This window comes from Serratia sp. BIGb0163 (genome assembly GCF_024809935.1).
In the GTDB taxonomy this organism is placed as follows: Bacteria; Pseudomonadota; Gammaproteobacteria; order Enterobacterales; family Enterobacteriaceae; genus Serratia; species Serratia quinivorans.
In genome coordinates, this window is record NZ_JANUDZ010000003.1 from 1 (window position 1) to 115343 (window position 115343).

A 115343-nucleotide genomic window follows, 5' to 3' on the forward strand; every position below is an offset into this window, starting at 1 on the left:
ACCTGATCCCATGCCGAACTCAGAAGTGAAACGCCGTAGCGCCGATGGTAGTGTGGGGTCTCCCCATGCGAGAGTAGGACACTGCCAGGCATCAAATTAGTGTGCTGATATGGCTCAGTTGGTAGAGCGCACCCTTGGTAAGGGTGAGGTCCCCAGTTCGACTCTGGGTATCAGCACCACTTTATTAAAGTGGGTTTAGAAGTTCGGCGAAAAGAATTAAAAGAATTTGCTTGGCGGCAATAGCGCGGTGGTCCCACCTGACCCCATGCCGAACTCAGAAGTGAAACGCCGTAGCGCCGATGGTAGTGTGGGGTCTCCCCATGCGAGAGTAGGACACTGCCAAGCATCAATTAAGCCAAGAGGCCATCCGAAAGGATGGCCTTTTTGCTTTGTGCCTTCCTAAAACGTATGGATCCTGCCTCTGCCAAGGCAATGAAACATTTTCACCTTCCGGTTGAACGCTCGACATCCTGCTAAAAAAACGCTATCTTCGGGCATCTAGAAGTCTAAACGTTTAAACGGATGTGTGAGGGTTAAGCAATGCCGATTCGTGTTCCTGATGAGTTACCTGCAGTCAGTTTTTTGCGCAATGAGAATGTCTTTGTCATGGCATCCTCTCGGGCAAAAACACAGGAAATCAGGCCATTGAAAGTACTGATCCTCAACCTGATGCCAAAAAAGATCGAGACGGAAAACCAGTTTTTACGTCTACTTTCCAACTCTCCGCTGCAAATCGACATTCAGCTGCTGCGTATCGACAGCCGTGAGTCAAAGAACACGCCGGCGGAGCATTTGAATAACTTTTACTGTGATTTTGAAGATATTCAGGATGAGAATTTCGACGGATTGATTGTCACCGGGGCGCCGCTGGGGCTGGTCGATTTCTGTGACGTTGCCTACTGGCCACAGATCGAACGGGTGATTGACTGGGCCAAGAATCACGTCACCTCCACGCTGTTTGTATGCTGGGCGGTGCAGGCGGCATTGAACATTCTGTATGGCATTCCGAAGATGACGCGCGAAGTGAAACTGTCTGGGGTTTATCAGCACCAGACGCTGCAGCAGCATGCCTTGCTGACTCGCGGTTTTGATGAGACCTTCCTCGCACCTCACTCACGCTATGCAGACTTTCCTACGGAGATTATCCGCCAGTATACGGATCTGGATATCCTGGCCGAATCAGAACAAACCGGGGCCTATTTGTTCGCCAGTAAGGACAAGCGGCTGGCGTTTGTGACCGGCCACCCGGAGTATGATGCGCTAACGTTAGCTGGCGAGTATTGTCGCGATAACGATGCCGGTCTTAATCCTGTGGTACCGCTGAATTACTTCCCCGATGATAATCCCGAACTCACCCCCAAAGCCTCCTGGCGCAGCCATGGCCATCTGCTGTTTGCCAACTGGCTCAACTACTACGTTTACCAGATCACGCCGTACGATCTGCGTCATATGAACCCCACCCTCGAGTAATCCTTTTTCCCTAATCGGCGGCTGAATCGAGGCCGCCGACGCAATCTCTTCCCCATCCGTCTTCCTCATATCACTCTCTTTTCTAGTAAAAACCATTGTCTTACAACTAGTTAAATTAATTTCGCCTCTACCTTGGAACCGGTTTCCTTAACGGTGTCTGTTGTTATATTTATTAACCAATTGATAATAAAAGGTTAATAAAATATTTTATAATAAAATGGAAATGGTTTTTGATTTTTATTTTTAGTTGAGTATTCTTAGAGCCAGAGAGAAGAGATCTGACCAGTTAAGGATCGTTTTATACGCCCTGATCCACACTGATTTCTGATGAAGATGCGCCGGCTGAATGGCAACGGTGGTGCGCAACGATAGGAAGGAGCAAGACAATGACGCAACAGATAGTAGGCACGGAATTAACGTTTACGCAGGGTTTTAGCGCTGCTGAACGGCAGGTGTTGACGGATGACGCGGTCGAATTCCTGGCGGAACTGGTGAGTAAATTTACTCCACAGCGCAACAAACTGTTGGCTGTGCGTGCCTGCTGGCAGCAGAAGATCGATCAAGGTGAACTTCCAGACTTCATTTCGGAAACTGATTCCATTCGTAATGATAAGTGGTCGATCCGCGGCATACCAGAGGATCTTCGCGACCGCCGGGTGGAAATCACCGGTCCGGTTGAACGCAAGATGGTCATCAACGCCCTGAACGCCAATGTGAAGGTGTTTATGGCGGACTTCGAAGACTCACTGGCACCGAGCTGGGACAAAGTCATCGACGGCCAAATCAACCTGCATGACGCGGTGAACGGCACCATCTCTTACACCAATGAAGCCGGCAAGATTTATCAGTTAAAGCCGAACCCGGCGGTATTGATTGCTCGCGTACGCGGCCTGCATTTGCCGGAAAAACACGTGCAATGGCAGGGGGAAGCGATCCCCGGTGGCCTGTTCGATTTTGCACTGTATTTCTTCCATAACTATCGTCAACTGCTGGCTAAAGGCAGTGGCCCTTATTTCTACCTGCCAAAAACCCAGTCCTGGCAGGAAGCGGCCTGGTGGAGCGAAGTCTTCAGCTTTGCCGAGGATCGTTTCTCCCTGCCACGTGGCACGATCAAAGCCACGGTGCTGATCGAAACGCTGCCGGCAGTATTCCAGATGGACGAGATCCTCTACCACCTGCGCGATCATATCGTCGGCTTGAACTGCGGCCGTTGGGATTACATCTTCAGCTATATCAAGACGCTGAAAAATCATGCTGACCGGGTATTGCCGGATCGTCAGTCGGTCACCATGGACAAGTCATTCCTTAGCGCCTATTCCCGGTTGCTGATCAAGACCTGCCACAAGCGCGGAGCCTTTGCCATGGGCGGCATGGCGGCGTTTATCCCGAGCAAAGACGCCGAGAAAAATGCCTGGGTGCTGAACAAGGTGCGGGCGGATAAAGAGCTGGAGGCCAATAACGGCCACGACGGTACCTGGGTGGCCCATCCAGGGCTGGCGGATACCGTAATGGAGGTCTTCAGCCGGGTGCTCGGTGAGCGCCGTAACCAACTGGAAGTGCTGCGTGAAAACGACGCGCCAATCAGTGCTGCGCAGTTGCTTGAACCTTGTGACGGGGAGCGTACCGAAGCCGGCATGCGCGCCAATATCCGCGTGGCGGTGCAGTACATTGAAGCCTGGATCTCCGGCAATGGCTGCGTCCCGATTTATGGCCTGATGGAAGACGCGGCGACGGCGGAAATTTCCCGCACCTCTATCTGGCAGTGGATCCACCATGAAAAGAGCCTGAGTGATGGTCAACTGGTCACCAAGGCGCTGTTCCGTCAGATGCTGAAAGAAGAAATGTTGGTAGTACGTGAAGAGTTGGGTGAGGCACGCTTTAGCGCCGGCCGTTTCGACGAAGCGGCACGCCTGATGGAGCGTATCACTACGCAAGACGAATTAATCGATTTCCTGACTTTACCTGGCTATGAGCTGCTGGCCTGAATCCGTTCCTGACCATTAACCCTACATTATTGAAAAGGATAAAAATTATGTCTACCTCTCGTGCTCAACAGATTCAACAACTGGAACAGGAATGGAAATCGGCTCGCTGGGAAGGCATCACCCGCCCGTACAGCGCGGAAGACGTCATTAACCTGCGCGGTTCGGTTAACCCGGTTTGCACCCTGGCACAGAACGGTGCCGCCAAGCTGTGGGAACTGCTGCACGGTAAATCACGCAAAGGCTACGTCAACAGTCTGGGGGCGCTCACTGGCGGCCAGGCACTGCAGCAGGCCAAGGCCGGCATCGAGGCGATTTACCTGTCCGGTTGGCAGGTGGCGGCGGATGCCAACACGGCGTCTGCGATGTACCCGGACCAGTCGCTGTACCCGGTTGACTCTGTGCCGGGTGTGGTTGAGCGCATCAACAACACCTTCCGCCGCGCCGACCAGATCCAGTGGGCCAACAAAATTGAGCCGGGCAGCAAAGGTTACACCGACTACTTCCTGCCGATCGTCGCCGATGCCGAAGCCGGCTTTGGTGGCGTGCTGAACGCTTTCGAACTGATGAAGGCGATGATTGAGGCCGGTGCTGCCGGGGTGCACTTCGAAGACCAACTGGCGGCGGTGAAAAAGTGCGGTCATATGGGCGGCAAAGTGCTGGTGCCAACCCAGGAAGCGATCCAGAAATTGGTTGCTGCGCGTCTGGCAGCCGATGTGCTCGGCGTGCCGACGCTGGTTATTGCGCGTACTGATGCCGATGCCGCCGATTTACTGACCTCTGACTGCGACCCGTACGACCGCGAGTTTGTGTCCGGTGAGCGCACTGCCGAAGGTTTCTTCCGCACCCATGCCGGTGTCGAGCAAGCGATCAGCCGTGGCCTGGCATATTGCCCTTACGCTGACCTGGTGTGGTGCGAAACTTCCACGCCGGATCTGCAGGCGGCCAAGCGCTTTGCCGATGCGATCCATGCCAAATTCCCGGGCAAACTGCTGGCGTACAACTGCTCGCCGTCATTCAACTGGAAAAAGAACCTGGACGACCAGACTATTGCTCGCTTCCAGGAAGAGCTGTCAGCGATGGGTTACAAGTACCAGTTCATTACGCTGGCGGGCATCCACAGCATGTGGTTCAACATGTTTGACCTGGCGCATGCCTATGCACAGGGCGAAGGCATGAAACACTACGTCGAGAAAGTGCAGCAGCCAGAGTTCGACGCGGTGGCTCGCGGTTATACCTTTGCCTCACACCAACAGGAAGTGGGCACCGGTTACTTCGACAAGGTGACCACCATTATTCAGGGCGGAGCTTCCTCAGTGACGGCATTGACCGGTTCTACGGAAGAACAGCAGTTCTGATGCAGTCACGCTGACGATAGTTAACTCTGAGCCTGCTTATGCAGGCTCTCTTTTCTGGCGGGAGGTAAGGATGGCGGCAAAACTGGAGCTGTTGATCGCGCAGACGATCCTGCAGGGCTTTGATGCACAGTACGGCCGCTTCCTGGAGGTGACCGCCGGTGCGCAGCAGCGTTTTGAGCGGGCGGACTGGCCGGCAGTACAGCAGGCGATGAAAAAACGAATCCACCTGTACGATCATCACGTCGGCCTGGTGGTAGAGCAGTTGAAGTGCATCACCGGGCAACAGTATTTTGATGCAGACTTCCCCAGTCGGGTGAAGGCGGTGTATACCGATCTGCTGCCGGAGTACCCACGTTTTGAGATTGCCGAAAGCTTCTTCAATTCGGTCTACTGTCGGCTGTTCAGACATCGCGACCTGACGCCGGAAAAACTGTTTGTTTTCAGCTCTCAGCCGGAAGGGCGCTTTCGCGACATCCCGCGTCCATTATCACGCGATTTCATCGCCAACGGTGACGTTTCGGCAATGTTGTACAACCTGCTGACCGATTTGCCTCTGCGGCTGCCGTGGGAAAACCTATCGCGCGATATTGATTACATTACGCTGGCCTTGCAGCAGAGCTTCAGCGCGCAGCAATTGGCAGGTGCGACGTTCCAGATCGCCAATGAGCTGTTTTACCGCAACAAGGCGGCCTGGCTGGTAGGGAAATTGCGTGTGGCAGACCGGGTCTATCCTTTCCTGCTGCCGATCCATCACAGTGATTCCGGCGCCTTGTTTATTGATACCTGCCTGACCAGCAAGGCCGAGGCCAGCATCGTATTCGGCTTCGCCCGCTCCTACTTTATGGTTTACGCACCTCTGCCGGCGGCAATGGTCGAGTGGCTGCGTGAAATACTGCCGGGCAAAACCACCGCCGAACTGTATATGGCGATTGGTTGCCAGAAGCATGGAAAAACAGAATGTTACCGTGAATACCTGACGTTCATGAGCGGCTCTCAGGAGCAGTTCATCATCGCGCCGGGGGTGAAGGGCATGGTGATGCTGGTGTTTACCCTGCCGTCTTTCGATCGGGTATTCAAGGTGATCAAGGATGAGTTTGCGCCACAAAAAGAGGTGACGCAGGCGCAGGTGATGGCCTGCTACCAACTGGTGAAAGAACACGATCGCGTAGGACGCATGGCGGATACCCAGGAGTACGAAAACTTTGTCGTCGACAAGGCGCGACTCAGTCCGGAGCTGCTGGCGGAACTGCAGCGCGAGGTGCCGGATAAGCTGGAGGATCTGGGCGATCGCATCGCGATCAGGCATCTGTATATGGAACGACGCATGACACCGCTGAATCTGTATCTGGAACAGGCCGATGAACAGCAGATGCGCGACGCGATAGAAGAATACGGTAACGCCATCAAGCAGCTGGCCGCCGCCAATATTTTCCCCGGCGATATGCTGTTCAAGAACTTTGGCGTGACCCGGCACGGGCGGGTGGTGTTCTACGACTACGATGAGATTTGCTACATGACCGAGGTCAACTTCCGCGATATTCCGCCACCGCGCTATCCGGAAGATGAGTTGGCCAGCGAACCCTGGTACAGCGTGTCACCCAATGACGTCTTCCCGGAGGAATTCAGGCACTTTCTGTGTGGTGACCGGCGCATCCGGCAGGTGTTTGAAGAGATGCATCGCGACCTGTTCGAGGCCGATTACTGGCGCGGGTTGCAACAGCGCATCCGCGATGGGCATGTGGAAGACGTGTTTGCTTACCGCAAAAAACGGCGCTTCAGCCAGCGTAGTGGTGCGGCGCTGCCCGCGACATCGGCTACGGCATAAGGGCGCGGTTCATTACCGCGCCCGACAAGATTACGTTTTTGCACCCGCAACGGCGGCGCGCGCCAATTCGGTAATGCGGGCGTAGTCACCGCTTTCCAGTGCATCTGCCGGTACCAGCCAGGAGCCGCCGATGCACAGCACGCTTTTCAGCGCCAGATAGTCACGGTAGTTGTTCGGTGAGATGCCGCCGGTTGGGCAGAAGCGCACCTGCGGGAAGGGGCCGCTGATGGCCTGCAGCGCTTTCACGCCGCCGTTGGCTTCCGCCGGGAAGAATTTAAACTCACGCAGGCCGTGATCCATGCCCAGCATCAGTTCCGACACGGTGCAGATACCGGGAATCAACGGGATCGAACCGGCAGTGGCCGCTTTAAGCAGATCGGCGGTCAGGCCTGGGCTGATGGCGAACTGTGCACCGGCGTCGGTGACTTCCTGCAGTTGCTGGGGATTAATAACCGTGCCGGCACCGATAATCGCGTCTGGCACTTCTTTGGCAATCGCACGGATCGCGTCCATCGCGCAGGCGGTGCGCAGTGTCACTTCCAATACCCGCACACCCCCGGCGACCAGGGCTTTCGCCAACGGCACCGCATGTTCCAGTTTGTTGATGACGATCACCGGGACTACCGGTCCTGCCATCAGGATCTGCTCTGCGCTTGTCTTCCAATTGTTCATTAACGGTTTTCTCCAGTTATGGCCGCCGCCGTCGGGCTGTACGGCCATGCTATCGGTTAAAATTTAATGCAGCAGGCGCCCTGTTCGGCACCGGAAAGCTGGCTGCGCAAGGCGCCGAACAGTTCACGGCCACAGCCGATGTGTTCTGCGCTCAGGTCGGGTTGATAAGGTGCGCGCTGGGCCAGCAGGTCGGCATCGACCAACAGTGCCAACTCGCCAGTGCGGCCATTTACGCGGATCAGGTCGCCGTTTTGCACCTTGGCCAGCATGCCACCGGTGTAGGCTTCCGGGGTCACGTGAATGGCGGATGGAACCTTGCCGGAAGCGCCGGACAGGCGGCCATCGGTCACCAGTGCCACTTTAAAGCCACGGTCCATCAATACGCCCAACGGTGGCATCAGTTTGTGCAGTTCTGGCATGCCATTGGCCTGAGGCCCCTGGAAGCGCACCACCACCACACAATCGCGATCCAGTTTGCCGGCTTCAAACGCCGGTACGATGTCATGCTGGCTTTCAAAGACCACCGCCGGTGCTTCGATAATCTGGTTTTCAGCGGGGACTGCCGAGGTTTTCATCACCGCTCGGCCGAGGTTACCGGCCAGCACCTTGGTACCGCCGTGGTGCTCGAAAGGTTCGGCCACGCTGGCGATAACCTGGGCGTCGAGCGAACTCTCCACACCCTCGCGCCAGGCCAGTTGGCCATTATCCAGCCAGGGTTCCTGGGTGTAGCGCGTCAGGCCAAAACCGGCCACGGTATGCACGTCTTCGTGCAGCAGGCCGTGTTTCAACAGTTCGCGTACCACCAGGGCGACGCCGCCCGAGGCCTGGAATTGGTTGATGTCCGCCGGGCCGTTCGGGTAGATACGACATAACAATGGCACCGCGTCCGACAGTTCGGAGAAATCATCCCAGTTGATAATGATGCCGGCGGCGCGAGCCATTGCCACCATGTGCATGGTCAGATTGGTGGAGCCACCGGTAGCCAACAGCGCAACGATACCGTTCACCACCACCTTCTCATCCACCAGTCGGCCGATCGGCAGATAGTTGCCGGCGGTTTCGGTCAGGCGAGTGACCTGGCGTGCGGCGGCATCGGTCAGCGCATCGCGCAGCGGTGTGTCCGGGTGGACGAAGGAAGCGCCCGGCAGGTGCAGCCCCATCACTTCCATCACCATTTGGTTGGTGTTGGCGGTGCCGTAGAAAGTGCAGGTACCGATGCCATGGTAGGAGGCGGCCTCGGCCTCCAGCAGTGCCAGACGGTCGGCCTTGCCTTCGGCATACAGTTGGCGCACCCGGACTTTCTCTTTGTTCGGCAAGCCGCTGCTCATCGGGCCGGCGGGGACAAACAGCGACGGCAAATGGCCGAAGGACAGGGCGGACATCACCAGTCCCGGTACGATTTTGTCACAGATGCCGAGGAACAACGCGCCGTCGAACATATTGTGCGACAGGCCGATGGCGGAGGACATGGCGATCACGTCACGACTCATCAGTGACAGCTCCATGCCGTCCTGTCCTTGAGTCACACCGTCGCACATCGCTGGGACGCCACCGGCCACCTGACCGACGGCCCCTACTGCGTGCAGTGCCTGTTTAAGCTTTTGCGGGTAGTTTTCGTAGGGCTGGTGGGCGGACAACATGTCGTTATAAGCGGTAATGATGGCGATATCGCTGCGCACCATATTTTTCAGCGCAGTTTTGTCATCCGGCTGGCAGGCGGCGAAGCCATGGGCCAGATTACCGCAGGCCAACTGGGCCCGATGTACGGTTTGTGATCGCGCTGCTTCAATGCGTGCCAGATAGGCGGTACGGCTCGATTTGGAACGGTCGATGATGCGTTGTGTGACACGGGATAGGGTTGGATTAATCATACCTTCCTCACATGCTATTGTTATAGACGCCGCCTGTGGCGGTGCCCCCGGTGGTGAATTGCAGCCCTGATGTGCAAGGCCGGGGGCGCTGTTATGTCGTTATGGTGGTTTAAAACAGGGTGAAAGCAATCATGCCGATAATCCCGCCCACGCTACCCAGAATGGTTTCCATCACCGTCCAGGTTTTCAGCGTTTGCAGCTCATTGGCACCGGTAAATTTGCCGAACAGCCAGAAACCGGCGTCGTTGACGTGACTGAGTACGATAGACCCACCGGCAATACAGATAGCCAGCGCGGCCAGTTGTCCGCCGCCAAGCCCCAGTTGGCTGGTCACCGGTAACACCAGGCCGACGGTGGTCAGACAGGCCACGGTGGCAGATCCCTGAATCACTCGTACCATGGCGGACAGCACAAAGGCCGCAACGGCGATCGGCAGACCGGTACCGATCATGGCGTCCCCCAGGGCTGGGCCGACGCCGGAATCCACCAAAATCTGTTTGAAGACGCCACCGGCCCCGGTCATCAGCAAAATGATCCCGGCGGGCTGGACTGCCGCAGAGCAAATGGCCAGCGTTTGTTCGTTGGTCATGCCGCGTGGTTTCGCCAGTCCATAAATCACGATCAAACAGGCGACTAAAATGGCGATAAACGGGTGGCCGATAAACTCCAGCCATTGTTGTAACTGCGAGCCAGGCGTGACCAGGCGGGCGCCAATGGTTTTCATGCCGACCAGCACCAGTGGGCAGAGTACCAGCGCCAGGCTAAGGCCAAATGACGGCAGTTTGGCGGTATTCAGCGTCGGTTCGTTTTCATCCGCCGGCATTGGCCAGTTAACGTAGCGGCTGATAAAGCTGCCGTACAAAGGGCCGGCAATCAGCATGCCGAGGACCGCGGCGACCAGACCGATGGCAATCATCCAGCCGAAGTCGGCCTTCATTTGTGAAGCCAGCAGCATGGGTACTGGCCCCGGCAGCAAGAACGACGCGGCGGCGGCGACACCGGCAAACAGCGGAATGGCCAGCTTAACGATGTTGCCGTCGGTGCGGCGCGCCACGGCAAACACGATGCCGATCAGCAGCACCACGGCCACGTCAAAGAACAGTGGCAGGGCACAGATCAAACCGGCAATGCCGAGTGCGTAATGGGCCTTGCTTTGGCCGAAACGTTTCAGCAAATGCGCCGCAATTTGGTCCAGCGCACCGACTTCATGCAGTATTTTGCCAAACATCGCCCCCAGCGCCACCACGATGGCCAGGAAGCCCAAGGTGTCGCCCATGCCTTTTTGCATGGTATCGGCAATGCGATCCAGCGGCATGCCGGAGAAGATCCCGGCAGCGATAGACACCAGCATTAATGCGACAAAGGCGTGCATACGCGCCTTCATCACCAGAAACAGCAGTAAGAGAACAGAGCCGACTGCGGTACCGACCAGCGTTACAGTATTCACGCGCACACATCCTGTGGCAGGAAACTTTGGATATGTTTCACCGTATCGGCGATCACCGCTTCCAGCGGCTGGTTGATGTCCACCGACATCACGTCGCTCTCATCTGCGCCCGGTTGTTCCAGCGCGGCAAACTGTGTGACCAGCATCTGTGGTTTGAAGAAGTGGCCGTTGCGGGCCGCCAGACGGGCTTCAATCACCGGGAAGTCACCGTGCAGGTAGATGAACGACAGGTTGCCATTACCGGCACGCAGGCGATCGCGGTAGTGTTTCTTCAGCGCTGAACAGACAATAACCGAAACATTGTTGGTTCGCTGCATGGCGAAGGCGGCGTCATTGAGTGCGGCCAGCCAAGGGGCACGATCGTCATCATTCAGCGGTTCGCCGGCGGCCATTTTCAGGATATTACTGCGCGGGTGTAGAAAATCACCGTCGAGGAACCCGGCAGAAAGTTGGCGGGCCGCTGCGGCGGCCACAGCGGACTTGCCACTGCCAGAAACGCCCATAATGACGTAAATGCGGTTTTGATTATTGGTCATGGCTTAGCTCCAAAACGATGAGAGACGTTACCTTATTCTATTTGTTACCGGTAACATGTTATCGGTAACATTGTCGAAGGAAGTTTCGTCGGTTGCAATGGGCTTTAGCTGCCAGGATCGTTATCTGTGATCGGCTTCAAGTTTTTATTGGGGGAGGGAAACAGGATCGGTACAGCGTTTTACATGCTGACAACAGCAGGGGCGCAACAAGCGTGGTGGACGGAAAGGCGATGGTTTGCACAACAGCGGCACCATTGTGCAAACCTGTTATGTGGCTTTAATTATTGGTCGTTGCCTTCTTTTGTTCCAGCAGACGATCAACCTCCTGCTTGGCCTCACGGAATTGTTTTTGGTATTCCGGGCTGGCCTGCAGACGGGCAAAAGCGCCGGCGGCAAGGAAGCGGCCTGCGTCAACGTCACTTTCCCAATGCACACCGCAAATCAGACGGCTACGGCCAAATTCATAGCCCTTTTTCATTAACGGGGTGGATAACTGCGGTTCCATTGCCGTTAAGGTCATCGCCCACATCATCCCGGTGACGGCATGGCCCGAAGGGTAAGAACCGCCATCGTTACTTAATGCACTATGTTCTTTTGGGGTACAGCTATCAATGCGCAATGCCGAATAGGGACGAATGCGGCTAAAGGCTTTCTTGGTGTCATTGGAGGCATAACCTGCATCGGTAAAGACACGGGCGAGCAGCAGGTGCAACCGAGGCGTATTTTTACGTGAAATAGTGATACCTAACGCCGGTGAGAATGCGCTGCCAATATAGTTAAAGGAGAGTTTGGCATCCTTGATCGCCAACTGGCCGCGTGGTGTATCGCGCAGCTTGCGTAATTCATGGAATGTCTCAATGTCGCTTTGTGCGGCGGCGGAGTTTTCTTTAGGTGGCGGCGGCAGGATTTTTGCTCCGTCCGGGTAATCCGCCGGAGTCAGATAGCCGTTGATCCAACCCTTGATATAAGGCGAGAAGCCCACGTCAGGATAGCCGATATCACTGTAATCGGTACGCCAGGTTTCAGTGGGATCATTATTTGGCGCAGTATCATCTTTTGCCTGGGCGGGTGATAAACATGCCACCGAGCCGAATAGTAATACCAATGCGGTAAATCTATTTATATTCTTCCTTGTTTTCATTATATTTCCCTCGTGTTGGTGTTATGTTTTCCGGTAATTTCTATGACTCAAGTCCTGAGATTAACTGACAACGAATAACCCTAAGAAATACAAAATATTTAACAGGATGCCGCATATTATTGTCGCCACTACCGGTGCGGCAATCTTCAATATTGGGCGTCCCAGCGCTTCGTTAAGGAAATAAAGTGCGGCGGTAATGCTGAATCCGGTATAACCCGCCATCTTGATGGAGGCAAAAATGGCACCAATCATCAGGGCGAACTCCATCAGCATGTTCATGGCGTTGCGGATGCTGTCGGATGCGTTACGAACCGAAGGATAGTTGCTCAACCAGCGGCCGATAGAGCGTAATAACAGGACTTCCAGCGTGATGGTTAACGCGCCGAAAATGGCCGCCAACCAGGGTGAGGGGGCCAGATAACCCACGGTAAAAACAAAGGTAAAACCGGCAACGGCGTAGACGCCGGTGGCCAGTGCTGTCGTGGCGATGAGCGGAATAAAACCTAACCCGCGCATAAATTCAGCCAGCGCCGCCTGATTCACCAGCGCCGCCGACTCCTCGGGTGAAACCCCAGGGGCCCAGGCTTTTGCCAGGGTGTAGATAGATACCTCGGATCCGCCAAACAGCTTCAGGCTGGCCACCGTCGATATCAGTGCGCCGGTAATGGCAAGCAGCGGCAGATTTTTGATAATTCTTGAGGTTCTTTCTTCAAAAACTGAGGCACCGTGGTTGTTCTCATGATGCTTGCGCTGAGAAATATCACGAAAGATAGCAATCCCCAACAGCATGACCATACCGACGAAGATCTCGATGGATTCAGGGAAAAGAGAAGGGTAAAAACGTACCACGATCACGCGGGCCATCAGCACCACGACAGCGGCCAACAGGCTGTGACGCCAGCCGAATTGATAAAAAATAGCGACCAGTGGGAACAGGGCGAAAGCCGAAATCACCGGGCTGGAAAGCTCGCCCAGCGAACCGAGAATATCCACCGGCAGGGCGGTAAGCAGGGTGTTGATCGGTACCAGACTGGTTAATACCAATACGCCCCAGACCATGCCCAAAGTGAACGCCAGGTAACTGTTAAATGCCAATACGCCGATGATGTCGGTAGGCAGAAACAGTAACCAACTGTTCAACAGACCGGTTGATAAGGTAAATGAAATCCCGACGGAAGCCACGAAACCGATGCTTAAACCAAAGGCAATGCTGCCGGCCTCACGGCGGTTCATATTCCCTTCAACCAATTGCGGCAGAATGGGACGAATACCATCGTGAAATACGGCAACCGACCGATGAGAAAGCAGCGAGGTCATGCCTGTGAGCAAGGCAACGATAACAATATGCAAATATTGCTCCATGGGAAGCTCCTTAACCCAAGTGACCAATCAAAATCGGGACGGCATGTTCGACATGTTCCACCGAAAGGCCAAAAGCCACTTTCCCTTCATCAATCCATTTAACTATTTGTTCTTCTTTTGCCTGTATTCCTGGTTTGGCAATGGTGCAGCAGCGGTTGTAACCGATAATGGCGATAGCAATAGATAGCGCTGCACCCGCCCCGGTGTTACAGGCACCAATAAAATAATCCAGTTCGCCGCTTTTGACTTTACCTGCCGCCTCCATATCGTTTTGGATAAAGCACTCAAATTTACCGGGTGCGGTGGATTCAATAACCTGTTTTATTTGCTCACGTTGTAAGCCTGCAATGCCGATTTTTTTCATTATTATTATCCTTTGAAGAATGTATTGGGGTTATCGCGCAGCATAAGGTCAATATCCCGCTGGTGGAGCCCCGCCTGTAATAACATGGGAATGAACGTATCAATGAGGTAGCTGAACCCTGGGCCTTCGTTGGCCGCCATGTGTGAACGCCGGGTGATATCCATGGAGAGCATGACCTGACCTGATAAACCCCGTTGAGCGAGTGCCAGTAAGGTAGCCACACGTTTTTCGTCTGGGTAATAATTATTTTTCCCGATGGTATCGAATTGAATTAACGCACCGGTATCCAGAATGCGTAGTAACGTTTCCCACTGATCGCGAAGATCGCAATGGCCGATAACAATATGCTCTGCGGCCACCCCGTAGCCGGTTAATAGCCGTAGCTGCTCCAGCCCCATGGTGCTAAAACTGGTGTGGGTCGAAATAGGTTTACCGGTCGCCAAATGTGCCAATGCGGCGGCGTGAAACACTTTTTCTTCCGTCGGGGTAATAGTGCCTTCACTGCTGCCTATTTCTGCGATGACGCTTGCACGTAACTCTGTGCCGTCAATGCCCTGTTCTATTTCGTCGATCATTTCCTGCGCCAATTGCTGTGCGCTACGTTGCGCGACATGTGGCGGGTAGAACTCCTGTTGGTAGTACCCGGTTGACGCCAGGATGTTAATGCCGCTTTCTTGCATTAGATCCAGCATAAATTGCGGGTTGCGTCCCATATAGCGATTGGTGACCTCAACCAGGTTGAGAACGCCTTTACTGACCAGCGTCCTCATTTCATCGACGAGCAAAGCGTAACAATCCAGCCTGCAATCCAAATCCTGCTTGAATGGCGACAGGTCGATATGCAGATGCTCGTGCGCATAGGTATAACCACGGCTATCGAATTGCGTTGAAAGATCCATTGTTGTCCCTTGTTGAGTTGTGAATAACACCAATGACCACTTTGTGGTTCAGAGGCGCCAAAGGTGTCACCGCAATGTCTGCATCGTTGCTGTTGCCTCAGACAGGCACTCTTAATTTTCATTTATTTGAAGATTTATGAACGGCAAACTGGGTTGTGCGGTTGTTAAACCGGGCTTGTCGGCCGCTTGATAACTCTGTCCAGACTTTGGTTGTTCACTCTATATCCTCATTTTTTTGAATATATTAATGCAATGGTAAGTGAGCCTATTTGGGACAACAACGGGCAGATGACTATTACTTGAACAGGATCACAAATATAGTGAGGCGCCACAGTCGGCGCCGCTAAATTTTAATCGGCCGCTGATCCTGCATAAGGTATGCTGTAGCCACCGAAATCATAAACATATTGCAAGATAGCCGTTCCGTTTTCATCCGCATGATTTTCATGATTTATCAGGAGGGCGACGACGCCTTCTGCCCCGCGCAGATGTGCCCCTGCCAGTAAGCCTGATAAAGTGATCTCCACGTCATTAGGGCGGCCATCCGGAGGCGTTAACACCGGCTGGCACTCGCTCCAGCGAACCGTTTTCCCCAGATAATTACTCAGTTTTTCCCCGTGTTCGGCTAACTGTAAGACTATGTTTTGGTATTTATTGTCAAAATGGTCGAGGGCGATAAATTCCTGCTTGTCTGGATTGATGACATCCTCGAAAGAGTTAATACCATGTTTACCGGTAAATGTTCCTCGCCAGGTATTAACATCGGTAACGTGGATCTTCCCTTCGGGAAATTCCATTATTTTATCACGTACGCCATTGGCCCAATTGCTGACGTCTACATCCGAATAATACATCGGCAAACCATTGCTATCATAATGGGTATAATAGCCGAGATCCCAGAGGTCGTGTTCGCTGAACTGGTAACCCACAAAGCCCAGATAATTCATAACGGCATATTGCATTGTCCGAAACATTGCGGGATCACCAGAACCCCGGATATAGAATTTATCAACGCCAAGTTTTATAAAATAATCTTTTATCGAGGTAGTGCTGACCAATGGCGCGCCACTCTTGCTGCGGACAACACGCCCGGGAGATTCAACCTGTTGGTAGGTAACTGCCTGTTGATCATCGTAATGCTGGTCGTAATAGTTTGCATCAAGAGGATCGATAGAGCATTCAAAGGTTCTGATTGCGGTAAGAAAATCGGTATAGTCGCCATGACTGCTTTTTTTTGCGCGTTTCATTTTTATATTCCTTAGCGATATTCCCACAAGAGGGGAGATAATTTTGGAAGAAAAAATCACGCGGTTAGCTTATACCTCTTAATGGGTATTTATATTGATGTGAGGGATTATATTAATAAATAGCTGTAAAGCTATGCTGGCATAAATTATATACAAAACTTGATTATTCAATCGCTACTTCGTTTCCTGATGCGGGATTATGCCGATAGTGGGGCGGGTATTTTTTGTCAACCTGCCGTGCCAGCAGTGGTGCGATATTTCCCTGATTGTATTTTCATGCCGCTGGCCCGGATTTTATAAATTTGAATCAGGCCAGCAGTATCACGGGTATTTTAACGCACGCCGCCATATTCCAGGCTGATCTCTTTCGCCGCGTGGATCACCAACGCGCCCAGCTCAGTCACGCGGTTGTCGGTGATGCGAGACACCGGGCCGGAGATGGAGATGGCGGCGAAGGCTTCACGGTGCTCGTCGAAGATGCAGGCTGCTACGCAGCGCAGACCTAGCGCATGTTCTTCATCGTCAAAGGAAAAGCCCTGCTTGCGAATCTGCGCCAGCCCTTCCTTCAGGTTGTGCGGCGTCAGAGTATGTTGGGTATAGGTTTGCATGCCCTTTTTATGCAGCAGTTTGGTGACCTGCTCATCCGGCAGGGTGGAAAGAAAGGCTTTCCCCGCGCCGGAAGCGTGCATCGGCAGTTTACCGCCGATCGGTGCCGACATGCGCATCAACGCGGTGCACTGTACCTGATCGATAATAATGGCCTGATACTCGCTGGTATCCAGCACCGCCAGATTAACCGTCTCGCCGGACTCCTCCATCAGGCGACGCAGCGTTGGGTGCACCATCGCCAACAGATTACGGCTCTGCAAAAAGCTGCTGCCGACCACAAAGGCGTGTGAGCCGATGGTCCACAGGCCAAGATCGCCTACCTGCCGTACGAAACCTTGCTGTTGCATGGTGGTGAGCAGGCGGTGAGTGGTGGAGTTCGGCAAGCCGGCCTGTTGGGCCAGATCGGTTAGCGCGACATTGCCCTGAGCTTCGGCAATGTATTCCAATAATTTCAGACCACGGGTCAGCGACTGTACCTGGCCGGTCGCCGCACTGGCGGTCGGGGATGCAGCACGGGGCTTTTTGCCACGTTTGGCAGGAGCAGGGGTGACCATAATTCACGTTCCTTTTTCCGTATGATGGAATTCATTTTCGTTTTTTACGTGTGAATTGCAAGCCGTCAATCAGCTCATCGGATCTGTTGCCCGGCAACCTGAAAAACTCTCAATTAGCGCCCGCACCTTTGCCGGCACAACCTGTGCTAGGATGACTCGTTGGTTTTTGCAGCAGTTGAGCGATGGGCTGGATCGGTAATTGAAGGGGTTACAGTGACAAATCGAGTAGAACAACTGCGCCGGCAGTTAGCGCAGCGAATTTTAGTGTTGGACGGCGGCATGGGCACCATGATCCAGAGCTATCGTCTGGAAGAGAGTGACTTTCGTGGCGAGCGTTTTGCCGACTGGCAGAGCGATCTGAAAGGCAATAATGACCTGCTGGTGCTAACCAAACCGGAAGTGATCACCGCCATTCACTACGGCTACCTGGAAGCGGGGGCCGACATTCTCGAAACCAATACCTTCAACTCCACGTCCATCGCCATGGCCGACTACCATATGGAGTCGCTGTCCGCCGAAATTAACTACCAGGCCGCCTGCCTGGCACGAGCCTGTGCCGATGAATGGACCGCTCGCACGCCAGAGCAGCCGCGTTACGTGGCCGGGGTGCTGGGGCCGACCAACCGTACCGCCTCTATTTCACCGAACGTCAACGATCCGGCGTTCCGTAATGTTTCTTTCGATGAGCTGGTGGAAGCCTACCGCGAATCGACGCGTGCGCTGGTGGAAGGCGGTGTCGATCTGATCATGATCGAAACCATCTTCGATACCCTGAACGCCAAAGCCGCCGCCTTCGCGGTGGAAACCGAATTTGAAGCCCTGGGCGTTGCGTTGCCGATCATGATTTCCGGCACCATCACCGACGCCTCCGGCCGTACCCTGTCGGGCCAGACCACCGAAGCCTTCTATAACTCAATGCGCCACGTCAAGCCGCTGAGCTTTGGCCTGAACTGTGCGCTGGGCCCGGACGAACTGCGCCAATACGTTTCTGAGCTGTCGCGTATCTCGGAAAGCTACGTCACCGCTCACCCCAACGCCGGGTTACCCAACGCCTTCGGCGAATACGATCTGGACGCGCAAGAGATGGCGAAACAGGTCGGCGAGTGGGCGAATGCCGGCTTCCTGAATATTATCGGTGGCTGCTGCGGCACCACGCCGGAACACATTGCCGCGATGGTCAAGGCCGTGGCGGGTGTGCCACCGCGTCAACTGCCGGCGATCCCGGTCGCCTGCCGTCTGGCCGGCCTTGAGCCGTTGAACATTGACGCCAAGACGCTTTTCGTCAACGTGGGCGAGCGTACCAACGTCACCGGTTCCGCCCGCTTTAAGCGGCTGATCAAAGAAGAGAAATACAGTGAAGCGCTAGCCGTTGCCCGCCAGCAGGTGGAAAGCGGCGCACAGATTATCGACATCAACATGGATGAGGGGATGCTCGACGCCGAAGCGGCGATGGTGCGTTTCCTCAACCTGATTGCCGGTGAACCGGATATTGCCCGCGTGCCGATCATGATCGATTCCTCCAAATGGTCGGTGATCGAGAAAGGCCTGAAGTGTATTCAGGGCAAAGGCATTGTTAACTCTATCTCGATGAAAGAGGGCGAAGAGGCCTTTATTCACCACGCCAAACTGGTGCGCCGCTACGGTGCTGCGGTCGTGGTGATGGCATTTGACGAGGCAGGCCAGGCGGATACCCGCGAGCGCAAGTTCGAGATTTGTCGCCGCGCTTATAAAATCCTGACCGAGCGCGTCGGCTTCCCGCCGGAAGACATCATTTTTGACCCGAATATTTTTGCCGTCGCCACCGGTATCGATGAGCATAACAACTATGCCGTCGACTTTATCGAAGCCTGTGCCGACATCAAAACCCACCTGCCGCACGCGATGATCTCCGGTGGGGTGTCCAACGTGTCGTTCTCATTCCGCGGTAACGATCCGGTGCGTGAGGCGATCCACGCGGTATTCCTGTATCACGCGATCCGCAACGGCATGGATATGGGCATCGTTAACGCCGGGCAGTTGGCGATCTACGACGATCTGAGTGCCGAACTGCGCGATGCGGTGGAGGACGTGATCCTCAACCGCCGCGACGACGGCACCGAGCGCCTGCTGGAGCTGGCGGAAAAATACCGCGGCAGCAAAGACAACGAAGTGGCGGTGCAGCAGGCTGAATGGCGCGGCTGGCCGGTCGAAAAACGGCTGGAATATTCACTGGTCAAAGGGATTACCGAGTTTATCGAACTGGATACCGAAGAAGCGCGCCAGCGTGCGGATCGTCCGATCGAAGTGATCGAAGGGCCGCTGATGGCAGGCATGAACGTGGTCGGTGACCTGTTCGGCGAAGGCAAGATGTTCCTGCCTCAGGTGGTGAAATCCGCCCGTGTGATGAAGCAGGCGGTGGCCTATCTGGAGCCGTACATCGAGGCCAGCAAAGAGAAAGGGACGACGGCGGGTAAAATCCTGCTGGCGACGGTGAAGGGCGATGTACACGACATCGGCAAAAATATCGTCGGCGTGGTGTTGCAGTGCAACAACTACGAAATTGTCGATTTGGGCGTGATGGTGCCGACGGAGAAAATCCTGAAAACCGCGCGTGAGCAGAACGTCGATATCATCGGCCTGTCGGGGCTGATTACCCCGTCGCTGGACGAGATGGTCAACGTGGCTAAAGAGATGGAGCGTCAGGGCTTTACCCTGCCGTTGCTGATCGGCGGTGCCACGACGTCCAAGGCCCATACCGCGGTGAAGATTGAGCAAAATTACAGTGGCTCAACCACCTACGTGCAAAATGCCTCACGTACCGTGGGTGTGGTGTCGGCACTGCTTTCCTCCACCCAACGCGACGATTTCGTGGCGCGAACCCGTAAAGAATATGAAACCGTGCGCATCCAGCACGCGCGTAAAAAACCACGCACTCCGCCGGTCAGCCTGCAAAAAGCGCGCGATAACGCCATGGTGCTGGATTGGGAAAGTTATCAGCCGCCGGTGCCGAAACGGTTGGGCGTTTACCCGGTTGAAGCCGGTATAGAAACGCTGCGCCATTACATCGACTGGACGCCGTTCTTTATGACCTGGTCGCTGGCGGGTAAATACCCGCGCATTCTGGAAGATGAAGTGGTGGGTGAAGAGGCCAAACGGCTGTTCGCCGACGCCAACCAGATGCTGGACATGCTTGCCGCCAACGGCAGCCTCAACCCGCGCGGCGTCTATGGCCTGTTCCCGGCCAACCGCGTCGGCGACGATGTGGAGGTGTACCGCGACGAAAACCGTGATGAGGTGCTGGTGGTCAGCCGCCACCTGCGTCAACAGACGGAAAAAACCGACTTCCCGAACTACTGTCTGGCGGACTTTGTCGCGCCGAAAAGCAGCGGCAAGGCCGACTACTTCGGCGCCTTCGCGGTGACCGGCGGTCTGGAAGAGGATGACCTGGCGGCGGCCTATGATGCGCAGCACGATGATTACAATAAAATCATGGTGAAAGCGCTGTCGGATCGTCTGGCGGAGGCTTTCGCCGAGTACCTGCACGAGCAGGTGCGCAAGCTGCACTGGGGTTTCGCGGCTGAAGAGAACCTGAGCAACGAAGAGCTGATCCGCGAAAATTATCAGGGCATCCGCCCGGCTCCGGGCTATCCGGCCTGCCCGGAACACACCGAGAAAGCGGAAATCTGGCGCCTGCTGGACGTTAACCGCCACACCGGTATGGTGTTGACCGAATCCTTCGCCATGTGGCCGGGGGCGGCGGTGTCCGGCTGGTACTTTAGCCACCCGCAAAGCAAGTATTTTGCAGTAGCCCAGCTCCAGCGCGATCAGGTGGAAGACTATGCGGCGCGTAAAGGCATGAGCGTCAGCGAGGTTGAACGCTGGCTGGCACCCAACCTCGGCTACGACGCCGACTGATTATCCTTCTTTAGGGGCGCGGCTTGCCGCGCCCCTGTCATTGCGCCCCCACGTCAATGTGCAGCGCGTCGTAACGCCAATATTCCAAATCACAATCAATCACCCGATCGTGCTGATCGCGGTTAACCCGGGTAATAAACAGCGCCGGGCTGCCGTAGGTCACTTTCAGCATGGTGGCCGCTTCCTGTGGCAGCAGGGTGGGCAGCATATCGAAACGCACCCTGCCATAACGAATGCCGTAGCGTTCGGCGTACAGCCCGGTCAGCGACTGGGTTAAATCTTCTTCCAGGATACCGGCAAAATAGGCGGGATTGAGGTAGTGCTCGCAGTACAACACTGCACGACCGTCGATATAGCGCAGCCGACGAATGCGGTAGATCTCGCTACCGGGGGGCAGATCCAAGCGTTGGCACAGGCTGCCGTACAGCGGCAGAGTGGCGGCGTCGATCACTTCGGTATGGGCATCGCGTCCCTGCTGCTGCGCCATGGCGTGGAAATGGCTGCGCTGCAACGGGTTGTACACCAGCCGGGGTGGTGAAATAAACCAGCCACGCCTGACCTGACGGTAAATCACACCCTGCGCCTCCAACTGGCCGAGTGCTTCCTGCAGCGTAATGCGGGTGGTGGAAAACTGTTCGCTCAGGGCTCGCTCGGAAGGCAGTTTGCCGTCGGCGTTGAACTCCCCGTCGGCGATACGGCTGGCCAGAATCTGGCAAATGGTCGCCACGGTTGTTGTTCCTTCACTCATGCACAGTTGCCCCAATTGAGTGCGCTTTGCCCCGCTAAAGGTAGACCAACGCCAGCTTCGGTGACGCCCGAATGCGATAAAAATGCTGCTTTTTTAGACTGACATATAATTATCACATTCGTCCGTTAGATTGGCTTGGTTCTTGCTGGACTAGTCCAGCCACTTCCACACTACCACCCGGAGCATCAGTTATGAAACGTTTGTGCGCTTCTGTGTTAACCAGTGCCATTATCCTGTCCAGCCAAACCAGCTGGGCTGCCGATTCCGATCTGGCGGCGCTGGCACAGGCTGCCAAGAAGGAAGGGGAGGTCAACAGCGTCGGCATGCCGGACAGCTGGGCCAACTGGAAAGACACCTGGCAGGATCTGCTCAGCAAGTACGGCCTGAAACATGCCGATACCGACATGAGCTCGGCGCAGGAAATCGCCAAGTTCGATGCCGAAAAGAGCAACGCTACGGCGGATATCGGTGATGTGGGCGCGGCATTCGGCCCGATCGCGGTACAAAAAGGGGTGACCCAGCCGTACAAGCCATCCACCTGGGATCAGGTGCCTGACTGGGCGAAAGACAAAGACGGTCATTGGGCGCTGGCCTATACCGGCACCATTGCTTTCATCATCAACAAGAAACAGGTGAAAGAGATCCCGCATAGCTGGGCGGATCTGCTGAAAGGAACCTATCAGGTCACTATCGGTGACGTGGGTACCGCCTCGCAGGCGGCCAGCGGCGTATTGGCGGCCACTTACGCCATGGGCGGCAATGAGAAGAACCTGAAGCCGGGCCTGGAATTCTTCGGCAAGCTGGCGAAAGCCGGCCGTTTGAGCCTGAGCAACCCGGTGATCGCCTCACTGGAAAAAGGCGAAGTCCAGGTCGGCGTAGTTTGGGACTTTAACGGCCTTAACTACCGTGACCAGATCGACAAAACCCGCTTTGAAGTGTTGATCCCGTCCGACGGCTCAATCACCTCAGGCTACACCACCATCATCAACAAATACGCCAAGCACCCGAACGCCGCCAAACTGGCGCGTGAATACATCTTCTCCGACGCCGGCCAGATCAACCTGGCGCGTGGCTACGCGCGTCCCATCCGTGCCGAACATCTGACGCTGCCGGACGATGTCAAAGCCAAGCTGCTGCCGGCCGAACAATATAAAAATGCTCACCCAATCGCCGATCCGGCGGCCTGGGAGCAAAGCGCCAAAACGCTGCCGCGCCAGTGGCAGGAAAACGTCATTATGTTTATGCAGCAGTGAGTTAAGCCATTATGAAAACGATCCTCGTACTGCTGGACGGGCTGAACTATCAGGTGGCGCATGACGCCATGGGCTATCTGCAGGCCGAATGTGCGGCAGGGCGCGGACGGTTATATCAATTGGAGAGCGAGCTTCCCTCGCTCTCCCGCCCGCTGTATGAGTGCATCCTCACTGGCGTGCCGCCGGTGGAGAGTGGCGTGGTGCATAACCAGGTATCGCGCCTCTCAGAGCAGCAAAGCGTGTTTCACTATGCGCGCGCCGCAGGGCTGACCACCGCTGCGGCCGCCTACCATTGGTTCAGTGAGCTGTATAACCGTACCCCGTTTGATGCCGCCCGCGATCGCCATACCGACGATGCCGAGTTGCCGATCCAGCACGGCCATTTTTATTACGACGACCGCTACCCGGATTCGCATCTGTTTGACGATGCCGAAAGCCTGCGCCGCCGTCATCAGCCCGATTTCTTGCTGATCCACCCGATGAACATTGATGATGCCGGGCACCGCTTCGGCCTGTCTTCGCCGCAATACCGCAATTCGGCGCGCAATGCTGACGGCGTGCTGTCGCGCTATTTGGCCGATTGGTTGGCCGACGGTTATCAGGTGATGGTTACCGCCGATCATGGCATGAATGACGATCGCAGCCACGGCGGCGTGTTGCCGGAAGAGCGTCAGGTGCCGCTGTTTGTCTTCGGCAGCGCATTTAGCCAAAACGATGCCGACCCGCAGCAAACCGACCTGTGCGGTACGTTGTGCGAGGTGCTGCAGGTGGCGCACGACAAGCCACGCTGCCGTGCGCTGTTGGCATAAGGGTGATTGGATGAAAGCCAAGTGGATTGCCGCCTTGTGCCTGTTGCCGTTTATCCTGCTGTTTGGTGCGTTCCAAATCGCGCCGCTGGTGTGGATTGCGGTCAGCAGTTTTTTCAGCCAAACCAGCGGCTGGGGGCTGGGCAACTATGTTGATGTGTTGACCTCGCCGTTCTATCTGCAGGCGTTTCAGTTCTCGCTGGAGATTTCTCTCTGGTCGAGCGTCTATGGGCTGTTAATCGCCCTGGTGGGCAGTTACTCACTGCGCCAACTGGGTCAGACGCGGTTCCATGATTTTGTGATGTCGTTTACCAACATGACCAGCAACTTCGCCGGGGTGCCGCTGGCGTTTGCCTTCGTCATCCTGCTGGGGCTGAATGGCTGTCTGACGCTACTGCTGCGCAAATACGGCCTGATGGAGAGTTTTAACCTTTACTCCAAAACCGGGCTGATTGTGCTCTACACCTACTTCCAGATCCCGCTCGGCGTGCTGCTGCTGTACCCGGCGTTTGATGCGCTGCGTGAAGACTGGCGCGAATCGGCATCGCTGCTCGGTGCCAGCCCGTGGCGCTATTGGCGGCATATCGGCCTGCCGGTGCTGGCACCGGCGCTGATGGGCACCTTTGTCATCCTGCTGGCCAACGCATTGGGTGCTTATGCCACTGTGTATGCGCTGACCACCGGCAATTTTAACGTTATCCCCATCCGGATCTCGGCGCTGGTGGCGGGGGACATCTCTCTCGATCCTAACCTGGCCAGTGCGCTGGCGATGCTGCTGGTGGCGATGATGGCGTTTATCACTCTGATCCATCAGTGGCTGCTGCGCAGGAGTTACCTCAATGCACGCTCATAATATTGCGGAGGGCGGCCATGTCGCGTTTTGAAACCGGCTATCACCGCGTGGTGAGCGGCTTGCTGCTGCTGATCCTGCTGTTACCGCTGGCGGCGACGCTGATTTATGCGCTGGCCACCCAATGGGGCGCGACCATACTGCCGGACGGTTTTACCCTGAAATGGCTGGTGACGTTATGGAGCGATCCGCGTTTCCTGCTGGCGCTGTGGCACTCGCTGCTGATCTGCTTTGGCACTTTGGTGCTGGCGGTGGTGGTGATTTTGCCGATGATGTTTGTGATTGCTTACTATTTCCCCAAGCTGGACGCGGTAATGAACGTGCTGATCCTGCTGCCATTCGCCGTGCCGCCAGTGGTGTCGGCGGTCGGGCTGATGCAACTGTTCGCCGCCGATCCGCTGCCGCTGCTGGGCACGCCGTGGATCCTGATTGGCTGCTACTTCTCTATCGCGCTGCCGTTTATTTACCGAGCCATCAGCAACAACATGCAGGCGATTAACCTGCGTGATCTGATGGATGCCGCGCATCTGCTCGGGGCCAGCACCTGGAAAGCGGCACTGTTGGTGGTGCTGCCGAACCTGCGCAAGGGCGGGATGATTGCCGTGCTGTTGTCGTTTTCTTTCCTGATTGGTGAGTTCGTCTTCGCCAACCTGCTGGTGGGCAGCCAGTATGAAACGCTGCAGGTTTACCTGTTTAACATGCGTAACGGCAGTGGCCATTTCACCAGCGCACTGGTCATTTCTTATTTCGCCGTGGTGCTGATCGTCACCTGGTTGGCGAATTTGCTGAATAAAAATAAGGGCTAACCCATGGCTTATCTCAACGTGACCCGCCTCAACAAACACTACGGCCAGACCCAGGTATTTCAGGATATCGATTTCACTGCCGAAGAAGGTGAGTTTGTCACTCTGCTCGGGCCGAGCGGCTGCGGCAAGTCTACGCTGCTGCGCTGTCTGGCGGGCCTGACTTCGGTCGACAGCGGGCAGATCCTGCTGCAGGGGCAGGATCTGGTGCCGGTGCCGCCGCAAAAACGCGGTATCGGCATGGTGTTTCAGAGCTATGCGCTGTTCCCGAACATGACGGTTGAAGGTAACGTGGCATTCGGCCTGAAAATGCAAAAGCTGGCGACCGGGCAGATCCAGCAGCGGGTGCAGGAGGTGCTGGCACTGGTGGAACTGACCGAACTGGCGAAGCGCTATCCGCATCAGCTTTCCGGCGGCCAGTGCCAACGGGTGGCGCTGGCACGATCCCTGGTGACGCGTCCACGTTTGTTACTGCTCGATGAACCGCTCTCGGCGCTGGATGCCCGTATCCGCAAACATCTGCGCGAACAGATCCGTCGGATCCAGCGTGAGCTGAACCTGACGGCGATCTTTGTCACCCACGATCAGGAAGAGGCGCTGACGCTGTCGGATCGCATCGTGCTGATGAACAAGGGGCAAATTGTACAAAGTGGCGATGCGGAAACCTTATACACTCAACCGGCTGACGTTTTCGCCGCCGGGTTTATCGGCAACTACAATCTGCTGAGCGCCGAACAGGCGTCGGTTTTGACCGGCAACACTTATCGCGGTAAGGTGGCTGTTCGCCCGGAGTCCATGACCTTACTGCCTGCCGGGCAGGGTATCGCCGCCACTATCCTCAACCACAGCCTGCTGGGCAACGTGGTGCGCTATCGGGTTAAGGCCCGCGGCGTAGAGTTGCTGGTCGACGTGCTCAACCGTTCGGTCGAGGATTTGCGGCCCGACGGCAGTGAAATTGGACTACACTTAGAAACTGTTACATTACGGGAAGTTGCATGACATTTTCCCGCTGACAAACGGAATTTCCCTTCCCTTCAGCGGCAGTCTGCAACCCGTTGCCGCTGTTCTGCTCTTTTAACGCCCGGCAGAACGGTTGCCTTGCTGGCGTTTAGGGAGCGTATTTTTCGTGTTGACCCTTCTTCATCTGCTCTCTGCGGTGGCGCTGTTGGTGTGGGGTACCCACATCGTGCGCACCGGGATTATGCGGGTCTATGGCGCTAATTTGCGTCGAGTATTGAGTGACAGCGTGCAGAAAAAGCCGCTGGCGTTCGTCTCAGGTATCGGCGTGACCGCGCTGGTGCAAAGCAGCAACGCTACTGCGCTGCTGGTGACCTCTTTCGTCGCACAAGGGCTGGTGGGGCTGACGCCTGCACTGGTGATCATGCTCGGTGCCGACGTTGGTACCGCGCTGATGGCGCGCATCCTGACCTTTGATCTCTCCTGGCTGTCCCCGCTGCTGATCCTGGTCGGCGTGTTCCTGTTTCTCAGCCGCAAGCAAACTCGCGTGGGCCAAATGGGCCGAGTGTGTATTGGCCTGGGGCTGATTGTTCTGGCGCTGGAGCTGATCGTGGCTGCCGCAACGCCAATCACCCAAGGGGCAGGGGTGAAGGTGCTGTTCTCGTCACTGACCGGTGATGTGATGCTGGATGCCCTGACTGGCGCGTTGTTCGCCATTGTCAGCTATTCCAGTCTGGCGGCGGTGTTGCTGACGGCAACCCTGACCGCCTCCGGCGTGATTTCGCTGAAAGTGGCGCTGTGCCTGGTGATCGGTGCCAATCTTGGCAGTGGTCTGCTGGCGGTGATTAACACCAGTGGCCAGAATGCCGCCGGCCGTCGGGTGGCGTTAGGCAGCCTGCTGTTCAAGCTGATCGGTTGTGTGCTGGTGCTGCCCTTTGTCTCTTATCTGGCTGATGCGATGGCTCGGCTGCCCGGTGGCAACGAAGAGTTGGTGATTTATTTCCACGTGTTCTACAACCTGATCCGCTGCCTGATACTGATCCCGCTGGCCGGGCCGATGGCGCGGCTGTGCGAAACGCTGATCGCCGACGTAGCGGCTGACGATCCCCGGTTGCGACCACGGCATCTGGATGCCAGCGCGTTGGATACGCCGACGCTGGCGTTGGCCAATGCGGCGCGTGAGACCCTGCGCATGGGGGATGTGGTAGAACATATGATGATCCTGCACCGCGAAGTGCTGCACGGCAAGATAGGGCAGGATAAAGAGGTGCGCCGGTTGGACGATGACGTTGATGTGCTGTACACCGCCATCAAGCTGTATCTGGCGCAGATCCAGAAAGAGGAACTGGGCGAAGAGGATTCGCGACGTTGGGCAGAAATCATCGAAATGGCGCTCAACCTGGAGCAGGCCGGGGATATTATCGAACGCATGACCGGCGATATTGCGTCGAAGTCACTTGCGGCGCGGCGGGCGTTTTCAGCCGAAGGATTGGCGGAGCTGGACACGTTGTATGAGCGACTGATTGGCAATCTGCGGTTAAGTCTTTCGGTGTTCCTGTCCGGTGACCTCACCAGCGCCAAGCGGCTGCGACGCTCCAAGCACCGCTTCCGTATTCTGGATCGCCGCTACGCGCATGCGCACGTCGATCGCCTGCACCAACAGAACGTGCAAAGCATCGAAACCAGTTCGCTGCATCTGGGGCTGCTGGGTGACATGAAACGTCTGAATTCCCTGTTCGCAGCGGTGGCGTATAACGTGCTGGATCAGGATGAGAAGGATGACGAGCGTGAGTGGGAGGACACCCCGAGCACGCTATAAAAAATGCCCCGGCTGAAACCTGCTGCCAAAGGCATTGCTTAAATAGGCGTCTCCCTCTCCCGAAGGAGAGGGGACCATTTACCGCCAGTTATTTACCCGAAAAGACTCCTGCCTTGGCATCGGCGGCCTGGTTGTTGATATAACCACCGACCGGGGTCTCCAGGTTCACCACGCTTTTTCCGGCGATGCCCAGCAGTGCGCCGGCCGAGGCGGCCGCATCGAGGTGGCCGCCACCCTGATAGCGATTGCCCGCCACGTCCTGTTGCTCCAGCTTGCCGTTACCCAGCGTCACCTCGCCTTGTTGGCTGCGGATCTCGCCGCCTGTCAGATGGGTGTTGCCCTGCACGTTCAACGTCACGTCATTTTTCCCGCTGATGGCGGACTGCACGCCAACCGCATCGTTATTGACCACGTCGGCGTTGACCTTGAACTGGCCCTGTAGCCCTGCGGGGCCGGTCAGGCTCTCTTTGGACTTGTTGCCGAGGAAGCGAGCGCCGCGATCCCACAGCGGGGCCTTCTCTTTTTCGCCGACCAGCGTTTCCGGCAGGGTGACTTTGCTATCGGCCTTGCTGAAACTGACCGCGCCGGTGGTATCCTGTTTGGGATCGAGACGACGGGCCACGCTGTTGTACTTGTCGGTAGTGGCGTCAGCGACCTTGTTGATGCCGCCCTCCAGCTTCTCCTTCACTTTACCGGCATAGTGCGGCGTGCCCACTTTCGACAGTTTGGAGGTGATGCTGCTGGCCGGATCGTTGGTGTGGCTCAGGCCGACGTCCACGTTGACCTTGACGCTGCTTTCGCTGTCTTTACGGCTCTTGACGTGCAGATCGCCACCGACGTTGCCCTGTACGCGATCGGCATCGATTCGCGCGCCGGCCAGGGTAGTGTCCTTGCCACTGTTGAGCGTCACTTCGTCGGCGCTAATCAGGCTGTTGCCCTGGGTCGTTTTCTGCAGCTTATCGACGCCGACCTTCACTCCGGCACCCAGAGTATGGGTGTCGCTGCCGCTGGTGGTGTCAACCTTGCCGTTGGCATCCTTGTTGAAGGATTGGCCGCCTTTGACGTTGGCCTTCAGCCCCAGGTTCCAGTTGTTTTTCTGCTCCTGATTTTGCGCCGACTCTAACACCACACTGCCGTGTTCGGCATTCAAGGCGACGCTGCTGCCTTTGACCTCGGTTCCCTGCAGGTGCAACGCCTGGTCGCCATTGCCTTTGGCGGTAATGTTCACTGCGCCGCCGCTGGTGATTTTGCCGCCCTGTTGAGTCGTGGAGGACTCATCGACCTTGGCAATGTCAAATGCGCCGCCGAGGGAAATGACGCCCGCACTTTTTTTGTCGTTGTCGGTGCTGATACCACCAATATCGATATTACCTGACAGCGTGTCGTCCTTACGCGTTTGGTGCGACTTGGCTGCCTGTATTGCGACCTTTTCGCCTGCCTTCAGCGAGACGTCACCCTGGCTGGTAACCGTGCTGCCTTGCAGCGTCAGCCCACGACCGGCCTCAAGCTCTACGCCCTGCTTCCCGCCGAGGTGGCTGACCTGTGCGCTGCTGCCATCGCTCGCCCCTTTGCTGTGACCGCCGCCCAGCCCGGCGCCGAAGCTTTTGGTTTCCGGTGAGGTACCGCCTTTGGCCGACACTTTGACATTGAAGCCGCTGTGGCTTTCATGGTTGCGATCGGTGGCCTGCTCGAAACGGATGTTGCCGTCTTCCGCTTTCACCTGTGCCTTACCCTTACCGGCATCCAGCGAGGTACCCTGATACACCGCGTCCTGCTTGACCTTGATATCGATGCCATTGGCGGCGGTGATGCTGCCGGTAACGGCCTGGCTGCCGCCGCTTTCGCTGCGTTTATTGCCGCCTTCACCTTTGGCATCCACGGTCAGATCGCTGCCGGTGGTGGTATAAACGCGCACGCTGGCGCCGCCGCGGGTTTCGCTGTTGCTTTCCTGCCGACTGTTTTGCGCCGCTTCACTTTGGTGGCTGTCTGCCGTCAGCGTTACGCTCCCCTGGCTGGCCTGGTATTTTGTTCCGCTATCCTGCAGTTTGCCGCTGGCGGATATCTCAATATCCCCGGCGGTAATGGTGCTGACCACGGCCTGCGAACTGCTGCTGCGCTTTTCGCTGCTGCCGCCATTGGCGCTGATATCCAGCCCGACATTAGGTGCGCCGATGCCGCCGATCTCGTTAATTACACCGTTGGCGTCCAGCTTCGCGGCTTTCCCTACCGCGCGCTCAACCGGGCGGGTGACGGCGCTGTAATCAATGTTGGCACTGATATCCACGCCGACGTCGGTTTTGCGGGTGTGGCTGCTTTCGCTGTCGATAGCGGCCAGATGGGCGATGCTGTCGGCATTTTCCTGATATTTACCGCCCACCTGGTGCTGGGCACCTTGTTGGGTCAGCTTGTCCTTGGCGTTAATGGTCAGATTGCCGGCAATGTCACTGCCCGAAGTCACAGCCTTGCGGCTTTCCGAGTGTGTTTTGCTGTTCTCGTAACCGCCTTCGATACCGGAACCGACTTTATCTATGCCACCGGTGTAATAAAAACCGCCGCCAATTTTGGTTTTCTCGGTGTCGCTGGTGGTCTTGTTTTCCGCCGCCAGGAAGGAGACGTTGTCGCCGCTGACGCTGGCATCACCCTTAGTGGTCACCAGTTTGGAGCCGGTGAAAGTCACGTCTTTATCCGCTTTCAACGCTACGCTGCCGCCACTGAGCATCGAAGACTGTTGCTCGCTGCGGGTGGTTTTCTCGCTGTCGCTGGTATGTTCAATTCGTAGGCCGGCGCGGTATTGCTTATCACCTTGCTCTTTGGCATAACCGTTGACAGTCAGCGCGGTTTTCTGCTCATCAATGCGTTGCTGCTGCTCTGCGGCGCTGACGTTGATATTGCCACCGGCATTGATGTCCAGCTTGCCGACGCTGGTCACCTTGCTGCCCACCACGTCGGTATCCTTTTTACTGACCAACTGCAGGTTGGTATCGGAAACCAGCTCACTGGCGGTGGACTGTTGGTAACTGTTGTTGGATTTTTGCGAACTGCTGGTGATGTTAAAGGCAGTGCCGGTGCGGGCATTGACCTTGTCGACGTTGGTACTGAGCGCGTTGTCGATCCGCAGGCCACCTTCACTGGCTTCGACAAACCCCCCCTGTTTGCCTTTCACCTTGCTGCCGGTAATGGTGACGCCCTGCTGCCCGTTCAGCCGCAAAATGCCGTCGGCTGTCAGTTCGGAGGCGTTGCTGATCTCGCGAAGGTTGCTGTTGTCCTTGTTGTTACCGCCGCCAATCCCGCCCCATGAGGTTTTATTGTCGCGGACGGTCTTCGCATTGGCGGATTTTTGCACGTTGATATTGATTTGGTCCTTGGCGTCGACCGTCAGGTTACGTCCCGCATGGACTTTGGCCCCCTGGGCCTGCAGATTGTTGCCGGCCGTGAGCGTCAGATCGCCGCCGCTATACAAATCGCTGGCCTTCAGGCTTTCGGTCTCCTGGCTGTTGTACCAACTGCCGGTGCGCAGGCTGGAGGTATGGTTGCGCTGATTACCGCGTTCGCTGGATTTATTCTTCTCGACCAGCCCGCTGAGCTGCACGTCGCGCTTGGCCTCGATTTTCAACGTGTCGCCCGCCGTGATCGTGGTGCCAAGCAGCTTCACATCCTGTTTGGTGGCGGTCAGCGTGGCATTCTTTGTGGCGCTGATGGTGCTGCCGATCTGCTGATGCTGTTCATTATCACGGCTGACGTTGTACTTCCAGGAGTAGAACCATTGGTTGTCGGTGTCGCCCTGAGCCTGTTTCAGTTGCTGACCGTCGAGCGTCAGGCTGGCACCTTGCAAGCGGATCTCTTCACCTTGAATATCGACGGCGCTCAGGTGGTTGCTGTTATCGGCCAGCAGGCTGATGTTTTTACCTTTCAGCTCAGTGCGGGTCAGTCGTTGGCTGTTGTTGTAGCCGCCGATGTAGATGCCGCCGCGATAGTTTTGGTAGTTATCACCGCTGGTGCGGCTGGTGTCGTAGTTACTGACCTTGCTTTGGGTACTGATGTTGTGGGCTTTCACCCGGATCTCTTCGCTGCCCTGCAGTTGGCCCGCCAGCCTCACACCGCTGCCGGTTCGGGTATGGACGATATTGATGCGGCCTGCCTGCATGCTGCCAAGATAGTAGCTGTCCGTTGTGCCGAAGAACTGCTCCCAGTATGTGATCTCAGGTTGCTCGCTGCTGAGCACCTTTGCATCGCGCGATACGCGGTTGTTGCCGCTGATGGCATTGATATCTGAGACACTTTTGTTGCTTTTCTGATCGTAGACCGGGTTGACGATCACCTCGCCGTAGCTGGTGATTCTCGGTGCGATCAAATCCAGCACGCCAGCGGCGTTGAGTTTGCCATCCAGGCTCAGGGTGTGGCGATTACCCAGCGTGCTGTAGCCCTGCAGCATGCCGTTTTCCACCAGCGGGTTGCCCACCACCAGTGATGAACGGCTGGTATTGATAAAACCGCAGCCGTTACAGCTAATGCCGTTCGGGTTGGCCAGCACGTAGTCGGCCGCCATGCCGAAGATTTCCTGCTGGCCGAGCAACAGTGATGGATTGCGGCTGATCACTTCGTTGAGGATCACGCTGGCCGCCTGATTGTTCAGGTTCGGGTTGGCACCCAACTGCCCGGCCAACTGAGACTGCCCGGCGTTGAGTGAGTTATTCAGCACCGCGCCTGGCTGGTTGACGTTGAAATCCTGATACTGGTTATGCGACAGCCCGTGGTCATTCGGGGTCACGATATTCACCACCTGCGCACCGTTACCGGCAGTGGTAACACCGGGTCCGTTAGCGCCGTTGGCCGCCACGATCTCAGCGGCGTAACCGTTGCCGAGCGAGGTGAGAATGATCGCCAGTGAAGCGGCCAACTTACCCGCCGCCGAAAGCCTGAAGTTATTATTTTTCATCCATGTATCTCCATATATCGCTGTGGTAGTGCAAGAAAACGCTGACTAAAAGGTGTACGAAAAGCGCGCCAGTACCTGGACGGGATCGTCGGGCATGGCGTGACTGGACAGTAGCCAGCCACGGCTGGCTTCGACGTCGAGCGACGCCCGCTGGTAACGCAGAGTGGCGCCGGCACTCAGACCTGCGCTGCTTTGCCAGCCAGAGGGGCGATTGTCACGCGGCAGCACCCGGCCGACATCGCCACCAATGCGCGGGGTGAGGATGCTTTGGCCCAGGTTGAAGCTGCGAGACAGGGTATTTTGCAGATACCAGCCGTTATCGCCGGACAGCGTGCTGCGGCTGAAACCGCGGATCGCGCTGCGGTCGGTCAGGCTGAGCCATTCCACGCCGGGCAGGCGATCGCGGCTGTATTGCCCGTAAAGCAGGTTACTGAGCTGGTAGCTGGAACCGGCCAGGGTGAAACGTTGGTTGAGGTTGGCAAACAGCTTGCCCTTGGTGAATTGGGCATCGGGCAGCCCGGCACCGCCGTGGCTGTCGGCCCCAAACCACGGCAATCCTTGTTCTACGCTGAGGTTGGCGCTGAGCAGCCCGCCAGGCAGGATCTGCAAGTGGTTAACGCCCAGTTCGAACAGGCTGAGCGTCGGGCTGCCGAGGCCGATACGCACGGTGTCGAAATAGTTATTGATGCGCTTATGGGTTAGCTGACCGCTCAGGGCGTTGATTTGATCGCGATCGCGGTAAAACACATAGTCGCCGCGCAGGCCGTACTGCTGGGTCTGGCCGTGCAGCTTATAGCTGTTGAACACCAACTGCTGGCGGTTCATGTATTGCGAATAGCTGGCAAAGCCGCTGAAGGTAAAGGCGCCGTAGGGCAGGGAATAGAGCAGGGTATAGGCGCGGTTGTAGCGCTGCGATGGGTCTTTCAGCGTGCCGGCGACGTTCAGACTGACAAAGTCCGACAGGCCGAATGGACTGTCCAGCGTTGCCGTGCTGCGCGCTAACCACTGGCCGGTATTTTTTTGGCCATAATTGTCCAGGGTGGTAGACAGCAACCAGGGTTTGGCATGTTGGTTGTGCAAGCGAATAATGGAGCCGCCGGTTTGGCTGCCCGGCAATATATCCAAGCGGGTTTTGTTCGATTGCAAACGATTGGCCTGATCCAATCCTTGGTCGAGCTGAGTTAATTTCAGCGGCTTACCTTCCAGTCCGGGGAATAATAATTGGCTGTTAACCCAACGATCGCCACCTTCTATTTTCTCGATAAATCCTTCGGTCACCCGCAGCCCTAATTCCCCCTCGGCATTAGGGCGAATAAACTGTACGCGGGCGGTGATATAGCCTTTATCAAGATATAAACGGGTTAATTCGCGCGCCAGGCGGTTGATGTCATTACTGCTGATGCAACGTGGTGGCAGTGCGCTGAGCGCCGCCAAATCTTTCGCCGACAGCAGGGTAATGCCTTGCAGATATACGCCATCGATGGGCAGGCACTGGGCCGAACGCGGTAATGCCGGGGGCGCAGGCTCGGGTTCTGCCAGTAATTGCTGCTGTTTAAGCTGTCGGTAGCGGCGTTGTTCTATCTGTTGATTCACTTCACGCGTGCCGTCTTGCAGGGCGCGGCGTGATTCGCCCATCGGCGAAAAATGCTCCATTTCCGGCAGGGTAGCGGCGGGGAGTGCGGTGCTGAACAGCAACGCCAGTGCGACGGTTTTTTTAATCATTTTAATCCATTATGAGAAGCCAGCGGGGTGGCCTGCTCAATCCATGAGGTCAAGAAACGGACGGCCAGAGGCCGGCCCGAAACAGCGAGCGACAAGCACATTGCGTGATATCTCGATTTGCCGCAGGCAAATTAAGACGGTGGGTATTTATCTAAATAATAATTAGGCTGCTTGTTTTAATTTTCTGATTCCTTTAGTTAATTAACTAAAAAAAGTAATTAACCTGTCCGTTATTTAAACTTTATCGGCACGGATGGGAAGAATCTGAATTTTTATTTTGTCTGGGGATAATAGAGGCTGGGGGTAATTCTGACAATCCGACCAGTGGGAAATACGAAATTTCGCAGAAGGGGTGGGGCGCAGTTATTTTGCGCCCCAGAGTGAAATTACTTTTTGTCGGTCGGCCGACCGGACCAGTAACCCGCCAGCAGTGAACCGGACAGGTTATGCCACACAGAGAACAGCGCACCCGGCAGCGCGGCCAGCGGTGAGAAGTAGATTTTGCCCAGCGTTGCCGCCAGCCCGGAGTTCTGCATGCCGACTTCAATCGCCAGCGTACGGCAGGTGGACTCGTCAAAGCCAAACAGCTTGCCGCCCCAGTAACCGCTCAGCAGCCCGATGGCGTTATGCAGGATCACCGCGATGATCACCACCAGCCCGACCGAGGCGATATGGCTTTGGCTGCCTGCCACTACGGCACTGATGATCGCCAAAATACACACCATCGACAGCGCCGGCAGAATAGGCTCAATGCGTTTGACGGCTTTGGTAAAGGTGTGATGGACGATCAACCCCAGACCAATCGGGATCACCACGATCTGCAGAATGCTCAGCAGCATGCCCATCACATCGACGCTGATCTCGGTATCAACGTATAAGCGGGTCAGCAACGGCGTGGCGAACACGCCCACCAGCGTGGAAACCGCCGAGATGGTTACCGACAGTGCCACATCGCCTTTTGCCAGATAGATCATGACGTTGGAAGCCGTGCCGCTGGCCACGCTGCCAACCAGCACCATACCGGCGGAAAGATCCGGCGGCATGTGGAACAGCATCGCCAGCAGCCAGGCCGCCAGCGGCATGATCAGGTAATGCAGAAAGATCCCGGCGGCTACCGGGCCAGGCCGGGACAGCACGCGCTTGAAGTCATCCAGCCGCAGCGTGACGCCCATGGCGAACATGATCAACATCAACAGCGGGCTGACGTAGGGGCCGATACCGGTAAAGCTGGTGGGCGTGAAGTAGGCGGCGACGGCGAGCAGCACCGCCCACAGGGGGAATAATCGGGTAAATTTTGCCAGCATGAATGAGGTTTTCCTTAGCCAAATAGAACGATGGGATGGAGTTGTGTTTTTTTGCGAGTTCAGCGGACTGAACCCCTACGATTATGAACTGATTTTTTAGATGTAGGGGCGCAGCATGCTGCGCCCGCAAGGGATGATAATAGTTTATTCGAACAGATTGTGATGCAGGGTGCGTACCACTTGCTCGGCGTCGTTGCCGGGCACCAGGAAGCACAGGTTATAGCTGCTGGCACCGTAGCAAATCATGCGGATATTGAACGGATCGAGCACGCCAAACACTTCCTTGCCGACGCCGCAGGCCTGGGAAAGTTTGTTGCCAATCAACGCCACCAGCGCCAGGTTTTCCTCCACTTCTACCCGACACAGTGATGAAAGATCGGTCAGCAACGAGGTGGTCAGCGGGCTGCCACCGGTATTGGTAGAGCCGGTAGTGTCCATGGTCAGCGCGATACTGACTTCAGAAGTGGTGATCAGATCCACCGAGACATTATGGCGCGCCAGAGTGTTGAACACTTCGGCCAGGAAACCGCGTGCGTGCAGCATGTTGAGGCTGTGCAGTGTCAGCAGGGTTTGCTTGCGGCGCAGCGCCAGTGCGCGGAACAGCGGCGGATTCTCGGTGGTATTACACACCAGGGTCCCACCGGCGGCCGGATCCTTGCTTGAACCGACAAACACCGGAATATCGCAGCGCACCGCCGGCAACAGGGTCGCCGGGTGCAATACTTTCGCACCGAAGGTCGCCATTTCTGCCGCTTCTTCGAAGGTAATTTTATCAATGCGTTTCGCCGCCGGAACCACGCGCGGATCGGTGGTGTAGATGCCCGGCACGTCGGTCCAGATATCCACCCGGCTGACGCTCAGCGCTTCGCCCAGCAGTGCGGCGGTGTAATCGCTGCCGCCGCGGCCCAGCGTGGTGGTGCGGCCTTTCGGCTCGCTGCCGATAAAGCCCTGGGTCACCACCAGCGCTTCTTGCAGGCGCGGTTTGAGCAGCGATTGGGCTAATTGGCTCAGCGCTGCGGTGTCCGGTGTGGCACGCCCGAAGTGGTCATCGGTGTGCATCACTTTACGCACGTCAAACCATTCCGCCTGCACCTGGCGAGCGCGCAGGACCTCCACAAACAGCAGGGTAGACATCAGTTCGCCATGGCTGACCAGTTCGTCGGTCAATGCCGCCGAGTTTGCCAGCGACGCCGCTTCGGACAGCATGGCGATGTTTTCCAGCATGCGGTCGATTTCTTCGCGGACAACCGCCGGATTATCGAGACGATCAAGGATAGCGTATTGGATGCGACGGATTTCATCGAGCTGGAAATGGCGTTTGTCGGCATCGCTGCCTTCGGCCAGAGCCACCAACAGGTTGGTGACGCCCGCAGAAGCGGACAAGACCACCAGGCGTACGTCCGGATTGGCGAGTACGACGTCGGCGCTGCGGTTCATGGCTTCATAGTCAGCAACGCTGGTGCCGCCGAATTTGGCGACAACGGTGGAATTCTGGGGTGCTGCTTGGTTCATGTAAAAACCTCGTGTCAGGGTGGCTCTATTCAGAGAGCGCTTTTTTCATAGCCTTGGCACAAGGGAGGAGCGATAAGCAGGGGGCAGACGTAGAGGTTAACGCTACGATACACCCAGAAGCGCCCCACCTTGCTGATTGCCCCTACGGACAATCCCTGGTGACAACTCAGGGGATTCAGCCCCTGTAGTCGATACGATGAATGCCGCACATCACCTTACCTCGGCGTCGCTCCCCCTCAAGCGCCGTCATTGGACAACGGCTCCTCTGACACTCTACCTGGGCGACGCACCTCTTCTGGCTTGCGCACCGGGTGCGCAAGTAGGCTGTTAGGAATAGCCGGTAATCGCGCTGCTGTCAACGTCCGGACGTTGAGGGATTTTCATCTTGTACCAGTGCAATCAGCGTACAGGGCATCGCCGGGACGAAACCGGTACCGATCGGCTGCAAAGTGCCGTCCTCGCGCTGACTGAATAGCGGAATAACGCCCTGATGTTTCTCAAGATATTCCAGCCAGCCAAAGTTCTCGTTCAGCTTGGTGGCCTTGATGGTCGCCCCCTGGGCGATCAGACTGCTTAAGCGGCCATAAGTGGCTTCTTGATTAAATAAAACCTCATGCCGACGAAAGCGCGAGCTTTCACCACTGTTGCCGCGACCTTTCAGCGGGGCACCGGAGCGGATGGCGAACACCTGCCCGTCGCCAAAAATATGGCCAAAGTGATAGACCGCCAGCGCATTCTGATGGCGGTTGGGCGACAGCGCCAGCACCTGCGCAGTATCGCTGAGATCGAGGTAGTTCTCGGCATGTTCGGAGTAAGCATGGCCATAATAGGCGGGGATGCCGTCCATACGCGCCTGGCGGTAATACTCCCAACTGCTGTCGGTGACGATCACCGGGATATTCATTTTTATCAACGCCTGCGCCAGCATGCGCGCCACGCTGTTGGCGCCGACGATCAGCACGCCGCGCGGTTTTTGCTGCTGTACCCGCAACCAGCGTGCCATCATGCTGCTGGTCAGGCTTTGCAGCACCACGGTACCGATGATCACGGCGAACACCACGGTCACCAGGCGATCGGCTCCTGGATAACCGCTGCGTTGCAAGGTCAGGGCGAACAGTGAACTGACCGCCGCAGCAACGATACCGCGTGGCGAAATCCAGCACAGCAGCAGCCGATCGCGCCAGTGCAGGGAGGAGCGCCAGGTCGACACCGCAATACACAGCGGCCTTGCAATAAACTGCACCACCAGCAGCAGGCCCAGCAGCGGCCAGCCCATATTCCACAACGCCAGGATATCAAGCCGTGCCGCCAAAATGATAAACAGCGCCGAAATCAGGATCGCCGACAGCTCTTCTTTAAATGCCAGGATGTCGCTGGTATCGACATCGCGCATATTGGCCAGCCAGATGCCCATCACCGTGACGGTCAGCAGGCCGGACTCGTCGGCAATGGCGTTGGACAGGCCAAAAGCGGTGAGCATAATTGCCAGCACCGCCAGGTTTTGCAAGTAGCCCGGTAGCCAGACACGGCGTAGCGCCACGCCCAGCAGGTAACCGAACAGTGCGCCGGCCACCAGACCGACGGCGGCGGTAATGCCCAGGGTGTAGAACAGGTGGGTGTAAGATTCCGAATGCTGTTTCAGTACGATAAATTCAAACACCAGCAGGGTGAAGATAGCGCCGACCGGGTCGATCACTATCCCTTCCCAGCGCAGCACCTGGTTGATATTGGCGTTGGGTCGCACCACCCGCATCAGCGGGGCGATCACCGTCGGGCCGGTGACCACCGTTACCGCACCGATCAGCGCCGCCAGTTCGGGCGGAAAGTCCAGCAGCCACCAGCAGGCCACGCCAATCACCAGGAAGGTCATCAGCATGCCGATGGTTACCAGGTTGCGCACTACGCCACCCAGGCCACGAATTTCCTCGACCCGCAGCGTCAGCGCGCCTTCGAACAGAATAATGGCGACCGACAGCGACACCAGCGGGAACAGCAAATCGCCAAACAGCGCGTCCGGCTGGACCCAATGCACCACCGGGCCCAGTACCACGCCAAACACCAGCAGCGGCAGAATGGCCGGCAGGCGTAACAGCCAGGCCAGCCACTGCGCCAGCAGCGAACTCAATCCAATAACCACCAACATCAACGGGGCAGATAATTCCATAGTCATGTCCTTCGTGTTTCAAACCGCAGCCTGATTGGCCGCGCATCCTTAGCCTAATTACGTCAATGACGTGGTGATAACCTGACACAGTTTAGTGACAGTTAACTAACCCTGATAACAGGCTGTTATCCAAAAGTATAGGGGAAGAGCTGAAACGATGCGGCGGCGTTTGACAGTTAGCGCCTATCGCAAGAAAAGAGATCATAATCACAGTCGAACAGGCTACAATCGGACAACCACGTCATCTTTATTCTCAAGCCTAAGAGTGTTGCTATGAAAAATATCAATCCTAGTCAAACCGCTGCTTGGCAAGCCCTGCAGCAACATTTCGAACAGATGAAAGATGTACAGATCAGCGATCTGTTTGCTCAGGACAAAGAGCGTTTCTCCAAGTTCTCTGCCACCTTCAACGATCAGATGCTGGTGGACTACTCTAAAAACCGCATTAGCGCGGAGACCCTGGAGAAGCTGCAGGCACTGGCGAAAGAAACCGATCTGCAAAGCGCGATCAAATCCATGTTTGCCGGTGAGAAAATCAACCGTACCGAAGACCGTGCGGTGCTGCACGTTGCCCTGCGCAACCGCAGCAATACCCCAATTATCGTGGACGGCAAAGACGTGATGCCGGAAGTGAACGCGGTGCTGGCCAAAATGAAACAGTTCTGCGACCGCGTGATTGGCGGTGACTGGAAAGGTTACACCGGCAAAGCCATTACCGACGTGGTGAACATCGGTATCGGCGGTTCTGATCTCGGCCCTTATATGGCGACCGAGGCGCTGCGCCCTTACAAAAACCACCTGAATATGCATTTTGTCTCCAACGTTGACGGCACCCATATCGCCGAAACGCTGCAGCCACTGAACCCGGAAACCACCCTGTTCCTGGTGGCGTCCAAAACCTTCACTACTCAGGAAACCATGACCAACGCCCACAGCGCGCGCGACTGGTTCCTGAGCACTGCCGGTGACCAAAAACACGTGGCGAAACACTTTGCTGCGTTGTCCACCAACGGCAAGGCGGTGGGCGAGTTCGGTATTGATACCGCCAACATGTTCGAATTTTGGGACTGGGTCGGAGGTCGTTATTCCCTGTGGTCGGCGATTGGCCTGTCGATTGCTTTGTCGCTGGGCTTTGATAACTTCGAACAACTGCTGAGTGGCGCGCATGCGATGGACCAACACTTCGCACAAACTCCGGCAGAGAAAAACCTGCCGGTGCTGCTGGCGCTGATCGGCATCTGGTACAACAATTTCTTCGGTGCAGAAACCGAAGCTATCCTGCCTTACGACCAGTACATGCATCGTTTTGCTGCTTATTTCCAGCAGGGCAACATGGAATCCAACGGTAAGTATGTCGATCGCAACGGCAACCCGGTGGATTACCAGACCGGCCCAATCATCTGGGGCGAGCCAGGCACCAACGGTCAGCACGCGTTTTACCAGTTGATCCATCAGGGGACCAAACTGGTGCCTTGCGACTTTATCGCACCGGCCATCAGCCACAACCCGCTGAGCGACCACCACGCCAAACTGCTGTCGAACTTCTTCGCACAGACCGAAGCGCTGGCGTTCGGTAAATCGCTGGAAGTGGTAGAGGCCGAGTTTGCCGCACAGGGTAAAACGCCGGAAGAGGTCAAGCACGTGGCGCCGTTCAAGGTGTTTGAAGGCAACCGCCCGACCAACTCCATCCTGCTGCGTGAGATCACCCCGTTTAGCCTGGGCAGCCTGATTGCCCTGTATGAACACAAGATCTTCACCCAGGGCGCGATCCTGAACATCTTCACCTTCGACCAATGGGGCGTGGAGCTGGGCAAGCAGCTGGCAAACCGCATCCTGCCGGAACTGGCGGGTGACGAAGCGGTCAGCAGCCATGACAGTTCAACCAATGCGCTGATCAACCGCTTTAAAGAATGGCGTTAATTACCGCCTGAATTGATGCCAATAAAAAACCCGCCGCGGCGGGTTTTTTTACATCTGAACGATTACAGATCGATTGGCACTTCGAAACTGATGCCTGCGCCCACGTCATCGGCGGTGCTGGCGTTGTTATCGGTGTACCACAGGCTGGTATCGAATTTGACCTGGGAAGGAAGGGTGTAACCCCAGCCGAGCTGAATGCCTTTCAGCGTGTCAGATTTCGGGAAGGCCTGGTTAACATTCTGACTTTTAGGATTAACTTTTGCGTATACCAAACGGGTGCTCCAGCGTTGCCCGTCATCTAGCACCATCTCTACGCGACCGGAAAGCATTTGACCATTTGCCCCCATCGGATGCCCTAGTGGGTAGCCTTGTTGGTAGTAACCACCTTTATAAACATAATGGTTATACATGATGTAATCATTTTTGCCATTTGAACGAGAGTCAGCCCCTTCAATGTGCCAGTTGATAGTTGTTGGACCCCATTCAGGATGACCTTCTAGCCCAAGCAAGTACCCATTGTGTGAAGGCAGCATGCCAGCTTCATCTTCACCAATTATTTGTCCGTAAAAACTAACAGGTAGGCCGATTAACGGTTGCAGCTTCATTTTGAAGTCGAATCCGCCCAGTTGGTTACCGGGATCATTTTTTATATCACCGGTGTTGTCTTTACCAATAACCCCGTCCCAGAATGAACTCCAGGAATGCGGGCGGCCATCTCCCCCCCACATCATGATGCGCGAAGCGCCCAGCTCGAGGAAGTTGGTTGGCATCATAGTCAGACGGCCACCAATCAATTTGGTATCGGGTACGGAAGTGTACTGTGACAGCTGGCCGGCGGTCAGTTGGTACTGCCAACGGCCAATCCACGACAGCCAAGGGGTTTCAAACGGTGATTGATCGGCACGTTGCAGCATAAAACCGGCAACCGGGCGTGCGGCGTCGGAACGAATCAGGCTGCCGTCATAGCCCGGTCCCCACCATTGGGAAACCTCGCCAAAGGACAACCATTGGTTCCAGATTTTCACTGCACCATAGGAGCCGTTCAGGTTGAATTTGGAGCCGTCGCTGACGCGCTGATCGCCCTCGACCGAACCCTGAACGCGCACGTCCCAGAACTCGCCGTTGGCACCGGCACCGATAGTCAGGCTTTGGTCAGCATATTGGTTCTGGCCGAAGCCCTGTGGCGTGCCCGGTTTGTCGGTGGCAGCGTAGCCGCTGACGCGAATATTGGCTTTTAAGTCACCGACGCGGCGTTGAACGCGGTCGAGAACGTTTTTCTCGGTATTGGTTACCGGTTTGGCCTGTGAAATTACGGAACTGATTTCTTCCTGGCTTAGTGGCCAGGTGGACAGGCTGACGTTGATGACGCCACGGTCGGACAGCCAGGCGAGGTCATTACGCAGGTCATTATCAGGGGTTACCAATCCGCTGGCATGGCCGCTCAATGCACAGGTAAACAGGCCTGCGGCGACCAGTCCGTTAAGTTTAGCGCGCATAAATATTCCCTTGTTAATTCAAGTTGTTTGTTTTATGTAAAGATCTATGACCCATCATAGTGGACATTTCAATTTGCTACAAATATATCCATATGAAACATTAAATTGTAACTGGTTGAATAGTATTTATTTTTTTTAGGCCCTGCGCAGATGTTAATTTTTAAGATAATGCCTATGTTAGGATGCGTGAATAACTACAGTGGTATTTATGGGGAATATTTATGGCAAAAACCTCTCGTTCGGTGATGATCGCCAAAGGGTTGCAACGGGTGTTGAACGTGGGGCTGTTGCTGCTGGCGGCGATCCTGATCGTCTTTTTGGTGAAAGAAACCATTCATTTGGCGAAAGTCTTATTTGTAAACAACGAGGAATCGACGTCCTATTTGCTGATTGAAGGGATTGTGATTTACTTCCTCTACTTTGAGTTTATCGCCTTGATTGTGAAGTATTTTGAATCGGGTTATCACTTCCCGCTGCGCTACTTTATTTATATCGGCATCACCGCGATTATTCGTTTGATCATAGTGGATCATGAAAACCCAATAGATACGTTAATTTATTCTGCCGCGATATTGTTGCTGGTGGTGACGCTTTATCTGGCTAACACCGACCGTTTAAAAAGAGAGTAAATACCCGTTGCCTTTCAAGCTGCAGCGTTGTTACCTGCACTCAGTTATGTGGCCCGTCCATGGGCCACACCCCTTTGGGGCCGCTGCAAGCAGCGTTCAAATCTGCTCCCGGCAGATTTGTCACCCCAGTTACTTACTCAAGTAAGCGCCTGGGGATGAGTGATCTGGGCGCCTAGCTGCAACTTGAAATTCATAGGGTATAAATAAAAATGGCGGCCCGCAGGGGCCGCCGAAGACACAGGTATTGATCGGAAAGAACTGAAGTACATCAAGCGTATTGCAGTGGCACAAAACTAACCTTTCACCCCACCGGCCGTCAGGCCACCGACCAGCCAGCGCTGCGCCAGCAGGAAGACGGCGGTAATCGGAATCGCTGACAGCACCGCCGCAGCGGCAAAGTCGCCCCACAAATAGTTCTGCGGGTTCAGATATTGCTGCATCCCAACCGCCAGCGTATAGCTGTTGACGTCGCGCAACAGCAGTGAGGCCACCGGCACCTCGGTGATGGCGGCGATGAACGACAGAATAAACACCACCGCCAGAATCGGCACCGACAGCGGCAGCAGCACTAGGCGGAAGGCTTGCCACGGGCTGGCCCCGTCCAGTGCCGCCGCTTCTTCCAGCGAATTATCGATGGTTTCGAAATAGCCCTTGATGGTCCAGACGTGCAGCGCGATGCCGCCCATATAGGCGAAGATCACACCGCCGTGGGTGTTCAAACCGATAAACGGAATGTATTGGCCCAGACGATCGAACAGGGCGTACAGCGCCACCAGCGACAGTACCGCCGGGAACATCTGGAAAATCAGCATGCTTTTCAGCAGGGTGCTTTTACCGCGAAAACGCATGCGGGCAAAGGCATAGGCACAGGTGGTAGACAGCGTGACGATGCCGATGGCGGTGATCACCGCGATCTTGATCGAGTTCCACAGCCACAGCAGGACCGGGAACGGCGGTGGTGTGACGCTGCCATCGGCGTGCGTCACGCTCATGCCGAGTGCCAACCGCCAGTGATCCCAGGAAATTTGTTCCGGTATCAGGCTGCCGGTGGCGAAGTTGCCAGAGCGCAGCGAGATAGTGACGACCATCAGCAGCGGGAACATGATCAGGGCGATAAAGCACAGCATCAGTGCATGGGTTATCCACAGGCGCAGACGCTGGGATTTGGGTTGGACCATAGCCATTATTTTTCTCCCTAGTCGAAGTTCATCTTGCTGGCTTTCAGATTCAGGATCGCCAGGGCGCCCACCAGCAGGAAGATCAGCGTGGCAATTGCCGCCGCCAGCCCGAAGTCCTGTCCGCCGCCGCCTTCGAAGGCGATGCGGTAGGTGTAGCTGACCAGCAGGTCGGTATAACCGGCCGGCGTGGTGGTACCGATCATGTCCGGCCCGCCGTTGGTCAACAGTTGGATCAGCACGAAGTTATTAAAGTTGAAGGCGAAACTGGCGATCATCAGCGGCGTCAGCGGTTTAATCAGCAGCGGCAGAGTGATGCGGAAAAAGTTCTGCATCGGGGTGGCGCCGTCCATCGCCGAAGCCTCGTAAAGGTCGTCCGGGATCGCCTTCAGCAGCCCCATGCACAGGATCATCATGTACGGATAACCCAGCCAGGTATTGACGATCAAAATCATGCTTTTGGCGGTGACAGGGTCGCTGAACCAGGCCGGTTTGATACCGAACAGATGGCTGAGCATCATGTTGATTTCACCGAAGCTTTGGTTGAACAACCCCTTGAAAATCAGAATCGAAATAAACGACGGCACCGCGTAGGGCAGTATCAGCATCACGCGATAGATTGCTTTGCCTTTCAGCGCTTCCCACTGCACCACGCAGGCCAGCACCATGCCTACCGCCACGGTGAGGATCACGGTCATCACCGAGAACACGATGGTCCAGATGAAGATCGACACGAACGGCTTCTTGATACCTTCGTCCTGCAACACACGCAGGAAGTTTTTTCCGCCAATGGTGACGGTATAGCCCGGACTTAGCGTTTCTTTTGCCCAGTTACCGTCGGCATTCACCGCCTGATAAAAGCCAATCTCCGGGTTCGGCCGGTATTGAATATGGGTCTGTTGGTCGGTCAGCGCATTGCTGTCCTTATCCAGTGCGTAAAGCGGGCTGGCACCGGAAAACTGGCGCAGGGAACTCATGCGCAGCTCACCGCCGTCCGGTAATTGTGCCACCAGTTGGCTCAGTGCCTGACGATTTTGAGTGATCACCCGCAGCGTGGCGCGCTCGCCTGCCGGTTCGGCGCTTTCTTCGACCAGTTTTAGCGTTTGCGGTGCGTTGGCATCAAAGCTGAAAGGCTGGGAAATCAGCTGCTGGCCGTTGTCCGGGTGGGTTAACTGCAGATGCCAGCGTTGGTTTTCCGCCGGATACAGGCCGAAGGTAAAGGTCTTGCCGGTCTGGAATTGACGTTGCATCAGCACCGACTGGGCGCGCTCAAAGGTGAGCTGATTGGTGCTGCTGTAGTTGGTAAAGGCGATGGCGATAGTGCAAATCAGCGGAAACAGGACAAACAGCCCCATGCCGGCGATGCCAGGATAAACGTAGCGCCAGGCATAAGCGCGGCGGTTAGCGAAGACGTAAAGCCCGGCGCTGACCAGAATCAGCGTCAGAATGGCAAACAGGTATTCACCCTGTGCATACATCAACACAATCAGATAGCAGGTAACCAGGCTGAACAGGCCGATAACCAGCCATTTCAGTATGTCACTCTGCCACCACTTCGACTTTTTGCGCGCAGGTGAACCGGCGTGAGCTAATTGCATAGGGCGTTCCTTTCTGTGAAGCCACAGCGGGGTGCCTGTCTGCACCCCGCACAACATAGTGTGTTACTTGGTGATACGGGTTTGTACGTCATCCAGCGCGGCTTTCACCGTCTGGCGGCCGCTGACGGCGTTGATCACCGCACTGCGCTCGGCATACCAGAAGGCGCTCATCTGCGGGATATTCGGCATGATTTCGCCGTTCTGTGAGTTCTCCATGGTGGCGGCAATCTTCGGATCTTTCGCCAGTTGTTCCTGATAGGACTTCAGCGCTACAGCGCCCAGCGGTTTGTCCTTGTTGACGTCCGCCAGCCCTTCGTTGGTCAGCAGGTAGTTTTCCAGGAATTCGGTCGCCAGTTCTTTGTTCGGGCTGGCTGCGTTGATCCCTGCGGTCAGTACGCCGACGAAAGGTTTGGAAGGCTTGCCTTTAAAGGTTGGCAGCAGGGTCACGCCGTAGTTGATTTTGCTTTGTTCGATGTTTGACCAGGCCCATGGGCCATTGATGGTCATCGCGGTCTGGCCTTTATTGAACGCGGCTTCGGCAATCGAGTAATCGGTATCGGCGTTGATGTGTTTGTTTTTCACCAGATCGACGATGAACTGCAGGCCTGCCTGTGAACCGGTATTGGCCACGCCTACGTCCTTGATGTTGTACTTGCCGTTCTCATACTTGAAGGCATAACCGCCGTCGGCAGCGATAATCGGCCAGGTGAAGTAGGGTTCTTGCAGGTTCCACATGATGGCGCTCTTGCCTTTGGCGCGCAGCTCTTTGTCCAGCGCCGGGATCTCTTCCCAGGTTTTTGGCGCCTGTTTGATCAGGTCTTTGTTATAAATCAGCGACAGCGCTTCCACCGCGATCGGGTAGCCGATCAGCTTGCCGTCGTAGCGCACCGCGTCCCAGGTGAATGGGAACAGTTTGTCCTGGAAGGCTTTGGAAGGATGGATTTCGGCCAGCAGGCCCGACTGCGCGTAGCCGCCAAAGCGGTCATGGGCCCAGAAGATAATATCCGGGCCGTCGCCGGTGGCGGCAACCTGTGGGTATTTCTCTTCCAGCTTATCCGGGTGCTCGATGGTGACTTTGATACCGGTGTCTTTCTCAAATTTTTTGCCGACCTCGGCCAGGCCGTTATAGCCCTTATCGCCGTTGATCCAGATAACCAGTTTCCCTTCCTCGATCTTGGCGAAGGCGGAAGAAGAAAGCACCAACGTGGTCAGAGCCGAAAGCACCAGTGTGCGGGCGGTGGTAAAGCTGCGAGTCATAATCCAATCCTTCTTTTTTATGGGCACGTTAATCAAGGAGAGAGGTTTCGCGGTAATAGTGGGTCACAAAGCGACACATTCTCATCCTCCCCCCCTCTACGCCCCATGCCTGAGTAGTGTGATCCAGTTAACATTGCTCTCTATTCTGTGGCGTCAGACACAAAATAGGGGGACGATTTTTGCCAGGCAGATCACAGATTTGTCTTAAGCGTGGAACTTCTCATCGCCGCGGTCGTTCCCTCATCCTCCCATCTCCTCCCCCATGAAAAATTCTGTTACGGATGATTACCCTTTGTGGGGTTTACCGCACTATCGGCCACATTGATTTTTATCGCCACGAGCAGCAGGGAACCGGATTTATGTCGCCAATGCCTACCGCCACTCAACCCACCCTGTATCGGATCCATCCGGTCAGTTTCCGTGATGGAAACGGGGATGGAGTGGGCGACACCCACGGCATGATTGCGGCCTTGCCCTACCTGAGCACGCTGTCGATTGACGGCCTGGTGTTGCCGCAGGCGTTGGCGGCCCAGGAGGAAGCGGCGGTCGTTGCCCAGGGGTTGGCCCTGTGGTACTGCGACGGGCCAAACCACATTCGTCGCGCCGCGGCACTGCAACAATATTTGCGCAGCCCACTGGCGCTGGAAGTGGTGCCCTTTAGCGTGGAGAGGCTGGTTGAGGTTTTGAGTGCTCGCCGCACCACGTTGGCAGAAAGCCTGTGGAGCACCGGTGATGCTGACCAGCCTCGGGTGGTCAGCCACTGGGGGCAGGGTAACTTGCGCTCCGCCGATGCCTTTTTGACGCTGTTGGCGATGCTGCCCGCACCCATTTGCCTGTATCAGGGGGAAGAGCTGGGCTTGCCGCACGCCGCTGGTCTGCAGGATCCGCTCGGCGCGCAAACGCCGATGCCATGGCATGAAGCCCCTGAGCAAGTGACCGCCGGTGAGATCCACTGGTATCAGCAGGTGGCGATTGAACATCGCGCGCTGGCCATCAGTCGCCAGCAGTATGACAACCAATCCACCTTGCGTTACTGCCAGTCCTTGCTGGCGCTGCGCCGTTTAGCGGTGATCCAGCAGGGGGAACTGAGCGCGGTCAGCCAGAGTAATGGTGTCGTTAGATTACTTATTACCCATCAGGATCAATGCCTTGAAGCGCTGATTAACCTGCAGCCTTATACTCAGGCGGCCGCACCGTCTGAGGCGACCTTGCCACTGGCTTGGCAGCACGGTGCACAGCAAGAGGGTCATCAATGGGTTTTGGCGGGTTTTGCGTCCGCCATTTTTACACGAAATGTTAACTGCGAAAGCAGGGGAGTAACGCATGGCTAGCGTCACATTGCGCAGCGTTTATAAGGCTTTCGGCGAAACGGTGATTTCCAAAGACGTCAATCTGACGATCAATGACGGTGAGTTTGTGGTGTTTGTCGGGCCATCGGGCTGCGGCAAATCGACGCTGCTGCGCATGATCGCCGGGCTGGAGGACATAACCTCCGGTGAGCTGATGATCGGCGATAAACGTATGAATGAGGTGCCGCCGTCCGAGCGCGGCATCGGCATGGTATTCCAGTCTTACGCGCTGTATCCGCACCTGTCGGTGGCCGACAACATGTCGTTCGGCCTGAAGCTGGCCGGGGCTAAAAAAGCGGAAATCAATCAGCGGGTCAATCAGGTATCGGAAGTGCTGCAACTGGCTCACCTGCTCGACCGACGGCCAAAAGCGCTGTCCGGCGGGCAGCGTCAGCGGGTGGCTATCGGCCGTACGCTGGTGGCAGAGCCGGACGTGTTCCTGCTCGATGAGCCGCTGTCCAACCTCGACGCCGCGCTACGGGTACAGATGCGCATTGAGATCTCCCGTCTGCACAAGCGTCTGCAGCGCACCATGATTTACGTCACCCACGATCAGGTCGAAGCGATGACGCTGGCCGACAAGATCGTGGTGCTGGATGCCGGGCGCGTCGCCCAGATCGGTAAGCCGTTGGAGCTGTACCACTATCCAGCCAACCGCTTTGTCGCCGGCTTTATCGGCTCGCCGAAAATGAACTTCCTGCCGGTCAAAGTGACCGCCGTAGAGCCTCAACAGGTCCAGGTCGAACTGCCTAACAGTCAACTGGTGTGGTTACCGGTGGAAGGCACGCAGGTGCAGGCCGGCTCGAACATGTCACTGGGCATTCGCCCGGAGCATCTGTTGCCTGGTGATGCCTCTGAAGTTCGGCTGACCGGTGACGTACAGGTGGTGGAGCAACTCGGCAACGAGACGCAAATCCACATCCAAATCCCGGCAATTCGTCAAAACCTGGTTTACCGCCAGAACGACGTGGTGCTGGTAGAAGAAGGTGCAACATTCGCCATTGGCCTGCCGCCTCACCGCTGCCATCTGTTCCGTGAAGACGGTACGGCATGTAAACGGCTGCACCAGGAGCCGGGCGTTTAAAGCATCACAGTCTGTATAACAGGAGAATAATGATGACTACTCTGCGCAAACTTCCTCTGGCACTGGCAATCGCCGCTGGTGTTCTCACCACTCAGGCCATGGCCGTTGATTTTAAAGGCTATGCCCGTTCCGGCATCGGCTGGACCGGCAGTGGCGGTGAGCAACAGTGCTTCAAGGCCACCGGCGCCGACAGCAAATACCGTCTCGGTAACGAATGTGAAACCTACGCCGAACTGAAGCTGGGTCAGGAAGTGTGGAAAGAGGGCGACAAAAGCTTCTACTTCGATACCAACCTGGCTTACTCGGTTTCACAACGTTCCGACTGGGAAGACGTGACGCCAGGCTTCCGTGAAGTGAACGTGCAGGGTAAAAACCTGATCGAATGGCTGCCGGGGGCCAATATGTGGGCCGGTAAGCGCTTCTATCAGCGTCATGATGTTCACATGATTGACTTCTACTACTGGGATATCTCAGGTCCGGGTGCCGGTCTGGAAAATATCGATCTGGGCTTCGGCAAGCTGTCTGCTGCCGTGACCCGTAACTCCGAATCCGGCGGTTCTTACGGTTATCTGGATAATGAACTGGACCAACGTCCGACCGTCAATGACACCTTCGACGTGCGTCTGGCCGGTCTGGAATTGAACCCGGGCGGTACCCTGGAGCTGGGTCTGGACTACGGTCGGGCTAACGCGCAGGACGGCTACAGCCTGGCCGATGGCGCCAGCAAAGACGGTTGGTTGGTGACTGCGGAACATACCCAGAGCATCCTGACCGGCTACAACAAGTTCGTGCTGCAATACGCCACAGATTCGATGACCTCGCAGAACAACGGCCGTAACCAGGGGTCAACCATCGACAACAACGGCAAGATGATCCGCGTGCTGGATCACGGTGCAATCGACTTCAACGATCAATGGGCGATGATGTATGTCGCCATGTTCCAGGACATCGATCGCGACAACAACAACGGCAGCACCTGGTACACCGTGGGCGTGCGCCCAATGTACAAATGGACGCCTATCATGAGCACCCTGCTGGAAGCCGGTTACGACAACGTGAAATCCCAGCGCACTGGCGATCGCAACGGCCAGTACAAGGTCACCCTGGCGCAACAGTGGCAGGCGGGCAACAGTATCTGGTCACGTCCGGCTATCCGCGTATTTGCGACCTACGCCAAGTGGGATGAGAAATGGGGCTACGCGACTTCCAGCGACGCAGAGGGCAATCCAGGTCTGAAAGCCGGCACCGCGTATAACGACACCAGCATGCACACCTTCAGCCGTGGCAATGACGATGAAGTCACCTTCGGCGCCCAGATGGAAATCTGGTGGTAATGAGATAACGGGGAGAGCCAGGTGCTCTCCCCAACCTGTATTCGCCGACATCGTCTCTCTTGCCTGAGCCGCGTCGGTTACCTTGGGGTATAACAATGAAAAAGAATCTGCTGTCTCTATGCCTGTCACTGGCTCTTACCGTTGGTGCGCCACTGGTGGCCAATGCCGATACGCCGGCCAATGTATCCATCGCTCCGGCTATTAGTTCCAGCACGCTGCAAAGCCTGCCATGGCAACCGCTGGTGCCACCGGTCAGCCAGGATGTGAAACTGGATAATGTCAGCCCGCAAATTAATCAGGGTGATATTCAGGGCGCTATCGCCGCCTATACGCTGCCGGCCGATCGCGGTTCGCTGGAAGTCACACTGAGCAGCATCAGCAAGAACAACTCAATTTACGCGCCGAGCGTCTTGGTGCTGGATGAACACCTGCGTCCGGCGGCCTATTACCCGAGCAGCTATTTCCCTTATCAGCCACCGGGTGCGATGTCATCCGATCGCCTTGAGGGCACGCTGAAACTGACGCCGGCACTGGGCCAAAAGCAGATTTATTTGCTGGTGTACACCACCCGTCAGGATCTGGCGAAAACCACCCAATTGACTAACCCGGCGAAGGCTTATGCGCAGGGCGTGGGTAACGCGGTACCGGATATTCCGGATCCGATCGCCAGCCACAGCACCAGCGGCACCATCAAACTGAAAGTTACGGCCGAGCAGGGCAGTGGCAATATCATGATTGGCATGCTGCAACCGGCACCGGCGGCGGCACCAGTGGTAGTGGGATCAACCGCGGCGGTTGCTGCAGCACCGACTCCGGCACCGGCTCCAACCAAACCGGCGGAACCGATGTTGAATGACACCGAAAGTTACTTTAACAACGGCATCAAACAGGCAGTGAAGGCGGGGGATATCGATAAAGCGCTGAAACTGATGAATGAGGCTGAAAAACTGGGTTCTACCACAGCGCGTGAAACGTTTATTGGCAGCGTGAAAGGCAAGGGGTAGTACCCGACGCTGCCGATGCTGGCTTGATGATTGGTGCGCCCCGGCGCACCTTTTTTCATTCGTCGGCCAGTGTTTCACCGATCAACGCCAGCAGGCGCGCATTGTCCACCTGCTGCATTATCCGCACCGGTCGACCTTCGGCTTCCGGCATGCCGACCGTCAGGCGCAGACTTTCCGGTCGCCAGCGACGGGAGCTGCCGCGCGTTATGGCTCCTTCCAGCGCCACGTCGACAAAATATTCCTCCGTGGTGACCAACTGCGGTTCCAGCAGCCAGGCAATCACCAGTGCATCATGGATCCAGCAGCCCGGCAGATGGCGGGTATGGCGAGAGTAGTCGATCCAGGGCTGAGTGGTGGTTCGCAGGTAGCGGCACAGCGGCGTATCCGGCTGGGTCATTTGGGCAAGATCGGCCTGAGTCAGCATGGTTTGCGTGGTGACATCCAGCGGGGCGAGCGTGATATTGGCACCGCTGGTCAACACCTGCCTGGCCGCTTCCGGATCCAGGCCGAAATTGGTGTCCTTGATGTAACCCTCGACGTTGAACACCCCCCCCATAATCACGATTTCCTTCACCGCCTGTGCCATCTGCGGGTACAACTGCAAGGCATGGGCGACGTTGGTCAGTGGGCCGATTGCTGCCAGGGTTATCTCGCCGGGGTGATTGCAGATCAACTCGCCGATCGCTACGGCGGCGTTGGGGGTGGGTATTGTGGCGGCTTGGGGATAAGGCGTATTACGCCACAGGGTGGCTAGCTGCGGATCGGTAATCGCCCGATCCAGATGGGTGCGCCAGGGTTCTGGCGCTTCGCTCAATGCTCGCGTTGCGCCAGCCACCACCGGCACCTGATAACCGGTTTGCTGCAACAAATGGCTGGCCACGGCAAAACCGACGTCGCGCGGCGTATTGCCGGCCACGATGCTGATAAGCTCCAGTGAGAGCTGAGGTTTGGCTGCCAGCGCCAGCGCCAGGGCCAGCCCGTCGTCAACGTTGGCGCCGGGAATGCCGTTGCCGGGATCGCAATCAATAATCAAACGCATAGCAGTTACCTGAATCAATAAACTAGCAGCCGCACGATCGGCGGATATGCAGCTGGAAGGCGAATTCGTGCAGTTCTGGCTGCGCGGTACCGGTGGCCAACATGGCGATGGCCTGCCTGGCCATGGCGTCGATCGGTTGTTCGACCGCGCTGAGCGGCGGCACGCTGAATTCGGATTGTTGGGTGCCGTTAAAGCAAATGATAGCCAGATCGTCCGGCACGCGCAGTTGATGTTCCGCCAGCGCTGACAGACAGCCGAGTGCCTGTTGTTCGTTGGAGGTGAAGATGGCGCGTGGGCGGGGGCCTTGCAGCATTTTCTGGCTGGCCTGATAGCCGCCCTGTCGGGTATAGGGGGCTTCAAAAATCCATTCTTCACGCGGCGTAATACCCGCCTCAATCAGCGCGTCACGCCAGCCGTTAAGGCGATCTTGTGCGTTGAGCATGGTCAGCGGGCCAACAAAAATGCCGAGCTCCCGATAGCCGTGCTGCAACAGATGGCGTGTGGCCTGGCAGGCGGCGTCGCGTTCATTAACGCGGATGGCGCTGATACCGGCATGGCTGTCGATGGTATCTATCATCACGCAGGGGGTGCCGGAATTGCGGATCAGATCAAACCAGGGATGGCGATCGACGCTGGTATACAGCAGCCCGTCAACCTGACGGCGCAGCAGGTGGTTAATCAGATCGTGCTCGTGCTGCCGGTCGTCGCCGGCGTCCCCTAACAGCAGCACGCGGCCATGGTTGAAGGCTTCACGCTGCAGTGCCCGTGCCATTGTGGCAAAAAACGGGTTGGAAATATCGGGAACCACTAATCCATAAGTCAGAGTATTGCCCGAAGCCAGCGCCCGGGCGATGTCGTTCGGCCGGTAACCGGTTTGCTCGATCGCCGCCAGCACCCGCAGACGGGTAGCTTCTGCCACCGGGCGCGGACCGTTATTGATCACATAGCTGACTACCGCGACCGAGGTGCCCGCTACGCGGGCGACGTCGGCGCGGGTGATACGCCGCGCGGATTGATTATCCAAGTTGGATTCCTGTACGCCCTGATTACACCGCGTCCTGCGGCAGGTTAAGGTCGCGGCCACGGGTTTCCGGTGCAAAGAAGGTGGTGATTAAGCCAATGCCTGCCATTACAACAAAATAGCAGGCAACAGGCCACCAGTGACCGAAACCGGCCAGCAGCGCAGTAGCGATCAGCGGTGCGGTCCCGCCGGAGAGGATCGACCCCAGTTCCTTGGCGAAAGCCATTTTTGAGTAGCGGTTTTTGACGCCGAACAGTTCCACTCCATAGGCCGCCTGCACGCCAAAAATGCCCAAAGATGCGATGCACATGCCGACCACAATCACCGAAATCACTATCGCCGGCTCACGGCTGTCGAGCAGCCAGAAGGCCGGGAAGGCGTACAGCACCAGCAGCAGACAGAACCAGCGGTAGGTGACGCGGCGGCCGAAGCGGTCAGAAAGCCAACCCGCCAGCGGGATCACCAGGAAACCGCACAGCGAGGCGATCATCACCGCCAGCGCCGGCACCGATTTATCCACCATCAGCACCTTGGCAACGTAACCTACGATAAAACCCTGGCACAGATAGGACGGGCCATTCTCACCAATACGCAGGCCGAGCATGATCCAGAAGGCTTTGGTGCGCTGCAGGTAGCTGCGGTTATCCGCTGCCACGGGAGCGTTGTCCAGCATGCGCTGACGGTTTTGTTGCAGTTCGCGTTCAAATACCGGGGTTTCACGTACGTGACGGCGCAGGTAGAGAGCGCCCCCGGCGATCAGGATGCTGGCGAGGAACGGGATGCGCCAGCCCCAGGCGATCAGATCGGCCTTGTCCAATTGCAACACCAGCAACCAGACCAGCGAGGCTAACAGAGTACCGCTGTTGGAGCCGATCGCAATGATCGAAGCGACCAGGCCACGGCGTTTGGCCGGTGCATATTCTGCCAGCATCACCGCGCCCCCGGACAGCTCGGCCCCGGCACCGAAGCCCTGGGCAAAACGCAAGATCACCAGGCAGGTGGGGGCCCAGACGCCGATTTGGGCGTAGGAAGGGATCAGCCCGATCAAGGTGGTAGAGACGCCCATCAACGCTACCGTGGTGAGCAGCACCACGCGGCGGCCCTTACGGTCGCCAATCCAGCCGAAAACCAACGCGCCGATAGGTCGGGCAATAAAACCGACGGAGTAGGTGGCAAAGCTGGCCAGCAACGCCACCATTGGAGTGGCTTCTGGGAAGAACACGTCGCCGAACACCATGCCGGCCGCCAGGCCATACAGGGCAAAATCGACATATTCCATTGCCGTGCCGAGCCAGCACGAGAAAGTGGCGCGCCAGAATTGGCCGCGCCCTTCTTTGGTGGTCAAACGTTCATCGGCCGCCAAGGTTTCGTCGGTGGCCTGTGGGGTTGCAAGCGTTGTTTCGCTCATGGCATTGATATCCTCTTTTCGTCTGCGCCATAAATGGCGCCGTTAAAGATGGTTTCCCTGGTGTCGGCAAGAAGGTTTGCTGACAAAGTTTTGGACTGATGGCGATTCAACGCTGCAGTAACAAGGGTATCTACGCGCGTAGATAAAACAATGCTGCAGGAGTGAAAATTTGCTGGAGATCACATAATCCCCACCGCGCCGGAGAATGAAGGTAAAGAAAACAGATGGCAGAAAGATGACAAGGCGGTGCTTTAAGGCGCGAAGTTTTGCTGTGTGGCCCCCCTCGAATCAGCCTGCCGCTTTTGAATTTCTGCGTTACAATGGGCGCCTGTTAACAGTTTGTCTGGTCTGGCGCGGCCGCAGGGTGCGGCGTCAGGCATGGAGTAGAACAATGTCAGGCAACAGGGATTCGATCCTACCGCCGCTGGAGTGGTTATCCGCGCAACATCCTCCGGCACCCGCCGCCGTCAGCGATTGGCTGATGGAACCAGGTTCCATGACACGCCGATTTGAACGCCACTGTGGGCGGGTGCACGTCGAACCGCAGCGCGAATGTTTTGTTACCCGCGACCAACTGGGGGAAGAGGCAGAACACCTGCCGGACAGTCCGCGCTATTGGCTGCGTGAAGTTGTGTTGTTGGGCGATAACCAGCCCTGGCTATTGGGGCGTACGGTGATCCCGTTGGAAACTCTGACCGGCCCTGATCTGGCATTGGTGGATTTGGGTACCTTGCCACTGGGCCGCTATCTGTTCAGCAGCGATGAACTGACTCGCGATTACATTCATATTGGACGGCAAGATGCACTGTGGGCGCGCCGTTCCCGCCTGCGGCTGGCGGGTAAACCGCTGTTGCTGACCGAACTGTTTTTACCGGCTTCGCCGCTGTACGCGACAGGAAGTTCGGTTCCCGAATGATGAGGAGAGAAAAAACCTTGGAAGGAAGCGTGAATCAAAGCAAATGGCAGGCTTATAGCCATCTGATGCGCATTAATAAACCCATTGGCACCTTGCTGTTGCTGTGGCCGACGCTGTGGGCACTGTGGCTGGCGGGCAAGGGCGTGCCGTCGCTGTCTATCCTGGCGGTGTTTGTGGTTGGGGTCTTCCTGATGCGTGCCGCCGGTTGTGTCGTGAATGATTACGCCGATCGTGCTGTCGATGGCCACGTGAAACGCACTGCCGCTCGTCCGATGCCGAGTGGCCGGGTGAGCGAGAAAGAGGCCAAGGTGCTGTTTGTGGTGTTGGTGCTTGTCTCGTTCGGGCTGGTGCTGACGCTCAATGCGATGACCATCTGGCTGTCACTGGCGGCGCTGGCGCTGGCGTGGGCCTATCCGTTTATGAAACGGGTCACTCACCTGCCGCAGTTTGTTCTTGGCGCGGCGTTTGGCTGGGGGATCCCGATGGCCTATGCCGCCGTCAGTGAATCCTTGCCACTGAGCTGCTGGCTGTTGCTGCTGGCCAATATTTGCTGGACGGTGGCTTACGACACCTTATATGCGATGGTTGACCGTGACGATGACCTGAAGATTGGCATTAAATCTACGGCTATTTTGTTTGGTCGTTACGACAAGCTGATCGTCGGTTTGCTGCAGTTCGCCACGCTGCTGTTGATGCTGTGGGTAGGTTATCTGACGCAGATGAGCGGGGCCTTTTACTGGTCGCTGTTGCTGGCCGGTGCCTTGTTTATCCATCAGCAAAAACAGATTGCCACCCGTGAGCGTGACGCTTGCTTCAAGGCGTTCATGGATAACAATTATGTCGGGCTGGTGTTGTTTATCGGTATTGCACTGAGTTACTGGCAGGGTTAAGGCGTTACCGCAATAAAAAAGGCACCCTAGGGTGCCTTTTTGTTTTGTATCAATAGATTAGTCTTCTTTCTCTTCCGCTGCGACCGTTTCCGGCAACGCGTTGGTTTCCGCCGGCATACTGACGCTCTCGATGGTCAGCTTGATTTCCGGGGTAATCAAATCGCTCAGCATGTTGTAGACCTCCATGGTGTGCTCACGGACCGCATCGCCGATGTCATTGATGTAGCCTTCTGCACGCAGCGTAGCCACCAGGGTGGAGAACACCGCCTTGTCGAAGAACTCCGGCGCATTGATGCCATGCAGCACCGACAGACGCTGGGCCATAATACGGCTCTCTTTCTCCAGCGCACCGCGGTTGATGCTTGGATTGGCACTGAGGATCGACATGGTGATGGCATAGCGCTGCAGCGTTTCGCGGACACCGGCGGCCAACAACTGCAATGGACGGATGCGTGCCGGATTCAACACCAGATCGTCACCCTTATCGCAGATCAGTTGCTGACGGATCATTTCGTCGATCAGTGGTCGTAGCACTTCCGGCAGTTGTTCCTTGTCGTTATGCAGGAACAGTTCAGCCTTCAGCATTGGGTAAATCAGGCCAATCTGCCTTAGCAGTTCAGCGCGCGATACCCGGCGGTGATGCATCACGATAGTGGCGATCAGCGATGGCAGAACCAACAGATGATGGATATTGTTACGGTAATAGGTCATCAACACCGCCTGCTCGCGCGGCAGGATGATGATATCGCCGATGTTATCCTTCTCCACCTCGAACTTGTTCATGTTCAGCGCATGATCCAGCAACTCATCCGGCGTTTGGGTTGGTACGGTAACGTCGCCGGCATAAGGCACATTGCGCATCAGTTGCAGGTAGCATTCCAACTGCTCAAGCAACTGCTCGCGGGTCAGCGAGCGTTGGCGTGAGGCCAGCAGCGCCGTGGAACACAGGTTCATGGCGTTGGCGGCGGCGGCATTGTTGATGCGCACCATAATCTTGGCCGCCAAATCGTTGACCGTCGGCGTTAACCAGCTTGGGCGCTGGGCTTCGATCGGGTCAATGGATTCGCGCCACTGTGGCACATTCTGGTTCAGGTAAGCGGTCAACGGCAGTGGATCACCAAAGTTGACGTAACCCTGGCCGAGATTACGCAGCTTGCGCAGGCCGCGCAGCATCTGCAGCAGGCTCTCTTTTTCCTTGGTCGCGCCACGCAACTCTTTGGCATAGGTACCCACTTCCATCACGTGTTCGTAACCGATGTAAATCGGCACCAGTGTGATAGGACGGCTACCGCCGCGCAGCATCGCCTGAATGGTCATCGACAGGGTGCCGGTCTTCGGCTCCAGTAAACGTCCGGTACGGGAACGGCCACCTTCAACAAAGTATTCCACCGAGTAACCGCGGGTAAACAGCTCGCCGAGGTATTCACGGAATACCGTCGAGTACAGCTTGTTGCCTTTGAAAGTGCGGCGGATAAAGAAAGCGCCCAGGCGACGGAAGATCGGCCCGGCCGGCCAGAAGTTGAGATTGATACCGGCAGCAATATGCGGCGGCACCAGGCCCTGGTGATACAGCACGTAGGACAGCAGAAGGTAGTCCATGTGGCTGCGGTGGCAGGGCACATAAACAATCTCGTGGCCGTCCTGCGCCAACTGACGCACGCGTTCGGCGTTAGTGACGTTGATACCTTGATACAGTCGGTTCCAGGTCCAGCTCAGCACGCGATCGGAAAGGCGCACCGTCTCGTAAGAGAAGTCGGCAGCGATCTCTTCCATCAGCGCAATGGCATTCTGCTGGGCTTTTTCGTGGGAAATCTTCTTGCTGCGAGCTTCGTCCTCGACCGCTTTTTCGATCGCCTTGGACGCCAACAGCTTGTTGAACAGGTCCTGACGGGCCGGCAGGCTTGGGCCGACGGCGGCCAGACGCTGACGCGAGAAGTGCATGCGCGCTACGCGAGCCAGTTTCTGCGCAATGATTTTGTCCGTACCGTGCTCGGTGGCCATGCGGCGCAGCGAAACGGTATTGGAAAAACGGACAAAGCTGTCGCGGCCGAGCCACAGCACGGCGAAGAATTTCTGCACGCCATTCAGCAGACGCAGATGCGGTGTGCCGTGACCTTCGCGCCCCGGAGAGCGGCCAAACATCACCGAAACCGGCAGCATCTGAATGTCGAGATCCGGATTGCTGCGGTGCAGGTCCAGATAGTCGTGGAACAGTTTTACCGACTCTTCTTTCGGCGTGTAGTAACGGAATACGCGCGGGCCGTCGTGAATAAACACGTGGCTTGGCAGCACGGTGCCGTCTATCTCCAGCGGATTGAGGGGGTCGGGCAGATCTTGCGCCAGGCACTGGGTGCGCAGCGTCAGCAAATCCGCCTTGGAATTATAAGGTAAAACATACAAAATCGGCCGTGAGGGATCCAACCCTAACTCCGTGACCGGATCTGAAGGGATAACCTTACTTCTTACCAACAGTTTGAGTGGTAAATTCAATAGTTTATAATAAATTTTACGCCAACCTGACATAACAACGTGAAGCCTCTTGTTAGCAATGCGCCGCAAGCATACCAGAAACCGGGTAGCAGATCTGTGGTGTTGGAAAACCGAGAGCCGGGAGAGTTTCCTGGCCTAGACTGTTTAATTATGACTTATCTCTGCTAAAGGCACTAAAAAACATGGCAAACCAAGCAACCGGCCTGACCCGTATTATTAAAGCCGCCGGCTACTCTTATAAAGGCTTTTCCGCTGCCTGGCAGCACGAAGCGGCATTCCGCCAGGAATTGGTGGCGACCGTGCTGGCTATCATACTGGCGATTTGGCTGGACGTGGGTGCGATAGCGCGCATTTTACTGATCGGATCGGTGCTGTTGGTGATGATCGTCGAAATCCTGAACAGCGCGATTGAGGCGATTGTCGACCGCGTGGGGACTGAGCATCACGAGCTTTCCGGTCGGGCAAAGGATATGGGCTCAGCGGCGGTCTCGCTGGCGATTATTTTGGCGCTGTTTGTCTGGGGGTCGGTGCTGTGGCAGCACTTTGCCTGAGTGGCGGCGTTGCGTTGCGACAGGTGTCGCTAATCCCTGATTTTTATTCACTCTTCGGTTCCCAAGCCGCAGTTACCTGTATATACTCACAGCAAGACTGTATAAACAAACAGGGGGCGGAATGAAAGCACTAACTACCAGACAGCAAGAGGTCTATGATCTGATTCGCGATCATATTTCGTCCACTGGCATGCCGCCAACGCGCGCCGAGATCGCCATGCGTCTGGGGTTCCGTTCGCCAAATGCCGCAGAAGAACATCTGAAAGCGCTGGCGCGTAAAGGCGTTATCGAGATTATCTCCGGCGCTTCGCGCGGCATTCGCCTGCTGATGGAAGATGAAGAGGGTTTACCGCTGATTGGCCGTGTCGCCGCCGGTGAGCCGCTGCTGGCGCAGCAGCATATCGAAGGGCACTACAAGGTCGATCCATCCCTGTTCAAACCGAGCGCGGATTTCCTGCTGCGGGTCAACGGCATGTCGATGCGTGACATCGGTATTCTCGATGGCGATCTCCTGGCGGTGCATAAAACTCAGGACGTGCGTAATGGCCAGGTGGTTGTGGCACGCATTGAAGATGAAGTCACGGTCAAGCGCCTGAAAAAACACGGTAACGTGGTTGAGCTGCTGCCGGAAAACAGTGAATTCCAGCCGATTGTGGTCGATCTGCGTCAGCAGAATTTCACCATTGAAGGTCTGGCGGTCGGTGTGATCCGCAATGGCGACTGGGTTTAATCCTCACGCCCAAACATCGTTCTCTGATTCAAGTCGCCCCAGTTCTGGGGCGATGTCATATCTGATTCACTATATACCCTATAGCTTTCAAGTTGCAGCGTTGTTATCTGCACTCGCTCACCCCAGTTACTTACCTGAGTAAGCGCCTGGGGATGAGCGAGTTGGCCGCCTAGCTGCAACTTGAAAGATGACGGGTATACACGGGAACATTTCACTATGCGCCTGCTTTCTGCCTTCACCAGCGATACCGATAAAGCCCTGTGGCGCCTTGCGCTGCCCATGATTTTCTCCAATATCACCGTGCCGCTGCTTGGGCTGGTAGATACCGCCGTCATCGGCCATCTCGACAGCCCGACCTATCTGGGTGGCGTAGCGGTTGGCTCCATGGCCACCAGCTTCCTGTTTATGCTGTTGCTGTTTCTGCGTATGAGCACCACCGGGCTGACTGCTCAGGCGTTGGGAGCACAAAATCCGCAGGGGCTGGCACGAGCCTTTATGCAGCCGTTGCTGCTGGCGGTGTTGGCCGGGGTGGCTATTGTGTTGCTGCGCTATCCGCTGATTGAGTTGGCACTAAAAATCGTCGGTGGCGATGGGGCGGTGCTTGAACAGGCTCGTTTGTTCCTCGAGATCCGCTGGCTGAGCGCCCCGGCGGCGCTGGCCAATATGGTGATCCTGGGTTGGTTGCTTGGCGTGCAATACGTGCGCGCACCGGTGATCCTGCTGATTGTCGGTAACCTGCTGAATATCGTATTGGATATCTGGCTGGTGATGGGACTGGGCTGGAACGTGCAGGGGGCCGCGACCGCGACCGCCATCTCTGAATATGCCACGCTGCTGTTGGGATTATGGCTGTCCTGGCGCGTGATGCGCATACGCGGCATTTCTGTGCCAATGCTGCGCCAAGCCTGGCGCGGTAATCTGCGGCGTCTGCTGGCGTTGAATCGCGACATTATGCTGCGCTCATTGCTGCTGCAACTGTGTTTTGCCTCGCTGACCATCTTCGGTGCCCGGCTGGGTGGCGAGGTGGTCGCGGTAAACGCGGTGCTGATGAATTTGCTGACCTTCACCGCTTATGCGCTGGACGGTTTTGCCTACGCGGTAGAGGCACATTCGGGCCATGCCTATGGCGCCCGTGACGATAGCCAACTGCGTAAAGTATGGCGTGCGGCTTGCCGGCAGGCCTGCCTGGTGGCGTTGGGCTTTGGTCTGCTCTATGCCGTTGCCGGGCAGCAAATCATTGCCGCCTTGACCTCTTTACCGGAGCTGCGTGCACTGGCGAGCCACTATCTGCCGTGGCAGGTAGTGCTGCCGTTGGTGGGAGTATGGTGCTATTTGCTGGACGGCATGTTTATTGGTGCCACCCGCGGCGCAGAAATGCGTAACAGCATGGCAGTAGCCGCCGCCGGTTATGGGCTGACGCTGTTTACCCTACCTGTACTGGGCAACCATGGATTGTGGCTGGCGTTGGCGGTGTTCCTTTCGCTACGCGGCCTTGCGCTCGGGTGGATTTGGCATTGCCACAGGGTGCGAGGGACTTGGTTCGCAGCGGATGCGACACAGTCAAAAATGAGTAATAATTAGTTTTTCTTATGTTTTTATTTATATTAAGTTACATTTTCTTGAGCGAAACTCTTTCTGCTTACCTGCTGTTATTCTGGGGTTTTTACTGATTTTTCTTTGTTTTGTGAATTTTTATCCTGACTTTTTCTTTTTTATCGCTATCTGTAGCTATAATTAATCATGTGGTTGGCGGAATAAATTGGAACTGACAACCCTTTTATTCAGGTCGATTGACCGAAATAATTACTCAGTTAAGTCCGGCCACAGGCGTTTAAAACTGACTAATCACAGGTAACGGAGAGGTTATGAACAAAGATCAAGCCGACGGTAACTGGAAGCAGTTTAAAGGGAAAGTGAAGGAACAGTGGGGCAAGCTGACCGATGACGATCTGACGGTCATTGAAGGGAAACGCGAACAGCTTGTCGGTAAAATTCAGGAACGTTATGGCTACCAGAAAGAGGCAGCCGAGAAAGAAGTTAAATCCTGGGAAGACCACAACAAGTATCGCTGGTAGCGCGCTGGGCCGCAGCGGATTGCGGCCACAAGCTACTTTTAAAGGCCCGGCGTTTTTATCCCCTTGACGCCAAGCCTGCAGGTACAGGGAGGTACCTGAAAACCCAACCTATTTCTTCTTGATGGCGATGCTGTGATCGTGTTCGCCGCAGTCATGCTTGCTGTCACAGGCTTCTACCTCAACGCAACCCGCACACAGGCCATGCGCCTCCACCACGTTATGACGCAGAACAAAACCAGACTCCTTCGCCAGTTTCTGCAGCGTCTCTTCGACCCCTTCGGTAGTGCGTTCAGTCACCTGACCACAGCGATCGCAGATAAACAGCGCGGAAGTGTGCGTCGGCTGTTCGAAGTGATGGCACAGCACGTAGCTGTTGGCGGATTCCACCCGGTGAATGAAGCCTTGTTCCAGCAGAAAATCCAGAGCACGGTACACCGTCGGTGGTTTGGCCTGGGGTTCGGCGACGCGCAGCAGATCGAGCAGGTCGTAAGCGCTGATGGCACCGGGCTGCTGTGCCATCAGGCGTAACACTTCCAGCCGCTGCGGTGTCAGACGCACATTGCGTTGCTGACAGAGTTGTTCAGCCTGCGCCAGCAGCTTTTCCTGGGTGCTTGAGTTCATGGCAAATTTCCCGGTACGTAAAAAAGCCGATTTTACCATGCTTCAGTCAAATCGCCGAGAGTCGGCCCCTTTTCCTCTGATATGGCGCACTAATCGGCTGGTTTAGCGCCTGCCGTTCGTCACGCGTGTGACGATGTTCACACTTGGAGTGGAGCTTTAGCTGGCAAGTGAGTGCTGCAAGCGCTCCGCCAACGCGGCCATTTCCGGCGCAGGGTTATGCCCAATCAGCATAAAACCATGACGGCCATCGGCCCAGTAGACCACGTTCATTCCCTGGCGGCGCTCGCTTTGGGCGGACTGAGACTTGCCCGGTTGTTGAACAATGCACAGCGCCAGCGCACCGAATTGAGCATCCAGCCAGGTTAACTGAGCGATACGCCGATCGTCGTAAGCCAGCACGCGAGCGCTTTTCAGCTCGGCGCCACTCAACATTAACTTCGGTAGCGAGAGTGCGATGCCCAGCCGATCGCCGGTTTGCTGTAGCTGATGAGCAATCTGTGTAGCCGTGTCATCGAAGCCTGCCAGCGTTTCCGGCGTGTACAGTGCCATATATTGGGCGACCAAACCGCGCCAGTTGTCTTCTGGCTGGCTGAACTGTAAATAGGCGCGATCGCCTGCGATGCCGAGTGCCAGAAAACCAACCGCGGCGGCGATCAGGCTACGCCGACTGATACCGCGCTGCGGCACTGGGGCGGTAAGGGGGCCTGCGGCGCGCAGACGTTGTACCGGCGCTTCATCAAGCAATGGAGCAAATGCCTGCTTAAAAGGCAGGGTGCTGCGAGCCAATAACGACAAACGTTCGGCCAGCGCGGGTTCATCGATCAGGCGCTGTTCCAAAAGCTGGCGCTGCCGTGGGTCCAATTGATTGTCCAGGTAGGCGACCAGCAGTTCATCCGCAGCGTAGGTTGAGCTCATGATTGTTCTCCTTTTGCCTGGGGTGAACGGGTCTGCAGCATGCTGTCATTTGCCAATCTCAGGCGTGCCGCCGCCAGACGACTCATGATGGTGCCGATGGGCACGTCAAGCACCTCGGCTGCCTCACGGTAAGACAGCTCCTCCACATAGACCAGAAACAGCGTATTGCGCTGCGCTTCCGGCAGCCGGTTAACCCGCTGCATCACCTCGTTGGCCCAAATCGGCTCTTCACTGTTTTCCGACCCGGCCAGTTCTTCGACGTCGACAAAACCCTGCCCCTGGCGGATATGCTGGGCGCGAGTCTCGTTAAGCCAGATAGAATGAAGGATCGCAAACAACCAGCGGTCCATCCGCGTGCCCACGGCAAACTGTGCGGCGCGTTCCAGCGCCCGCACGCAGGTGGCTTGAACCAAATCGTCGGCAACATCCCGCCGGTGGGAAAGCACCAGACCATAGCGCCACAGGCGGGAAAGATACTGGCCGATTTCGTTACGGATCGCGTCGCTACTGATGTTTACCTCCGGGCCAGGCTAGATCATGATTCTGGGTGGTGATCGATGGCTGCCGCCAGATCGCGGTACTCTTCACAACCGGTACCGCATAGCGACTGGATCACCTTCAGTTGTTCTTTCGCCAAATCCTGACGGCCCTTGACCATATAGGCCTCACCCAGATATTCACGGACTTTCGGGTATTTCGGATCGAGCGCGACTGATTTTAAATAGTAGCCGATCCCTTCATCGGTGCGGCCGAGCTTGCGGGTAGCGTAACCGCGGTAGTTCAGTGCAACCGCGGTGTTAGGATCCTTCAGGGTATTGAGCACGTCGAGCGCCTCCTGGTAACGACCGCTTTTTGCCAGCGCATAGGCATAGTTAGCCCGATCGTTGTCGTCGATCATGCTGCTTTTTTCCACCATGCAGGTCTTGGTTTTTGTATCGTATATCTGGCCTTTCGGGCAGGTTGGGGTGGTCTGACCGCTATCATCACCGCCCATTGCCAGGGCCGCCCCGGAAAACAGCAGAGAACCGGCAATGACAGGCAGCAACAGGCGTTTAACGAAACTGTTCATGGTTGTTTCCTCATTGGGAAGGGCGCAGGGCTGCACCCATAACGAGAGAACACCTGACTACGCATTTTTATTCGTTTTTTCTGATGCTTTTTTAGTCAGGCGGCACGGTGGTTTTCCCAAGGCGGCCGATTGTCGTTATAATAGCCGTTTGCGGCAGTACGCCGTTCGTTGAAACCAGACAGAATCAGGTAGCCAGTAGCCCAGCATGACGACAGACAACAACGCTTCAAAATACGCCGCCAATCGTTTCTCCATCGCGCCGATGCTCGACTGGACCGATCGTCATTGCCGTTACTTCCACCGCCTGCTGACCAAGGACACGCTGCTGTACACCGAAATGGTGACTACCGGCGCGATTATCCATGGCAAGGGCGACTATCTGGCTTACAGCGAAGAAGAACATCCGGTGGCGCTGCAACTGGGCGGTAGCGATCCGGCTGCGTTGGCACACTGTGCCAAATTAGCTGAGCAGCGCGGCTACGACGAGATTAATCTCAACGTCGGTTGTCCGTCCGATCGGGTGCAGAATGGCATGTTCGGTGCTTGTCTGATGGGGCAGGCAACGCTGGTTGCCGACTGCATCAAGGCGATGCGTGACGTGGTGTCGATCCCGGTGACCGTGAAAACCCGTATCGGTATTGACGACCAGGACAGCTATGAGTTTCTGTGTGATTTTATCGCCACCGTTGCCGGACGCGGTGAATGCGATATGTTCACCATTCATGCGCGTAAAGCCTGGCTGTCGGGCCTGAGCCCGAAAGAGAATCGTGAAGTGCCGCCGCTGGATTATCCGCGTGTCTATCAGTTAAAACGTGATTTCCCAGGACTGACTCTTGCCATCAATGGCGGGGTGAAAACTCTGGAAGAGGCGAAGCAGCACCTACAGCATCTGGACGGCGTAATGATGGGGCGCGAAGCCTATCAGAACCCAGGCATTCTGGCGCGGGTCGACAGCGAACTGTTTGGCCGCCAGACCGAGGTGATGGACAGCGTAGCGATTATTGAGTCGCTGTATCCTTACATCGAACGCGAACTGTCGAACGGCACCTATTTGGGCCATATTACCCGCCATATTCTGGGCCTGTTCCAGGGCGTGCCGGGTGCGCGTCAGTGGCGCCGCCACCTGAGCGAAAATGCCCATAAGCCAGGGGCAGATGCGCGCGTGGTTGAACAAGCACTGGATTTGGTGCGCCTGCCGCGTACCGAAATGGCGTAATTGACATCAATATCTGACTAAAAGTTAGCGTTTTTGACCAGGCATGTCGCATTGTGTGATGTGCCTTTTTTTTAATTTCAATCACTTAGTTTCCACGCCGGCCTGGCACGCTTCTTGTAATAGCTCAGCAGATACTTTGTTTTGCGAAGGAGCAAAATCATGTTGGAACTCTTCTTTCTGGTCGGTTTTGTTGTGATGCTGATGGTGACCGGGATTTCGCTGCTGGGCGTGTTTGCCGCGATATTGGTGGCGGCAGCGTTTATGTTACTTGGTGGGCTGTTTGCGATGGTGATTAAGCTGTTGCCGTGGTTGATTCTGGCTGTGGTAGGCGTTTGGATTTACCGTTCGATGCAGAAACCACAAATACGCCGCTACTGATTTTTTGTCGAATAATCAGTCGGTCACGCTGAAATCTACGCAACAGCTCCGCTCTGAATGCGGCGGAGATCACAGCTTGGCGTTTTAAATGCCAATGCGCCGCATTAGCCATGTTTTTTGCATTTCGGGGCTGTTAGGATGTTTGCCGTGCAGCGATGCGACCTATTTCATCACCGCAAGAGACATTGACCCAATACGAGTGTTGCTCAAGCAACCCGCTGTCTCGGGCGGACTCTGCTCTACCCCTACAAACGCAGTAACAAAAAGGGCTCCTAACGGAGCCCTTTTTGTTGGTCAAAATCCAGTGATATGAGGAACTCAGCGACCGGGGATCAGCAAGCTTGAACCGCTGGTGTTGCGGCTTTCCAGCACCTGATGGGCGCGTTGTGCATCGGCCAACGCAAACTTTTGCTCTTCCTTCACGTCGACTTTGATAGCCCCGCTACCGATCAAGGAAAACAACTCATTGCTGGCATACTGCAGTTCAGCACGGGTGGTAATGTAGCCGTTAAGCGAAGGGCGGGTGACGTACAGCGAGCCTTTTTGGTTCAGCAACGCCAGATCAACACCGGTGACCGGGCCGGAGGCATTGCCGAAGCTCACCATTAGCCCACGGCGTTTCAGGCTGTTAAGCGAGGCCTGCCAGGTACTTTGGCCTACCGAGTCGTAAACGACGCCGACTTTCTCACCCTGTGTCAGCTCTGCCACGCGCTGGGCGATATCTTCTTTATGGTAATTGATGGTTGCCCAAGCGCCGGCGTGCTTCGCCAGCTCGGCTTTTTCGTCGGAGCCGACGCTGCCGATCAGTTTTGCCCCGAGCGCTTTAGCCCACTGGCAGGCAATCAGCCCAACGCCCCCTGCGGCGGCATGGAACAGGAACACTTCACCCGGTTGCACCTCATGGGTTTGGCGCAGCAAATAATGCACCGTCAGCCCTTTCAGGAAGGAGGCCGCGCCCTGCTCAAAACTCAGGTTATGCGGCAGCAATGCCACTTTTTCCTGCGAAACGTTGTGCACTTCGCTGTAGGCTCCAAGCGTTGACTGGGCATACACCACCCGGTCACCCGGTTTTAGCACGCTGACACCGGCACCGACCTTGATCACCACCCCGGCCGCCTCGGTACCCAACCCGCTCGGTAGTTTGGCGGGCGGATACAGGCCGCTGCGCACGTAGGTGTCGATATAGTTGATACCGATCGCCTTGTTCTCGATCTGCACCTCACCGGCTGCCGGATCTACGGGGGTAAAATCAACATATTGCAAGACTTCCGGGCCGCCGGTGGCGGAGAATTGAATGCGCTTTGCCATTTCATTACCTCGAGTGGGGGTCTGATTTCACCCTACGCGTTTTAGCATCGGCGATCCAGTTTGCCCTGGGGTGGCTTGATACTTTTTGCATCTGTTATGCGCAGGAATCACAGCTAAAAATCACGTATACTCTCGCGTCAGGATCCTCCATTCGCCACCGGATAAAGAATACGTTTCATGGCAGGAAAAAAACCAACCAACAGAACAAACGCAGACGAAGCCAAAGAGCGCCCAAGAGACCGCCAGATGGAAGGGCTGAAGATGCCGCCACATTCGCTGGAGGCGGAACAGTCCGTGTTGGGCGGTTTGATGCTGGATAACGAGCGCTGGGACAACGTGTCCGAACGCGTAGTTTCCAACGATTTCTTCAGCCGCCCGCATCGCCTGATCTTTACCGAGATGCAGCGCCTGCTGGAAATGAGCCGACCGATCGACCTGATCACCCTGTCCGAATCGCTGGAACAGCGCGGTGAGCTCGATTCCGTCGGTGGGTTCGCCTACCTGGCCGAATTATCGAAAAACACCCCAAGTGCTGCCAACATCGGTGCTTATGCAGATATCGTACGTGAACGTGCGGTAGTGCGTGAGATGATCTCGGTGGCCAATGAAATCGCCGACGCCGGCTATGATCCGCAGGGTCGCAGCAGTGAAGACCTGCTCGATCTGGCCGAATCACGGGTGTTCCAAATCGCGGAAAACCGGGCCAGCAAAGATGAAGGCCCGAAAGGCATTGAGCGTATCCTGGAAGATACCGTTGCGCGCATCGAACAGCTGTATCAGCAGCCGCACGATGGCGTTACCGGGGTAGATACCGGCTATCAGGATCTCAATAAGAAAACCGCCGGTTTGCAAAAATCGGATCTGATCATCGTCGCCGCCCGTCCTTCGATGGGTAAAACTACCTTCGCCATGAACCTGTGCGAACACGCTGCGATGACGCAGGAAAAACCGGTGCTGATCTTCAGCCTTGAGATGCCAGGCAACCAGATCATGATGCGTATGCTGGCGTCGCTTTCGCGCGTAGACCAGACGCGCATTCGTACCGGCCAGCTCGATGACGAGGACTGGGCGCGAATCTCCAGCACCATGGGTATCCTGCTGGAGAAGCGCAATATGTACATTGATGACTCCTCCGGCCTGACGCCGACCGAAGTCCGCTCCCGCGCCCGCCGTATTTTCCGTGAACATGACGGCCTGAGCCTGATCATGATCGACTACCTGCAGCTGATGCGCGTGCCGTCCTTGTCCGACAACCGTACGCTGGAGATTGCTGAAATTTCCCGCTCGCTCAAGGCGTTGGCGAAAGAACTGCAGGTGCCGGTGGTGGCGCTGTCGCAGTTGAACCGAAGCCTGGAGCAGCGTGCCGACAAGCGCCCGGTCAACTCCGACCTGCGTGAGTCCGGTTCCATCGAGCAGGATGCCGACCTGATTATGTTCATCTACCGTGATGAGGTTTATCACGAGAACAGCGATCTGAAAGGGATTGCCGAAATTATTTTAGGTAAGCAACGTAACGGTCCAATCGGTTCCGTGCGTCTGACCTTTAACGGCCAGTGGTCGCGTTTCGATAACTACGCGGGGCCACAATATGATGACGAATAATCAGCTAAGGAACTGAAATGAAAGCGGCAACCGCTGTAATCGACCGCCGCGCTCTGCGACATAATCTGCAACAGGTGCGCCGTCAGGCGCCGCAAAGTCGCCTGATTGCCGTTGTGAAAGCAAACGCTTATGGACATGGCCTGCTGGAAACAGCGCACACCCTGCAAGACGCCGACTGCTACGGCGTGGCGCGCATTGGCGAGGCGCTGATGCTGCGCTCCGGCGGTATCGTCAAACCGATCCTGATGCTGGAAGGTTTCTTCTGTGCCGAAGACCTGCCGGTGTTGGTGGCCAATAACATCGAAACCGCCGTACACAGCATCGAACAGCTTGAAGCGCTGGAGCAGGCCACGTTGGCGCGCCCGGTGCCGGTGTGGATGAAGCTCGATACCGGCATGCATCGCCTGGGCGTGCGCCCGGAGCAGGCAGAGGCGTTCTATCAGCGTCTGAGCGCCTGCCGTAACGTGGTGCAGCCGGTTAATATCATGAGCCATTTCAGCCGCGCCGATGAGCCTGAGTCGGACACGACGCTCAAGCAAATACAGTGTTTCGAAAGCTTTGCCGCCGGCAAACCGGGGCAGCGTTCGATCGCCGCCTCCGGTGGCACTCTGCTGTGGCCGGATGCGCACAACGAGTGGGTACGCCCAGGCATTATCCTGTACGGTGTTTCACCGATGGAAGGCTCTCAGGGCTGTCAGTATGACCTGCAACCGGCGATGACGCTTAAATCCAACCTGATCGCGGTGCGTGAACACAAAGCCGGTGAATCTGTGGGCTACGGCGGCACCTGGGTTAGCGCAGGTGATACCCGTTTGGGCGTGGTGGCGATGGGTTATGGCGACGGCTACCCGCGCAGCGCACCTACGGGAACGCCTGTGTGGCTTAACGGCCGTGAAGTGCCGATAGTGGGTCGGGTGTCGATGGACATGATGTCGGTCGATCTGGGGCCGGAGGCCACCGATAAGGTTGGCGATGAAGTGGTGCTGTGGGGCCAGGCTTTACCGGTCGAACGAATTGCCGACTGTACCGGCATCAGCGCTTATGAACTGATTACCAAACTAACGCAGCGCGTGTCGATGGAATACATCGGCGAATAGCCTGTGAGGGGCCAGCGCCTGCCGGCCCCAATCAATAACGCGTTATTTCTTTACCGCCAGCCATTGATCGATAATGCTCTGATACTCACCCGTCGCTTTGGACAGGTGCAGCCACTGATCCACATACAATTTCCAGCTTAAATCATCACGCGGCAGCATGTAGGCCTTCTCGCCGTACTGCATCGGTTTTTTGGGATTCACCGCGCACAGTTTCGGAAAACGTTTTTGCTGATACAGCGCCTCGGAGGCGTCGGTGATCATGACATCGGCTTTCTTGTCGACCAACTGCTGGAAAATCCCCACGTTATCATGGGTCAACGTCAGTTTGGCCTTGGGCAGATAGGCGTGCACGAAGGCTTCGTTGGTGCCGCCCGCCGGCTCCAACAGACGCACCGACGGTTTGTTAATCTGGTCGATGGTGCGGTATTTCTTCACGTCGGTGCAGCGTACCAATGGGATCTTGCCGTCGGTATCCAGCATGTCGGCGAAAAATACCTGCCTTTGACGCTGCAGCGTGACGGAGATACCGCCCATGGCGATGTCGCATTTACCGGCGACAAAGTCCGGCGTCAGGGTTTTCCAACTGGTTTTTACCCATTTCACTTTGGCGCCCAGGCTTTTGGCCAGCGATTCCGCCATATCGATATCAATGCCTTCATAGCTGCCGTCTTCTTTCAGGAAGGTATAAGGCTTGTAATCGCCGGTGGTGCACACTTCCAGTGTGCCCTGCTGGATCACCTTATCCAGGTGCGATTGAGCGCTGGCGCTCCCGGCGGCAACCAGCAGTGCGAGAGGTAATAATTTTTTCATCGGCGTCCTTTTTATACATTCGTGGTTTTATGCGCTCTTTAGGCGTTAATTGTCGCTGACTTGCGCGAGTTACCCACTTTTTATGCCATTAGCAGCTGGAAACGTTCGGCATTGCTGCTGTGCGCTTCACAACCTCGGTGGGGGAAGGGTATCCACAGTCAAAAAACTGATAGGCTGTAACGTCAACATTTATTAACACAGTTTACAGGTGGCTATGTACAACATTGACGATTTTGATATGAAAATCCTGACGCTGCTACAGGCCAATGGCCGTCTGACCAATCAGGAACTGAGCGATCTGGTGGGGTTGTCGGCCTCCCAGTGTTCCCGGCGGCGCATCAGTCTGGAGCAGGCACAGCTGATCCGCGGCTACCATGCACGGCTGGCACCGGAGGCCGTCGGGCTGGGGCTGGTGGGGCTGATAGAAGTGAGCCTGACTCACCATGCCCAGGAGCAGATCGACAGTTTCCACCAGATGCTGGAAGAAGTGGACGCCATTCTTGACGCCTATAAAACTACCGGCGATGCTGATTATCTGCTGAAGGTGGCGGTGGCGGACCTGCCGGCGCTGGACGACTTTATCAGTCAGACGCTGTCGCGGCATAAAAGCGTGGCGCATATCAAAACGGCGGTGGTGCTCAACCGAATCAAGGAAAACGGTTTGTTGCCGGTTGCGAGATAAAGCTCAAACTGAACGGCCTTTTCCGTCTATATTAGAGCCTGATACTGTGCCCCCGAACCTAATAATCCAGGAGAACAACCCGTGTTTCAGAACGTTGATGCCTATGCAGGTGACCCGATCCTGTCGCTGATGGAAAAATTCAAAAAAGATCCCCGTTCGCACAAGGTTAACCTGAGTATCGGCCTTTACTATGACGAGCAGGGCATTATCCCGCAGATGAAGGCGGTTGCCGCCGCAGAAGCGCAACTGAGCAGCGTGGATCACGGCGCGTCAGTATACCTGCCGATGGAAGGCCTGCAGCCTTACCGTATTGCCATTCAGCATCTGCTGTTTGGCGCCGAGCACCCGATGTTGCAACAGGAGCGTATCGCCACCATTCAAACCGTGGGCGGTTCCGGCGCGCTGAAGGTCGGTGCCGACTTCCTGAAAAGCTATTTCCCGGATTCGCAGGTGTGGGTCAGCGATCCGACCTGGGAAAACCACATCGCCATCTTTGGCGGTGCCGGCTTCAAGGTCAATACCTATCCCTACTTCGACAGCGAAAGCCTGGGCGTGAAGTTTGACGCCATGCTGAGCGCATTGAAACAGTTGCCGAAGCACAGCATCGCGCTGCTGCACCCGTGCTGCCATAACCCGACCGGCTCTGACCTGACCCATGCCCAGTGGGATGAAGTGGTCAAAGTGATTGCCGAACGTGAACTGATCCCGTTCCTTGATATCGCCTATCAGGGTTTTGGCGGTGGGATTGCCGATGATGCCTATGCCATCCGCACTATGGCTGCGGCCGGTCTGCCATGCCTGGTAAGTAATTCGTTCTCGAAAATCTTCTCGCTGTACGGCGAACGCGTCGGCGGCCTGTCGGTGGTGTGTGAAAGCGAAGAGGCGGCGGGGCGCGTATTGGGCCAGTTGAAAGCCACGGTTCGCCGCAACTATTCCAGCCCGCCGAACTTTGGTGCGCAGGTGGTGGCGAAGGTGCTGAACGATGCGCAGCTGAAAGCCCAGTGGCTGGCAGAAGTGGAAATCATGCGTACCCGCATCCTTGAGATGCGCAAAACGCTGGTGGAAGCGCTGAAGGTTGCTCTGCCGCAGCGTAACTTCGATTACCTGCTGGAACAGCGCGGTATGTTCAGCTACACCGGTTTCAGCGCGGCGCAGGTCGATCGTCTGCGTGAAGAGTTCGGTGTGTACCTGATCCACAGCGGCCGTGTCTGCATGGCCGGCCTGAACCATAACAATGTGCATCAGGTGGCCGAGGCGTTTGCCGCAGTGCAATAATGTTGTTAGGGTTTGAAGTTCGCAAGGGAGCGATAGTGATATCGCTCCCTTTTTGTTGTCGGTTTGCCGCCGGAGTTGCTGCAAACTGGATAGAGAATATACTGATTGAGGGGCGCTCACTCATGTGGCATCAGCAAACGCTAATCCTCAGCGCAAAAGCGCGTGGTTTTCATCTGGTTACCGAAGAGATTACCGACCAGCTAACCCACTTACACCGCCTGCAAACTGGCCTGTTGCACCTGTTGTTGCAACATACCTCGGCCTCGCTGACGCTGAACGAGAACTGCGATCCTACGGTGCGAGCCGACATGGAACAGCATTTCCTGCGTCAGGTGCCAGAGAACGCACCCTATCAGCACGACTATGAAGGGCCGGACGACATGCCGGCGCACATCAAATCCTCTCTGTTGGGCACGTCCCTGACGTTGCCTGTCGGTCACGGGCGACTGATGCTGGGCACATGGCAGGGAATTTGGCTGGGGGAGCACCGCATCCACGGCGGTTCACGCCGTATTGTGGCCACTTTACAGGGGGAATAACCCAATGAATAACACAGCACTGCTGGAATACTGCATGGCGAAGCCGGGCGCGGAACAGAGCGACCAGAACCAGTGGCAGGCCAGTCAGATCAAGGTTGGTGACGTTATGTTCGCCATGGTGTGCGAGGTGCAGGGGCGGCCGGCGCTGGCGGTAAAATCCAGCCCGGAACTGGCGGAGAGCCTGCGGGAACACCATCCGGAGATCGTCGCCTGTGAGCGGCTGAACAAAGCGCACTGGAATACGGTGTTTCTTGACGGCAACCTGCCGAACTCGCAGTTTTATACCCTGATCGACAGTTCATATCAGTTGGTGCTGGAAGGGTTACCTGACCACGTGCGCCAGGAACTGCGCGCTTAAGCGTTGAGGGCAGGCGCACCGCCTGCCTTTTTAATCGCCTATCTTCCTGTCTACCTTTCAAACTGTGATCGTGATTCGAGAATGGGAACGTTCCCGTTTTAATCTGTGCCGGAAACGACTAGGCTTTTTACTCCATAAGCCGCCAGATTAAAGGATGCCGTGAGATGGCCATGAGTGAACAGAAACGCAAGATGATTGCCGGCGAGTTGTATGATGCCGGCGACGAGCTACTGCGCAGCGAGCGTAAGCATGCACGCCAGTTGGTGCACCATTACAACCATTCTTCCCCGGATGAGACTGACCTGCGTAAACAGTGGCTGGCGGAGCTGTTGGGCCAGTATCAGGGGGGAACCATCGAGCCGACTTTTCGCTGCGATTACGGCTACAACATCTACCTGGGTAAGAACTTTTACGCCAATTTTGACTGCGTGATCCTCGACGTGTGCGAAGTGCATATCGGTGATAACTGCATGCTGGCACCGGGGGTGCATATCTACACTGCCACCCATCCGTTGGATGCGGAAACGCGCGTCGGCGGTGCGGAGTTCGGCAAGCCGGTGCGCATTGGCGACAACGTGTGGATTGGCGGTCGGGCGGTGATTAACCCTGGCGTGACTCTGGGGGATAACGTGGTGGTGGCATCCGGGGCGGTGGTCACTAAAGACGTACCGGCCAACTGCGTGGTCGGCGGCAACCCGGCACGGGTGATTAAACAACTGTAAGCAAAAATCGGGCGCCACAATGAATGGCGCCCTTAGAGTTAAGCTCGCAGCGAGTTGATATCCACCACGAAACGGTATTTCACGTCGCTTTTCAGCATCCGCTCATAGGCCTGGTTGATTTGCTGCATCGGGATCAGTTCGATGTCCGAGGTAATACCGTGCTGACCACAGAAATCCAGCATCTCCTGGGTTTCTGCAATACCGCCGATCAGCGAACCGGCGAGGCGGCGGCGTTTCATGATCAGATTAAACACCTGCGGTGACGGGTGATCGTGTTCCGGGGCACCGACCAGCGTCAGGGTGCCGTCGCGGCGCAGCAGGTTAAGGAACGGGTTCAGATCGTGCTGGGCTGCGACGGTGTTAAGAAAAAAGTCGAAGCTGTTGGTGTGCTGCGCCATCTGTTCCGGGTCACGGGAAATGACCACTTCGTGGGCACCGAGGCGTTTGGCATCCTCGACTTTGGATTCTGAGGTAGTGAACAGCACCACATGCGCGCCCATCGCCCGGGCCAATTTGACCCCCATATGTCCTAATCCGCCCAGACCAACAATGCCGACCTTTTTACCGGGGCCGGCACCCCATTGGCGCAACGGGGAATAGGTGGTGATACCGGCGCACAGCAGTGGCGCTACACCGGCCGGATCGAGGTTCTCCGGCACCCGCAGCACAAAGTCCTGGTCCACGGTCATCGCGGTTGAGTAGCCGCCGTAGGTGATGGCACCGGTTTGCCGATCCTGTCCGTTATAGGTGCCGGTAAAGCCGTTTTCACAGTATTGCTCCAGCCCTTCTTCACAGCTCGGACAGCTACGGCAAGAGTCCACCATACAACCCACGCCGACCAAATCGCCGACCTGATAGCGTGAAACATGGCTGCCGACGGCACTCACGCGGCCAACAATCTCGTGGCCGGGCACTACCGGGAAAATTGTGTTGCTCCATTCGTTGCGGGCCTGGTGCAGATCAGAATGGCAGACGCCGCAGAACAGAACGTTGATTTGCACATCGTGGTCGCGCAGGGTGCGCGGCGTGTAATCAAAAGGAACAAGCGCTGACTTGGCATCGTGCGCGGCATAGGCGTGCGTAATGTTCATGGTCACTCCAGTCATCAAAGGGTGGGGAACTACTTCCGGCAGCAGGATGCCGGTGAGACGCGGCCTGGATACAGCAGGTGGCCACAGAGGGAACATTGATGATAAAAGCTGCGAGCGGGGAGGGAAATGCCTGAAAATGTCTAAATCTTGCCTGTTTCTGTTCAATTTGAGCGAAACAGGTAATAGCGCGGGCCGCTACAGGAACGGCCCGCCGGGCAGGGATTACTTCTTCTTCAGTAACGGCTTAAGGAAGCGCGCGGTATGTGAAGCTTCGCAGTTGGCCACGGTTTCCGGCGTACCGGCCACCAGGATCTCACCGCCGCCGCTGCCGCCTTCCGGCCCCAGGTCGACGATCCAGTCCGCGGTTTTAATCACGTCCAGATTGTGCTCAATCACCACGATGGTATTGCCCTGGTCGCGCAGCTGATGCAGCACCGCCAGCAGTTGCTGGATATCGGCGAAGTGCAGACCGGTGGTCGGCTCATCCAGGATATACAGCGTTTGGCCGGTACCGCGTTTCGACAGCTCACGTGCCAGCTTGACGCGTTGCGCCTCGCCGCCGGACAGCGTGGTGGCCGACTGGCCGAGACGGATGTACGACAGGCCCACTTCCATCAAGGTTTGCAGTTTGCGCGCCAATGCAGGCACCGCGTCGAAGAATTCACGCGCCTCTTCGATGGTCATCTCCAGCACTTCGTGAATGCTTTTGCCTTTGTACTTCACTTCCAGCGTTTCGCGGTTATAGCGCTTGCCTTTACAGTGGTCGCACGGCACGTAGATATCCGGCAGGAAGTGCATTTCCACCTTGATCACGCCGTCGCCCTGACAGGCTTCGCAGCGGCCGCCCTTGACGTTAAAACTGAAGCGGCCTGGGTTGTAGCCACGGCTACGCGACTCAGGCACGCCGGCGAACAGTTCACGCACCGGAGTGAAGATGCCGGTGTAAGTCGCCGGGTTAGAACGTGGAGTCCGACCGATCGGGCTTTGATCGATGTCGATCACCTTGTCGAAATGCTCCAGACCGGTCACTTCGCGGAAAGGTGCAGGTTCGGCCAGGGTAGCGCCGTTGAGCTGGCGCTGGGCGATTGGGAACAGCGTGTCGTTGATCAGCGTTGACTTGCCCGAGCCGGAAACCCCGGTAATACAGGTAAACAGCCCCACCGGCAGCGTCAGCGTCACGTCTTTCAGGTTGTTGCCGCGTGCGCCGCTCAGTTTCAGCACCTTGGTCGGATCGGCCGGTACACGTTGCTCAGGAATGGCAATCCCACGTTTGCCGCTGAGGAACTGGCCGGTCAGTGATTCCGGCTGCGCCATGATGTCTTCGACGGTACCTTCTGCCACCACCTGGCCGCCATGCACCCCGGCACCGGGGCCGATGTCGATCACGTGATCGGCGGCGCGGATGGCGTCTTCGTCATGCTCAACCACGATCACCGTGTTACCGAGGTTGCGCAGGTGGATCAGCGTTTCCAGCAGGCGTTCGTTGTCGCGCTGATGCAGGCCGATTGACGGCTCGTCCAGTACGTACATTACGCCCACCAAACCGGCGCCAATTTGGCTGGCCAGACGGATACGCTGTGCCTCACCGCCGGACAGGGTTTCCGCCGAGCGTGACAGCGACAGGTAGTTCAGGCCGACGTTCACCAGGAACTTAAGGCGATCGCCAATTTCTTTCAGCACTTTCTCGGCAATCTGGGCGCGTTGGCCGCTGAGCTTCATGTTCTGGAAGAAGCTCATGGCGTGGCCGATGCTCAGATCGGAGATTTCCGGCAGCGTGGTGTCTTCAACGAACACGTTGCGCGCTTCTTCACGCAGGCGGGTGCCGTGGCACGAGGCGCAAGGACGGTTGCTGATAAACTTGGCCAGCTCTTCGCGTACCGCGCTCGATTCGGTCTCTTTATAGCGGCGTTCCATATTGTGCAGCACGCCTTCGAACGGATGGCGGCGCACGGTGGTATCACCGCGATCGTTGATATATTTGAATTCGATGGTTTCTTTGCCGGAACCGCTGAGCACCGCTTTCTGCACGTTGGCATCCAGGCTGTTGAACGGCGCTTCGACGTCAAACGCGTAATGCTCCGACAACGAGCGCAGCATCTGGAAGTAATAGAAGTTACGGCGATCCCAGCCGCGGATCGCGCCGCCGGCCAGCGAAAGCTCAGGGTTCTGTACCACACGTTCCGGATCGAAGAACTGCTGCACGCCCAGGCCGTCACAGGTCGGGCAGGCACCGGCCGGGTTGTTGAACGAGAACAGCCGCGGTTCCAGCTCGCGCATGCTGTAGCCGCAGATGGGGCAGGCGAAGTTGGCGGAGAACAGCAGCTCATCGGCCTTCTCGTCGTCCATGTCGGCGACGACGGCCGTGCCGCCGGACAGCTCCAGCGCGGTCTCGAACGATTCCGCCAGACGCTGCGACATATCGTCACGCACCTTGAAGCGATCGACCACCACTTCGATAGTGTGCTTCTTCTGCAGCTCCAATTTTGGCGGATCGGAAAGATCGCAGACTTCACCGTCGATACGCGCACGGATATAGCCCTGGGTGGCCAGATTTTCCAGCGTTTTGGTGTGCTCGCCCTTGCGGTCTTTTACCACCGGTGCCAGCAGCATCAGGCGTTTGCCTTCCGGCTGGTTGAGCACGTTGTCCACCATTTGGCTGACGGTTTGCGCCGCCAGCGGCACATGGTGCTCCGGGCAGCGCGGTTCGCCGACGCGGGCAAACAACAGGCGCAGGTAATCGTGGATCTCGGTAATGGTGCCGACCGTAGATCGCGGGTTATGTGAGGTCGATTTCTGCTCGATGGAGATCGCCGGAGACAGGCCTTCAATGTGGTCGACGTCCGGTTTTTCCATCAGCGAGAGGAACTGGCGTGCATAGGCGGAGAGCGACTCGACGTAGCGACGCTGCCCTTCGGCATACAGAGTATCAAAAGCCAGCGAGGACTTGCCTGAACCGGATAAACCGGTGACGACGATCAGCTTGTCACGCGGGATAATCAGGTTGATGTTTTTGAGATTATGGGTCCGAGCACCACGAACTTCGATATTGTCCATTTACACTTCCCGTCTTGATGATACACCGCGCCTGTCTGGGTGATTTACGGACGATTTTGTGATCGAACGCGCAAAAAACCGGCACAGCCAGTACGAAACGCATAATTATGACACAAAAAAACCTGAATGAATATCCAGTATACGAATGCAACAAGGTCGATCGGAACGACAATTCTGGAATAGAATACGCAGTTATCAACACGGGTGTCGTTTCGGGCTGAGCGTGTTAAACTTACTCGTTTATACTGTGTAAAAATCAATCTTCAGGAGAGTTCTCATGGCCAGCAGAGGCGTAAACAAAGTAATTCTGGTCGGGAATCTGGGCCAAGACCCAGAAGTCCGTTACATGCCGAATGGCGGCGCAGTGGCCAACATTACCCTGGCGACCTCCGAAAGCTGGCGTGACAAGGCGACTGGCGAGCAGAAAGAAAAGACTGAGTGGCACCGCGTTGTGCTGTTCGGCAAGCTGGCTGAAGTGGCGGGCGAATATCTGCGTAAAGGTTCCCAGGTGTATATCGAGGGCGCTCTGCAAACCCGTAAGTGGACCGATCAGGCTGGCGTTGAAAAATACACCACCGAGATCGTTGTAAACGTGGGCGGCACCATGCAGATGCTGGGCGGCCGTCAAGGCGGCGGTGCACCTGCAGGCGGTGGTCAGGCTTCCGGTGGTCAGGGCGGTTGGGGTCAGCCTCAACAGCCGCAAGGCGGCAACCAGTTCAGCGGTGGCCAGCAGGCTCGCCCAGCGCAAAACAATGCGCCGGCAGCCAGCAGCAACGAACCGCCAATGGACTTCGACGACGATATTCCTTTCTGATATCAGGTTGTCTAAAGCCGATGAAAAAGCCCCGAAAGGGGCTTTTTTGTTTCTGAAGGAGGCTGCTTCTCGCCAAACTCACTGCCCCACTGGGGCTTGTTGCGGCTTCTCTGCTGCTGGCGCACTTTTGGATTGGTCCATGGCCTGCTGCTTGCGAGTTCGCTGATCCATGATCAGCCGATAAGCGACGTAGTATTTGTAGATATTGCTGACATAGGTCACCGTCTCGGCCCCAATCCGTTCAGCGGCCAGGTATTCCACATTGCCAAACCAGATATTGGGGTTAAAGCCACGTTTCTCCGTTTCCGCTCGCAAACGAGCGATGCGGGCTGGGCCTGCGTTGTAAGAGGCGAATGAGAACAGCACTTTGTCGAGGGGCGTCATCGGCTCGTCTGCGTAGTAGCGGTCAATCATCCAGCGCATGTATTTCACCCCGGCATTGATATTGGGATCCAGTTTGCGGATGTCGCCGACCTTCAGCTCTTTGCCGGTGCCCGGCATCACCTGCATAATACCGATGGCCCCCACCGGGCTGCGGACCGACTGGTTGAGGCGCGACTCCTGATAGCCCTGGGCCACCATCAGTAGCCAGTCCACGTTATAGCGATCGCCATATTTCCTGAACACGTCCACCATCGCCAGAAATTTGGCGCGCTCTTTCTCCGAGGCCGCGTTTTTGACATATTTGGCATTTTTCAGGTAGCGCAACAGAAGGGTGTTACCCAACTTGCTGCCCTGGCGATTCTTCTCTACGAAGCCGTTGAGCAAAGCGAGTAACTGCGGGTTATCCTTGCGCACCGCCCAGGCGATGTCGGCATCGTCACGCAGCACCACATTTTCGTGTATCTGAATTATAGGGAAAACCTGTTTCCAGAACAGAGCCTTATGGCGATCAACCACGATAAGTGGAATGAGGCCGGCACTCAGCATCTCGATCAGATCCTCATCCTCGAGCGCTTCGGGGGCTGTCTCCAGGATAACGGGAGGACGTGATTCCTGGGCAAAGCGCTTATTCAGGGCCACCAGGCTTTCGTGATAGCTCGATGAGAGGCGCACGAATACCGTTTTTCCGGAAAGTTGTTCCAGGTTTTCCACTTTGGGTGAGGAGGGGCCAGAAATCAGCAGTTCCTTCACTTTCGGATAAAGAGCGGTAGTGAATGTCACTTGCTCCTGACGCGCCGGGGTAATGGTGAGGTTGGAGGCAGCAATGTCGCCCCGGCCTTCATTGAGGGCATTGAGTAACTGGTCACGAGCTACCGGCACGAAGATGACGCGCACCTTAAGATGGCGCTGTTTGAGCTTTTTATCCTTCATCAACTTGAGATTAAGGTCGCGCTCGAACTCCATAAATATGTCATGGGTGGCTCCGCGCTGGGTGCCCTTGGTGATAAAGAAAAAGGTTTTGCTGTAAGTCGTCAATACCCGAATCACCCGTCGATCGAGCATGCCTGGCAAATCCCCCAGCCAGGGGCGCATGATGTCGTCCATATTGACCCGGAGCGTCTCTGGTTCTTCCTGATCCTGCGTCTTGTCCTTCATTGGGGCCGCATATACTGAACCGGTGAACAGCAGGGCTGTGAGACACGCCAGGCAGGCGACTAGCAATCTTTGGGAAGAGGTGGCATTCATGGAAGACACTCCGAATGGTGCGTCTTCTCATTGTAGTCAAACTAAAAAAGCCCCGAGAGGGCAATGCTGGTCAGTTAAGGTGATATTGTTCCCTCTCCTTTGGGAGAGGGTTAGGGTGAGGGGATACATACCAACGCGAAAGCCCCTCACCCCGGCCCTCTCCCTCGGGAGAGGGGGACGCCCACTTAAACAACGTCGTACATCCTTATTCAGAACTGTACTTAACTGAACGGCATTACCCGAGAGGGGCTTTTTGTTTTTCTGGGAACATTAAGCCGAGAAGCCGCCGTCGATGCTCAGGCTGGCACCGGTGATATATCCCGCCTCGGGGCCAACCAGATAAGCGACGAAGCTGGCGATCTCTTCGTCCTTGCCGTAACGACCGATCGCCATCATCCCTTTCAACTGCTCGGCGAAATCGCTGTTGTCCGGGTTCATATCGGTATCTACCGGGCCGGGCTGCACGTTGTTGACGGTAATGCCGCGTGGGCCGAGATCGCGTGCCATGCCTTTGGTCAGGCCGACCAGCGCAGATTTACTCATCGCATATACCGCGCCGCCGGCAAATGGCATACGTTCGGCGTTGGTGCTGCCAATATTGATGATGCGACCGCCATCATTCATATGACGCGCGGCTTCCTGACTGGCGACAAACACGCTGCGGACGTTCACCGCCAGAGTGCGGTCCAGATCTTCCAGCGGCAGTTCTTCGGTGCTGCCCATCGCCAGCACACCGGCGTTGTTCACCAAAATATCCAGATTGCCCAGGCTGTTTACTGCCTGGCGCACCGCCTGCTGCAGCGCTGTTGCATCGGCACTGTCGGCCTTGATCGCCAGCGCCTTGCCGCCGGCAGCAGTGATTTCACTCACCACCGCATCGGCTTTGTCGGCAGAGGCGACGTAGGTTAATGCCACAGCGGCACCTTCGCGCGCCAGACGTTTGGCGATGGCGGCACCGATGCCGCGTGAACCGCCCTGAATGAATGCGACTTTGCCTTGCAGAGAGAGAGTTGCGGACATGATGTTTCTCCAGAGTGTGATTTGGTTAATAAAGCTACCGGTTCAGTATCGGAGAAACGCGGATCGGTAACTAGCCACAAAGAGCTATAATCAGCTTAAACCATTGGTTTGAAATCGTCGGAGAAAAATCATGCTTGGCCATCTGGAATGTTTTGTCAGCAGCGCAGAGAGCGGCAGTTTTTCCGCCGCCGGCCGCAAGTTGGGGATCAGTTCTGCCGCAGTGGGAAAGAACGTCACCAAACTGGAGTCGTTGGTGGGCGTGCGACTATTTCAGCGCAATACGCGTAAATTGACGCTGACCGAAGAGGGCGAACGTTTTTTGCAGGAGGTCAGCGGCGGCTTGCTGTCGATCCAGTGTGCGTTGAAAAGTTTGAGTAGCAGCGGTGGGGTTGCTGCGGGAACCTTAAAGGTCAGCATGGGTACCGCTTTTGGCCTGCATTTTGTGCTGCCGATGTTGCCGGACTTTCTGGCACGTTATCCGTCGATTATTCCAGACTGGCATTTTGATAACCGTCAGGTGGATTTGATTGGCGAGCATTTCGATGCGGCAATGGGAGGCGGTATCGAGCTGGCGCAGGGGATGATCGCTCGCGAACTGGCACCGGCACACGGCGTGCTGGTAGCTTCGACGCAGTATTTGCAACAGTACCCATCGCTCCAGCAGCCGGAACAGTTGATGAGTCATGCGGGCATTTTTATTCGCTCACCGCAAACCGGGCGAGTCCGCAACCTGCCGCTGCGCAATGCGGATAACGAGCAGCGAGCGCCGAGCATGACGATAAAAATGACGGTAAACGAGCCGGAAGCGGCGGCACGGGCCGCGGAAATGGGTTTAGGCATTGCGCTGATCAGCATGCCGAACGCGTTACCTTATCTGGAGAGCGGTCGCCTGGTGCGAGTATTGCCAGGCTGGTATGTCGATCGCGGTAGTGTGCACCTGTATTTCCCCACCACCAAATTTCTGCCTACCAAAACCCGGGTGTTCGTCGATTACATCACCGAACAATTCCGCCTGCAGAAGTTGGCGGCTCGGTTTGACGCGCGCTAGAAACGTGAAAAGCCCCTTGCGGGGCTTCATTCTTCCGTCAGTTTACTGTCTGACGATCAGTTGAAGATTTCTGCGGTGCCGTACAGTTTGTTCTGGCCACCGGCGGAGATGATGCGGTAAGAGCTGGCGCCTGATGCTGCGGCTTTGTTGGCCAGTTCAGTTTCCAGCGCGCTCAGGTTAGAGGCACCGCTAACGGATACCACACCGATTTTCTGGGCGTCGGCAGCAGGTTGGCTGGTTGGCTGGTCGGCAGCAACGCTGGCGAAAGAGGCGGTAGTCAGCAGCAGAGCAGTAGCAAAAATTTTGATGTTTTTCATGATTCAATCCTCAGGGTATTTTTTAGGTGAGAGGTTGTTGCCTCTCGATGTGGTAGATAATAGGCTGACGTGGCTGAATAGAAAATCGGAGAGTTTTGATAATCTTTATCAAATAAATTGACTTATTTTTGAGCGGTGCGGCTTGCGCTGGCGTGCTGGAAAAATCGCCACTACCCTTTGAGTAAGCAGAAACCTTAGAGGAGTAAACGGCATGTCAGTCAACGCGTTTATCGGCAGTTGGTCATTGGTGTCTTCTGTCTTCAAAGGGGAAGACGGCAGAGTCAATCACCCGCTGGGCGAGCAGGTGCTGGGTCGCATTAACTACGAGCCCAATGGCACCATGGCGGCGCAGCTCTACAGCGCCACCCGGCCAAGCTTTGCCGCCGACGATCTGGCACAGGGCAGCGAACAGGAGCTCCGCGCCGCCTTTATCAACATGATTTGTTATTTTGGTCGCTATCAGGTGGACGAGAGCGAGCAGCGGGTGGTGCATCAGGTCGAAGGCAGCTCGTTCCCCAATTGGATCGGCAGTCGACAGGTGCGCTTTTATCATTTCTCCGGCGATCTTCTCGAGCTTCGTACGGTACCGCTGCAGTTTGGCAACGGCGTGCAGACAGGCGAATTGGTATGGCAACGGATAGGAGCGCCCTCATGATCATTGTTCACCATCTGAATAACTCGCGTTCGCAGCGTATCCTGTGGTTTTTGGAAGAGTTGAACGTGCCCTATCAGGTGCAGCGCTATCAGCGCGATCCGCAAACTATGTTGGCACCGCCGGAGTTAAAGAAAATTCATCCGTTGGGCAAGTCGCCGGTGATTGTTGATGGCGATCTGACGTTGGCGGAGTCCGGCGCCATTATTGAATACCTGCAGGAAGCCTACGACGCACAGGGGCAGTTTATTCCCACCGACTATCATGCCCGTCAGCAGTACCGGTATTGGTTACATTATGCCGAAGGGTCGTTAATGCCATTGCTGGTGATGAAGCTGGTGTTTAGCCGGTTGGGCCAGCCGCCGATCCCCTGGTTGCTGCGGCCGGTGGCGGGGGCGATTGGTAAAGGCGTGCAGCGTGAATATCTGGACAAACAGATCGCGCCACACTGTGATTATCTGGAACAGCACCTGAGCAAAAACACCTGGTTTGTCGGTAATGAATTCAGCGCGGCGGATATCCAGATGAGCTTCCCGCTGGAGGCGATGGCGGCACGTGGCGCACTGGACGGTTGCCCCAAGCTGCGCGGTTATCTACAGCGCATTCATACGCGTCCGGCCTACCAGCGGGCGCTGGAGCAGGGCGGGCCTTATGACCTGCTGAGCTGAGGCGATGGGCTATACTCGATGAGGTCACCCTTCATCGGAGGTAGCCCATGGCTACGCAAATCTTTGTTAACCTGCCGGTGGGCAATCTGCCCGCATCCATGACATTTTTCACCGAACTGGGCTTCAGCTTTAATCCCCGGTTTACCGATGATACCGCCGCTTGCATGGTAGTTAGCGACAGTATTTATGTGATGTTGCTGACCCACGACAAATTCAAAATGTTCACCCCGAATCCGATTGTCGATGCCAAAAAATCGACCGAGGTTTTGCTGTGTCTGTCGCAGCCCGATCGGGCGGCAGTGGATGCACTGGTGCGCAAGGCGATTGCTGCCGGCGGTAATACCTATAATCAGCCGCAGGATTACGGCTTTATGTACGGTCACGGTTTCCAGGATTTGGACGGTCATATCTGGGAACTGATGTACATGGACGAAAAGGCCGCGCAGGCCCAGTGACCCTTTTTGCCCTCCGAACGGGGGGCTTTCCCATCAGATTTCCCTATGTGACAAATTTCATATTTTCGATAATGATGGGCCTCATTACTTTTCTGCATAAATTGCCGCGATCTTTGGTTGATCAGAGGGTACAGAAGGCTGGATAATCGTTTGCCTTGAATAAACCACCATAAATCACCCGCCTCACGCCATGAGAGTTAATCGTTTGCCTTAATAAGCGCCGCCAATGGGCGACGTGAGTGAAAGACCGAAAAGCAAACGATACCCTACCAAACAGGTGTGGGCGGAATAACAAGCCTTGCAACGGGCTGGCAATGAAACACAGGGGACAGCAAGATGTCGAATTCTCAAGCGAACAACGCCGTTAAACCAAAAGGCGGGCTTGATGGTTATTTTAAAATTTCTGCGCGTGGCAGCAGCGTGCGGCAGGAAGTGGTGGCGGGGTTAACCACCTTCCTGGCGATGGTTTACTCGGTGATTGTGGTACCGAGCATGCTGGGCAAGGCGGGTTTCCCGCCAACGGCGGTGTTTGTCGCCACCTGTCTGGTTGCCGGTCTGGGCTCGTTGCTGATGGGGTTGTGGGCTAATTTACCAATGGCTATCGGCTGTGCGATCTCACTGACCGCCTTTACCGCCTTCAGCCTGGTGCTGGGTCAGCACATCAGCATTCCGGTGGCGCTGGGTGCGGTATTCCTGATGGGCGTGCTCTTTACCATTATCTCGGTCACCGGTATTCGCGCCTGGATCCTGCGCAATCTGCCGATGGGCGTGGCACACGGCACCGGTATCGGCATTGGTCTGTTCCTGTTGCTGATCGCCGCTAACGGCGTGGGTCTGGTGGTGAAGAACCCGCTGGACGGCCTGCCGGTGGCATTGGGTGCCTTCACTTCATTCCCGGTAGTGATGACACTGCTTGGGCTGGCGGTGATTTTCGGTTTGGAAAAACTGCGCGTTCCTGGCGGCATCCTGCTGGTGATTATCGCCATTTCGGTGATTGGGCTGGTGTTTGACCCGGCAGTGAAGTATCAGGGGCTGTTCGCCATGCCAAGCCTGGCGGACGCTAACGGCCATTCGCTGATTTTCAGTCTGGATATCATGGGCGCCTTGCAGCCGGTAGTGTTGCCGAGCGTATTGGCGCTGGTGATGACGGCGGTGTTTGACGCTACCGGCACCATCCGTGCGGTAGCCGGTCAGGCTAACCTGTTGGATAAAGACGGGCAGATCATCAACGGCGGCAAAGCGCTGACTTCGGACTCCCTGAGCAGCATTTTCTCCGGCCTGGTGGGTGCGGCTCCGGCAGCGGTGTATATCGAATCTGCGGCGGGTACTGCGGCGGGCGGCAAAACCGGCCTGACTGCGACCGTGGTCGGTCTGCTGTTCCTGATGATCCTGTTCCTGTCGCCGTTATCTTATCTGGTGCCGATTTACGCCACCGCACCGGCGCTGATGTACGTCGGCCTGCTGATGCTGAGCAATGTCACCAAGCTGGACTTCAACGACTTTGTCGATGCCATGTCCGGCTTGCTGTGCGCGGTGTTTATCGTGCTGACCTGTAATATCGTCACCGGCATCATGCTGGGCTTTAGCGCACTGGTGATTGGCCGTATCTTCTCCGGCGAATGGCGTCGGTTGAATATCGGTACCGTGGCCATTGCCGTGGCGCTGGTGGCGTTCTATGCCGGCGGTTGGGCAATCTGATCGCGCTGGTGTTTCCCCCGTCGCTTCGGCGGGGGATGTTTTATCCCCATTTCTGCTTCAGATAAGTCTCCTTCTGCCGCTACTGCATTTTGAATGGCACAACAAGCTTTAACCGCTGTAAAAAAAGTGATCTACTATCGGGGCATACTCCGGCTATGTGCTGTTGTGGTTTGAACCCTAGAGTCTAAGGAAAGCATGGAAATCTTTTTTACAATCCTCATTTTAATTTTGGTGGTCTCCCTGTCCGGGGTGGTGACGCGCATGTTGCCGTTCCAGGTGCCATTACCGTTAATGCAGATCGGTATCGGGGCCTTGTTGGCCTGGCCGCATTTTGGGCTGCACGTCGACTTTGACCCTGAATTGTTCCTGGTCCTGTTTATTCCGCCGTTGCTGTTTGCCGATGGCTGGAAAACGCCAACCCGCGAATTTTTGCACCACGGCCGTGAAATCCTTGGTCTGGCACTGGTGCTGGTGCTGATTACCGTCGTCGGTGTCGGCTACCTGATTTACGCCATGGTACCGGGCATCCCGCTGGTGGCGGCGTTTGCCCTGGCGGCGGTACTGTCGCCAACCGATGCCGTGGCGCTGTCCGGCATCGTGGGTAAAGGGCGTATTCCCAAGTCGATCATGGGGGTGCTGGAAGGTGAGGCGCTGATGAACGACGCGTCCGGTCTGGTCTCACTCAAATTCGCCATCGCAGTGGCGATGGGCACCATGGTATTTACCGTGGGCGGGGCGACGCTGGAGTTTCTCAAGGTGGCGATCGGCGGCCTGCTGGCCGGTGTGGCGATCACCTGGCTTTACAGTAAGTCGTTGCGCGTCATGAGCCGCTGGAGTGGCGACGACCCGGCAACGCAAATTGTATTCCTGCTTCTGTTGCCGTTTGCCTCTTATCTGATTGCCGAACATATTGGCGTCTCCGGCATCCTGGCCGCGGTTGCTGCGGGGATGACCATCAGCCAGTCCGGCGTGATCCGCAATGCCCCGCTGGCGATGCGTCTGCGTGCCAACAGCGTCTGGGCGATGCTGGAATTTGTGTTTAACGGCATGGTGTTCATCATGTTGGGCCTGCAGCTGCCGGGGATCCTGGAGACCTCCATCTTCCAGGCAGAGCTGGATCCGACCATTCAGACCTGGTACCTGTTTGCCGATGTTGCCATCATCTACGCCGCGTTGCTGGTGTTGCGCTTCACCTGGCTGTGGCTGATGAAAAACGCCAGCCGTCGCTTTATGAAAAAACGGCCGTTGCAGTTTGGCGATTTCACCACGCGTGAACTGTGGGTGGCGTCGTTCGCCGGGGTGCGTGGGGCGATTACGCTGGCGGGTGTGCTGTCCATTCCGCTGTTGCTGAGTGACGGTTCTGCCTTCCCGGCGCGCTATCAACTGGTGTTTATTGCCGCCGGGGTGATCCTGCTTTCGCTGATTGCCGGCGTCATGGCGTTGCCGCTGTTGCTGCGCGGCGTGCAGGTGGCAGATAAGAGCGTCAGCAAGAGTGAAGAGCGGATGGCGATTGCCATGGCGGCCGAAGTGGCGATCGAAAGCATCAACAAAATGGAAGAACGCCTGGCCGTGGATACCGAAGAAAATATCGATCCGCAGATATTGAAAGAGATCAGTTCGCGGGTGGTCGGGACGCTGCGGCGGCGCATCACCACTAAAGGCGATATCGAAAATGCGCTGATGCTGGAAAACCTCGAACGGCGTTTTCGCCTGACGGCGCTGCGTGCCGAACGCGGTGAGTTATATCACCTGCGCGCCACGCAGAAAATCAGCAACGAGACGTTGCAAAAATTATTGCACGATCTCGACCTGCTGGAAGCGCTGTTGATAGAGCGCGAGGGGTAATGCCAATGGGGCCGCAGACGCGGTCCCGTTTATTTCATCGACGGCCAGTAGTCGCGACAACAGGCGATCCAGGCCTGGGCGCTGTGCGACAGGTAGCTGCCCTGACGCCAGATTAACCCCACCTTCCATTCCATGCGTGGCTCCAGCGGCAGCCAAATCAGGTTTTCCTTATCCAGCCATTGGCAGACCGGCTCCGGCAGGGTGGCGATGCCAACCCCGGCCTGCACCATCGACGCCAGAAAATCCCATTGCCCGCTGCGTACCGCAATCTGGGGTTCAAAACCGGCCTGACGGAATGCTGTCATCAGCATCTTGTAGAGCGCGAAGTCCTCGTTATAAAGCAGGATCGGCCAGTTGGCCAACTCGGAGATGTGGATACTGGTACGGTTTAACCAGTGCGGCGTTCGTGGTGCGACCACGCACATGGGGTGGCCGAGCAAGGGCAGAAAGGTCAGTGGCTGAGCGGAACCGACCGGCAGAATGGTCATCGCCAGATCCAGTTCACCGGACATCACCGCCTGTTCAACCGATAGCCCGCCCAGTTCGGAAATTTTGAGTTCGATGCCGGGATAAGTCTGGCGAAACTGCCGGATCAAATCGGCGATCTGTCGGCCGACCATCGGTGGGATGCCCAACCGCAGCACGCCTTTTTTCACCGAGCTGATGTCTTCCAGCTCGGCTTCCAACTGGCGGAATTCATCGATGATGGCCAGACCGCGCTGATATACCGCCTGGCCGCTGTCGGTCAGGTGCAGCCTGCGGCCTTCGCGGATCAGCAAGGTACACTCCAGCTCCTCTTCCAAATGGCGCAGCATCTTGCTGATGGTCGGCTGGGTGACGAACAGTTTTTCCGCCGCGCGGGTAAAGCTTTGCTGGCGCACCACTTCCACGAAGTAGCGCAAAGTGCGGACATCCACGTTGGGTTCTCCTCAGGAACAATACCAGCGGGAAATTATTCCCTGATGGCATGATATTGATGATTTTAATTCATTTCAGGCGGGGTTTCCTGGCTGCGTATACTGTAATCCGTGAATTTTTTGTTTAAGGTCATCTTCCATGTTACTGGCGTTACGCCACGCTGCTCCTTCTTTGCTGGCCCGCTTGCAGGTGCCTGTCCAGGTTGTTTTATACGCGGTGTTATTTTTGATTGCTGACCGGCTGGTGCAGCAGTTCCATTTGCCGCTGCCCGCCAACATTATCGGCATGTTGATGCTGCTGGCGCTGATTTCGCTGCGCATTCTGCCGCTGAACTGGGTCAGGGCCGGTTCGCGCTGGCTGCTGGCCGAGATGCTGCTGTTCTTCGTCCCGGCGGTAGTGGCGGTGGTCAACTATGCCCAGTTGCTGATGGTTGAGGGCTGGAAGATTTTCCTGGTGATTGCCGTCAGCACCACGCTGACGTTGGCCGCAACGGGGCTGGTGGTCGACCGGGTCTATCGACTGGAAGTCTGGTTGCAACGGCGAAAACAGCGCGATGAATGATTTTATCCTGAGCATCGCCTGCTTTGTGGCAACGCTGGCGCTCTATTTCGCCAATAAAAAACTCTACCGCCGCCGTCGAACCTTGCTGTTGATGCCATTGGTACTGACGCCAATGATCCTGGTGCTGTTGCTGGTGGTGACCCATATTTCGTACCAGGATTACATTGGCGAAACGCACTGGTTGCTGTGGCTGCTGGGGCCGGCCACCATCGCCTTCGCGGTACCGGTATACGAGAATCTGCATATTATCCGCCGCCACTGGCTGTCGCTCAGCGCCGGAGTACTGACGGCAGTGCTGGTGGCGGTTTACAGCTCGGTGTGGCTGGCGCGACTGCTGACGCTGCCGGAAGAGGTGCAGCGCAGCCTGGCAGTGCGCTCCATCACCACGCCGTTTGCGCTGGAGGCGGCCAAACAGATGGGCGGGCAGGCAGATCTGGTGGCGCTGTTTGTGGTGATCACCGGGGTGTTCGGCATGGCGGTTGGGGATATTTTGTTCCTGCGGCTGGCGGTGCGCAGCAGTCTGGCGAAAGGCGCCGGGCTTGGGGCGTCATCACACGGTGCCGGTACGGCGAAAGCCTATGAGATGGGGCAGGAAGAAGGGGTGGTTTCCAGCCTGGTGATGATGCTGGCGGGGATTATCACGGTGATTGCCGCGCCGCTGATAGGGCAACTGATGTGGTAAGCCTGCGGCAGCTCGACTGCTCGCGCGTCACTTTCGCCTAGAGCTACGGCGCACAAAAAAGCCCGACGTTGGCCGGGCTTGGAAAATCAGGTTTTGGCTCAGTACAGCGAAGGGGTACCGGCCGGCCGGGTTTTGAAGCGACGATGCAGCCACATATACTGCTCTGGAGCGCGCATGATCTCTTTCTCAACCACTTTATTCATGTAAGCCGCGGCGGCGATTTCGTCGCTGATAGGGTAATTTTCCAGTGCCGGTTGGATCAGCAGATCATAACCACGGCCTTTCTCGCGACGAATCAGAACCACCGGTACCAGCGCCGGCTTGGCCATGCGTGCCAGCATATAGGTCCCGCTGGTGGTAGCGGCCTGATCGACGGCGAACAACGGGGCGAATACGCTGCCGCGTGGGCCGTAGTCTTGATCCGGAGCGAACCATACGGCTTCGCCGCGCTTAAGAGCCTGCACCATACCGCGCAGGTCTTTGCGATCCAGCATGGCCTTGTTGGAACGCATACGCCCTTTGGTTTGTGCCCATTCCATCGCTTTATTGTTGTGTGGACGGTACATCGCCATCATCGGCTGGCACAGCCCCATGGCACGACCACCCAGCTCCAGCGACATAAAATGCACGCCAATTACCAGTACGCCGCGTTGGTTTTGCTGTGCCGCTTTCAGGTGATTGATGCCGGAAACGTTGAACCAGCGCTTAACGCGCTTATCTGACCAGAACCAGGCCATACCGGTTTCCAGCAGGCCCATGCCGAGGGATTCGAAGTTACCTGTCACTTTGTGTTCGCGCTGTTCCACGTCCATGTCCGGGAAGCAAAGTTCCAGGTTACGGCGAGTAATGGAAACGCGGCGTTTCAGGAAGCGCATCGAGGTACGGCCCATCCATATACCGAGCTTGTGCAGCACCGGATAGGGGAGTTGAACCAGTAAGAACAGACAGCCCAGCCCGAACCAGGTAAACCAGTAGCGAGGATGTAGCAGGGCCATTTTGAATTTTTGCGGACGCTTCATATGAACTCATTTATGCATTAAAAGGGGCAGCAACCTGTAACGCACAAGGATCCACTTAATTGCGATACGACCACTCAGACACCCAGACATCACTATTGTTTAGCCAGATTCCATAATTGACCAAATCTTTACACTCGAGGGGCGGTTCGCGCTGCTATCAGGCTTCGGAGGGAGGGCTACAGGCCCGCGAAGGCGGCTCCAGGAATGTATATTGTAACACACAATACGACCTGATAAGCAGGAGTGGCATGCGAATATTCTCATTCGCATTGACCTGAATTTGATAAAGCATCAAAGAAGAAAAAGGCGCCGCCTCTTGCGAGGTTGCGCCTTTTCAACATGCCAACTGACTAGTATCAGTTCATGCCGTATTTTTTCAATTTCTTACGCAGCGTACCGCGGTTGATGCCCATCATCAGGGCTGCACGGGTCTGGTTGCCACGGGTGTATTGCATCACCATGTCCAACAGTGGCTGTTCAACTTCAGCCAATACCAGCTCATACAGATCGTTAACGTCTTGACCATTCAGTTGAGCAAAATAGTTCTTCAGTGCTTGTTTCACCGAGTCACGCAGAGGCTTTTGAGTCACTTGGTCCTGTGAGTTCACGGTAGAAACGGTCAGTACGTCAGAATTTACGCGTTGTTCGAACATAGTTCTGTCAGCTCTTTTTTGTTACGCAAGATTTTCGAAATATGCCTCCAACGCCTCCAGCTGTTCGCTGGCATCCTCTATGGCGTTGAATGTGCGCCGAAACTGGTCATTCGGGGCGTGCTCCTGGAGATACCAGGATACGTGCTTACGAGCAATCCGGAATCCCTTGCCTTGGCCGTAAAAGCCGTGCAATTCCCGAATATGCCCTATCAACAAACGCTTAACCTCGCCAAGTGGCGGAGGGGGCAGCAGTTCCCCAGTGTCCAGATAATGCTGGATTTCCCGGAAGATCCAGGGTCTCCCCTGAGCAGCGCGGCCTATCATCAGGGCATCAGCCCCAGTGTAGTCGAGCACTGCTCTGGCTTTATGCGGGTCAGTAATGTCGCCATTCGCGATAATCGGAATGGAAACACTCTGCTTAACTGCCCGAATGCTGTCGTACTCCGCGTTGCCGTTGAACAGGCAGGCGCGGGTTCGGCCATGAATAGTCAGGGCCTGTATACCACAGTCTTCGGCCAGTTGGGCAATCTCTACACAGTTACGGTGTTCGGGTTCCCAGCCGGTACGGATCTTAAGTGTTACCGGCACATCCACAGCGTTAACTACCGCGTGGAGGATCTGTTTAACCAGATCCGGGTACTGCAGCAATGCAGACCCTGCAAGCTTCCGGTTCACTTTCTTGGCCGGGCACCCCATATTGATGTCGATGATCTGTGCGCCACCAGCCACGTTAATACGTGCCGCGGCGGCCATATCATCCGGATCGCATCCGGCAATCTGCACGGAACGGATCCCTGGTTCATCGCTATGGACCATACGCAGACGCGACTTATCCGTCCGCCACACCTCCGGATTGGAGGAGAGCATTTCGGATACAGCCATCCCAGCACCCATTGCATGACATAGGGCTCTAAATGGGCGATCTGTAATGCCGGCCATCGGGGCCGCAATCAAGCAATTTGTAAGCTGGTGGTGTCCAATGCGCATAGACAAAGAGTAACCATACTGTGTCCGCAAGGGCGCGTATATTACGCATTTTTGCGTTGAGATGAAAGGCCAAACTTTGACCAATCAGGCGCTATTCGGCAATAAAAATGCACCTCGTCAGGATCTATAAAAATATTATATATATTTAACAATGAGTTGACGAAATTTGGTCAATTAGTGCTCGATAAAATATTCCCAACACAACAGAATTTTATCTGTATTGAGTCTCGATTCAGCTGGATATCGGCAGCGATATAGGCCATTTGTCAGGGTATTGCGTTGAGAAGGGGCACAATTACGCTGAAATCGCGTGGTGAAGGTTTCGATTAAAAACGCATTTGTTCACCGCCGGGGATCAAACCGGCGGTGAAGTTATTCCGACAGCCTTAGTCGATGATTACGCGGCCGTTCAGCGCCTGTAGCGGACGATTGTTCGCATGCTGTACCACGGCGCGGAATTGAGCGATCTGCTCGGCAGAGGCGCTGACAGGCTTATCCAGCACCATCCAGCTTACCCCTTCGGAACAAGGGGGCGTGGTTAACGAGCCGCTGAACCGATAGAAGTTAAAGTTTTGAGGGAGCAGCGCCTTGATATCCAGCGGCGTGGTCAGCACCGCGGTCTGATCGACGGCGGTCGGCATTTGCCGCCAGGCCTGCGCCAGCTGCGGGTTGGCTTTGCCTTGCTGGAACATCAATGCCAGGACTGCCAGTGCACCCTGTTGGTCTTTATAGACAAAGTGTGCCTCAAGGGGAAATTGCTTGCCGTCAATTTCGTTTTCGCTGGGGGCGTGGAAGTGAAATTGTTGCAGCGTGAAGGTGTCGTTATCCAGTACCAGGGTATTGCCGCCGCTGACGTTTACCTGCACGGTATGGCCGTTATTGACGATCTGCTGTTTGCCTGGTTGGAAAGCCAGTTTCAGTTTGTCGTGCTGGGTTTTCAGAGCACCTTTAACATTAACCGGTGACTGGTTCTTACCGGTTTCGCACAGCGAAAAATCCGGAGAGAGTTTTCCCCAGTGTGCCGGATCTTCCTGACCTTCATAGCCCCAATGGGCTTGCTCTGTGGCGTTGGCCGAAAAGCCGGCGATCAGTAAAGCGGCGAGTAATAATTTCCCTTTCATTGCCAATCCTTATTGAAAAATCGTTAATAGTCTTTGGCGGGCAGCGGCTAAAAAAATCGGCTGCGATCGCGCCTGCAGCAGAATACGCCTGCTTTTTATCAGGATAAATCAGTGAAATCTTGGGGCGAAAAAAAACCACCGTAACTTGTTAAGTTATCGGTGGTTTTTATCGGAATAAAAATATGATTACTTGCGTTGACCGGTAATGCGGCACCATTCTTCGCGTTCTGCTACCGGGTCGAGCGTGAATTTATCTTCATAGGCTTGCGCCACGCTCGCTGCCTGGGTGGCCAGCACGCCGGACAGGCCCAGATGGCCGCCGGACTTCGGCAGGCAGCCAATCAGCGGTGCCAGCTCACGCAATGGACCGGCCAGAATGTTGGCGACCACGACGTCGGCCAGCAGTTCGGCAGGCTGATCTTTTGGCAGATACAGCTCCAGACGCTCTGAAACGCCGTTACGCTGCGCGTTGTCGCGACTGGCCTGAATGGCCTGGGGATCGATATCGATGCCGATAGCGCGCGCTGCACCGAGCTTCAGTGCGGCAATCGCCAGAATGCCGGAACCACAACCGAAGTCGATAATGGTCTTACCGGCCAGATCCAGACCATCGAGCCACTGCAAACACAGCGCCGTCGTCGGGTGGGTGCCGGTACCGAACGCCAGGCCCGGGTCGAGCATCACGTTAACTGCATCCGGATCGGGCACGTCACGCCAGCTTGGACAGATCCACAGACGCTGGCCGAAACGCATCGGGTGGAAGTTGTCCATCCACTCGCGCTCCCAGTCTTTGTCTTCCAGCTGTTCAATCTTGTGGCGGAAACCGGCGCCCAGCAGTGGATGCTGTTCCAGCATTGCCACCACTTCGGCCATATCGGTTTCAGCGTCGTACAGTCCGATCACATCGGTATCGCCCCACAGCAGGGTTTCGCCCGGCAGCGGTTCGAACACCGGATTGTCGTGAGTGTCCTGAAAGGTCACCGATACTGCGCCGCTTTCAACCAGCGCGTCGCTCAGGTCTTCTGCCTGGCTGCCGGTGGTGTTCAGTTTGAGTTGGATCCAAGGCATAACAATTCTCTTTTAAGAGGGTAATGATGACGCCGTCCGGCGTTTTTCGCCGACGAGGTTACCGATATAAAATGCCAGCAGGCTAATCAGCAGTGAAGGCACGATAGGGTGCAGCCCCGCCAGTTGCAGATTAAAACTGGCCAATAGCGTATAGCATACCGCACCCGTCACCATTGAGCTAAGCGCTCCCTGTGCGTTGGCGCGTTCCCAGTACAGGCCCAGCACCAGCGGCCACAGGAATACCGCCTCCAGGCCGCCGAACGCCAGCAGGTTCAGCCAGATGATCATTTCCGGCGGTCGCCATGCCGCCAGCAGCACCAAAAGCCCGAGGATCAAGGTGGTCAGGCTGGAAAAGCGTTTGATTAAGCGTTCGTTCTGCATCTGCTGCGGCCGCACGCCAAGATAGAGGTCTTTAATAATAGTGGCGGAAGACTGCAGCAGTTGGGCATTAATGGTCGACATGATGGCCGCCATCGGTGCTGCCAGGAAGATGCCGGCAGCATACGGCGGCAGCACGGTGATCATCAGCGTCGGGATCACCTGATCGGGGATCTTCAGATCCGGCAACACCGCGCGGCCCAGCGCACCGGCCAGATGCATACCGAACATCAGCACTGCCACTACCATGGTACCGAGGATGATGCCGCGGTGTACCGCTTTGCTGTCTTTGTAAGAGATGCAGCGCACCGCAGTATGCGGCAGGCCTATCACGCCAAAGCACACCAGGATCCAAAACGAGGCCATAAACGGCAGGCTGAGGATCTGTTCACCGCCCTGGGGTGACACCAGCGCCGGGTCAATTTGGTGGAGTTTGTCCACCGCGCTGTGCAGGCCGCCAGCGGCGTGGATCACCGCCACCAGCAACAGCACGGTGCCGATCAACATTACCAGGCCCTGCATGGCATCGTTCAGCACGCTGGCACGAAAGCCGCCAAAGGCGGTATACAGCGCGATGCTGACGCCAAAGATCAGCAGGCCGGTGTCGTAAGGGATGCCGGCAGCGGTTTCCAGCAGGCGTGCGCCGCCGATAAACTGCACCGTCATGGCCCCGAGGAACGCCACCAACAAACTGAGACTGGCCAACCAGACCAACAGGCGGCTTTGATAGCGCCCGTACAGCATGTCGTTTAAGGTGATGGCGTTGTAGCGGCGCGCCAGAATGGCGAATTTCTTGCCCAGCACACCGAGCGATAACCATACGGCGGGCAGTTGGATCATCGCCAACAACACCCAACCAAGGCCATATTTATAGGCGGCGCCGGGGCCACCGATAAACGAACTGGCGCTGATATAGGTTGCGGTCAGCGTCATCGCCAGCACAAAGCCACCCATTGATCGGCTACCCAGGAAGTATTCGCTGAGGAAATTACCTGTCTGACGCCGACTGTAGGCGTAAACCGACAGCCCAAACACCAGCAGCAGATAGGCAACCAGCGGCAAAATAACTTCAGTTTGCATCGCCGTCCTCCAGCGAAATATCACGAAATACGCCACGCACCATCAGCCAACACAGGCCGATAAACAGCAGTGGTACCAATAAGCAGGCCATTTCGAACCAGTGTGGCAGGCCGGTAATACCAGATTCACTGTCCGGCAGGTAGGCCGCCAGCGACCAGGCCAGCAGATACAGTAGCGTCAGACCGAGCGCCCATCGTGCTTCGCGGTGGGCTTGAATAAAGCGTGTTTCCATCAGTGTTCCCCATAGGTTTACGGTGATGGTTTTGCCAAAGGTAAGGAATTCTACGGCAAGGCCGGCTTTTGCCAAGCCGTTACAAAAGAAAAAGGCCGGTGATTAACCGGCCTTCTGTCAGGCGAGGTGGATTACCTGCCTTAGGTTTCCTGCAGACCGAGCTTCTTCTCCAGATAGTGGATGTTGGTGCCACCGTGCTGGAAGTTTTCGTCGCTCATGATCCGCTGCTGCAGTTCAACGTTGGTTTTGATGCCATCGATGATCAGCTCAGCCAGGGCGTTCTTCATGCGGGCAATTGCCACGTCACGGTTTTCACCGTAAGTGATCAGTTTGCCGATCATGGAATCATAGTACGGCGGTACGGTATAACCGGCGTAAATATGAGATTCCCAACGCACGCCGAAACCGCCTGGCGCATGGAAACGGGTGATCTTGCCTGGGCTTGGCAGGAAGGTGTTCGGGTCTTCGGCGTTGATACGGCATTCCACCGCATGGCCGTGAACCTTCACTTCATCCTGTTTGATCGACAGCGGCTGACCGGCAGCGATACGCAGCTGCTCTTTGATCAGATCCACGCCGGTGATCATTTCGGTAACCGGGTGTTCAACCTGAATACGGGTGTTCATTTCGATGAAATAGAACTCGCCGTTTTCGTACAGGAACTCGAAAGTACCCGCACCGCGGTAGCCGATCTCAACACAGGCTTTCGAGCAGCGCTCGCCGATGTAACGGCGCATTTCGCTGGTGATGCCTGGTGCCGGAGCCTCTTCAACCACTTTCTGGTGGCGACGCTGCATGGAGCAGTCGCGCTCGGCCAGATAAATGGCGTTACCCTGACCGTCTGCCAAAATCTGAATTTCGATATGGCGTGGGTTTTCCAGGTATTTTTCCATGTAAACCATGTCATTGTTGAAAGCCGCTTTGGCTTCAGCTTTGGTCATGGAAATGGATTGTTCGAGGTCTTTGTCGCTGCGCACAACGCGCATGCCACGGCCGCCGCCGCCGCCAGATGCCTTGATGATTACCGGGTAGCCGATGCGCTTGGCGAAGGCACGGTTTTTATCCATGTCGTCGGTCAGCGGGCCATCAGAGCCTGGTACGCAAGGCACGCCTGCTTTCTTCATGGCGTTGATGGCAGAAACCTTATCGCCCATCAGGCGGATGGTTTCGGCTTTCGGGCCGATGAAGATAAAGCCGGAACGTTCGATCTGCTCGGCGAAGTCGGCGTTCTCAGACAAGAAGCCGTAGCCCGGGTGAATCGCCACTGCGCCGGTGATTTCCGCTGCAGAGATGATGGCCGGGATATTCAGATAGCTTTTTACCGATGGCGCAGGACCGATACACACGGTCTCGTCAGCCAGCAGCACGTGTTTCAGATCGCGATCTGCTGTGGAATGCACGGCAACGGTTTTGATACCCAGCTCTTTACAAGCACGCAGGATACGAAGCGCGATCTCGCCACGGTTGGCGATAACAATTTTATCAAGCATGTTCGCCTCGTTATTCGATGACGACCAGTGGCTCGTCAAATTCTACCGGTTGGCCGTTCTCTACCAGAATGGCTTTCACCACGCCGGATTTATCCGCTTCGATCTGGTTCATCATTTTCATGGCTTCAACGATGCACAGCGTGTCGCCGGCATTCACTTTCTGGCCAATTTCGATGAAGGCTTTCGCATCCGGGCTTGGCGTGCGGTAGAAGGTGCCGACCATTGGAGAACGGACGATGTGGCCACTCATGGCCGCTGGTGCTGCAGGGGTTTCGGCTGGCGCGGCAGCAACGGCAGTAGCCAGTGCTGGCTGCGGCTGTGCCGGCATTGCGTATGCCTGCGGCATCATTGGGTAAGCCTGTGCCGGGGCGGCACGGCTGATGCGAACTGACTCTTCGCCTTCAGAGATTTCCAGTTCAGAAATACCTGATTCTTCAACCAGTTCGATCAGTTTCTTGATTTTACGAATATCCATGAGTGTGATTCCGTACTCTTTTTGCGTAGCAATTAGTGGGTTTTCGACAGACGGTTAACCGCTGCCTGTAAAGCAAATGTGTAGCCATCTGCGCCGAGGCCGCAAATCACACCCACCGCAATATCGGAAAGGTAGGAGTGATGGCGGAAAGGCTCTCGGGCATGCACGTTGGAGAGGTGGATCTCGATAAACGGGATCTGCACCGCCAGCAATGCATCGCGCAGCGCCACGCTGGTATGCGTGAACGCGGCAGGGTTGATCAGAATAAAATCTGTGTTGCCGCGTGCCTGATGTATGCAGTCGATAAGCGCATGTTCAGCGTTAGACTGCAGATGGCTCAGGGTAATATCCAGTGCGGATGCCTGGTTTTCCAATCCGTTAACAATCTCTGTTAGCGTCGTGCTGCCGTACTTCTCCGGCTCACGCGTCCCCAGCAGATTCAGATTGGGGCCGTTCAGAAGCAAAATGTGAAACTTATCCGCCATTGTGCTGGTATCTCCGGCAATAAAACCATCATCGTAGAAAATAACCCGATGTCACCGATTTGTCACCTGTTAAGGGGAAAATTCACCCTGAGAACAGAAACAAGGTCGGGCATTATAACGATATCGTAGCAATTCGCAGCTAAATACTGGTCTTATCAGCGAAGATATTCAACCCAAAACCTGCAAACTGATGAGGGTGTTATCGCATTATGAGGGGTAGAACACAGAAAAGTTCCGCCTTTTAACGCCACCAATTACGGAATTTCTTGTAGCGTAGTGCCAGCAGCACGACGGCCAGCAGGGCATAAATGAAGGGCTGTGGCGAAAAGGTTTTGACCGACCACAGGTAGTGAATCGGTGCCAGGATCGCCACCAGGTACACCAGATTATGCAACGTCTGCCATTTGGCCCCCAGTTTGCGCATGGCCCACAACGTCGAGGTTGCCGCCAGCGCCAGCAGGATCAGCCAACTGATGATGCCGAGCGTCAGGTAAGGGCGGGTGACCAGTTCACGCCCCAACAGGCCAATATTGCTCAGTCCCAATTCAAGCGTCGAATAGCTTATCAGATGCAGCGTACCCCAGGCAAAACACCACAGGCCCACCAGGCGGCGGCAACGGATCAACAGAGGCTGGCGGGTATAGCGTGCCAGTGGGGCGATCATCAAGGTTGCCAGCAACAGTTTCAGCGTCATCCTGCCGGTAAAATGCTGGATATCCTTGGCCGGATCGGCGCTGAACCAGCCCTGATCCACCGACAGCACCAGCCAGAGAAAGGGCAAAAATGCCGCCAGATAAATGGCAACCTTGATCCCTTTGATATGGGTTGGAGTCAAACGCACTTAGAAATTCTCCCGTAGATCCAGGCCACGGTACAGCGATGCGACCTGTTCCGCATAGCCATTAAACAGCAGGGTGGGTTGGCGTTTAACGTCCAGAATGCCGCCGGAACCGATAAAACGCTCGGTGGCCTGCGACCAGCGGGGATGATCGACGTGCGGATTCACGTTGGCGTAGAAGCCGTATTCATTCGGCGCCGACTGATTCCAGGTGGTCGGCGGCTGATCGCGCACCAGGCGGATATGGACGATCGACTTTATCCCCTTAAAACCGTATTTCCATGGGGTGATCAAGCGCAGCGGCGCGCCATTTTGCGGCGGCAGCGTTTTGCCGTACACGCCGACGGTCAGCAGTGCCAGCGGGTTCATCGCCTCGTCGAGACGCAGCCCTTCGACATAGGGATACTTCAACCCGCCGCCGATAAAGCGGTCTTTCTGGCCGGGCATCTGTTCCGGGTCGTACAACGTCTGGAAAGCGACGTAGCGTGCGTTGCTGTTGGGTTCCGCGAATTTGATCAGTTTACCCAATTCAAAGCCAATCCACGGCACCACCATTGACCAGGCTTCAACGCAGCGCATGCGATAGATGCGCTGTTCCAGCGGGAAGCGTTTGATTAAATCATCTATGTCCAGCGTGATCGGTTTGGCGACTTCGCCGTCGATGCGCACCTGCCAACCTTCGGTTTTCAAGCCGCCGGCATTGGCTGCCGGATCGGCCTTGTCCAGACCGAATTCGTAGAAGTTGTTGTAGCCGGTGACTTTATCTTCGGGCGTCAAGGCCAACTGGGCCTGCCAGGCGGCAGGTTTGCTGAACTCCAGCGGTTTACCCGGCGGTGCCTTGGGCCGATCGTTACCCTTAAACCATGACAGCAAATCGGCCTGCGCATTATGCGGCAGGGCCAGTGATGCGGCGGTAATGCCCAACGCCTGCAACACTTTGCGGCGCTGATAAAATACGCTCTCTGGCGTGACATCGGCCTCAGTGAGTTTTCGTTGTTTGCTCATGGTATTTTCTCCGCAATTTATGGTGTAAGCATGGCGTGAAACCAGGCCTTATGCGAGAGGCGGAGGGAAAATATGAAATTTCGCAGACGGGATAGGCCCCCGTTGCGGGGGGCCGTCAGACTCAGCGGATTTTTACCAGGGTGCGGCCGGTAACTTTGTTGTCCAACAGTGCGGCAGCCGTGGCCGGTGCCTGCTCCAGCGTGATTTCCTGGGTGGCTTGCTGGTAGAAGCTGTCCGGCAGGATACCGGCCAGGCGCTCCCAGGCGGTTTGACGGCGATGCAACGGGGTGTGCACCGAGTCGACCCCTTGCAAACGAACATTGCGCAAAATAAATGGCATCACCGTGGTCGGCAGGTGATAACCACCGGCCAGGCCACAGGCGGCGACCGTGCCGTTATAGTTCATTTGCGCCAAAACACGCGCCAGCATAGTGTCGCCGACGGTATCCACCGCACCGGCCCACAGTTGCTTTTCCAGTGGGCGCGGAGCTTCGAGATAGCCGTCACGCGACAGGACTTCTTTGGCGCCGAGCGCTTTGAGGTAGTCGGTATTGCTTTCACGGCCGCTGATGGCCGTGACGTGATAACCCAGCGCCGCCAGAATAGCGACCGCCGTGCTGCCGACGCCACCGCTGGCACCCGTAACCAAAATGTCGCCGTCATCCGGATGTACGCCGCCTTCTTCCAGCGCCATCACGCACAGCATGGCGGTAAAGCCGGCGGTACCGAGGATCATCGCTTTACGTTCATCCAATCCGTTTGGCAACGGCACCAACCATTCCCCGGAGACACGCGCCTGCTCGGCCAGGCCGCCCCAGTGGTTTTCACCCACGCCCCAGCCGGTAAGCACCACGCTTTGGCCTTCTTTAAAACGATCGTCGCGGCTTTGGCGCACGGTACCGGCGAAGTCGATGCCTGGCACCATCGGGAAGTTACGCACGATTTTGCCTTTGCCGGTGATCGCCAACGCGTCTTTATAGTTAATGCTGGACCAATTAACGTCTACCGTGACATCGCCGTCGGGCAGTTGGTCACTGTTGATATCTTTGACGCGAGCCAGAGTTTGATCGTCTTGTTGTTCCAATAACAGTGCACGCATGTCACTCTTCCTCTTGTTTGCAATTTTGTCATGGATGGCTGGATCCGATTTAATTGACTATATGCATATAAGAAATTTATGTCCTGATAAAAGACAAAAAAGGGTGATTGAAGGTTTTCTTCGTTGATGATGCTTGGTAGTTTGGCGGCATGAACTGCCGGCGATGATCGTCAAGGATACGCCAGTGACTAATTAAAAATCAGGGTATTGTGTTGGATTCTTTTGAGCGGATTCGGGGCCTTTATACGACCAAAGGTGATAATTCACGTAACCATAACGGACAAGGCACAGGGATGCGATTTACCACCAAGCTCTCTGCATTGATCACCCTGCTTGTTGCTCTGGCGATGTTTTTGATGCTGATGGGCTGCTCATACAGTTACTTTTACGTCACTCAGGAGAGGCTGGATCGCCGCTTCAATTCGCTGATGACCTCGCTCGATCAGGCGATGCTGCGTGAATCTCCACAGGAACAGGAACAATGGTTACCGCTGGTGATGCGTCCGCTTGGTATCGTGGCCGTCAGCGTGGATACCAGCCACAGCAATCTTCTTTCTTATCATCTGCCAACGGTAAAGCAGCCCTGGGAATCGCTCAACGGCTACCGGCAGGTTTCCCTGCCGTTGATGCAGCATCCCGGCGCTTCGCTACGCATTACCTATATTGACCCTTTCGCCAGCGACGTGCGTTCGTTGCAATCCACTGCGGCTGTCACTTTGTCGATCGTCGTGATGGTGGTTATCTTGCTGCTCAGTTTGCGTTGGTTACGCGATCAGGCCGACGGGGAGGACCGGCTGGAACGCCGTGCACGCCGTATTCTTAATGGCGAACGAGAGAGCGTGATGCAGGGCGACGTGCGCGAATGGCCGGCAAACGTCAGCGGAGCACTCGATCGCCTGCTGGCGGATCTGACGGAAGCGCGCGAGGAGCGTAGCCGGGTCGATACGCTGATCCGCGCCTTTGCCGCTCAGGACGCCAAAACCGGGCTGAACAACCGATTGTTCTTTGATAACCAACTGACCACCCAACTGGAAGAGGAAGGTTCGCACGGCATTGTCATGATGGTGCGATTACCGGATTTCGACACGCTGCGGGAAACCCACGGCAACAGTGCGGTGCAAGAACTGATGTATTCACTGGTCAATCTGTTGTCGACCTTCGTGATGCGCTATCCGGCGGCGTTGCTGGCGCGCTATTTCCACAGCGATTTCACCGTTCTGTTGCCGCATCGCACGCTGAAAGAGGCGGACGGCATTGCTTCACAGTTGGTTCATGCCATTGACGCCTTGCCTTCGACGGCGCTTATCGATCGCGAGGCGTTTTTGCATATCGGTATTGTGGCCTACCGCAGCGGACAAAGTACCGAACAGGTGATTGATCATGCAGAGCAGGCCACGCGCCACGCGACGCTGCAGGGGGAAAACGGCTGGTATGTTTACGACAGCCAGGTGCCGGAAAAAGGGCGCGGCAGCGTCAAATGGCGCACTCTGTTGGAACAGGTGCTGGCGCGGGGCGGGCCACGGTTGTACCAGAAACCGGCAGTGACGGTGGAGGGGGAAGTTCATCACCGGGAGATCATGAGCCGGATATACGATGGGACCCAGGAACTGCTGCCATCTGAATATATGCCGTTGGTGCAGCAGTTGGGGCTGGCGGAAAGTTACGACCGCCAGCATTTGAGTCGCATTCTTCCTTTACTGGCGCTGTGGCCTGAAGAAACGCTGGCATTTACGCTGTCCGTAGATTCATTATTGCAACGCACTTTCCAGCGTTGGCTGCGTGATAGCCTGTTACAGTGTGAAAAAAGTCATCGTCGGCGAATTCTGATTGAACTTGCAGAGGCAGACGTGTGTCAACATATCGACCGTTTGCGCCCGGTGTTGAGATTACTCTCTGGATTGGGGTGTCGTCTGGCCGTGTCCCAGGCGGGGTTAACCGTGGTTAGTACCTCCTATATCAAGTCCTTACCGGTGGAACTGGTCAAGCTCCACCCTGGTTTGGTGCGGAGTATTGATAAGCGGGATGAGAATCAGCTGTTCGTTCAGAGCCTGACGGGTGCCTGCGAAGGGACCAGTACCCAGGTTTTTGCCGCCAGCGTGCGGACGCGTAATGAATGGCAGACGCTGAAAGATCGCGGGATCCTCGGCGGGCAGGGTGACTTTTTCGCGTCGCCGGAACCGATAGACGCAGGGCGTAAAAAATATTCGCGTCGTTATCGCGTTTAACCTGAATGCCGGGCAAAAATTGACGTAGAATGAGCGCCAATTCATCTGGGCTATTTTATCTGTCTTTTTGGGGTTATCCCCAAACTGCCTGCGACAATGACGCCTATTTGATATAGGCTCTTGTCAGTCCTTTTCTGTTGAACGTTGGTAGGTGCTTACCACCAACGGCAATCAGGGAATATGTTAGATTTTATGAGCTGTGTTACGCCGTTTCGTGCGCTGACAGGGTGGTAAACTGAGCCTTTGTTCAGGGAATTCAGGCCTCATCCAATTTCCGTGCATTCGAGCAGAAACAATACAGACTATTTTTCACCGAAGTAGAACGTTTTTGCGCCTTGTCGCTGCTTCGTGTGGTTGGTAAAGTAGGCGGATTTTATTTTCCGCCCCCAGCTTGCAGGATTATCCTTTAGTTATGTTTAAGAAATTTCGTGGCATGTTTTCCAATGACTTGTCCATCGACTTGGGTACCGCCAATACCCTGATTTATGTTAAAGGGCAAGGCATTGTACTGAACGAACCTTCGGTGGTTGCCATTCGCCAGGATCGTGCCGGTTCACCCAAGAGCGTTGCGGCCGTGGGTCATGAGGCTAAACAGATGTTGGGGCGTACCCCCGGCAATATCGCGGCTATCCGTCCGATGAAAGACGGCGTTATCGCCGACTTCTTCGTGACTGAAAAAATGCTGCAGCACTTTATCAAACAGGTTCACAGCAACAGCTTCATGCGGCCAAGCCCGCGCGTGCTGGTGTGTGTGCCGGTCGGCGCAACTCAGGTTGAACGTCGTGCCATCCGCGAATCCGCCCAAGGGGCCGGTGCGCGTGAAGTGTTTCTGATTGAAGAGCCAATGGCTGCGGCAATCGGTGCAGGCCTGCCGGTTTCTGAAGCGACTGGTTCAATGGTGGTGGATATCGGTGGTGGTACTACCGAAGTGGCGGTGATTTCACTCAACGGTGTGGTCTACTCTTCTTCCGTGCGTATCGGCGGTGACCGTTTCGACGAAGCCATCATTAATTATGTGCGTCGTAACTATGGCTCACTGATTGGTGAAGCGACGGCCGAACGTATCAAGCACGGCATCGGCTCAGCTTATCCGGGCGATGAAGTGCATGAAATCGAAGTTCGCGGCCGTAACCTGGCTGAGGGCGTGCCACGCGGCTTTACCCTGAATTCCAATGAAATCCTCGAAGCGCTGCAGGAGCCGTTGACCGGCATCGTCAGTGCGGTGATGGTCGCGCTGGAACAGTGTCCGCCGGAGCTGGCTTCCGACATTTCCGAACGCGGCATGGTGTTGACCGGCGGTGGCGCATTGCTGCGCAACCTGGATCGCCTGCTGATGGAAGAAACCGGTATTCCGGTAGTCGTGGCAGAAGATCCGCTGACCTGCGTAGCTCGCGGTGGCGGCAAGGCGTTGGAAATGATCGACATGCATGGCGGCGATTTGTTCAGCGAAGAATAGTCAGCCCCAGGAAGGAGGAATCGTATCGGATGAATGCGCAAAGCGAAAATCGGGTACGGTTCCTCTTTCTGTTGTCGAGGAACACGCATAATTTATGAAGCCGATTTTTAGCAGGGGGCCTTCCCTGCAACTACGACTTTTTTTAGCAGTGATTGTGGCTATCTGCCTGATCGTTGCCGACAGCCGTCTCGGTACGTTCGTGAAAATACGTAACTACATGGATACGGCCGTCAGCCCTTTCTATTTTCTGGCCAATGGGCCGCGTAAGGTTTTGGACAGCGTTTCAGAAACGCTGGCTACCCGCCAACAGCTGGAGCTGGAAAACCGTGCTCTGCGGCAGGAACTGCTGCTGAAAAACAGCGATATTCTTCTTCTTGGCCAATTCAAGCAGGAAAACGCCCGTTTGCGTGAGCTGTTAGGCTCGCCGCTGCGCCAGGACGAACACAAAATGGTCACCCAGGTGATCTCGACCGGATCTGATCCTTACAGCGACCAGGTGGTGATCGACAAAGGTTCGGACAACGGCGTTTATGAAGGCCAGCCGGTCATCAGTGATAAAGGCGTAGTCGGCCAGGTAGTCGCGGTGGCGAAAGTCACCAGCCGCGTGCTGCTGATCTGCGATGCTTCACACGCGCTGCCTATCCAGGTACTGCGCAATGATATCCGGGTGATCGCTGCAGGCAGCGGTTGTGCCGACGATTTACAGCTCGAACACTTGCCGAACAATACCGATATTCGCGTGGGCGACGTGCTGGTCACTTCCGGCCTGGGCGGCCGCTTCCCGGAAGGCTATCCGGTGGCGGTGGTGTCCTCGGTTAAAGTTGATAACCAGCGGGCTTATACCGTGATCCAGGCACGCCCGACGGCGGGTCTGCAGCGTTTGCGCTATTTGTTGTTGCTGTGGGGTGCCGATCGTAATGGCGATATGCCGTTGCCGCCGGACGAAGTGCATCGTGTCGCCAATGAGCGGCTGATGCAGATGATGCCTCAGGTGCTGCCACCGGCCGATGCCATGGGGCCGCAACAGCCACTGCCGGCACCGGCAACCGGCGTTGCAGTGCCGCAAACCGCCGCACCGGCCGCGGGAGTGACCCAATGAATCGCTACCGCAGTAATGGGCGCTGGATAATCTGGCTGTCATTCCTGGTGGCGCTGGTGCTGCAAATTATGCCGTGGCCGGAACAGATCTACATGTTCCGGCCCTCCTGGCTGGCTTTGATCCTGATCTACTGGGTAATGGCACTGCCGCACCGGGTTAACGTCGGCACCGGCTTTGTGCTGGGGTTGATTATGGATCTGATCCTCGGTTCTACGCTGGGTGTGCGTGCGCTGGCGCTGGGGATCATTGCCTATCTGGTCGCGTTTAAATTCCAACTGTTCCGCAACATGGCCCTCTGGCAACAGGCGCTGATCGTCGTGCTATTGTCACTGGCTATGGATGTTGTGGTGTTCTGGGCCGAGTTTTTAGTGATCAACGTTTCTTTCCGCCCAGAGGTGTTCTGGAGTAGTGTGGTAAACGGCATTCTGTGGCCGTGGTTATTCCTGCTGATGCGCAAAATCCGCCGTCAGTTCGCCGTACAGTAAGGGTATATCAATGACTTCGCTTTATCTGGCCTCCGGCTCTCCCCGTCGACGTGAATTACTGACCCTGTTGGGCGTGGCGTTTGAAATTATCCTGACGGATACCGAAGAACAACGGCAGGAAGGGGAAGCTGCGGAAGTCTATGTGCGCCGTTTGGCGCAGGATAAGGCCAGGGCAGGCGTGGCGCTGGCCCAGCAGGACTGGCCGGTGCTGGGCGCGGATACCATTGTCGTGCTCAATGGCCGGGTGCTGGAAAAACCCCAAAGCGAAACGCATGCGGCGCAAATGCTGGCGGCGCTGTCGGGTAGACAGCATCAGGTGATGACCGCGGTGGCGATCGCCGATCGCCATGATGTTCTGTGCCAACTAGTGGTGACAGACGTGACATTCCGCAACCTGTCACAGCAGGATATCTGCGACTATATTGCAACGGGCGAACCGATGGATAAAGCGGGCGCCTATGGAATTCAAGGAAAGGGTGGTTGTTTCGTCAGGACGATAACCGGGAGTTATCACGCGGTGATGGGCTTGCCGTTGGTCGAAACACATGAGCTGCTCAGTAATTTTGTCGCATTACGTGATGTAAGAACCGGTTGATGGGCGCTGCCATTATCGACCGGCTCTGAGGAGAAGGCATGACAGCTGAGCTACTGGTTAATATCACACCGTCTGAAACGCGGGTTGCCTATATTGATGGCGGCATCCTGCAAGAGATCCATATCGAGCGCGAATCCAAGCGCGGCATTGTCGGCAATATTTATAAAGGGCGCGTAAGTCGCGTGTTGCCGGGTATGCAGGCGGCATTCGTCGATATCGGCCTGGACAAAGCGGCCTTCCTGCACGCCTCCGATATCATGCCGCACACCGAATGTGTCGCCGGTGATGAGCAGAAAAATTTCCACGTGCGCGATATTGCCGAGCTGGTGCGCCAGGGGCAGGATTTGATGGTGCAGGTGGTGAAAGATCCGCTAGGCACCAAAGGCGCACGCCTGACCACCGACATCACCCTGCCTTCGCGTTACCTGGTGTTCATGCCGGGGGCGGCGCACGTTGGCGTTTCGCAGCGTATTGAAAGTGAAGCCGAGCGCGATCGCCTGAAAAAAGCCGTCGCCGGTTACTGCGATGAACTGGGTGGTTTTATCATCCGCACCGCGGCAGAGGGCATTGGTGAAGAAGAGCTGTCGCAAGACGCCGCCTTCCTCAAGCGCCTGTGGACCAAGGTGATGGAGCGTAAAAAGCGCAACCAGACCAAGTACAAGTTGTACGGTGAGCTGGCGCTGGCGCAGCGTATTTTGCGTGACTTCGCCGGCGCGGCGCTGGACAGGATCCGTGTGGACTCGCGTCTGACCCACGATCTGCTGGTGGAATTTACCGGTGAGTACATCCCGGATATTACCGCCAAGCTGGAGCTGTACACCGGCAGTCAGCCGATCTTCGATCTGTATGATGTTGAAAACGAGATCCAGCGTGCGCTGGAGCGTAAGGTTGAGCTGAAGTCCGGCGGTTACCTGATCATCGATCAGACCGAAGCGATGACCACCGTGGATATCAATACCGGCGCCTTTGTCGGCCATCGCAATCTCGACGAAACTATCTTTAATACCAATATCGAAGCGACCCAGGCGATTGCCCGCCAACTGCGGCTGCGCAATCTGGGCGGCATTATCATTATCGACTTTATTGATATGAATAATGACGAACATCGTCGTCGGGTGCTGCATTCGCTGGAGCTGGCGCTGAGTAAAGATCGGGTAAAAACCACGATCAACGGCTTCTCTCAGCTAGGCTTAGTTGAAATGACGCGTAAACGCACGCGTGAAAGCATTGAACATGTGCTGTGCCATGATTGTCCTACTTGTCATGGACGCGGCACCCTGAAAACTGTGGAAACCGTGTGCTACGAAATTTTGCGTGAAATAGTGCGCGTGCACCATGCTTATGATTCAGATCGTTTCTTGGTTTACGCCTCTGCGGCGGTGGGTGAGGCGCTGAAAAGCGAAGAGTCCCATGCGCTGGCCGAAGTGGAAATCTTTGTTGGCAAACAGGTCAAGGTGCAGATCGAACCCTTGTACAGCCAGGAACAATTTGACGTTGTCATGATGTAGTCCGCCCGTTGGCGGCCAAAGTCCGGTATTGGTGGGGCCCAGCATGCTGGGCCTCCCATGCATAGATATCCCGTTGCCAGGCAGCGGAAGCAAGGAGAACTGCGTGAGGCGACTGCCTGGGATTTTGTTAGCTACAGGCGCCAGTCTGATTGTCATCGTGGCGTTGCTGATCAGCGGGCTGCGTTTGGCGCTGCCTGAACTGAACAACTACCGCCCGCAACTGTTGGCCAAGGTCGAAAGCCTCTCCGGCGTGCCGGTGCAGATCGACTTTATGCAGGGAAGTTGGGAAACCTTCGGCCCGCAGTTGGAAATGCGCAACGTGCGCGCCACGCTGCCCAAAAGCAATCTGCGTATTGAACGCGTTACCCTGGCGCTGGACGTATGGCAGTCGCTGTTGCACTGGCGCTGGCAGTTCCGCGATCTCACCTTCTACCAACTCCAGTTCGATCTCAACACCACTTTGGGTGGCGAAGAGCATAAGGGCAGCACCATCGAGCCGGGTAAAATCAGCGATTTGCTGCTGCATCAGGTCGATCACTTCAACCTGCGTGACAGCCGCCTTTCCTTCCTTACGCCTGCCGGTGCGCGCGCCGAATTCGAGGTTCCACAGCTAACCTGGCTTAACGGGCGCGATCGCCACCGTGCCGAAGGGCAGATTAGCCTGTCGACGCTGAATGGCCAGCATGGTGTGGTACAGCTGCGCATGGACCTGCGTGATAACCAGGGTTTATTGAATGTGGGTACGGTCTATATGCAGGCCGATAATATCGACATGAAGCCCTGGTTCACCCGTTGGTTACGCGCCAATACCGGCCTGGAAAGCGCCGACTTTAGCCTGGCAGCCTGGCTACAAATACAGAACGGTGAAATTGCCGGCGGCAGTGCGTTGTTAAAGCAGGGCGCGGCCAACTGGAACGTGGGCAAACAACAGCACCGGCTGGACGTGGACAATCTGGCGCTGACGCTCAGCCGCCAGGGGACCGGCTGGCAAGTCGAGGTGCCGCAGCTCAACCTGGCCACCGACGGCCAGGCCTGGCCGCAGGGCAAGCTGTCCGGGCTGTGGCTGCCGGAAAATACCGAGTTTATGGGGCCGGGGCAGACGGAAGAACTACGCGTGCGAGCGACCAACATTCAGCTTGAACGCCTGTCTGCGCTGTTACCGACCTTCTCATTCCTCAGCCCGGACGTGCTGGAGCGCTGGAACGACCTGCAACCGCAAGGCAAGGTCAATGCATTGGCGTTGGATATTCCGTTGAAACAGCCGGAAAAAACCCGTTTCCAGGCCCGTTGGCAGGACGTCAGTTGGCAGCCGTGGAAGCTGTTGCCGGGGATAAATCATTTCTCTGGCGCGCTGAGTGGCGGTGTAGAAAATGGCCGCCTGCAGCTTGATCTCAACGACAGCACCTTACCGTATGGCGATATGTTCCGCGCCCCGCTGGAAGTCAGCAGCGCGCGCGGTGCGTTAACCTGGCTGAACAACCCACAGGGCTGGGAGCTGGCGAGTAAAAATCTGGATGTGAAAGCCAAATCGCTGTGGGTGAACGGTGATTTCCGCTACCAGCAGCCGGCCAAGGGCGACCCGTGGCTGAGCATTCTGGCCGGTATCCGCCTGTATGATGCCGCAGACGCCTGGCGTTACTTCCCGGAACCCTTGATGGGCAAGCACCTGGTGGACTACCTCAGCGGTGCCATTCAGGGCGGGCAGGTGGATAACGCCACGCTGCTCTACAACGGTGACCCGCAGCACTTCCCTTACCGTAAACATGAAGGCCAGTTTGAGGTATTTGTCCCGCTGCGCCATTCGACCTTCCAGTTCCAACCGGACTGGCCGGCATTGACCGATCTGGCCATCGATCTCGATTTTGCCAATGAAGGGCTGTGGATGAATGCTCCGCAGACCAAACTGGGTAAAGTCGATGGCAAAAATGTTACCGCCATCATTCCGGACTACCTGAAAGAGCGCCTGTTGGTTGATGCTGACGTGGCGGGTCAGGGTGAGGAAATCCATGACTATTTCGAGCAGACACCTCTGCATGATTCGCTGGGTGCTGCACTGGATGAGCTGCAGATTGGCGGTAATGTCAGTGGGCGCTTACATCTCGACATCCCCTTGAACGGCGAGCTGGTGCGCGCCACGGGCGAGGTGGCGCTGAACAACAACTCATTGCTGGTTAAGCCGATCGAAAGTGAGCTGCAAAAGGTCAGCGGCAAGTTCCGCTTCGATAACGGCAATCTGACCAGTGATAGCCTGTCGGCCAACTGGTTCGGGCAGCCGGTTGCGGTGAATTTCAATACGCTGGAAGGTAAAAGTGACTACAAGGTCAATGTGGGTCTGAAGGCCGACTGGCAGCCGGGTAAATTCCCGGGAATTCCACAAGAAGTCGCCGATGCCCTGAGTGGCAGCGCACCCTGGCAGGGCCAGGTTGCCATTACCTTGCCGCATAAGGGCAACGCCAGCTATGACATCGGCGTTGATGCGGACCTTAGGAAAGTAAGCAGTCACTTACCTTCTCCACTGGATAAGCCGGCGGGTGAGCCACTGCCGTTGAGTGTAAAAGTGAAAGGTGGCCTGAATGGCTTCATGCTAACCGGTAGCGCCGGCAAGCAGAACCATTTCAACAGCGAATGGACCTTCGCCAAACAGCAGGTGACGCTGGCACGAGCGGCATGGCAAACCGAAGGCGGTGGAACGCCACCTTTACCGGCCGGTAAATCTTTGACGCTCAACCTGCCGCCACTGGACGGTGAAAAGTGGTTGGGGTTAATGGCACCGGCGTTAAAACAAGGCGGTGGCTCGGGCCAGGTGGGCGGCTTCAACTTCCCAACCACCGTAGCGCTGAAAACACCGCAGCTGCTGTTGGGCGGTCAGGCCTGGCACAAGCTGACGTTGTCGGCCGAGAAACAGCTCGGCGGCACCCTGGTCAGCGCCA

General features: G+C 56.2%; 97 protein-coding genes, 1 tRNA gene, 2 rRNA genes and 1 riboswitch (1 of these 101 running past the window's edge). Of the genes, 51 read left to right on the forward strand and 49 right to left on the reverse strand.

Annotation, left to right across the window (positions count from 1 at the left end; genetic code table 11):
• The 7 genes from rrf (M2406_RS13105) to aceK form a co-directional block, all read left to right on the forward strand.
• Positions 1–90, forward strand: a 5S ribosomal RNA gene (rrf, locus tag M2406_RS13105); the annotation flags it as partial.
• A 13-nt stretch (positions 91–103) separates the two neighbouring features.
• Positions 104–179: transfer RNA gene (locus tag M2406_RS13110), tRNA-Thr, on the forward strand.
• Positions 180–229: 50 nt separating this feature from the next.
• A 5S ribosomal RNA gene (gene rrf, locus M2406_RS13115) occupies positions 230–345 on the forward strand.
• A 195-nt stretch (positions 346–540) separates the two neighbouring features.
• Positions 541–1470, forward strand: a complete 930-nt coding sequence (metA, locus tag M2406_RS13120) for a homoserine O-succinyltransferase (protein ID WP_012147198.1) — start codon at positions 541–543, stop codon at positions 1468–1470.
• A 386-nt stretch (positions 1471–1856) separates the two neighbouring features.
• Positions 1857–3455 (forward strand): malate synthase A, encoded by a 1599-nt coding sequence (aceB, locus tag M2406_RS13125; RefSeq protein WP_259190292.1) that lies wholly within the window; start codon positions 1857–1859, stop codon positions 3453–3455.
• 47 nt (positions 3456–3502) lie between these two features.
• On the forward strand, positions 3503–4810 hold the full coding sequence (gene aceA / locus M2406_RS13130; protein WP_112362601.1) for an isocitrate lyase: 1308 nt from the start codon (positions 3503–3505) through the stop codon (positions 4808–4810).
• A 70-nt stretch (positions 4811–4880) separates the two neighbouring features.
• Positions 4881–6635: a bifunctional isocitrate dehydrogenase kinase/phosphatase gene (aceK, locus tag M2406_RS13135; RefSeq protein WP_259190295.1), complete on the forward strand. Its 1755-nt coding sequence runs from the start codon at positions 4881–4883 to the stop codon at positions 6633–6635.
• A 30-nt stretch (positions 6636–6665) separates the two neighbouring features.
• Here the strand turns inward: aceK and M2406_RS13140 are convergent, their stop codons facing one another.
• From M2406_RS13140 to iclR, 10 genes are all read right to left on the reverse strand, one after another.
• A complete protein-coding gene (locus M2406_RS13140; RefSeq protein WP_259190296.1) occupies positions 6666–7307 on the reverse strand; it encodes a bifunctional 4-hydroxy-2-oxoglutarate aldolase/2-dehydro-3-deoxy-phosphogluconate aldolase in 642 nt (213 codons plus the stop codon).
• A gap of 56 nt (positions 7308–7363) precedes the next feature.
• Positions 7364–9178: a phosphogluconate dehydratase gene (gene edd / locus M2406_RS13145; protein WP_012147193.1), complete on the reverse strand. Its 1815-nt coding sequence runs from the start codon at positions 9176–9178 to the stop codon at positions 7364–7366.
• Positions 9179–9287: 109 nt separating this feature from the next.
• The gene (gene gntU, locus M2406_RS13150; RefSeq protein WP_259190297.1) at positions 9288–10625 is read right to left on the reverse strand and encodes a gluconate transporter; all 1338 of its coding nucleotides are present in this window, start codon (positions 10623–10625) and stop codon (positions 9288–9290) included.
• Entirely contained in the window at positions 10622–11161 is a 540-nt protein-coding gene (gntK, locus tag M2406_RS13155; RefSeq protein WP_012147191.1) for a gluconokinase, read from the reverse strand. Before gntK ends, gntU begins: the two co-directional genes overlap by 4 nt.
• 277 nt (positions 11162–11438) lie before the next feature.
• Positions 11439–12302 (reverse strand): phosphatase PAP2 family protein, encoded by an 864-nt coding sequence (locus tag M2406_RS13160; protein WP_012147190.1) that lies wholly within the window; start codon positions 12300–12302, stop codon positions 11439–11441.
• Between the two features lie 60 nt (positions 12303–12362).
• Positions 12363–13664 (reverse strand): YhfT family protein, encoded by a 1302-nt coding sequence (locus M2406_RS13165; RefSeq protein WP_115183631.1) that lies wholly within the window; start codon positions 13662–13664, stop codon positions 12363–12365.
• Positions 13665–13674: 10 nt separating this feature from the next.
• Positions 13675–14028, reverse strand: a complete 354-nt coding sequence (locus M2406_RS13170) for a DUF2620 domain-containing protein (protein ID WP_012147188.1) — start codon at positions 14026–14028, stop codon at positions 13675–13677.
• A gap of 5 nt (positions 14029–14033) precedes the next feature.
• Positions 14034–14927: a phosphotriesterase-related protein gene (locus M2406_RS13175; protein WP_259190298.1), complete on the reverse strand. Its 894-nt coding sequence runs from the start codon at positions 14925–14927 to the stop codon at positions 14034–14036.
• A 350-nt stretch (positions 14928–15277) separates the two neighbouring features.
• Positions 15278–16174 carry a hypothetical protein gene (locus M2406_RS13180; RefSeq protein ID WP_259190299.1) on the reverse strand — a complete coding sequence of 299 codons (897 nt, stop codon included), beginning with the start codon at positions 16172–16174 and terminating at the stop codon, positions 15278–15280.
• Between the two features lie 332 nt (positions 16175–16506).
• Entirely contained in the window at positions 16507–17337 is an 831-nt protein-coding gene (iclR, locus tag M2406_RS13185) for a glyoxylate bypass operon transcriptional repressor IclR (RefSeq protein ID WP_012147185.1), read from the reverse strand.
• Positions 17338–17535: 198 nt separating this feature from the next.
• Between iclR and metH the strand changes: the two genes are divergently transcribed.
• On the forward strand, positions 17536–21231 hold the full coding sequence (gene metH, locus M2406_RS13190) for a methionine synthase (protein WP_405050627.1): 3696 nt from the start codon (positions 17536–17538) through the stop codon (positions 21229–21231).
• 37 nt (positions 21232–21268) lie between these two features.
• On the opposite strand, the gene M2406_RS13195 is transcribed toward metH, so the two are convergent.
• On the reverse strand, positions 21269–21979 hold the full coding sequence (locus tag M2406_RS13195; RefSeq protein ID WP_259190301.1) for a UTRA domain-containing protein: 711 nt from the start codon (positions 21977–21979) through the stop codon (positions 21269–21271).
• 191 nt (positions 21980–22170) lie between these two features.
• On the opposite strand from M2406_RS13195, the gene M2406_RS13200 reads away from it, so the two are divergent.
• The 6 genes from M2406_RS13200 (at position 22171) to M2406_RS13225 (ending at position 28467) form a co-directional block, all read left to right on the forward strand.
• Positions 22171–23232 carry an ABC transporter substrate-binding protein gene (locus M2406_RS13200; RefSeq protein WP_017894228.1) on the forward strand — a complete coding sequence of 354 codons (1062 nt, stop codon included), beginning with the start codon at positions 22171–22173 and terminating at the stop codon, positions 23230–23232.
• Between the two features lie 11 nt (positions 23233–23243).
• Positions 23244–24041 carry an alkaline phosphatase family protein gene (locus tag M2406_RS13205; protein ID WP_112362610.1) on the forward strand — a complete coding sequence of 266 codons (798 nt, stop codon included), beginning with the start codon at positions 23244–23246 and terminating at the stop codon, positions 24039–24041.
• Positions 24042–24051: 10 nt separating this feature from the next.
• A complete protein-coding gene (locus tag M2406_RS13210) occupies positions 24052–24891 on the forward strand; it encodes an ABC transporter permease subunit (RefSeq protein ID WP_012147180.1) in 840 nt (279 codons plus the stop codon).
• Between the two features lie 17 nt (positions 24892–24908).
• Positions 24909–25694, forward strand: coding sequence for an ABC transporter permease (locus M2406_RS13215; protein WP_012147179.1), 786 nt, complete (start codon positions 24909–24911; stop codon positions 25692–25694).
• 3 nt (positions 25695–25697) lie between these two features.
• Positions 25698–26690, forward strand: coding sequence for an ABC transporter ATP-binding protein (locus M2406_RS13220; protein WP_012147178.1), 993 nt, complete (start codon positions 25698–25700; stop codon positions 26688–26690).
• A gap of 127 nt (positions 26691–26817) precedes the next feature.
• Positions 26818–28467 (forward strand): Na/Pi cotransporter family protein, encoded by a 1650-nt coding sequence (locus M2406_RS13225; protein ID WP_012147177.1) that lies wholly within the window; start codon positions 26818–26820, stop codon positions 28465–28467.
• Between the two features lie 88 nt (positions 28468–28555).
• Here the strand turns inward: M2406_RS13225 and M2406_RS13230 are convergent, their stop codons facing one another.
• From M2406_RS13230 to M2406_RS13250, 5 genes are all read right to left on the reverse strand, one after another.
• The gene (locus tag M2406_RS13230) at positions 28556–33403 is read right to left on the reverse strand and encodes a hemagglutinin repeat-containing protein (RefSeq protein ID WP_259190305.1); all 4848 of its coding nucleotides are present in this window, start codon (positions 33401–33403) and stop codon (positions 28556–28558) included.
• A 45-nt stretch (positions 33404–33448) separates the two neighbouring features.
• A complete protein-coding gene (locus tag M2406_RS13235; protein ID WP_259190306.1) occupies positions 33449–35125 on the reverse strand; it encodes a ShlB/FhaC/HecB family hemolysin secretion/activation protein in 1677 nt (558 codons plus the stop codon).
• A gap of 386 nt (positions 35126–35511) precedes the next feature.
• Positions 35512–36429, reverse strand: coding sequence for a ketopantoate/pantoate/pantothenate transporter PanS (gene panS, locus M2406_RS13240; RefSeq protein WP_259190307.1), 918 nt, complete (start codon positions 36427–36429; stop codon positions 35512–35514).
• A 144-nt stretch (positions 36430–36573) separates the two neighbouring features.
• Positions 36574–37941 carry a lysine-sensitive aspartokinase 3 gene (gene lysC, locus M2406_RS13245; protein WP_259190308.1) on the reverse strand — a complete coding sequence of 456 codons (1368 nt, stop codon included), beginning with the start codon at positions 37939–37941 and terminating at the stop codon, positions 36574–36576.
• 109 nt (positions 37942–38050) lie between these two features.
• A riboswitch (Lysine riboswitch) is annotated at positions 38051–38244 on the reverse strand.
• 52 nt (positions 38245–38296) lie between these two features.
• Entirely contained in the window at positions 38297–40105 is a 1809-nt protein-coding gene (locus M2406_RS13250) for a sodium:proton antiporter (protein ID WP_259190309.1), read from the reverse strand.
• A 273-nt stretch (positions 40106–40378) separates the two neighbouring features.
• Between M2406_RS13250 and pgi the strand changes: the two genes are divergently transcribed.
• A complete protein-coding gene (gene pgi / locus M2406_RS13255) occupies positions 40379–42025 on the forward strand; it encodes a glucose-6-phosphate isomerase (RefSeq protein WP_017894221.1) in 1647 nt (548 codons plus the stop codon).
• 62 nt (positions 42026–42087) lie between these two features.
• On the opposite strand, the gene M2406_RS13260 is transcribed toward pgi, so the two are convergent.
• Positions 42088–43521: a capsule assembly Wzi family protein gene (locus M2406_RS13260; RefSeq protein ID WP_012147170.1), complete on the reverse strand. Its 1434-nt coding sequence runs from the start codon at positions 43519–43521 to the stop codon at positions 42088–42090.
• A 221-nt stretch (positions 43522–43742) separates the two neighbouring features.
• Between M2406_RS13260 and psiE the strand changes: the two genes are divergently transcribed.
• On the forward strand, positions 43743–44150 hold the full coding sequence (gene psiE / locus M2406_RS13265) for a phosphate-starvation-inducible protein PsiE (RefSeq protein ID WP_012147169.1): 408 nt from the start codon (positions 43743–43745) through the stop codon (positions 44148–44150).
• A gap of 293 nt (positions 44151–44443) precedes the next feature.
• Here the strand turns inward: psiE and malG are convergent, their stop codons facing one another.
• From malG to malE, 3 genes are all read right to left on the reverse strand, one after another.
• Positions 44444–45334, reverse strand: coding sequence for a maltose ABC transporter permease MalG (malG, locus tag M2406_RS13270; RefSeq protein ID WP_012147168.1), 891 nt, complete (start codon positions 45332–45334; stop codon positions 44444–44446).
• Positions 45335–45345: 11 nt separating this feature from the next.
• Complete coding sequence (malF, locus tag M2406_RS13275) at positions 45346–46923, reverse strand: maltose ABC transporter permease MalF (protein WP_259190311.1); 1578 nt, start codon at positions 46921–46923, stop codon at positions 45346–45348.
• Positions 46924–46986: 63 nt separating this feature from the next.
• Positions 46987–48180 carry a maltose/maltodextrin ABC transporter substrate-binding protein MalE gene (gene malE, locus M2406_RS13280; RefSeq protein ID WP_012147166.1) on the reverse strand — a complete coding sequence of 398 codons (1194 nt, stop codon included), beginning with the start codon at positions 48178–48180 and terminating at the stop codon, positions 46987–46989.
• A 359-nt stretch (positions 48181–48539) separates the two neighbouring features.
• On the opposite strand from malE, the gene M2406_RS13285 reads away from it, so the two are divergent.
• The 4 genes from M2406_RS13285 (at position 48540) to malM (ending at position 52951) form a co-directional block, all read left to right on the forward strand.
• A complete protein-coding gene (locus M2406_RS13285) occupies positions 48540–49511 on the forward strand; it encodes an alpha-amylase family glycosyl hydrolase (protein WP_259190312.1) in 972 nt (323 codons plus the stop codon).
• Positions 49504–50613 carry a maltose/maltodextrin ABC transporter ATP-binding protein MalK gene (malK, locus tag M2406_RS13290; protein WP_012147164.1) on the forward strand — a complete coding sequence of 370 codons (1110 nt, stop codon included), beginning with the start codon at positions 49504–49506 and terminating at the stop codon, positions 50611–50613. Before M2406_RS13285 ends, malK begins: the two co-directional genes overlap by 8 nt.
• A 29-nt stretch (positions 50614–50642) precedes the next feature.
• Positions 50643–51947 (forward strand): maltoporin, encoded by a 1305-nt coding sequence (locus M2406_RS13295; protein WP_012147163.1) that lies wholly within the window; start codon positions 50643–50645, stop codon positions 51945–51947.
• A gap of 95 nt (positions 51948–52042) precedes the next feature.
• On the forward strand, positions 52043–52951 hold the full coding sequence (malM, locus tag M2406_RS13300; protein ID WP_115183639.1) for a maltose operon protein MalM: 909 nt from the start codon (positions 52043–52045) through the stop codon (positions 52949–52951).
• 55 nt (positions 52952–53006) lie between these two features.
• Here the strand turns inward: malM and M2406_RS13305 are convergent, their stop codons facing one another.
• Genes M2406_RS13305 through M2406_RS13315 form a run of 3 tightly spaced genes read right to left on the reverse strand, consistent with a single transcriptional unit; the run spans position 53007 to position 56419 of the window.
• Positions 53007–53990, reverse strand: a complete 984-nt coding sequence (locus M2406_RS13305; protein WP_012147161.1) for a nucleoside hydrolase — start codon at positions 53988–53990, stop codon at positions 53007–53009.
• A 22-nt stretch (positions 53991–54012) separates the two neighbouring features.
• Entirely contained in the window at positions 54013–55014 is a 1002-nt protein-coding gene (locus M2406_RS13310; protein ID WP_017894213.1) for a LacI family DNA-binding transcriptional regulator, read from the reverse strand.
• 22 nt (positions 55015–55036) lie between these two features.
• On the reverse strand, positions 55037–56419 hold the full coding sequence (locus M2406_RS13315; RefSeq protein WP_112362618.1) for an MFS transporter: 1383 nt from the start codon (positions 56417–56419) through the stop codon (positions 55037–55039).
• A gap of 391 nt (positions 56420–56810) precedes the next feature.
• Here M2406_RS13315 and ubiC point away from each other — a divergent pair, with 391 nt between their 5' ends.
• Both ubiC and ubiA read left to right on the forward strand, forming a co-directional pair.
• Entirely contained in the window at positions 56811–57335 is a 525-nt protein-coding gene (ubiC, locus tag M2406_RS13320; RefSeq protein ID WP_012147158.1) for a chorismate lyase, read from the forward strand.
• Positions 57332–58225, forward strand: coding sequence for a 4-hydroxybenzoate octaprenyltransferase (gene ubiA, locus M2406_RS13325; RefSeq protein WP_218216759.1), 894 nt, complete (start codon positions 57332–57334; stop codon positions 58223–58225). Before ubiC ends, ubiA begins: the two co-directional genes overlap by 4 nt.
• Positions 58226–58282: 57 nt before the next feature.
• On the opposite strand, the gene plsB is transcribed toward ubiA, so the two are convergent.
• Positions 58283–60748 carry a glycerol-3-phosphate 1-O-acyltransferase PlsB gene (gene plsB, locus M2406_RS13330; RefSeq protein WP_012147156.1) on the reverse strand — a complete coding sequence of 822 codons (2466 nt, stop codon included), beginning with the start codon at positions 60746–60748 and terminating at the stop codon, positions 58283–58285.
• 149 nt (positions 60749–60897) lie between these two features.
• Here plsB and M2406_RS13335 point away from each other — a divergent pair, with 149 nt between their 5' ends.
• The 4 genes from M2406_RS13335 (at position 60898) to M2406_RS13350 (ending at position 64071) form a co-directional block, all read left to right on the forward strand.
• Positions 60898–61266, forward strand: coding sequence for a diacylglycerol kinase (locus M2406_RS13335; protein ID WP_012147155.1), 369 nt, complete (start codon positions 60898–60900; stop codon positions 61264–61266).
• A gap of 121 nt (positions 61267–61387) precedes the next feature.
• Positions 61388–61996, forward strand: coding sequence for a transcriptional repressor LexA (gene lexA / locus M2406_RS13340; RefSeq protein WP_012147154.1), 609 nt, complete (start codon positions 61388–61390; stop codon positions 61994–61996).
• A 216-nt stretch (positions 61997–62212) separates the two neighbouring features.
• Positions 62213–63577, forward strand: coding sequence for an MATE family efflux transporter DinF (gene dinF, locus M2406_RS13345; protein ID WP_259190314.1), 1365 nt, complete (start codon positions 62213–62215; stop codon positions 63575–63577).
• 284 nt (positions 63578–63861) lie between these two features.
• A complete protein-coding gene (locus tag M2406_RS13350; RefSeq protein WP_012147152.1) occupies positions 63862–64071 on the forward strand; it encodes a CsbD family protein in 210 nt (69 codons plus the stop codon).
• Positions 64072–64179: 108 nt separating this feature from the next.
• Here the strand turns inward: M2406_RS13350 and zur are convergent, their stop codons facing one another.
• The 4 genes from zur to M2406_RS13370 all read right to left on the reverse strand — a co-directional run bounded on the left by zur (position 64180) and on the right by M2406_RS13370 (position 66676).
• Positions 64180–64692 (reverse strand): zinc uptake transcriptional repressor Zur, encoded by a 513-nt coding sequence (zur, locus tag M2406_RS13355; protein WP_012147151.1) that lies wholly within the window; start codon positions 64690–64692, stop codon positions 64180–64182.
• Positions 64693–64848: 156 nt separating this feature from the next.
• Complete coding sequence (locus M2406_RS13360; protein ID WP_112362621.1) at positions 64849–65607, reverse strand: anti-sigma factor; 759 nt, start codon at positions 65605–65607, stop codon at positions 64849–64851.
• Positions 65604–66053 carry an RNA polymerase sigma factor gene (locus tag M2406_RS13365; RefSeq protein WP_232020746.1) on the reverse strand — a complete coding sequence of 150 codons (450 nt, stop codon included), beginning with the start codon at positions 66051–66053 and terminating at the stop codon, positions 65604–65606. Before M2406_RS13365 ends, M2406_RS13360 begins: the two co-directional genes overlap by 4 nt.
• A gap of 89 nt (positions 66054–66142) precedes the next feature.
• Positions 66143–66676, reverse strand: a complete 534-nt coding sequence (locus M2406_RS13370; RefSeq protein ID WP_012147148.1) for a tetratricopeptide repeat protein — start codon at positions 66674–66676, stop codon at positions 66143–66145.
• A 205-nt stretch (positions 66677–66881) separates the two neighbouring features.
• Here M2406_RS13370 and dusA point away from each other — a divergent pair, with 205 nt between their 5' ends.
• The gene (gene dusA / locus M2406_RS13375; protein WP_259190315.1) at positions 66882–67892 is read left to right on the forward strand and encodes a tRNA dihydrouridine(20/20a) synthase DusA; all 1011 of its coding nucleotides are present in this window, start codon (positions 66882–66884) and stop codon (positions 67890–67892) included.
• 159 nt (positions 67893–68051) lie between these two features.
• Entirely contained in the window at positions 68052–68270 is a 219-nt protein-coding gene (gene pspG, locus M2406_RS13380; protein WP_012147146.1) for an envelope stress response protein PspG, read from the forward strand.
• 318 nt (positions 68271–68588) lie between these two features.
• On the opposite strand, the gene M2406_RS13385 is transcribed toward pspG, so the two are convergent.
• On the reverse strand, positions 68589–69578 hold the full coding sequence (locus tag M2406_RS13385; protein WP_012147144.1) for a quinone oxidoreductase: 990 nt from the start codon (positions 69576–69578) through the stop codon (positions 68589–68591).
• Positions 69579–69755: 177 nt separating this feature from the next.
• On the opposite strand from M2406_RS13385, the gene dnaB reads away from it, so the two are divergent.
• Both dnaB and alr read left to right on the forward strand, forming a co-directional pair.
• The gene (gene dnaB, locus M2406_RS13390; RefSeq protein WP_012147143.1) at positions 69756–71180 is read left to right on the forward strand and encodes a replicative DNA helicase; all 1425 of its coding nucleotides are present in this window, start codon (positions 69756–69758) and stop codon (positions 71178–71180) included.
• 17 nt (positions 71181–71197) lie between these two features.
• Positions 71198–72277 (forward strand): alanine racemase, encoded by a 1080-nt coding sequence (gene alr, locus M2406_RS13395; protein WP_012147142.1) that lies wholly within the window; start codon positions 71198–71200, stop codon positions 72275–72277.
• Positions 72278–72319: 42 nt separating this feature from the next.
• On the opposite strand, the gene M2406_RS13400 is transcribed toward alr, so the two are convergent.
• Positions 72320–73087, reverse strand: coding sequence for a transporter substrate-binding domain-containing protein (locus M2406_RS13400; RefSeq protein ID WP_012147141.1), 768 nt, complete (start codon positions 73085–73087; stop codon positions 72320–72322).
• A gap of 214 nt (positions 73088–73301) precedes the next feature.
• Here M2406_RS13400 and M2406_RS13405 point away from each other — a divergent pair, with 214 nt between their 5' ends.
• The 5 genes from M2406_RS13405 to maa all read left to right on the forward strand — a co-directional run bounded on the left by M2406_RS13405 (position 73302) and on the right by maa (position 76663).
• Positions 73302–73769 (forward strand): Lrp/AsnC family transcriptional regulator, encoded by a 468-nt coding sequence (locus M2406_RS13405; RefSeq protein WP_012147140.1) that lies wholly within the window; start codon positions 73302–73304, stop codon positions 73767–73769.
• 81 nt (positions 73770–73850) lie between these two features.
• Entirely contained in the window at positions 73851–75044 is a 1194-nt protein-coding gene (locus tag M2406_RS13410; RefSeq protein WP_259190316.1) for an amino acid aminotransferase, read from the forward strand.
• A 122-nt stretch (positions 75045–75166) separates the two neighbouring features.
• Complete coding sequence (locus tag M2406_RS13415; protein ID WP_012147138.1) at positions 75167–75583, forward strand: secondary thiamine-phosphate synthase enzyme YjbQ; 417 nt, start codon at positions 75167–75169, stop codon at positions 75581–75583.
• 4 nt (positions 75584–75587) lie between these two features.
• Positions 75588–75941 (forward strand): MmcQ/YjbR family DNA-binding protein, encoded by a 354-nt coding sequence (locus tag M2406_RS13420; RefSeq protein ID WP_012147137.1) that lies wholly within the window; start codon positions 75588–75590, stop codon positions 75939–75941.
• Positions 75942–76105: 164 nt separating this feature from the next.
• Positions 76106–76663 carry a maltose O-acetyltransferase gene (maa, locus tag M2406_RS13425; RefSeq protein ID WP_012147136.1) on the forward strand — a complete coding sequence of 186 codons (558 nt, stop codon included), beginning with the start codon at positions 76106–76108 and terminating at the stop codon, positions 76661–76663.
• 38 nt (positions 76664–76701) lie between these two features.
• Here the strand turns inward: maa and M2406_RS13430 are convergent, their stop codons facing one another.
• Both M2406_RS13430 and uvrA read right to left on the reverse strand, forming a co-directional pair.
• Positions 76702–77754, reverse strand: a complete 1053-nt coding sequence (locus M2406_RS13430) for an NAD(P)-dependent alcohol dehydrogenase (protein WP_259190319.1) — start codon at positions 77752–77754, stop codon at positions 76702–76704.
• 222 nt (positions 77755–77976) lie between these two features.
• Positions 77977–80808, reverse strand: coding sequence for an excinuclease ABC subunit UvrA (uvrA, locus tag M2406_RS13435; protein ID WP_012147134.1), 2832 nt, complete (start codon positions 80806–80808; stop codon positions 77977–77979).
• A 277-nt stretch (positions 80809–81085) separates the two neighbouring features.
• Between uvrA and ssb1 the strand changes: the two genes are divergently transcribed.
• A complete protein-coding gene (gene ssb1, locus M2406_RS13440; RefSeq protein WP_017894189.1) occupies positions 81086–81622 on the forward strand; it encodes a single-stranded DNA-binding protein SSB1 in 537 nt (178 codons plus the stop codon).
• Positions 81623–81700: 78 nt separating this feature from the next.
• On the opposite strand, the gene M2406_RS13445 is transcribed toward ssb1, so the two are convergent.
• Positions 81701–83251, reverse strand: a complete 1551-nt coding sequence (locus M2406_RS13445; RefSeq protein WP_259190322.1) for a lytic transglycosylase F — start codon at positions 83249–83251, stop codon at positions 81701–81703.
• A gap of 270 nt (positions 83252–83521) precedes the next feature.
• Complete coding sequence (locus M2406_RS13450) at positions 83522–84271, reverse strand: 3-oxoacyl-ACP reductase family protein (RefSeq protein WP_012147131.1); 750 nt, start codon at positions 84269–84271, stop codon at positions 83522–83524.
• 130 nt (positions 84272–84401) lie between these two features.
• Here M2406_RS13450 and M2406_RS13455 point away from each other — a divergent pair, with 130 nt between their 5' ends.
• Positions 84402–85319, forward strand: coding sequence for a LysR family transcriptional regulator (locus M2406_RS13455; RefSeq protein ID WP_259190323.1), 918 nt, complete (start codon positions 84402–84404; stop codon positions 85317–85319).
• A 56-nt stretch (positions 85320–85375) separates the two neighbouring features.
• Here M2406_RS13455 and M2406_RS13460 read toward each other — a convergent pair whose 3' ends face one another.
• The gene (locus M2406_RS13460; RefSeq protein WP_012147129.1) at positions 85376–85636 is read right to left on the reverse strand and encodes a YdgH/BhsA/McbA-like domain containing protein; all 261 of its coding nucleotides are present in this window, start codon (positions 85634–85636) and stop codon (positions 85376–85378) included.
• A gap of 211 nt (positions 85637–85847) precedes the next feature.
• Here M2406_RS13460 and M2406_RS13465 point away from each other — a divergent pair, with 211 nt between their 5' ends.
• The 5 genes from M2406_RS13465 to M2406_RS13485 all read left to right on the forward strand — a co-directional run bounded on the left by M2406_RS13465 (position 85848) and on the right by M2406_RS13485 (position 90954).
• Positions 85848–86291 (forward strand): lipocalin-like domain-containing protein, encoded by a 444-nt coding sequence (locus tag M2406_RS13465; RefSeq protein WP_012147128.1) that lies wholly within the window; start codon positions 85848–85850, stop codon positions 86289–86291.
• Positions 86288–86956 (forward strand): glutathione S-transferase family protein, encoded by a 669-nt coding sequence (locus tag M2406_RS13470; protein ID WP_012147127.1) that lies wholly within the window; start codon positions 86288–86290, stop codon positions 86954–86956. Before M2406_RS13465 ends, M2406_RS13470 begins: the two co-directional genes overlap by 4 nt.
• Before the next feature lie 47 nt (positions 86957–87003).
• Positions 87004–87411 carry a VOC family protein gene (locus M2406_RS13475; RefSeq protein WP_012147126.1) on the forward strand — a complete coding sequence of 136 codons (408 nt, stop codon included), beginning with the start codon at positions 87004–87006 and terminating at the stop codon, positions 87409–87411.
• Positions 87412–87747: 336 nt separating this feature from the next.
• A complete protein-coding gene (locus tag M2406_RS13480) occupies positions 87748–89109 on the forward strand; it encodes an NCS2 family permease (RefSeq protein WP_012147125.1) in 1362 nt (453 codons plus the stop codon).
• Between the two features lie 195 nt (positions 89110–89304).
• Positions 89305–90954: a Na+/H+ antiporter gene (locus M2406_RS13485; RefSeq protein ID WP_259190327.1), complete on the forward strand. Its 1650-nt coding sequence runs from the start codon at positions 89305–89307 to the stop codon at positions 90952–90954.
• A gap of 29 nt (positions 90955–90983) precedes the next feature.
• Here the strand turns inward: M2406_RS13485 and M2406_RS13490 are convergent, their stop codons facing one another.
• On the reverse strand, positions 90984–91871 hold the full coding sequence (locus M2406_RS13490) for a LysR family transcriptional regulator (RefSeq protein WP_259190329.1): 888 nt from the start codon (positions 91869–91871) through the stop codon (positions 90984–90986).
• 139 nt (positions 91872–92010) lie between these two features.
• Between M2406_RS13490 and M2406_RS13495 the strand changes: the two genes are divergently transcribed.
• Positions 92011–92433 (forward strand): CidA/LrgA family protein, encoded by a 423-nt coding sequence (locus tag M2406_RS13495; protein ID WP_259190331.1) that lies wholly within the window; start codon positions 92011–92013, stop codon positions 92431–92433.
• Positions 92426–93115: an LrgB family protein gene (locus tag M2406_RS13500; protein WP_012147121.1), complete on the forward strand. Its 690-nt coding sequence runs from the start codon at positions 92426–92428 to the stop codon at positions 93113–93115. Before M2406_RS13495 ends, M2406_RS13500 begins: the two co-directional genes overlap by 8 nt.
• Positions 93116–93213: 98 nt before the next feature.
• Here M2406_RS13500 and lpxP read toward each other — a convergent pair whose 3' ends face one another.
• The 13 genes from lpxP to M2406_RS13565 form a co-directional block, all read right to left on the reverse strand.
• Complete coding sequence (gene lpxP, locus M2406_RS13505) at positions 93214–94134, reverse strand: kdo(2)-lipid IV(A) palmitoleoyltransferase (protein WP_112362633.1); 921 nt, start codon at positions 94132–94134, stop codon at positions 93214–93216.
• Positions 94135–94490: 356 nt separating this feature from the next.
• On the reverse strand, positions 94491–94787 hold the full coding sequence (gene fis / locus M2406_RS13510; RefSeq protein ID WP_000462905.1) for a DNA-binding transcriptional regulator Fis: 297 nt from the start codon (positions 94785–94787) through the stop codon (positions 94491–94493).
• Positions 94788–94808: 21 nt separating this feature from the next.
• Complete coding sequence (gene dusB / locus M2406_RS13515; protein WP_012147118.1) at positions 94809–95774, reverse strand: tRNA dihydrouridine synthase DusB; 966 nt, start codon at positions 95772–95774, stop codon at positions 94809–94811.
• A gap of 386 nt (positions 95775–96160) precedes the next feature.
• Positions 96161–96895, reverse strand: coding sequence for a carbonic anhydrase (locus M2406_RS13520; protein ID WP_012147117.1), 735 nt, complete (start codon positions 96893–96895; stop codon positions 96161–96163).
• A gap of 186 nt (positions 96896–97081) precedes the next feature.
• Complete coding sequence (gene prmA / locus M2406_RS13525; protein WP_017894177.1) at positions 97082–97963, reverse strand: 50S ribosomal protein L11 methyltransferase; 882 nt, start codon at positions 97961–97963, stop codon at positions 97082–97084.
• A gap of 12 nt (positions 97964–97975) precedes the next feature.
• Positions 97976–99421: a sodium/pantothenate symporter gene (panF, locus tag M2406_RS13530; protein ID WP_259190332.1), complete on the reverse strand. Its 1446-nt coding sequence runs from the start codon at positions 99419–99421 to the stop codon at positions 97976–97978.
• The gene (locus M2406_RS13535; RefSeq protein ID WP_112347145.1) at positions 99411–99653 is read right to left on the reverse strand and encodes a YhdT family protein; all 243 of its coding nucleotides are present in this window, start codon (positions 99651–99653) and stop codon (positions 99411–99413) included. Before M2406_RS13535 ends, panF begins: the two co-directional genes overlap by 11 nt.
• A 140-nt stretch (positions 99654–99793) precedes the next feature.
• Entirely contained in the window at positions 99794–101143 is a 1350-nt protein-coding gene (gene accC, locus M2406_RS13540; protein ID WP_012147113.1) for an acetyl-CoA carboxylase biotin carboxylase subunit, read from the reverse strand.
• A 10-nt stretch (positions 101144–101153) separates the two neighbouring features.
• Complete coding sequence (accB, locus tag M2406_RS13545; protein WP_012147112.1) at positions 101154–101618, reverse strand: acetyl-CoA carboxylase biotin carboxyl carrier protein; 465 nt, start codon at positions 101616–101618, stop codon at positions 101154–101156.
• Between the two features lie 32 nt (positions 101619–101650).
• Positions 101651–102103: a type II 3-dehydroquinate dehydratase gene (aroQ, locus tag M2406_RS13550; protein ID WP_012147111.1), complete on the reverse strand. Its 453-nt coding sequence runs from the start codon at positions 102101–102103 to the stop codon at positions 101651–101653.
• Positions 102104–102344: 241 nt separating this feature from the next.
• On the reverse strand, positions 102345–102944 hold the full coding sequence (msrQ, locus tag M2406_RS13555; protein WP_012147110.1) for a protein-methionine-sulfoxide reductase heme-binding subunit MsrQ: 600 nt from the start codon (positions 102942–102944) through the stop codon (positions 102345–102347).
• Complete coding sequence (gene msrP / locus M2406_RS13560) at positions 102945–103946, reverse strand: protein-methionine-sulfoxide reductase catalytic subunit MsrP (protein WP_135344858.1); 1002 nt, start codon at positions 103944–103946, stop codon at positions 102945–102947. It abuts the gene before it with no gap.
• A 121-nt stretch (positions 103947–104067) separates the two neighbouring features.
• Complete coding sequence (locus tag M2406_RS13565; RefSeq protein ID WP_012147108.1) at positions 104068–105045, reverse strand: MDR family oxidoreductase; 978 nt, start codon at positions 105043–105045, stop codon at positions 104068–104070.
• Positions 105046–105338: 293 nt separating this feature from the next.
• On the opposite strand from M2406_RS13565, the gene csrD reads away from it, so the two are divergent.
• The 7 genes from csrD to yhdP form a co-directional block, all read left to right on the forward strand.
• Positions 105339–107270, forward strand: coding sequence for an RNase E specificity factor CsrD (gene csrD, locus M2406_RS13570; protein WP_135344859.1), 1932 nt, complete (start codon positions 105339–105341; stop codon positions 107268–107270).
• Positions 107271–107682: 412 nt separating this feature from the next.
• A complete protein-coding gene (gene mreB, locus M2406_RS13575) occupies positions 107683–108726 on the forward strand; it encodes a rod shape-determining protein MreB (RefSeq protein WP_012147106.1) in 1044 nt (347 codons plus the stop codon).
• 94 nt (positions 108727–108820) lie between these two features.
• Positions 108821–109825 carry a rod shape-determining protein MreC gene (gene mreC / locus M2406_RS13580; RefSeq protein ID WP_026142554.1) on the forward strand — a complete coding sequence of 335 codons (1005 nt, stop codon included), beginning with the start codon at positions 108821–108823 and terminating at the stop codon, positions 109823–109825.
• A complete protein-coding gene (gene mreD, locus M2406_RS13585) occupies positions 109822–110310 on the forward strand; it encodes a rod shape-determining protein MreD (protein ID WP_012147104.1) in 489 nt (162 codons plus the stop codon). Before mreC ends, mreD begins: the two co-directional genes overlap by 4 nt.
• Before the next feature lie 10 nt (positions 110311–110320).
• Positions 110321–110905 (forward strand): nucleoside triphosphate pyrophosphatase, encoded by a 585-nt coding sequence (locus M2406_RS13590; RefSeq protein ID WP_115183656.1) that lies wholly within the window; start codon positions 110321–110323, stop codon positions 110903–110905.
• 38 nt (positions 110906–110943) lie between these two features.
• Positions 110944–112413 (forward strand): ribonuclease G, encoded by a 1470-nt coding sequence (rng, locus tag M2406_RS13595; protein ID WP_012147102.1) that lies wholly within the window; start codon positions 110944–110946, stop codon positions 112411–112413.
• Positions 112414–112516: 103 nt separating this feature from the next.
• Positions 112517–115343, forward strand: the 5' portion of a protein-coding gene (yhdP, locus tag M2406_RS13600; RefSeq protein ID WP_259190334.1) for an AsmA2 domain-containing protein YhdP. 989 nt of this gene lie beyond the right edge of the window; only the first 2827 of its 3816 coding nucleotides appear in the window; its start codon is at positions 112517–112519; its stop codon lies beyond the right edge, outside the window.

Excerpts from the sequence above, each read along its gene's own strand:
- pspG (WP_012147146.1), top strand. The coding sequence starts at position 68,052 with ATGTTGGAACTCTTCTTTCTGGTCGGTTTTGTTGTGATGCTGATGGTG.
- M2406_RS13360 (WP_112362621.1), bottom strand. The coding sequence starts at position 65,607 with ATGAGCTCAACCTACGCTGCGGATGAACTGCTGGTCGCCTACCTGGAC.
- lexA (WP_012147154.1), top strand. The coding sequence starts at position 61,388 with ATGAAAGCACTAACTACCAGACAGCAAGAGGTCTATGATCTGATTCGC.
- aceA (WP_112362601.1), top strand. The coding sequence starts at position 3,503 with ATGTCTACCTCTCGTGCTCAACAGATTCAACAACTGGAACAGGAATGG.
- gntK (WP_012147191.1), bottom strand. The coding sequence starts at position 11,161 with ATGACCAATAATCAAAACCGCATTTACGTCATTATGGGCGTTTCTGGC.
- M2406_RS13230 (WP_259190305.1), bottom strand. The coding sequence starts at position 33,403 with ATGAAAAATAATAACTTCAGGCTTTCGGCGGCGGGTAAGTTGGCCGCT.
- ssb1 (WP_017894189.1), top strand. The coding sequence starts at position 81,086 with ATGGCCAGCAGAGGCGTAAACAAAGTAATTCTGGTCGGGAATCTGGGC.
- M2406_RS13500 (WP_012147121.1), top strand. The coding sequence starts at position 92,426 with ATGAATGATTTTATCCTGAGCATCGCCTGCTTTGTGGCAACGCTGGCG.
- malE (WP_012147166.1), bottom strand. The coding sequence starts at position 48,180 with ATGACTCGCAGCTTTACCACCGCCCGCACACTGGTGCTTTCGGCTCTG.
- ubiA (WP_218216759.1), top strand. The coding sequence starts at position 57,332 with ATGATGAGGAGAGAAAAAACCTTGGAAGGAAGCGTGAATCAAAGCAAA.
- malK (WP_012147164.1), top strand. The coding sequence starts at position 49,504 with ATGGCTAGCGTCACATTGCGCAGCGTTTATAAGGCTTTCGGCGAAACG.
- metA (WP_012147198.1), top strand. The coding sequence starts at position 541 with ATGCCGATTCGTGTTCCTGATGAGTTACCTGCAGTCAGTTTTTTGCGC.
- rng (WP_012147102.1), top strand. The coding sequence starts at position 110,944 with ATGACAGCTGAGCTACTGGTTAATATCACACCGTCTGAAACGCGGGTT.
- M2406_RS13465 (WP_012147128.1), top strand. The coding sequence starts at position 85,848 with ATGTCAGTCAACGCGTTTATCGGCAGTTGGTCATTGGTGTCTTCTGTC.
- uvrA (WP_012147134.1), bottom strand. The coding sequence starts at position 80,808 with ATGGACAATATCGAAGTTCGTGGTGCTCGGACCCATAATCTCAAAAAC.
- fis (WP_000462905.1), bottom strand. The coding sequence starts at position 94,787 with ATGTTCGAACAACGCGTAAATTCTGACGTACTGACCGTTTCTACCGTG.
- M2406_RS13495 (WP_259190331.1), top strand. The coding sequence starts at position 92,011 with ATGTTACTGGCGTTACGCCACGCTGCTCCTTCTTTGCTGGCCCGCTTG.
- M2406_RS13160 (WP_012147190.1), bottom strand. The coding sequence starts at position 12,302 with ATGAAAACAAGGAAGAATATAAATAGATTTACCGCATTGGTATTACTA.
- alr (WP_012147142.1), top strand. The coding sequence starts at position 71,198 with ATGAAAGCGGCAACCGCTGTAATCGACCGCCGCGCTCTGCGACATAAT.
- M2406_RS13370 (WP_012147148.1), bottom strand. The coding sequence starts at position 66,676 with ATGAACAGTTTCGTTAAACGCCTGTTGCTGCCTGTCATTGCCGGTTCT.
- M2406_RS13260 (WP_012147170.1), bottom strand. The coding sequence starts at position 43,521 with ATGCGCGCTAAACTTAACGGACTGGTCGCCGCAGGCCTGTTTACCTGT.
- M2406_RS13165 (WP_115183631.1), bottom strand. The coding sequence starts at position 13,664 with ATGGAGCAATATTTGCATATTGTTATCGTTGCCTTGCTCACAGGCATG.
- msrP (WP_135344858.1), bottom strand. The coding sequence starts at position 103,946 with ATGAGCAAACAACGAAAACTCACTGAGGCCGATGTCACGCCAGAGAGC.
- M2406_RS13215 (WP_012147179.1), top strand. The coding sequence starts at position 24,909 with ATGTCGCGTTTTGAAACCGGCTATCACCGCGTGGTGAGCGGCTTGCTG.
- zur (WP_012147151.1), bottom strand. The coding sequence starts at position 64,692 with ATGAACTCAAGCACCCAGGAAAAGCTGCTGGCGCAGGCTGAACAACTC.
- M2406_RS13400 (WP_012147141.1), bottom strand. The coding sequence starts at position 73,087 with ATGAAAAAATTATTACCTCTCGCACTGCTGGTTGCCGCCGGGAGCGCC.
- mreC (WP_026142554.1), top strand. The coding sequence starts at position 108,821 with ATGAAGCCGATTTTTAGCAGGGGGCCTTCCCTGCAACTACGACTTTTT.
- M2406_RS13480 (WP_012147125.1), top strand. The coding sequence starts at position 87,748 with ATGTCGAATTCTCAAGCGAACAACGCCGTTAAACCAAAAGGCGGGCTT.
- M2406_RS13520 (WP_012147117.1), bottom strand. The coding sequence starts at position 96,895 with ATGAAAGGGAAATTATTACTCGCCGCTTTACTGATCGCCGGCTTTTCG.
- M2406_RS13485 (WP_259190327.1), top strand. The coding sequence starts at position 89,305 with ATGGAAATCTTTTTTACAATCCTCATTTTAATTTTGGTGGTCTCCCTG.
- M2406_RS13250 (WP_259190309.1), bottom strand. The coding sequence starts at position 40,105 with ATGGAATTATCTGCCCCGTTGATGTTGGTGGTTATTGGATTGAGTTCG.
- M2406_RS13175 (WP_259190298.1), bottom strand. The coding sequence starts at position 14,927 with ATGGATCTTTCAACGCAATTCGATAGCCGTGGTTATACCTATGCGCAC.
- M2406_RS13140 (WP_259190296.1), bottom strand. The coding sequence starts at position 7,307 with ATGAACAATTGGAAGACAAGCGCAGAGCAGATCCTGATGGCAGGACCG.
- M2406_RS13475 (WP_012147126.1), top strand. The coding sequence starts at position 87,004 with ATGGCTACGCAAATCTTTGTTAACCTGCCGGTGGGCAATCTGCCCGCA.
- plsB (WP_012147156.1), bottom strand. The coding sequence starts at position 60,748 with ATGTCAGGTTGGCGTAAAATTTATTATAAACTATTGAATTTACCACTC.
- panF (WP_259190332.1), bottom strand. The coding sequence starts at position 99,421 with ATGCAAACTGAAGTTATTTTGCCGCTGGTTGCCTATCTGCTGCTGGTG.
- lysC (WP_259190308.1), bottom strand. The coding sequence starts at position 37,941 with ATGAACCAAGCAGCACCCCAGAATTCCACCGTTGTCGCCAAATTCGGC.
- M2406_RS13450 (WP_012147131.1), bottom strand. The coding sequence starts at position 84,271 with ATGTCCGCAACTCTCTCTCTGCAAGGCAAAGTCGCATTCATTCAGGGC.
- accB (WP_012147112.1), bottom strand. The coding sequence starts at position 101,618 with ATGGATATTCGTAAAATCAAGAAACTGATCGAACTGGTTGAAGAATCA.
- M2406_RS13295 (WP_012147163.1), top strand. The coding sequence starts at position 50,643 with ATGATGACTACTCTGCGCAAACTTCCTCTGGCACTGGCAATCGCCGCT.
- M2406_RS13220 (WP_012147178.1), top strand. The coding sequence starts at position 25,698 with ATGGCTTATCTCAACGTGACCCGCCTCAACAAACACTACGGCCAGACC.
- M2406_RS13180 (WP_259190299.1), bottom strand. The coding sequence starts at position 16,174 with ATGAAACGCGCAAAAAAAAGCAGTCATGGCGACTATACCGATTTTCTT.
- malM (WP_115183639.1), top strand. The coding sequence starts at position 52,043 with ATGAAAAAGAATCTGCTGTCTCTATGCCTGTCACTGGCTCTTACCGTT.
- M2406_RS13195 (WP_259190301.1), bottom strand. The coding sequence starts at position 21,979 with ATGAGTGAAGGAACAACAACCGTGGCGACCATTTGCCAGATTCTGGCC.
- psiE (WP_012147169.1), top strand. The coding sequence starts at position 43,743 with ATGGCAAAAACCTCTCGTTCGGTGATGATCGCCAAAGGGTTGCAACGG.
- M2406_RS13565 (WP_012147108.1), bottom strand. The coding sequence starts at position 105,045 with ATGCGTGCACTGTTATTGGAACAACAAGACGATCAAACTCTGGCTCGC.
- M2406_RS13210 (WP_012147180.1), top strand. The coding sequence starts at position 24,052 with ATGAAAGCCAAGTGGATTGCCGCCTTGTGCCTGTTGCCGTTTATCCTG.
- maa (WP_012147136.1), top strand. The coding sequence starts at position 76,106 with ATGGCCATGAGTGAACAGAAACGCAAGATGATTGCCGGCGAGTTGTAT.
- iclR (WP_012147185.1), bottom strand. The coding sequence starts at position 17,337 with ATGGTCACCCCTGCTCCTGCCAAACGTGGCAAAAAGCCCCGTGCTGCA.
- M2406_RS13305 (WP_012147161.1), bottom strand. The coding sequence starts at position 53,990 with ATGCGTTTGATTATTGATTGCGATCCCGGCAACGGCATTCCCGGCGCC.
- M2406_RS13335 (WP_012147155.1), top strand. The coding sequence starts at position 60,898 with ATGGCAAACCAAGCAACCGGCCTGACCCGTATTATTAAAGCCGCCGGC.
- M2406_RS13350 (WP_012147152.1), top strand. The coding sequence starts at position 63,862 with ATGAACAAAGATCAAGCCGACGGTAACTGGAAGCAGTTTAAAGGGAAA.
- M2406_RS13420 (WP_012147137.1), top strand. The coding sequence starts at position 75,588 with ATGAATAACACAGCACTGCTGGAATACTGCATGGCGAAGCCGGGCGCG.
- mreB (WP_012147106.1), top strand. The coding sequence starts at position 107,683 with ATGTTTAAGAAATTTCGTGGCATGTTTTCCAATGACTTGTCCATCGAC.
- prmA (WP_017894177.1), bottom strand. The coding sequence starts at position 97,963 with ATGCCTTGGATCCAACTCAAACTGAACACCACCGGCAGCCAGGCAGAA.
- dinF (WP_259190314.1), top strand. The coding sequence starts at position 62,213 with ATGCGCCTGCTTTCTGCCTTCACCAGCGATACCGATAAAGCCCTGTGG.
- M2406_RS13430 (WP_259190319.1), bottom strand. The coding sequence starts at position 77,754 with ATGAACATTACGCACGCCTATGCCGCGCACGATGCCAAGTCAGCGCTT.
- aceK (WP_259190295.1), top strand. The coding sequence starts at position 4,881 with ATGGCGGCAAAACTGGAGCTGTTGATCGCGCAGACGATCCTGCAGGGC.
- dusA (WP_259190315.1), top strand. The coding sequence starts at position 66,882 with ATGACGACAGACAACAACGCTTCAAAATACGCCGCCAATCGTTTCTCC.
- M2406_RS13445 (WP_259190322.1), bottom strand. The coding sequence starts at position 83,251 with ATGAATGCCACCTCTTCCCAAAGATTGCTAGTCGCCTGCCTGGCGTGT.
- mreD (WP_012147104.1), top strand. The coding sequence starts at position 109,822 with ATGAATCGCTACCGCAGTAATGGGCGCTGGATAATCTGGCTGTCATTC.
- M2406_RS13385 (WP_012147144.1), bottom strand. The coding sequence starts at position 69,578 with ATGGCAAAGCGCATTCAATTCTCCGCCACCGGCGGCCCGGAAGTCTTG.
- aroQ (WP_012147111.1), bottom strand. The coding sequence starts at position 102,103 with ATGGCGGATAAGTTTCACATTTTGCTTCTGAACGGCCCCAATCTGAAT.
- M2406_RS13460 (WP_012147129.1), bottom strand. The coding sequence starts at position 85,636 with ATGAAAAACATCAAAATTTTTGCTACTGCTCTGCTGCTGACTACCGCC.
- M2406_RS13315 (WP_112362618.1), bottom strand. The coding sequence starts at position 56,419 with ATGAGCGAAACAACGCTTGCAACCCCACAGGCCACCGACGAAACCTTG.
- csrD (WP_135344859.1), top strand. The coding sequence starts at position 105,339 with ATGCGATTTACCACCAAGCTCTCTGCATTGATCACCCTGCTTGTTGCT.
- ubiC (WP_012147158.1), top strand. The coding sequence starts at position 56,811 with ATGTCAGGCAACAGGGATTCGATCCTACCGCCGCTGGAGTGGTTATCC.
- malF (WP_259190311.1), bottom strand. The coding sequence starts at position 46,923 with ATGCAATTAGCTCACGCCGGTTCACCTGCGCGCAAAAAGTCGAAGTGG.
- M2406_RS13470 (WP_012147127.1), top strand. The coding sequence starts at position 86,288 with ATGATCATTGTTCACCATCTGAATAACTCGCGTTCGCAGCGTATCCTG.
- aceB (WP_259190292.1), top strand. The coding sequence starts at position 1,857 with ATGACGCAACAGATAGTAGGCACGGAATTAACGTTTACGCAGGGTTTT.
- M2406_RS13285 (WP_259190312.1), top strand. The coding sequence starts at position 48,540 with ATGTCGCCAATGCCTACCGCCACTCAACCCACCCTGTATCGGATCCAT.
- lpxP (WP_112362633.1), bottom strand. The coding sequence starts at position 94,134 with ATGAAGCGTCCGCAAAAATTCAAAATGGCCCTGCTACATCCTCGCTAC.
- M2406_RS13590 (WP_115183656.1), top strand. The coding sequence starts at position 110,321 with ATGACTTCGCTTTATCTGGCCTCCGGCTCTCCCCGTCGACGTGAATTA.
- edd (WP_012147193.1), bottom strand. The coding sequence starts at position 9,178 with ATGATTAATCCAACCCTATCCCGTGTCACACAACGCATCATCGACCGT.
- M2406_RS13200 (WP_017894228.1), top strand. The coding sequence starts at position 22,171 with ATGAAACGTTTGTGCGCTTCTGTGTTAACCAGTGCCATTATCCTGTCC.
- M2406_RS13170 (WP_012147188.1), bottom strand. The coding sequence starts at position 14,028 with ATGAAAAAAATCGGCATTGCAGGCTTACAACGTGAGCAAATAAAACAG.
- dnaB (WP_012147143.1), top strand. The coding sequence starts at position 69,756 with ATGGCAGGAAAAAAACCAACCAACAGAACAAACGCAGACGAAGCCAAA.
- M2406_RS13455 (WP_259190323.1), top strand. The coding sequence starts at position 84,402 with ATGCTTGGCCATCTGGAATGTTTTGTCAGCAGCGCAGAGAGCGGCAGT.
- malG (WP_012147168.1), bottom strand. The coding sequence starts at position 45,334 with ATGGCTATGGTCCAACCCAAATCCCAGCGTCTGCGCCTGTGGATAACC.
- dusB (WP_012147118.1), bottom strand. The coding sequence starts at position 95,774 with ATGCGCATTGGACACCACCAGCTTACAAATTGCTTGATTGCGGCCCCG.
- M2406_RS13235 (WP_259190306.1), bottom strand. The coding sequence starts at position 35,125 with ATGATTAAAAAAACCGTCGCACTGGCGTTGCTGTTCAGCACCGCACTC.
- M2406_RS13205 (WP_112362610.1), top strand. The coding sequence starts at position 23,244 with ATGAAAACGATCCTCGTACTGCTGGACGGGCTGAACTATCAGGTGGCG.
- accC (WP_012147113.1), bottom strand. The coding sequence starts at position 101,143 with ATGCTTGATAAAATTGTTATCGCCAACCGTGGCGAGATCGCGCTTCGT.
- pgi (WP_017894221.1), top strand. The coding sequence starts at position 40,379 with ATGAAAAATATCAATCCTAGTCAAACCGCTGCTTGGCAAGCCCTGCAG.
- M2406_RS13535 (WP_112347145.1), bottom strand. The coding sequence starts at position 99,653 with ATGGAAACACGCTTTATTCAAGCCCACCGCGAAGCACGATGGGCGCTC.
- panS (WP_259190307.1), bottom strand. The coding sequence starts at position 36,429 with ATGCTGGCAAAATTTACCCGATTATTCCCCCTGTGGGCGGTGCTGCTC.
- M2406_RS13415 (WP_012147138.1), top strand. The coding sequence starts at position 75,167 with ATGTGGCATCAGCAAACGCTAATCCTCAGCGCAAAAGCGCGTGGTTTT.
- M2406_RS13405 (WP_012147140.1), top strand. The coding sequence starts at position 73,302 with ATGTACAACATTGACGATTTTGATATGAAAATCCTGACGCTGCTACAG.